We start from the raw sequence: 91,410 nt of genomic DNA, 5'->3' as shown, positions 1-91,410 counted from the left end.
GAGCTGTTTTTAAAACTTTTGAAAGTTTTTAACTTACTAACTATCTAACCTCACTTTTTATACTGTATAAGAGTATAAAACTTTTCTAGCGTACTGCTACGCTTGTATTTTTAGCAAAACCTGGTTTGTAAACTGAAGAAACTGCATTTTTAGATAAAACAGTATTTTCATCAGTTATTGTAATTTCATATTTTGCTTTTTTGATATTGTCTTCAACTTCTAAGAAATAAGTTCCTTCTGGGAATTCTTGTAAACTAAAAGTTCTTAATATTCCATCTTTCCCAGAAGCAGTTTCAGAATAAATTAGAGTTCCTTCTTTATCGTAAATTGCCAAATTAGCTTTCTGCGTTTGATTAAGAGCGAAAGTGATTAATTTTCCATTAGCTTTAATTACGTGAAGATTAAACTCTCCAGTTCCATCAATTGCGTATGTGCTAATTCCTGTAAAAAGCAACGCTGCTACTAAACTCAATCTGATAATCTTTTTCATGGTAATTAGTTTTTAATTAATATTTCTTCTAATTCTCTGATGCTAAATTACTTCAGATGTAAGTAAAAAATCACAACTGTATTTTCCAATTTCTATGCTATATTCTCATTTACGAAACCGTTATAGGTTAAAATATGAATTATATTTATCGTTTTCGTTAAATCGGTTATTATTTTTCAACGTTTTTCGTGATTTTTAATTTACATTGAATTAAAGATTGGCTTAGAAAATGTAGGAATTTTGAAAAGATGCTAAGTTGCTAAGATTCCGAGGTTCTAAGTTTTTTTTATTGTGTTTTGTTTTAACGCAAAGGGCGCTAAGATTTACGCAAAGCGCGCTAAGTTTTTTGAGTAAATTCTAAAGAATAAAAGTTCGCAAAGCTTTATCTATATATAGGTATAGCTTTGCGAACTTTGCGTTTATATACGCGCTCAATGGTAAAAAAAAACCTTGCGTTCTTTGCGTAAAAAAAACGTCATGAAGAAAAGGTAAAGCAAAAAAACAGTTCAATAACCGCAAAGCTCACAAAGATTTACGCAAAGTTCACAAAGTTTTTTTATCAAAGAGCATGCATATAAATGCAAAGTTCGCAAAGCTATATTACGATAAAGCTTTGCGAACTTTTTTATTCTATAAAATTTACTCAAAAAACTTAGCGCGCTTTGCGTAAATCTTAGCGCACTTTGCGGTAAAAAAACTTTGCGGTAAAATTTTATAACTCAAAATGTAAAGAGCAAAAAAAAACAGCTCAGTAACCACAAAGAGCTGTTTTTAAAACTTTTGAAAGTTTTTAACTTACTAACTATCTAACCTCACTTTTTATACTGTATTAAGAGTATAAAATTTTAAGTGCCGTGAAGTAGCACTTAACTTTAATATCTTCTTAGTTTAAAGAAGTAGTTCCTTTTGAAGATAAAACAGAAGTTTTAGCATCTACTGTAATATCGTATTTTACTTTTTTGTAGCTGTCAGCAACTTCTAAAATGTATTTTCCTTGTGGAAATTCTTCTAAACTGAAAGTTCTTAAGATTCCTTCTTTACCAGAAGCATTTTCAGTATAGATTAAATTACCATTAATATCGTATATACTGATAACAGCTTTTTGTAATTGATTAATTCCAAAAGCAATTACCTTGCCATTTCCTTTTAATACATGAAGATTTAACGCTTCATTTCCATCAATTGCATAAGTACTCATTCCTGTTAGAAGTACTGCACATACTAAACTTAATTTCATAATCTTTTTCATATTCTATAGTATTAAATTTTTTTCGTTCATTTCTCTGAGGCAAAGTTATAGCAGCATGTGTGTTATTTTAACATCTATATTTTCCAATTTCTATGCTATATTCTCATTTACGAAACCGTTATAGGTTAAAATTTGACTTTAATGTTGTGTTTTTGTTAATTTGATTGTTTTTCTTCAAAGTTTTTTAAAAACTTGATACTTCATAAAATTTCCATCTTTCTTACAAAATTTCACATATTTGTATAAAATCACGTTTTAAATGGGATAAATAAAAAAAAAGTGGAGAAAAAAAATAAGACCCTAAAAAAAAGCCGATTTTGCTATAAATTTTTCAGTGTTAAGAACGTTATTTTAATGTAAAATTCGCATTTACGAAACCGTTGTAGGTTAAAATTTAAATTATTTTAGGTGTTTTTGTTAAATTTGCTATTATTTTTTAAAGAAATTATCATGAAGACTATTGCCCCAGCTCTTGAAGTGATAACTAACTCATACGGAAGTTCTTTTACCTACACCAAACACGCCGAAAAGACCAATAGCAAAGCTCATTTATGGCATTATCATCCAGAAATTGAGTTGGTTTATATTAATGGCGGGGCTGGAAAAAGACAAATAGGGAGCCATGTTTCTTATTATACCAATGGTAGTTTACTTTTAATAGGAGCTAATTTACCGCATTGCGGTTTTACAAATGAGCAGACAGGGAATACGAATGAAACGGTTATTCATATTAAACCTGAATTTTTAGGAAGCGATTTTTTTGTTGCTCCAGAAATGAAAAGGGTGCAAAATATTTTGAAGCAGGCTAAAGGCGGAATCGCTTTTGGAGGCGAAACAAAAAAACGTATAGGGAAGAAAATTGAAATGATGGAAAACGAACCGCCATTTCAAAGATTGATGACACTTTTGAGCGTTTTGGACGAATTAGAATCAGCTGAGGAGTATACCATTTTGAATGCAGATGGATTTTCAATGGAACTTCAGACTCAGGATAATGACCGTATGAATGTGGTTTTCAATTTTGTGAAAGATCATTTTCAGGAATCTATTTCTATAGATGAGGTTTCGAGTCTGGTAAGTATGACTACGCCTTCGTTCTGTCGTTATTTTAAAAAGATTTCGAATAAAACATTTACAGAGTTTGTGAACGAATATCGTTTGGTGCACGCCTCTAAACTTTTGGCAGAACAGCCAATGAGTATTAATGAAGTTTGTTATGAAAGCGGTTTTAATAATTTTAGCCACTTTAGTAAATCATTCAAACAATATACAGGAAAAAGTGCATCGCAATACCGTCACGAACACAAGATCATAATTAGTTAGTTTTTTTGCCACAAAAAGTTTTGCTATTTGTTATTGTTCAAGTTATAGGTTAAAAAAATGTTTTGTCCCAAATTACATAAATTAATAAGAACTTATTCTTATTGCATTTGAGAGAAACAATATTGCAAAACTGCGATTGAATTAAGAATTATTTTATTCTGATTGCAAATCTGAAGTGGCAGAAAAAATAGAAAATCCGACTAGTCAAAAGCTGGTCGGATTTTTCATATATTTTATTCTGAAAAAAAGTATATTTACAGACCCTAATCAGAAAAAAATATCGAAAATGAAAAAAATCAAAATGCTATTATCTGCATTTTTGCTTTGTCTTACCACCATGACATACGCAGCAAAAGTAGATACTTTACAAGTCGCCAGTACCGCTATGGGGAAAACCTATAAAGCTGCGGTAGTTTTACCAAATTCTTATGCAAAAAGTAAATCGGCTTTTCCGGTTATGTACTTGTTGCATGGGGCTTACGGACATTTTAGCGATTGGCTTAAAAATACGCCAAACAAAAAACTGGTTCATAATCTGGCAGATCAGTATAATATGATTATCGTAATGCCAGAAGGTGAGACGTTTAGTTTTTATATTGATAGTCCTGTAAACAAAGAAAGTCAGTTTGAGACTTTTATTACACAGGAAGTTGTGCAAAAAGTAGACAAAACATACCGAACGATTGCCGCTAAAAACGGAAGGGTAATTACAGGTCTTTCGATGGGCGGACATGGCGCATTATATTTATCTGCCAAACATCCCGATTTGTTTTGCGCAGCTGGAAGTATGAGCGGTGCGGTAGATATGAGTACGATGCTTAACAGGGATTCTTCGGCGCAAATTGTAAAATTAATGCAGCCTGTTTTTGGAGATAAAAGCGGTAATACAGAATTGTATGAGCAAAATTCTGTTCTAAGAATGGCTGATAAATTAAAAGCAAACAAATTGCCATTAATAATAGATTGCGGAGTAGATGATTTTTTAATTGAACCAAACAGAGAATTGCACAGAAGATTGGTTTATAATAAAGTTGATCATGATTATACCGAAAGACCAGGAGCGCATACTTGGGATTATTGGGAAAATTCACTTCCGTATCATGCATTATTTTTTAGTAAAATACTAGCTAAGAATCAGGTTACTGCAAAAAAATAAGGACATTTTTATTTTAAATTAAGCCAGATCACTTTTTTTGGTTTGATTTTTGGAATACCTTTATAGTATAATACTTAAAAAAAATATGTTATGAAAAAGATACTTACCTTATTTGCAGTTATTGGTTTAGTTGCATTTTCTAGTTGTGAAGGGCCAGAAGGGCCTCCGGGAGTGCCAGGACAAGATGGACAGGATGGATTGCCTGGGAATGTTAATGAAATTTTTGAAGTTACTTTAGATTTTAATAATGCTAATAATTACGGAAGAACTTATGTTCTTGATCCAGTTATAGCACAAGGTGATAATCTTTTAGTCTATGAATTGGTTAATACTAATGACGGAATTGACACTTGGGCGCTTTTACCACAGGTTTATTATCTTTCTAATGGATCAGCTCAGTATAATTTTAGTTTTTCATACGATCAATTTTCAATTTTTATAGATTCAGATTTTGATCCTGCTCTTTTACCAGCTGCATTTACTACAAATAAAACTTTTAGAGTAGTTATTCTCCCAGGTGCGGTTTTTGGTAAATCTGTAAATAAGGCAGATTACTCAGATTATAATGCGGTAATCAAGAAATATAATATTGATGATAGTAATGTTAAGAAACTAAACTAAGTTTTTAAGACTGAAAAAAAAGGAAATCGTGAGATTTCCTTTTTTTATGATTACTTCTTACCTACCCCTGATGATATCTCTTCTTCCTTCGCCTTCACTTGTCTTAATTTCTACGTTAAGAGAAGGGTCAAATGGTTTTTCTGTAATCTTAATTATTGGTAATGCCATTGTGTAATCATTAATTGGAATAGCTGATAATCCGTCTGAAATTTTTGGATGAAGTGAGATTAATAAAGCTTTTTTTTCTTTTGTAGGAGAAAATTTGAAATTAATATACCTTTCTATTTGTCCTCGGCTGTCTAAAGTAAATGATCTGGTATTATTTACATAGTCAGTAGCGTCTAAACCAATCACTCCATCTTTGACACATGGGTCTAGATTTATGTTTCTAAGGTATGGCGGAGTAATTATTCCATCATCTTTTAATTGGGCATATACTGTTGGGAAACCATCACTGAATTTTTTATCTATTAAGTATCTATTATCGTAGAATATGACTGTAAGATTTATTTCGTAACTAACATTTGCTTTAAATGGATATTCAATTGAAATGGCAGAACCCTGATTGTCATTATGGCTTGTAACTCTGCTTCTTATATCAGTTCTTTTTTCTTCTTTATTGCTTACAAATAATATAAGTGACCCATAATAAAGATTATGATGTGGTGTTCCAAAACCTCTTACTAAACATGACTTACCTTCTGAAGTAGGATAAGGATATGGGTTAATTCCATAAACTCCAGAATCTGTATAATAAGAGTTTCCGTTATTATATCTTTTTACCGTGCATCCGCTATTTGACGGATGAGTTGGCGGATAGCCGAAATTTATAGAAACAGTGTGTTCTGAAGTTTTGTAAGTTTTATTTTTCGAGTTCGCATTATCTTTTGTTTTTTCAGGAATGTCATATACTAATATAGGTTTTTTAGGTTTTGAGCCATCAGTAATTTCTGCTTCATATATAATGTCTCCATTAATAATGTAGGTTTGAGTAGGATTTTTACCAGATTGGCTTTTAGATGATAATTCTTCTTTATTATCACATCCTGTAATAATAAAAGTGAACAATAAATAATAATAAAATTTTCTCATGATAAAATATTTAAAGGTTTATAATGAGATAAATGTATTTATAAAATATGTAATATCTTATTTTTAAAAGTTAAAACATAGTATTTATCTTATGTTTTAGCTTTTAATCAAATTAAACAAATAAAAAAAGGAAATCGAGAGATTTCCTTTTTTTATATCTATATGTTTTGAAAACTTATTCCTTTTCAGAATCTGTCAATACTTTTTCTGGTCCAAACTTAAGGGAAACTAAAATTCCAACTAAAAGAGATAAGGCAATAAACCCTAAAGAAGCCCATTCTGGAACGTGTATCCAATCATGTAAAAGCATTTTTAATCCTACAAAAGCTAAAATTGCAACTAAACTGTATTCTAAATAACTGAATTTTGCCAGCATATTAGCCAAGAAGAAATACATAGAACGTAATCCAAGAATAGCAAAAATATTAGAACTGAATACTAAAAACGGATCTTTAGTAATAGCAAGAATTGCAGGAACACTGTCAACAGCAAATAAAACATCCATAACTTCAATAACGATCAAAGCTACAAATAATGGAGTTGCTGCTTTTTTTGCTGTTTTAGTTGAAATAAAAAATTTCTCACCATCCATTTCAGAGGTAATCGGCATAATTTTTCCTAACGTTTTGTATACGAAAGAATCTTTTGGATGAAAATCTTCTTCTTCGCCAGAGAAAAGCATTTTTATTGCAGTAAATATTAAGAAAACTCCAAAGACATAAGTTGTCCAAGCAAATTTATTGATCAGCATTACTCCGAAGAAAATCATCAAACCACGGAAAACAATTGCTCCAAGAATTCCCCAGAATAAAACGCGGTGCTGGTATTTTTGCGGAATCTTAAACGAAGCAAAAATAATTGCAATAACAAAGATATTGTCCACACTTAGCGAAAGCTCTATCAAATAACCAGTAATAAACTTCATTGAAGCAACTGCAGGTTTTAAACCGTCAGGGTTTTCTATGTAATCTGTAGTGTATAGCCAGTAGATTACGCCAGAAAAAAGAAAAGATAAAGTTACCCAGATTAAAGTCCATTTGCTGGCTTCTTTAGTACTAATAATATGTGGCGTTTTGTTGAAGACACCAAGGTCTAAAGCAAGAATAAAAATTACAGCAAGTAAAAAGAGAATCCAGACTATCATAAATGAATTTTTTAAATGATGTACAAAGATAAGTTTTGATGTTTAACTTAAAAATTAATTTTATAAGAAACTTACTTTTAAAGTTAGAGAAAATTTGTTTGAATTTGAGAATGTGAAAAGTGAGCAGTAAAAGGTTCTCGACTCCGCTCGAACTGACAGAAGAAGATTTTTCAAGTTTCCAGTTTGTCACATTGAGCGAAGTCGAAATGCATTTTACTAATAAAAAAAAGTGCCAGCAAATAAATGCTGGCACTTTTTAGAATATAAATTAAGCTTTGAATTAGATCGCTGAGTTAACAGTTTTGATAATTCTAGCAGCAATTTTGTAAGGGTCTCCGTTTGAAGCTGGTCTTCTGTCTTCTAACCAACCTTTCCATCCTTTTTGAACAGTCATTAAAGGAATTCTGATAGAACATCCTCTGTCTGAAACTCCATAAGAGAAATCGTGGATAGAAGCAGTTTCGTGTTTACCAGTTAAACGTTGGTCATTGTAAGCTCCGTAAACTGCGATGTGCTCAGCAGTAACAGGACGGAAAGCTTCACAAATTCTTTCGTAAGTTGCTTGATCTCCACATGTTCTTAATACAGTGTTAGAGAAGTTAGCGTGCATTCCAGAACCATTCCAGTCAGTATCTCCTAGAGGTTTTGGGTGATATTCAATATAGTAACCATATTTCTCAGTTAAACGGTCTAATAGGTAACGAGCAACCCAGATTTCATCTCCAGCTTTTTTAGCTCCTTTAGCGAATAATTGGAATTCCCATTGTCCGCAAGCAACCTCTTGGTTGATTCCTTCAAAGTTGATTCCAGCAGCGATACATAAATCAGCATGCTCTTCAACTAATTTTCTACCGTGTGTGTTTTTTCCACCTACTGAACAGTAGTACATCCCTTGTGGAGCAGGGTATCCTCCAACTGGGAAACCAAGTGGAAGTTGAGTTTTAGTATCCATGATGAAATACTCTTGTTCGAAACCAAACCAAAAATCGTCATTATCATCATCAATTGTAGCTCTACCGTTAGAAGGGTGTGGAGTTCCGTCTGCATACATAACTTCAGACATTACCAACCATCCGTTGATACGAGTTGGATCTGGATAAATTGCAACAGGTACTAAAAGACAGTCAGAAGAACCACCTTCAGCTTGTTTAGTTGACGAACCATCAAATGACCAGTTTCCAAGTTCTTCTAATGTTCCTTTGAAGTTTTCGTGCTCTTCAACTTTAGTTTTACTTCTAAGATTTTGAGTTGGTTCATATCCATCTAACCAAATGTACTCTAACTTAATTTTAGCCATAATAATATAAATTAATTTTTTTGTTTTTTTTCGTTGGGTCAAATATAGATTTATTTTTTTAGTCCTAAAAATTAGGGGGCTATTTTGTTTATCGAAGTATAATTTTTTGGATAAGCGCAATTTTGATAGGGGTATATTTTAAAAAAAGCAATTTTAGTAACTCTAAAAATGTAAATTCGTAATAATTACGGCACTTTTTTGAATTCTTGAGTTAAGAAATTATGAAAAAATGTTTATTTAATCAATATTACCGTACACTTTTGTGATATTTCTGTGATTTGAATTCATTATTCTTCGAAAAAAGCATCTTCTATTGAAAAATCAATGACTAAAAATCTCTTTGATATATTTAAAATAGGCTCATTTATTGTTTATCTTTGTTCCTCATTTTTTTAGTGAAAATTAGTACGAATTAAAATATACATAACCATGTCAACATTACGTTTCCAAGCTTTACAACAAGCTTCAAACAGAAAGCCAGTACATTTTGAAGAAATTGGCCGAAAATCTAATCTTTTTGGTGCAAATGTGTTTAATGAAAAAGCAATGAAGCAATATTTAACTCCAGATGCTTTTAAAGGAGTAAGAGATGCCATTCAGCACGGAACAAAAATCGACAGAAAGATGGCAGATTATATCGCCATGGGAATGAAAGAATGGGCTCTGGCGAAAGGAGTTACACATTATACACACTGGTTTCAGCCTTTAACAGGAACTACTGCAGAAAAACACGATGCTTTTTTTGAAACTTCTTATGACGGAAGTGATCCTGTAGAGAAATTTGGCGGCGCACAATTGGTTCAGCAAGAGCCAGATGCATCAAGTTTTCCAAATGGCGGAATCAGAAATACTTTTGAGGCAAGAGGTTATACAGCTTGGGATCCAACTTCTCCAGCTTTTATATATGGTACAACTTTATGTATTCCAACAGTTTTTATTGCTTACACGGGTGAAGCTTTAGATAATAAAATTCCTTTATTAAGAGCATTATCGGCAATTGATGAAGCAGCAACAGAAGTTTGTAAATATTTTGACAAAAATGTAAAAAAGGTAACAGCAACTTTAGGATGGGAACAAGAATATTTCTTGATAGATAAAGCTTTAGCAAATTCTCGCCCTGATTTAGTAATGACTGGAAGAACTTTATTAGGACATACTTCGGCAAAAGGACAGCAGTTAGATGATCACTATTTTGGATCAATTCCAACTCGCGCTCTTACTTATATGAGAGATTTAGAACAGGAATGTATGTTATTGGGAATTCCAGTAAAAACACGTCATAATGAGGTTGCACCAAATCAGTTTGAGTTGGCTCCAATTTTTGAAGAAACTAATTTAGCTGTTGACCACAACTCTTTATTAATGGATGTAATGCAAAGAGTTGCTGAACGTCATGATTTTAAAGTATTATTTCACGAAAAACCATTTAAAGGAGTAAACGGTTCTGGAAAACACAACAACTGGTCATTGGCTACAGATACTGGAGTTAATTTATTAAGTCCGAGTAAAACGCCAATGAGCAATTTACAGTTTTTGACTTTCTTTATTAATACGATAAAAGCAGTAAACGATAACGAAACTTTATTAAGAGCATCTATTGCAACAGCAAGTAACGACCACAGGTTAGGAGCAAACGAAGCGCCGCCAGCAATTATGTCGGTATTTATTGGTGCACAATTAACTAAAGTTTTATCTGAGTTAGAAAGCGTTACAACAGGAAAACTTTCGCCAGAAGAAAAAACAGATTTGAAACTGAACGTTGTTGGTAAAATTCCAGACGTATTATTAGACAATACAGACAGAAATAGAACTTCGCCTTTTGCTTTTACAGGAAATAAATTTGAGTTTAGAGCAGTTGGTTCAAATTCAAACTGTTCAAATGCAATGACAACTTTGAATGCGATTGTGGCAAAACAGTTAATTGACTTTAAAAACGAAGTGGAAAACCTAATCGAGTCGAAAGACATGAAAAAGGATGATGCTATTTTTAATGTTTTAAGAGAATACATTAAACAATCTAAAAAGATTCTTTTTGAAGGTGACGGTTACAGCGAAGCTTGGGAAAAAGAAGCTGCAAAAAGAGGGTTAAGCAATTTTAAAACAACTCCAGAAGCTATTAAAGCTAAGGTTTCTAAACAAGCTTTGGATTTATTTGAAGAATTAGGAATCTTTAACCACGTTGAAGCTGAAGCTCGTTACGAAATTGAATTGGAAGAATACACTAAAAAAATCCAGATTGAAGGAAGAGTTTTAGGAGATATTGCTAGAAATCATGTTATTCCAACCGCAATTCGCTACCAAAATACCTTAATTGAAAATGTAAAGGGCTTAAAAGAGATTTTCGGAAAAGAATTTGAAACGATTGCAAGCGAGCAGATTGTTTTAATTAAAGAAATCTCAGGCCATATTGAAGGGATTAATTCTAAAGTATTGGCAATGACCAATGAAAGAAAAAAAGCAAATCAATTGACTGACGGTCAAAAAATGGCTGAAGCATACTGCAATAAAGTAAAACCTTATTTTGAAGATATCCGTAATCACTGTGATAAATTGGAGCTTTTGGTTGATGACGAAAGCTGGACATTGACAAAATACAGAGAATTATTATTTACTAAATAATCGTTTCTATACCTATTATATATAACCTGTCTTTTTTAAGGCAGGTTTTTTTATATCAAATAGTGATTTTTTTTGAAACCTATATTTGAATAAGCAAAAGAATTAAAAAAAGGGATTATCTTTGCACCACATCAACACAAACTAATTTTCATGAGTTCAGATTCTAGCAAGAGATATGCACAAAGAGGTGTTTCGGCATCAAAAGAAGACGTACATAACGCTATAAAAAATATTGACAAAGGTTTATTTCCTCAGGCATTTTGTAAAATTGTACCTGATTATTTAACTCAGGACAACGATCATTGCCTTATTATGCACGCTGACGGAGCAGGAACAAAGTCATCTTTGGCATATATGTATTGGAAAGAAACTGGAGATCTTTCTGTTTGGAAAGGAATTGCGCAAGACGCATTAATCATGAATATTGATGATTTATTATGTGTTGGTGCGACTGATAATATTCTGCTTTCTTCAACAATTGGAAGAAATAAAAACTTAATTCCAGCTGAAGTTATTTCGGCAATCATCAACGGAACAGAAGAATTAATCAACGAATTAAAATCATTCGGCGTTACCATTCACTCAACAGGTGGAGAAACTGCTGATGTTGGAGATGTTGTTCGTACAATTATAGTAGATTCTACAGTTACAGCTCGTATGAAACGTGCAGATGTTGTAGACAATGCAAATATTAAAGCTGGAGACGTAATTGTTGGTTTGGCTTCTTTTGGTCAGGCAACTTATGAAAAAAGCTATAACGGCGGAATGGGAAGTAACGGACTTACTTCTGCGCGTCACGATGTTTTCGGAAAATATTTGGCTAAAAAATATCCAGAAAGTTATGATGCAGCAGTTCCAGAAGAATTAATTTATTCTGGACAAGTAAACTTAACTGATGAAGTGGAAAACAGCCCGATCAATGCTGGACAATTAGTGCTTTCTCCAACAAGAACTTACGCGCCAATTATCAAGAAAATTTTAGATAAATATACTCCAGAGGATATTCACGGAATGGTACACTGCAGCGGAGGCGCTCAGACTAAAATTTTACACTTCGTAAAAGATTTACACGTTATAAAAGACAATTTATTTCCAGTACCACCATTGTTCAAATTAATTCAAGAACAATCAAAAACAGATTGGAAAGAAATGTATCAAGTTTTCAACTGTGGACACAGAATGGAGCTTTACGTTCCAGAAAACATTGCACAAGATATTATTGAAATTTCAAAATCATTCAATGTTGATGCGCAAATCGTAGGTAGAGTGGAAGCTTCAGAAGAGAAGAAACTTACCATTACAAGTGAATACGGAACATTCAATTATTAATCTAGTTGTAAAGATTCAAAGGTTCAGAGTTGCAAAGACTTTGAAACTTTTAAAATAATTATTAAATTTAGAGATGCATAATTGTGCATCTCTATGTTTTTTTAACACATTATATTATGTACGAATTACTTTTTTGGAAATATCTAGACGAAATCTACCTTAATAATCAAGAAGTTTATGAAGCGCTGCTTGAAAAAGAAGAAGTTGAAGGTCTAGCCGTTCTTCAAATTGATGTAATCGTAAATAGGATCAATTCTGTCTTTTCAGACTGGGAAAGAGTGGATGAAAACAGCTGGAAAAACCCAAAAGGAAAAGGTGCATTTCAAGTTATTACCACACCACAAAGCATAAAAATTGACTGCTACGGAACAGAAGGAAAAACCATGAATAAATTAGTAGATATCATGGAAGAATTCAAATGTCCGCTTTACGATCCACAAGTTCCAGAACGTTACGACGAAATGAACGAGTAAAAATAATTGTTAATTGTAAATTGTTAATGATTGATTGTTGTTGATAATTCACCATTTACAATTAACAATTAACAATTAAAATTTAGCCGTTTTTCAAAAGCAAATCCTGTTCTTTTCTCATTTTAGCCAGCAATTGATCAACATAGGTTTTAATTTTCTGCGGAAGCGTATTCCAATTTTGATCCTTTTTAAAACTTCTGCAATCGTCTAAATCGCACTCAACTGCGCGAATAACGTATTTTTTTGTTTTGTAAAGCGTAATAATTTTTACTCTTCTTATATAGCCATCTTCTGTTCTGGTTCCATAAACTACAATAGGATCAATATAACCGTCGCCGTCAATGTCTTTTGTATTACAATATTTTGTCCAAAACCAAATGTTAGTTTCTTTTGGCTCATAATCTTCAAGAAGATCATTAATTCTCCATTTTTCTAAAAATCCGCCGTGATCATTAACTACACAGATTGCTTGTATTTTGGTATTTAAAGTATCTTTTTTAGAAATTGTTTTTTGATTTTCGGCTAAAACCAATTCGTAAACGCCTCCTTTATCACTGAATTCAAATGCTTTGTAAATAGGAAAATCGGTTACATCTTTAAGTTCTCTTTCTGAAATTTCTTGTTTGGTTAATTTATAGCTTTCTACTTTTTGAGAAAAAATTAATGTCGAATAAAATGAAAGTAGAAATGCAATATATTTTTTCATGCTTACTATATATTTTTAGTATATCAAAGATATTTAAACCTTTTGAGTTCTGCTAAATTTATGTTTTTTAAAAACAGTTTTTGTTGTACTTTTCTGAATTAAAATAACAGCAAATATTTCCACAAAAAATTATAAAATGGCTAAGATAAACTGCGTCAAATTTCTTTTCGGTATATCGGTTTTAATGCTTTTTTCCAATACTATAATTGGGCAAAAGAAAGCCGACGAAAAGCGAAATCTAATTCAATATGTAGATCCAATGATTGGAACTGCGAAAATGGGACATACTTATCCAGGTGCGACAGTTCCTTTTGGAAGCGTGCAATTGAGTCCAGAAACTGACACAATCGCTTACAGTTTAAGCGGAAAATACAATGGAGAGGTTTATAAATATTGTGCAGGTTATCAATATGAAGATAAAACGATTCTAGGTTTTAGTCACACGCATTTCAGCGGGACAGGGCATTCTGATTTGGGCGATTTTTTAATTATGCCTACAACAGGAAAACTACAATTAAATCCGGGTGTGGCATCAAAACCTTTATCAGGTTATAGATCGGCATTTTTACATTCGACTGAAAAAGCAGAACCAGCATATTATAGCGTTTTTCTGGAAGATCATAAAATAAAAGCAGAATTGACAGCGACAACTCGTGTTGGAATGCATCAATATACTTTTCCAAAATCGGATCAAGCGCACATCATTTTAGATTTAACTTCTGGAATTTACAATTACGATAAAAAGAATGTCTGGACATTTGTTCGGGTAGAAAATGATACTTTGATAACTGGATATCGCCAAACAAATGGCTGGGCAAGAACTAGAACGGTTTATTTCGCAATGTCTTTCAATAAACCCATTAAAAGTTACGGGCAAGCTGCTCAAGAAAAAAGTGTTTATAGAGGTTTTTGGGGAAGATTCGATCAAACGAAAAACTTTCCAGAAATGGCAGGACAAAACTTGAAATTGTTTTTTGATTTTGATACCAATGAAGGCGAAAAAATCAAAATAAAAATGGCTTTATCGCCTGTAAGTTCTGCTGGAGCATTAGAAAACATGAAAAAAGAAACCCCTGATTGGGATTTTGAAAAAGTAAAAAAACAAAGTCAGGACATTTGGAATAAAGAATTGAATAAAATTCAGATTGAAACTATTCAAAAGGAAGATTTGGTCAATTTTTATACCGCAATGTATCATGCTTTTCTTGGTCCGACAGAATACATGGATTTAGACCGAAATTATAAAGGTCTGGATATGAATGTTCACAAAGCCGAAAATTTCACCAATTATACCAGTTATTCACTTTGGGATACGTATCGCGCTTTGCATCCATTATTTAATATTGTGCAGCCCAAAAGAAACGCCGATATGGTAAGTTCGATGTTAGCACATTCAGACCAAAGCGTTCATAAAATGCTTCCAATTTGGTCGCATTATGCTAATGAAAATTGGTGTATGATTGGGTATCATTCAGTTTCAGTTGTGGCAGATGCCATTGTAAAAGGAAATATTAGTTTTGATGCAGAAAAAGCGCTTCAAGCCTGTGTGAATACTGCAAAAGTGGCATATTATGACGGACTAGAATTTTACATGAATAAAGGATATGTTCCAGAGGATAAAAACGGCGCTTCGGTTTCTAAAACGCTAGAATATGCTTATGACGATTGGGCAATTGCACAGGCAGCAAAGAAATTAGGAAAGACAGAAATTTATAATGAATTCATCAATAGATCGAAAAATTATAAAAATGTGTATGATGAAAAAACAGGTTTCATGCGTCCGAAATTAAATGATGGAACTTTCAAAAAAGAATTTGATCCGTTAGATACCCATGGACAAGGTTTTATTGAAGGAAATTCTTGGAATTACAGCTTGTACGTTCCGCAAGATCCTGCCGATATGATTAAATTAATGGGCGGAAATGAGAAATTTAAAGTTCGTTTAGATTCATTATTCAACATGCATCTTCCAGATAAATATTTTGAAAATACAGAAGACATTACAAGAGATGGAATCATTGGGAATTATGTTCATGGAAATGAACCCTCGCATCACGTTGTGTACTTATACAATTGGACAGATTCTCCGTGGAAAGCTCAAGATAAAATTAGAATGATTTTGAAAAAAATGTACAGAAACGGTGCTGATGGTTTAGGAGGAAATGACGATTTCGGACAAATGAGCGCTTGGTATATTTTTAGCAGTTTAGGATTTTATCCTGTCGCGCCAGGTTCTGATGAATATGCTTTAGGAAGTCCGCTAATAAAAAATACTGTTTTGAATTTGGAAAATGGAAAAACTTTTGAAGTTTCAACAGTTAATCAATCTGATAAAAACGTATTTGTGAGCAAAGTGTTATTGAATGGAAAACAATTAGATAAACCGTTTTTAAAACATGAAGATGTTATAAACGGAGGAAAAATTACGTTTTATATGAGCAGCAAGCCAAATAAAAAAAGTTATTAAAAGAGTCCAAACCTAACAGGTTTTTAAACCTGTTAGGTTTAACAATAATATTAAATCAGTATAATTTGTGAATTCGTGGCAAATAACAAAAAACTTCACGAAATTTGCATTTCAAATAAAGAAAAACGAAATATGAAAATAAATCTAAAATCAGGAATTGATAAACTGCTTTTCGGAATGAAGCAGAATGATGTAACAGCTGCTTTAGGAAAACCGGATAAAAACTATAAAGACGAAGATGACAATGTGATTTTTGTTTACAATGCACATAAAATCAGATTGACATTTTATCAAGAAGAAGACCTGAAATTAGGTTATTTAGTAGCATCAAGTAATGATCTAGAAGTTTTCGGATTCAAATTAATCGGAAGAAAAATTGCTGATGTAAAGAAAGATTTCGCTGCAAAAGGAATTACAAAATACAATCAGGAAACTTTTGATACTTTCGAAAATTATTTCAATGAAGATAATTGGTTCATTCTTCAAACAGAATTTGACGAAGTTGTGAAGTTTGAAATCGGTGCAATTATCAATAGTAAGGATGAATTTGACTGGAAATTTCCTGTGAAGAAATAAGGCTTTTTTTTGTCAGGCTGAGCGGAGTCGAAGCCCACGTAAGTCAAATCTTGGGCAAAAGGCTTCGACTTCGCTCAGTCTGACAGACCAATGACATAAAAAAAACCGACAATCACTTGTCGGTTTTTTTTATTCTTTAAAAAGAAATTATCCTTTTAACCATGCATTTTTAAGTTTTTCTTTTGAAGCATCAGTTGCTTTAAAAGTTTCAGCTTCTTCGAATGGTAATTTTACAGTTCCTTTTACAGTTTCCTCTTTACCGCCACGTTTTACTTTAAGAGTGATTGGATCGTTTTCTTTCCAGTTTTCACTTTCGGTAATCAAATCATAAATATTATCTAGATTGTATGATTTATTATTTACAGCCAAAATTTTATCACCACCTTTTAAATTCAGGTTTTTAAAGAATTCAATTGATTCTGAATCAGGACGAACAGTAATTTCTTTTGTTGCTTTATCAATAGTAATGTATGGAGTTTGTCCTTTAATAAACGGATTTCCAGATTTTTTCTCAGTTGCTTTTGTTACACCAACTTTTGCTAAGTAGAAATCGTAAGGAATTGGAGTTGTTCCAGCAACATATTTGTTTAAGAATTCACCCACTTCTGGATAAGTTAAAGAAGTGATTTTTGCAAATAATTCATCATCATTAAATGGTTTTTCAATACCATATTCGTTAGATAATTTGTGCATTAAATCCAAAATCCCTCTTTCTCCGTTGCTTTTTTCTCTAATGATAATATCGATACACATACCAATTAAAGCTCCTTTTTGATATACATTTAAGTATTGATCTTTATATGGTTGCTCTAATACATTTTTACTCATTACAGTAAATGACATCGTATCATTTAAACCTTTAGCTTGCTCAATTTTATCAGCAATACGAGTATAGAATTCAGCTTCATCAATCAAACCTTGATTGATTTGGAAAAGATTAGCAAAGTATTCTGTCACACCTTCGTACATCCATAAATGCTCAGACATTTTTGGTGCATTGTAATCAAAATATTGAATCTCTTTTGAGTGAATAGTTAATGGAGTTACAATGTGGAAGAATTCGTGAGAAACTACATCTTTCATAGATTCTACCAATTTTTCTTTCGGCATTGATTCTGGTAAAACTACAGTTGTAGCAGTAGGATGCTCTAAAGCTCCAAAACCGTGTGCGTCATCTTTTGCCATGCTTGAAAGATATAATAACACGGTATATTTTTTAGTAGAATTTACTTTTCCTAAAAAGTTTTTCTGTGCTGTCATCATCGTTTTCATCTCTGGCGTAATACTTTCTGCAGTATATTTTCCAGTAGGAGAGTACACTGCGATTAAGATATCCATTCCATTTACATTAAATGTAGTATAATCTGGTTTAGAATACATAATCGGGTTCTCTACTAAAATAGCATAACGAGAAGTTTTAAATACATCTGAAGTATTGCTTGCATCTTCATCTGTCATAGAAGTTGCACCCCAAAGAGTTTCAGGATGTGTAACGGTAACTTTGTAAGGAACATCTAATTTATCTTGAAAATACCCCACAAAACCATGAGTGTTTAGCATGAAGTTTTTTCCTGCGTCAATGTTTGTTCCAGCTGGTGAGAAAACGTCATCGTTACCAAATCCAGTTCCTTTTTCAGTATCGAAAGTATCGTTTACTAAATAAGTGATTTTTTTTAATGATTTTGCATTCGAAATAGACCAAGAATTATCGTCTAATCTTTTTACAGTAAGTGCATTTCCTTTTGCATCAAAAGCTTTAAAGTCTTCTGAATATTTTCCGTAATTGTCTGTTGAATAAGTTCCAGGAACGGTTTTAGGAATGCTGTAAACAATTTCATCCGTTTTAATAGCTGGCGGAGTAACTGTTACTAAGACTTTATCGTCTTTAACATCGGTTAGATTGATATTAACTTCAACTATATTGCTTTTCGCGGCTCCAGTGCTACCCGTTTTACAGCTCCAAAAAGTTACCGCTAGAGCTAAGGTGTAAAGTATTTTTTTCATTTGTAAATGTTTAGTTAATTGTATTTGTCACAAAAAGTGATGAAAAGTTACTAAAAAATAACAATAATTTTAAAAATAAAAAAAACTCCTGAAAAACAGGAGCTTTATGTTAGTCTAATTTATTCTTGATATAATATTTTCCGTCCAAATCTTCATCAAAATCATCTATTTTTAAGGGTTTTGGTTTTGGTTTATTTGCAATTGCCTTCTTTTTCCACATCTCGAACTTTTCAAGAGGCATTTTCTTTTTCATGATGTCCAGGACTTCTTTTTCTGCCAATCCAAATTCCTTTTTTATAATTTCAAATGGATTTCTTTCTTCTAAAGCTAACGAAACAAGTTTTTCAGTTTGTTCCGGAGTTAATTCTTTGCGGCTACTCTTTTTCATCTCGTGAAAATTAATTCAAAATAGGGTGTTAATTATTAATAGATTGATTTTCAATTCTAGTATCAATATTAAAAAAAAAAATAATAAGTTGGTACAGTAGAGTGCAATTTTTTTATTGATTTTAACTGTTTTTAAAGGATCTTGATTTTTGAAATGGAATTTTTAGCAGATTCTTCAATTCATTGTTTTCTTCTGGCTGCATATGCGTGTCTACGCCATATATTAACTGGTCTTTTGGTAAATAGGTAAAAGTTCCAAAAAGCCTGTCCCAAACAGAAAAAATATTACCATAATTGCTATCTGTATAAGGCAGAACATAATGATGATGAACTTTATGCATATTAGGCGAAACAATAAAATAACTTAAAAAATTATCCAGTTTTTCTGGAAGCGAAATATTCGCATGATTAAATTGTGAAGCTACAACAGAGAGCGATTGATAAAGGAAAACCATCCACATTGGAGTTCCAACGATTAAAACGCCTAAAGTGGTAAAAACAAAACGAACCACGCTTTCTCCTGGATGATGTCTGTTTGCAGTTGTCGTATCAATCCAAGTATCTGTATGATGGACTAAATGAAATTGCCACAGAATTTTAACTTTATGTTCGACCAAATGTGCTAAATATGCTCCTATAAGATCGAGAAGCAGTAAACCAATTAGAGTATAAAGCCAAACTGGCATTTCGGGAAGCCATTGCAGAATTCCAAAATTATGGTCGATTGTCCAAGCAGCAGTTTGTATTAAAATGAAAGCCAAGATAAAATTGACAACAATTGTAGTGAAAGTAAAAAAGAAATTTATTCCCGCATGTGGCCATTTCTTATACTGCATTTTGAATAATGGAAAACTGTTTTCTATTAGCCAGAAAATGGTAATTCCGCCAACTAAAATCAAACTTCTATGTGAAGATGGAATAGTACTGAAGTAAGAAATAATTTCGTTCATAATACATTAATATTTGAGATGAAATGATGTTTCCTTTCTGATTTTATCCAAAGAAAAAGAGAAAACCACATATAAATATATCTGATTTTCTCTTTAAAAATTAATTATAAGCTAAATTTATAATTATTATTTTTTGATGAGGCTTATTATAAATAATAAAACCCAGGCACCTCCAACAGCAATTAAGATTTGCCAAAGAAGTCCGCCGCCTCCTATACCAAGTTTTCCTGCAATCCATCCGCCAATAAATCCGCCGATGATTCCAACAATAATGTTTCCAATTAATCCAAAGCCAGCACCTTTCCAAATTTGGCCAGCAAGCCATCCAGAAATTGCACCAATAAGTAAGAAATATAAAAATTCCATATTTTTTTAATTTTTTGTTAGAGTTTATTTATTTTGATCAAATTATGCTTCAGCATGATTTTGCAGCAATGTTTTATAAAGAAAACCGGCAGCTAAAGCGCCAAGAATAGGAGCGACCCAAAATAGCCAGACTTGTGATAATGGTTCTCCGCCTACAAAAATTGCTTGTGATAAAGATCTCGCTGGATTTACAGAAGTATTGGTAATTGGAATACTTATTAAGTGAATTAAAGTTAAAGCCAAACCAATTGCAACTCCAGCAAATTTTCCGTTTGCAAATTTATCAGTAGCTCCTAAAATCACTAATAAAAAGAATAATGTAAGTACAAATTCAGCAATAAAAGCGGCTTGTAACGAATAACCATCAGGAGAAAAAGCTCCGAAACCATTAGATGCAAAGGCTCCAGCTTTTGTGCTATCTATTGCAAATCCCGCTTTTCCAGAAGCTATTGTGTATAAGGTTCCTGCAGCGGCCGCTGCACCCACACATTGAGCAATGATGTAAGGAATAAGATCTTTGGCTGAAAATCTTCCGCCAGCCCATAAACCAAAAGAAACAGCAGGATTAAAATGACCGCCTGAGATATGCCCAACCGCGTATGCCATGGTAAGTACCGTTAAACCAAAAGCTAGAGCAACACCTGCAAATCCAATTCCTAAGTTTGGAATTCCCGCAGCAAATATCGCGCTTCCGCATCCTCCAAAAACAAGCCAATAAGTTCCAAAAAACTCTGCAAATAATTTTTTCATAATAAAATAATTTAAGGTTAATGTTTAGAATATATATTGGTAAGCCCAATAAATCAAAACAATTTGTAAGGGCAAACGTACAAATAAAATCCATCTTGGTAAACCAAAACCTGCTTTTTTATTTTGATACATGTATAAATTGGCAGGAAAAACAGCAATTAATAGCATAATAATTCCCCAGGCGGCAAAATTTGATGAAAAAGGCAGGATAAGAAGGATGCCTAAAATTATTTCGGCAGCACCACTTAAAATATTTATTAATTCGGGGTTCTTAAATAGAGGAGGAATGATTTTTATATACATTCCAGGCTTTCTAAAATGATTTATTCCAGCAAGAATATAAAGCAAAGCCATTAAATATAAATGCCAAGGTAAAATCATGATATCTAATTGTTTATCACGAAATTATAAAAAAATTAACAATTATTGCATTACAGATATGCTTTTTTTGATAATATGTATTTTGGGTTATTTTTTAGACTTGAAATTTACATTCATAATAATTATGGCAAGTATAATTAGTACAATTCCAACCCATTGAGAAAAGATTACTTTTTCGTTTAGTAAAACAAACGCCATCATTACAGAAACAGGAAGCTCAAGTGCAGAAACTATACTTCCGAGTCCGATGCCTGTTAAAGGAAAACCTGCTGTCATTAAAAGAGGTGGAATTATAGTTCCGAACAATGATAACACGATTCCCCATTTTAAGAAAATTTCAAGATTGAAAGCCGTTACCTGAGTTGCGAAAGCAAAAGAAAAAACAATAATTGCACCGCCCAAAAGCATATAAAGACTTCTTTGTGCCGACGAAATTTCGGTTGCGACACTATTTGCAGTAAACATGGTTGTAGTGAAAGAAGCTGCAGCTAAAATTCCCCAAACTAAACCTCTCCAATCTAATTGGATATCATTATTGATAATATTTGTAGCTAAAACAGTTCCAAAAAGCACTATAAAAACCGCAATAACTTTTTGTTTAGAAGGCAGTTTTTTCTCTAAAATCATTTCTAGTAAAACCCCCATCCAAACGGTTTGCATTAGTAAAACAATTCCAATAGAAACAGGAATATATTTTACAGCCAAGTAATAGAAAAGACTCGTCATTCCTAATGAAGTTCCAGCTAACATTAAATTAAAAATGTTTTTTGGAGAAGCTTTTACTGCTTTGTTTTTGTTTTTTATTCTCTGAAAAAGATTGATCAGTAAAATACCTAAAATTCCGTAAATAAACTGTGAGGTCGTCACTTCTGCTGTAGTGTATCCTTCAGAATATGCCATTTTTACAAAAGTTGCCAGCATTCCGTATGTTGTTGCTCCCAAAGCAACTAGAAAAACACCTTTAAGTACATTGTTTTGCGACGTCATAATTTATCTGTTTTAAAAAATTTAAGCCGGCAAAGGTAAGTTATTTTGTTTAGGACTTAGCAGAAAGAATAGCTAAATAATGTTTTTAATAATTAAGAAGAGCGATTTTAAACTTCTAAATTGCTAATTCTTTAAAAGTTAGGATTGCTTTAAAACAAAAAAACATCAAAATATACTTTTGATGTTTTTTTGTTTTAAAGAAGAGAATTTCTCTTTTCTAATTATTTAGGCTGATTTTGGTATGTCTCGATTTCAAAAATCAAAGTCGCATTTGGTGGAATTACACCGCCAGCACCTTTTTCACCGTAAGCTAAATTTGAAGGCAGGAAGAAAGTTGCTTTTTCTCCATCTGTCATCATATCAAGAGCTTCAATAAAACCAGGAATCATTCCGTCTTTTTTGCCAACTGTAAAAGGAAACGCATTATAACCACCTTGAGCATCTCTGTTAGCATCATATTTTCCGTAAGCTTTTGCTACTGAAGGCATACTGCTGTCGAACAAAGTACCGTCTTCAAAGTATCCAGCATAGTGGAAGTAAATTGTAGAACCTTCAGCGCCTTTAACACCTGTTCCTTTTTGTGTAATCACATATTTCAAGCCAGATGCTGTTGTAGTTGCTTTTGCTTTTAAAGCTGTAAAAGCTGCTGCTTTAGTAGCAACTACTTTTTTAGCTTCTTCTTTTTGTAGTTCTCCTTTTTTCATTTCATCGCTAAAAACTTTTACTGCATCAAATTTCTTAGCAGCAGCGCCTTTGCGTGTAATGGTAATTTTATTCATGATATCATCTTGAACAATTTTATTTACATTGTCCATTCCAGAAACTACATGTCCAAAAATAGTATGTTTTCCGTTTAGCCAAGGAGTGTCTTTATGTGTGATGAAAAATTGACTTCCATTTGTAGCAGGACCAGAATTTGCCATAGCCAAAACTCCACCTTTTTCAAATTTTAATTCTTGAACAAATTCATCTTTAAAAGAATAACCAGGGTCTCCAGCGCCAGTTCCTTGCGGATCTCCACCTTGAATCATAAAATCATTGATTACTCTATGAAATTTTAGACCATCATAAAATGGTTTGCCTTTTAAGCGTTCTACTGTAACATAAGGGTTTTTACCTTCTGCTAAAGTGATGAAGTTCGCAACCGTTACAGGAGCTTTTACATATTCTAAAGAAACCACAATATCTCCTTTTGATGTAGAAATTGTAGCAAAAATTCCTTCAGCTGGATTTGCGTTGGCAGTGGCTGCTGCTGTCGTTTTTGGTTTTGCTGCTGGTTTAGTCGCAGGCTTTTTAGTTTGTGCCTGAATATTTACTATTGCTAAGCAAAATAAAAATAGAAATTTAAATTTCATTGCTTTTTAAATTTTTAAGTCTATAATTCGATTATGGTTTTTCTGAAATCTGGATTTCGAAAATAATGTTTGCGTTTGGCGGAATTACACCACCAGCACCAGTTGCGCCATAAGCTAAGTGCGACGGAATGAAAAGAACCGCTTTGTCTCCATAAGACAATTGCTCAACTCCTTCAATAAAACCAGGAATTAAACCGTCTTTTTTGCCAGCTTGAAATTGAATTGGCTGGTATCCATGCTGTGCAGCTCTTGCTTCGTCAAGTTTTCCAAATTGTTTTGCAACTTCTTCAATGCTCGTGTCAAATAAAGTTCCGTTTTCAAGGAAACCAGCGTAGTGAATGAAGATCTGATTTCCAGCAGCAGGTTTTTTACCGCTTCCTTTTTCAGTAATTACATACTCTAAACCGCTTGTAGTTTTAGTTGCTTTTGCTTTTAAAGCTGCATAAGAATCTACTTTTTCTTTTTGAACTCCAGCATATTTCTGTTGCTCTTTAGATATTTCAGCAAAATAGTCGTGGAATACTTTCACGGCATCAAATTTTTTCGCTGCTTCACCATTTCTGATAATAGTTACAGCTACGATATTATCACCTTGAACAACTTTATTTACCACTTCCTGATCTTTTGCACTTACAACATGACCAAAAATAGTATGAAGGTTATCTAACCAAGGAGTTTCTACGTGAGTGATAAAAAATTGGCTGCTGTTTGTTCCAGGACCGTTATTTGCCATTGCTAAAACTCCAGCTTTGTCAAATTTTAAATCTGAGAATTCGTCTTTAAATTTATAGCCAGTATCTCCAGAACCAGTTCCTAATGGATCACCACTTTGAATCATGAAATTTTCGATTACTCTATGAAATTTTAAACCATCAAAAAAAGGTTTCTTTTTTAAATCTTCATGTGTTATAAACTCGTTTTTGCCTTCAGCCAAAGTCACAAAGTTAGCAACTGTAATTGGGGCTTTTTTATAATCAAGTTCTACAATGATGTGACCTTTGTTTGTTTCGATATCGGCATATAAACCATCAGGCAGATTACCGTGATCGTCTTTACAAGAATAAAATGAGCTTACGGCTATTAGTAATAATAAAATACTCTTTTTCATTTTAAGATATTGTTTTTATTGAGTTAATGTGTCTTTTTTAGCTGGTGCAACAGGTTTTGCAGTTGCAGGTTTTGGTGTTACGGCTTGCGGAGATTGCGTAGCTGGTTTTGCTGTTTGTGCCGCAGGATCTGGAATGAAATTTCTAAGCGTAACAGTAACGATTAAAGATTCGTTTGGACCAATTTTTTTGTTGTCTCCGTGATACCCATAAGCCATGTGTGATGGAAATAAAAAAGTAACAGTTTCGTTTTTATGAATTCTTTTTATTCCGTCACGTAAACCCATCATAATGTCTTGTTTATCTACATAATAAGTTTGCGGACCAAGATCAGAATCCGAATAAATAATATTGCCTTTTATATCTTTTATTTCCATATTAAAGTAAGCAATATCACCTTTTCTAGGCGCTAGAGTTTCTGTTGCACTTTTTTCTTCGTAGCAAAACCAATAGCCTTTTGGAGTGGCATAATATTTTACTTTCGGATTGCTTTTTATGATTTTTTTAATGACTTGTTCTTCATTAGCCACTAATTTTTTATTTCGGTCGGCCGATTTTTTCATGAATGATCCCGAAGCACTTGAAATAGGTCTTCTGGCTTCTTCATGATGCTTACAGCTGCTTAACAAAACAGCAAAAAGCACACTATAAATGCTAAGTTTTAGGTAATTCATGATTTGGACTATAATTTTAGTTTTGTTACTAAATCTTCAAATTTCTTAACCGTTTCTTCCATAGAAACCTCAGATCTTCCGCCAGCCGCATTGCTGTGACCACCGCCATTAAAATGATCTCTTGCAAACTGGTTTACATCAAAACCGCCTTGTGAACGGAATGAAATCTTAATAATGCCTTCGTCTTTATTTTCAATAAAAATAGCAGTAAAAACGATATCTTTTATGCTTAAGCCATAATTAACAATTCCTTCGGTATCACCTTTAACATAATTGAAAGAATCTAGTTCTTCTTGTGTTAACGTGGTATATGAAGTTTTATGATCTTCAAGAATTTTCATATTCTGCAAAGCGCGGCCTAATAACTGTAATCTGCTGAAAGAGCTATTATCGAAAAGCAGGACAGGAATTTGAGTGTTTTCGACACCTAAATCGATTAACTCTGCAATAATTCTATGCGTATTTCCTGTTGTTCCAGGGAAACGAAACGAACCTGAATCGGTTAAAATTCCTGTATAAATGCAAGTTGCAATGGTTTTATCAATATCTTCTTTTTTATTTAAGAAAGTGATAAAGTTGTAAACCATCTCACAAGTTGATCCGTATGAAGTGTCTGAATAAGTGTATTTAGCGTAATCATCAGGTTTTTGATGATGATCGATCATAATGAAAGTAGCTTTCAGCTTTGCTAGAGTATGCTCCATTTCGCCTGTACGATGAAATGCATTAAAATCAAGCGTAAAAATGATTTCTGCCTCTTCTAAAATCTGCGTACAGATTTCAGTTTCTTTTTCGAATATTTTTACAGTTTCTGATCCTGGAAGCCAAGCTAAAAAATTAGGGAAATCATTAGGCGCAATTACCGTTGCCTGATGATTATTTTTAATTAAAAAATGGTATAAACCTAATGTTGATCCCATTGCATCGCCATCTGGTCCTCTGTGCGGAATGATGACAATTTTCTTTGGGGTAGCGAGTAATAATTGAATCGCTTGAATATCTTGTATTTTCATAGTGTGCGAATTTACATTTTTTTAATGTAATGCTGAAAATAATTAGTCGCAGTTTTCAGTTTCAGTTTTCAGATATTCTAGGGTTAAAAAAAATGTACGCGGATGAAACGGATTCGCTATCGCGAAAACGCGGATTTGGACGGAATTTTTTATTTTGAAACTGAGAGTGTAAACTGCGACTGCGACTGAAAACTCCGTTTAAAGAAACCTTTGATACAATTTGTATTTCGCACCTTTTACAATCTGAGATTTGTAGATTCCAACAGAACCAGAAGAAAAATAAGCAATTGTACAGGCGATTGCAATGAAGATTCCAGGAGCAATTCCGAATAATTCCATTCCCATAATCGTGCAGGCGATAGGAGTGTGGGTTGCACCTGAGAAAACAGCAACAAATCCGATTCCTGCTAAAAGAGCAATCGGCATCGGAATCACGGTCGATAAAGCACTTCCTAAAGTTGCGCCGACAAAAAATAATGGAGTTACTTCTCCTCCTTTAAAACCAGCTCCTAAAGTAAATCCAGTAAATAGGATTTTAAGCAGAAAATCGTACCATTGATTCGGATTTGAAAATGAATCAACAATAACTGGAACGCCCAAACCAGAGAATTTGGTAAATCCAAAACCAGCGATTGCAATAGCTAAAACAACTCCACCAATTACTGGACGAAGCGGTGGATATTTAATGTTTTTTGAAAAAAGAGAACCCCAGAAATGAGTGCTTCTCGAAAATAACAAAGCTGCAAATCCAGATGAAATTCCAACAATTAGAGTAAAAATAATATTGTTTAAACTAAGCTCTGGAACAACCGGAATGCTGTAATGTGTATGTTTGATTTCCCAGAATTCTACCGTAAAATAAGCTGCATAAGCAACTACGAAAGAAAGCAAAATGCTTTTGAAATTAATTTTACTGAAATATAAAACTTCCAAAGCGAAAATTGCGCCAGCCAAAGGGGTTCCAAAAACAGAAGCAAAACCCGCGCTGATTCCGAGAATGATCAACATCTTGCGTTCTGAATTGTCAAGCTTGAAGAATTTTGTGAACTGATCGGCAATTGCGCCTCCCATTTGCACCGCAGTTCCTTCTCGTCCTGCGGATCCTCCGAATAAATGTGTAAGTAATGTTCCTAAAAGTACTAAAGGAGCCATTTTAAACGGAATCACTTTTTTAGGATTTTCGTATTCTTCCAATAAAAGATTATTTCCTTTTGCAACAGATTCTCCCCAATAATAATAACTCAGACCAACCAGAAATCCGCCGAAAGGCAGAAGCCAAATAATCCAGTCGTGCTGAATTCTAAATTGTGTCACCCATTCTAAAGAAACTAAAAAGAAAGCAGATGCAGAGCCTGAAAGTATGCCTATTAAAACACAGATAAGAATCCATTTTGGAAGAGAAAGCAAGAATTGTTTTGGATTTTGGGAAGTCATTAATGAATTCTAAAAGTTTGCCACGAATTTCGCCAATTTTCACGAATTAAAAGGAAAAATAATCATTTTTAATCCATTTAATCTGTGGCTTAAGAAAAATAATTAGCGCAATTAGTGTAATTCGTGGCTATAAAAAATTACTGAACAACAGCAGTAAATTCTATTTCAACCAGATATTCTGGAGCAACCAGTTTACTAATTTCATAAAATCCTGTTGTTGGTTTTATATCTTTAAAGAAAGCAGAGTGTGCTCTTGCCACTTCTTCAAAAGTAGAAACATTGGTAGTAAAAATTCTAGTTCTAATTACATCTTTCATACCTACATTTAAATCTTCTAAAACCTTTTCAACTCGCTCTAAAATATTATAGGTTTGAGCATAAGCGTCATCAGCTTTTACTTTATCGCCGTCAACAATGGCGACAGTTCCAGAAACTTCTACAATATTGCCAATTCTTACGGCACGGCAATATCCCATTTTGTCTTCCCACGGCGATCCAGTTAAGATGTTTTCTCTTTTCATTTTTTTAGTTTTTTGCGAATTTGTCTATACGTTTTAAAAGCAAATTCAGGTTAATTAAAGATGCTGCAATTTAAGAATTATGGTTCTGAAAGGAATTAAAAAAAGCTTGAAATCAATTCAGAAATTCAAGCTTTTTTGTGATATAAATCGTTATTCGGTTTCTTTTTCTTCGTAAAGGCGAAGCTTGTTTTGTACCGTATTTAAATTTTGCTGTAAGGTTTCGATTTTGTTTAAGAGATTTGCAATAGCATCAATTCCTTCCAGATTAATTTTGAGATCGTAATGCATGCGGATCATTTTTTCGACTGTTGGCAACTGTTCTGGTTCCAGAAATTCGTCATTTTCTTGTGTAATAATATGGATGAGTCCGTAGTTATTAAGTTCGGTTATAAAAGTATTTTCAATTTCGTGATAGATACAAAACTGTTTGATCTGGATTAAATTTTTGCTTTTCATGACTTTCTTAGTTTTGCTAATTCTTCAAATAATTCTTTTTCCTTATCCGACAATTTTGTTGGAATCTTGATAGTATAAGTGATGTATAAATCGCCAAATTGATTCTCCTTTTTATAAACAGGAAAACCTTTTCCTTTCAGTTTTACCTTCGTTCCCGGTTGTGTTTCTGCTGGAACTTTAATTTTTACTTTTCCATCAAAAGTATTGATATGCGTTTCTCCGCCTAATATAGCTGTGTACAAATCAATTGGAGCATCGGCGTATAAATTATTTCCTTCACGTTTAAAATCTGAATTATTAGAAATTATAAAGGTGATGTACAAATCGCCATTTGGACCGCCATTTACGCCGGATCCGCCATGATTTGGAATTTTGATAATTTGTCCATTTTCTACACCTGCAGGAATCGTAATTCGGATATTTTTGCCATTTACTGATAAGTTCCTTTTATGTGTTGTATAAGCTTCTGCGAGATCTAACTCCAGTTCAGCATTAAAATCCTGACCTCTATATTTAGACTGCGATCTGCTTCTTCCTCCGCCATACATCGAATTGAAAAAATCGGAGAAATCACTTCCAGAAAAGTCTCCGCCAAAACCAGAAAAATCGCCACCCGAGTATTGAGAACCGCTTTGTTGTCTGCTTTGCTGCTGATTTGGGTCGTAGCCTGCCTTTTCAAATTCTTCAGCATGTTTCCAGTCTTTTCCATACTTATCGTATTTTTTTCGATTTTCTGGATTACTTAAAACTTCGTTTGCTTCATTTATTTCTTTGAACTTTTTTTCGGCTTCTTTATCATTCGGATTCAGATCGGGATGATATTTCCTTGCCAGTTTTCTATATGCTTTTTTGATATCTGCTTCAGTAGCCGATTTTGCAACATCTAATACTTTGTAGTAATCTATATAATCCATTTCATTGAGTTTTATAAATGGTTAAATAAAGTCTTGAAGTTAAGAATAAGTTGTTAATAATCAAAATGATGAATGATTTTATGAAATGAGATTTTGGAATTTGGAAATTTAAGAGTTGAAATTTATTTTTTATGAAATAAAAAATCTTGGCAGGTTTTTTGATTCCAAAAATTAGCTTAATTTAATGTTATAAAACTCCTAAAGTTGTAGAGGCTAACTAAATTATACTATTTTTGTGATGCTGGACTTTTGATTTTATATTAATTATAAAAGCCGATTCGATAATCCTTTTTCAATGAAGCACATTTTATTTTTCATATTATTTTTTACTGCATTGTCAGTATCAGCCCAAGCCGAATTTAATTCTAAATTCAAAGCTATTCCTGCACCAAAGTTTAGCGCAAAGCCTAAAAAGACTCCAATTCCTGAGGTTAAAGATCCACAGGCAGACAATTTGGATATTCCGAGTATTAAAACTCCGAATGTTTTTGAAAATACTACAATAACTCCAAAATCGAAGTTTCAGATAGGAGAAGAAAAAAGCAAATTTACCATGTCTACAGAAACCGATTTTGCTAATCCAGGCGATCGTTATGTGGCAAAAATGGAAAAAGATCTGGATAAAGCCTTAAAAGATGCTGGCTTAAGAGAAGGTCGAGGCGTATTGGTGAAGAAAAATATTTCGCTAGGAGATTTTAAAACTAAATCAGAATATTTTATAGTGAAGTTCCGAGATTTTGGAGCAATTGATGGCGATTTAGTAAAAGTATCTTGCAATGAAAGCGTAGTAAGAGAGCGAATTCTACTGGATTCAAATTTCCAACAAGTAAAAGTTAATCTTAACGCAGGTTTTAATAAGTTAGATTTCGAAGCTTTAAATATAGGTTCGCTAGGAGGAAATACCGCAGAAATACAAGTGTATGATGATAAAGGAAATATGGTCACAAGCGATTATTGGGACAACCTTGCCGCAGGATTCAAAGCGTCTATTGTTGTGACGAAAGAGTGATTTTTTTTGAGATGCTAAGATACTAAGGTTCTAAGACTATAAGTTTTTTTAGAAGCTTAAATAAACAAAAAAGGAGATTCTAATTTTAGAATCTCCTTTTTTTATACGATCTGATTAGAATCTCAGCAACTTAGAACCTTAGCATCTCAGCAACTTAGCATCTTAGAAAGGATCCGCGGTAACCTTAAACTTCATTTCTGCTTTTACAGTTACGTCTTTAGTTAAAGTTTCTTTTAAAGTTACTTGAGTTCTTATTTTGTAGCTATCTGCTTTAATATATTCATCCAGCTTTTTATCCGTACAAATCAAATCAATTGAATTGCTAGATACGTTAATATTATCTACGTAAGCTAATTCTATTTCATCTGAATTTGCTGTTGAGATATACAGATGAATTGATTTTAAAAATGTAAAAGTTTTATCAGACGGATCGGTAATTGATAATTTTAGTGATCTGATTTTAACATCTTTTACCAGATTGGCTTTAGTTTTATTGTTTTCAAATTCAGCAGAAGAATTGGTTGTAACTTCTGGTGTAATAATTTCTAATGGCAAGTTGATTGGAGAAGTGCTTTGAATTTTTATCGAAGTGTTATTCGAAATAGTAAAAGTCAATAAATCATCGACAGCATTACAAGAAGAAAAAAAAAATGACAAGAAAGCTGTCAGTGCAATAAGTTTTGATTTCATGGTTAAATTAAATTGGGTTTTTCGTTAGATACGAAATAATTGGGTTTTTGGATTTGCAAAGATACTGAGTTGCTAAGATTTTAAGTTGCTAAGTTTTTTGTTTTTGAGCTAGAAAAAAGCTCAGAACCTTAGTAACTTAGTATCTTAGAATCTACAGTGAAAAAAAAAATATTTTTTTTCACTGCTCTGATTTTTCAATTTCGAATATAAAAAGTATTTTTGCGCATGCAACACAACGTACTTATTTTAGATTTCGGATCGCAATATACTCAGCTTATTGCGCGTAGAGTTCGCGAATTAAATATATTCTGCGAAATTTTCCCTTACAATCACATTCCAAGTGATTTATCAAGTTATAAAGCCGTAATTTTAGGAGGAAGCCCTTTCTCTGTTAGAGGAGAAGATGCACCACATCCTGATTTATCAGAAATTAGAGGTAAAATGCCTTTACTTGCCGTTTGTTACGGAGCGCAGTATTTAGCTCATTTCAGCGGTGGAGAAGTGGCAGCTTCAAATACAAGAGAATACGGAAGAGCTAACTTGTCTTATATTAAAGAAGGTGAAACTTTCTTTGAAGGAGTTTCAGAAAACAGCCAAGTTTGGATGAGCCATAGCGATAGTATCAAAGCGCTTCCAACAAATGCTGTAAAATTAGCAAGTACGCATGACGTAGAATACGCAGCTTATAAAATCGAAGGCGAAACTACTTATGCAATTCAATACCATCCAGAAGTTTACCATTCAACAGATGGAAAACAGATGTTGGAAAACTTCTTAGTAAAAATTGCTGAAGTTCCTCAAAACTTTACACCAAATGCTTTCGTTGACGAAATGGTAGCAGAATTAAAAGAAAAATTAGGAAACGACAAAGTGGTTCTTGGTTTATCTGGAGGAGTAGATTCTACTGTAGCAGCAGTTTTATTAAACAAAGCAATCGGACAAAATTTATACTGTATCTTCGTTAACAACGGACTTTTGCGTAAAAACGAATTCCAAAATGTATTAGATCAATACAAAGGAATGGGATTAAACGTAAAAGGTGTAGATGCTGGAGATCGTTTCCTTGGCGAATTAGCAGGAATTAGTGATCCTGAAACAAAACGTAAAACAATCGGTCGTGTATTTATCGAAGTTTTTGATGATGAATCACACTTATTGGAAGACGTAAAATGGTTAGCGCAAGGAACAATTTACCCAGACGTAATCGAGTCTGTTTCGGTAAAAGGACCATCAGCAACAATTAAATCGCACCACAACGTTGGTGGATTGCCAGATTATATGAAATTAAAAATTGTAGAACCTCTTAGAATGTTGTTTAAAGACGAAGTTCGTAGAGTTGGTGCTACATTAGGAATAGATCCAGAATTATTAGGAAGACATCCTTTCCCAGGACCTGGATTATCAATTAGAATTTTAGGAGATATTACTCCAGAGAAAGTACAGATTTTGCAAGATGTTGATTCTGTATTTATCGAAGGATTAAAATCTTGGGGATTATACGATAAAGTTTGGCAGGCTGGAGCAATTTTGCTTCCTGTAAACAGTGTTGGTGTTATGGGTGATGAGCGTACTTACGAAAAAGTAGTAGCGCTTAGAGCTGTAGAATCAACAGATGGTATGACTGCTGACTGGGTTCACTTACCTTACGATTTCTTGATGAAAGTATCTAATGATATTATCAACAAGGTAAAAGGCGTGAATCGTGTTGTTTACGATATTAGTTCAAAACCACCTGCAACAATTGAGTGGGAATAGTAGCATAATTTAAAATTAAGGTCTTACATTTGTAAGGCCTTAATTTTTTATAACCTACTATTTATGAGAGAACTTTTAACAATTTCTCTTGTGTTTATTTTGTCTTTTAACAGAATAATTGCGCAAGATTCAATTATTGAACACAAAATTCAAAAAGGAGAAACTGCTTATTTTATAGCACAAAAGTATAAGGTTTCTGTAGAAGAGATTTACAAACTCAATCCCGAATCTCAAAATGGAATCAAGGATAATCAGATTTTAAAGATTCCAATTCATCATCTAGAAAATTCAAATTCAAAGCAACAAACTCATATTGTTGCCCCTAAAGAAACATTGTTTGGTTTATCTAAACAATATCACGTTTCGGCAGAAGCGATTCAGGATGCTAATCAAGAAATTCTGGCCAACGGACTTCAAATTGGTCAAGAATTAATAATTCCTCAAAATTCAGATATATCTAAGTCAGAAGCGGCTGTTTCTTTAAAAATGACACATCAGGTTGTGGCTAAAGAATCTTTATTCAGTATCGCGAGACAATACAATGTTTCAGTTCAAGATTTAGAAAATTTGAACAAAGACATTTTGATTAATGGCTTGCAAATTGGTCAAACGATTTCAATTCCGAATAAAAGAAAAACTTTGGATGGAAGAGTTCGTGTAATTAATCAGGAAACAGTTTTTCATGTTGTTCAACCCAAAGAAACTAAATTTTCAATTGCCAAGAAATACGGAATTTCAATTGACCAATTGGAATCTCAAAACCCTGAAATTGTAAATGGATTAATTGTTGGAAACAAATTAGCAATTAATACCAAAGGAATTCAACCAGCAAACGAAAGCGAAGAATTGATGTTGGCTTTGGCCGAAAAACAAGTCGTTGTCGAAAAAACAAAAGCCAAAACAGTTGAAATTGAAGATTTGAAAGATCGCTTGGTTGTTCAGAAAGAAATGAATCAGAAAATTATAAAGATTAATGATCTGAAAGTGAATCTGAATGATATGAATGGCTCTAAAGAAAATTCGGTTGAAAAACTGCGTCTGGTTTTAGAAGCCAATAAAAATGTACAGGATATTTTAATGGCAAAATTAGATTCGCTTGTCAATTCAATGAATGATGATTTGAAAGAATTAAAGCGAATGGATATTTTGAATGTGGAAGAATCTAAAAGATTGGAAAAACAATCTTCTGAAGGAATTAATAAAACCAATGAATTATCGTCTCAACTGAAAAAAGAATTGGCAGAAAATAGAAAAGCTTATGCTGGTTTGATGAATAAAGTGGAAAAAATTGCAGTTGAGGAAAATCAGGAGTATAAGAGGAAAATCCGCGAAAGCGAAAAAAATACCAACACAGCTTCTTTGCAGCAGCGTTTGTCTTTAGAAGAAATAAAAAAATATAAAGCAGAGCAGGAGTTGGGCGATAAACAGAATCAGCTTTTGATTGCGAAAATTGATTCTTTGGATACTCAGAAAAAAATTGAAGTAAAAAGACACATCAGCAAAGCTTCTTTTTATAGTATGGAAGCTAGAAAATTTGATGATAAATTGGCTTTAGTTAAACTGAAAAAGTATCAGGACGAAGCGGTTAAAAAGCAGAAAAAAAATGGTGCTGGCGAAAATTCAAAAACAATTTCGCTGGAGGAAATGAAACAGGAATTGAAAGACAATCCGTTACGAACTGACAAAACGGTAAAAGTAGAAGTTTATGATAATCTTAGAGAAGTTTCAAACGGGTATTACTTAGTTTTAGGTATATTTACAGACGCAGTTGACCGAGATAAGCTTATTATGAAACTCATTGATTCTGGTGCGTTTAATGCCAGTTTTTTTTTCAATATTAATAGTCTTTCGTACTATGTTTATAGCGACAAATACGAAAACATGGAAGAAGTGCTTTACGAATGCAAGAAAAAGGAAGAAGATGAGTTATATAAAGAAATCATTATTGCTAAAGTAGAAATCGATTTAAGGTAATTTTTACAGCAAAAAAACAAACGGCGCGAATTTTGCTTTTGGTAAAATTGTAACTTATTTTAGAATTAGAAATTAAATTGTTTTAAGCCTTATTATGAAATATTATTTAACAGTATTGTCTCTTGTGTTTTTTATTACTTCAAGCGCATTTTCGCAAGAAAAAGTGGTGAAGTATAAAGTATCAAGCGGTGAGACAATTAATCAGATTGCACAAAAATTTAAGGTAACGCCTTTTGATATTTATCAGCTCAATCCAGATGCAAGAACAGGATTGGTGCCAAACTCTGTATTGTTGATTCCAACAAAAACTGGAGAAGCAAAAAAAGAAGTTTCTGAAACTAAAACTGCAGTATCTTCAGGAAAAGAAATTATTCATGAAGTACAGCCAAAAGAAACGTTTTGGAGTATTGAACATAAATACGGAATTTCGGATGAAGCGCTTAAAGCAGCAAATCCGTTTTTAGAAAAAGAAGGTGTTCAGATTGGACAAAAATTGGTAATTCCTGCAAAAGGTTCTGCTGCAAAAGCTGTTTTACCAAATAAAACAATAAAAGAAAGGGCACAGGAAAAATATGTTTATCATGATGTGCAGCCAAAAGAAACAAAATATTCAATTGCTAAAAAGTATAATACTACTGTTGAAGATATAGAAAGACGTAATCCTTCTATAGTTTCTAATTTACCTGTTGGATATAGGTTAATAATCAAGGGAATAGCGCCTAAAGAAGAAGGTGTTCAGACAGAACCAACAAAAACTGTAGAAAGTAAAAAGCCTGTTGAAACTTCTAAAAAAGCGGTTTCTTATATGGATTATCAGGTAAAACCAAAAGAAACTTTATATAGTTTAGGTCGAGTTTTTCATTTATCACAAGATGAATTAGTGGCTTTAAATCCGTCACTTTCTGAAGGTTTAAAAGAAGGAATGATTTTGAAAGTTCCTGCAGGATATGTAGCTCCAGCTCCAATTGTTGCAACACAAGTGCCAGCTGAAAAAACTGCTGAATCTACATGGAACAAACCAGTTGAAAACACTGGTGGCGGTGGAATTAAGATTATCGATAAAGTAAAATCGACGGAAAATGAAAATATAGAAATTGTCGAACTAAGCAAGAAAAAAGGAGCTAACGAACGTAAAAAAGTAGTTTTATTGCTTCCTTTTAATATGGCAAAAGTACAAAGTGATACTTCTGGAACGGCGAATAGAATTAAAAACGATAAGTTCTTAAACATGACTTTAGATTTTTATTCTGGAGCTATGATGGCGATTGATTCAGCGAGAACATTGAAATTGCCAATTGATGTTGCAATTTATGATTCGCAGGAAACAAAAACGACTTCAAATGTTTCTAGTTTAAGTTCGAAACTTCAAGATGCAGATGCTGTAATTGGGCCATTTTATCAAAGTAATGCAGAGGCTACAGCAAATACACTTCGTATGTATAATGTTCCTGTTATTTCACCTTTATCAAAAGATAGCGCAAATCCGATTGAGAATTTATACCAAACGATACCTTCAAATGATGTAATCAGAAATTCGATGTTTGATTATATGCGTTCTAAAAACGGAAATATTATTGCGGTAGTTGATAAGAAAAAAGAATCGGTTATCAATTACATCAAACAAAACCAAAAGGGAGTTGCATTTGCTACTTTAACTGAAACTGGCGGTTTGGATGCAGCGAACTTAAAAAGCTTATTATTGCCAAATCGTATGAATTATGTTGTTATGGAAACGGGTAATACAGCAATGGTGAAAACGACGATTAAAGGGTTGCTTGATTCTCAGAAAACGTGTCAAGTTCAATTGGTAATTTTAGAGCCAAATAGTACGTTAGATACAGATGAAATCAGTTTTGATAATTTGGTAAAATTGAAATTAATGTATCCTTCTGTAACTCGTGAAAGTGACGAACAAGCGGTTTTAATTTATGAAAAACAATACCGTTTGAAAAACAAAGCAAATCCAACTACTTATGCAACAAGAGGATTTGACGTAACGTTTGATACAATGATGCGTTTGGTACAGGGAAAAACATTTCAAGAAACTGCTGATTTGATGACGACTCAGCAAGTAGATAATAAATTTCAATATTATAGAAAAGAAGATGGCGGACACGCTAATAAAGGTGTTTACATCTTATATTATGATAGTGACTTAACTTTAAAAGTAGCAAATTAATGACATCAAAAGTAACCTATTTAGGAGATTTAAGAACAAGTTCAATCCACGTGCAATCAGGAAGCGAAATCATTTCTGACGCACCATTAGATAATAACGGAAAAGGAGAAGCATTTTCTCCAACAGATACTGTAGCAAATGCTTTAGCAAGCTGCATGATGACAATTATGGGAATTAAAGCCCGTGATTTAGAAGTTGATTTTGTTGGATCTACAGCAGAAGTAACTAAAATTATGAACGCAGAACCAAGAAGAATTGGAGCAATCGAAATTGTATTTCAAATGAAAAGTAATGCTGACGAAAAAAGCAGAACTATTTTGGAACGTGCTGCAATGACTTGTCCAGTATTCTTAAGTTTAAGCAGTGAAATAGAAAAGAGAATTACTTTCAACTGGAATTAATTTTTTGTTTAAATAATTAATAAAGGGGCTGTCTCAAAAGGACAGCTCTTTTCTTTTGTAAGCTTCGGAGAAGCGAAATATTTATAGTAAAGAATAGATATTTATTATAATATGTCGTTCCTCTGGAGCTTTTTCATTATGGAGATTGAAATGCTATAAATATTTTGCCCCGCTGGGGCTTTGCTATATGTTTTTGTATAATGTTCCCCCATTTAAAGGAGATCTTTTTTATAAGCTTCGGAGAAGCGAAATATGTATAGCAAAGAATAGAAGTTTACAATGTAAAGCTCCAGAGGAGCGACATATTTTTTTACAATCTAAATTTTATGAACGGTCTAAAACAGACAAGAGAGCAATATCTACTTTGCCCTCTTGTCCCTCTTTAACTAACCAATAATATTTATTAATTACTCTGAAAATTCTAATTTTTTCAATTTATTCCAGCCTCCACGAGTAAAGTCCGGTATTTCAACAGGCGCAGAATTATGGTCTAATGAAATTTCGGTTAATGGACCAAGGCATGACCATTCGGCTAAATCGTAAACATCCATATCAAGCGGAAGTCCTTTTTGCAAACAGTGGATTAAACGATAATCCATAATAAAATCCATTCCGCCGTGACCGCCCACTTTTTTGGCTTGTTCTTCAATTCCTTTGGCAATTGGGTGTTTGTATTTTTCCATTAATGCTTTTTTCACTTCTTCTGGAACAAAAGAGTGAGCGCTCAATTTTTCGTGATTTGGTTTTACGTCATCGCTTAATTCTTTTCCGTCAAGCGCATAACCTTCCAGCGGATATTTATTAGCAAATCCTTTTGTACCGCTCAATTGATACATTCTGCTGTACGGGCGAGGAGAAGTAACATCATGCTGTATTTGAATCGTCTTTCCGTTTTCTGTGCGAATCATGGTCATGGTATGATCTCCGTTTCTAAAATCTTTAATTTCCTGTCCTGATTTTTCTTTAATGTAAGCAGGATTTCCGACGGCTTTTGTATCCATAGAAACCAAGAAATTCATTTTGTCACCACGATGAATGTTTAATGCCTGACAAGCCGGCCCCATCCCGTGTGTTGCATAAATATCACCGCGGTGTTTGATGTTATAATCCATTCTCCAGTTATTCCAATATTCTCCCCAAAACGGTTGTAAGCCATGAATATAAGAACCTTCAGCATGAAGAATTTCGCCAAAAAGGCCTTGTTGTGCCATATTTAAAGTAGTCAATTCGAAGAAATCGTAAACACAATTTTCCAGTTGCATACAATGTTTTCTTGTTTTTTCTGAAGTATCAATCAGTTCCCAGATTTCTTTCATAGTTAAAGCTCCCGGAACTTCAATTGCAACGTGTTTTCCATCTTTCATAGCTTGAACTCCGATAGAAGCATGATGAAGCCAGTCTGTAGCCACATAAACTAAATCTACGTTTGGCAGCGCCGTTACTTTTCTCCATGCATTTTCATCACCGTAGAATTCTTGTGCTTTTGGAAATCCAGCTTTAGTCAAAATTTCATTTGATTTTGCAGTATTTTCTTGAGTCATATCACACAGCGCTACAATTTCAACACCAGGAATATGTGTCATACGTTCAACCGCGCCTGGACCACGCATTCCAAGTCCGATGAAAGCAATACGTACTGTTGGAATTGGATCTGCAGCCATTCTAAGCACATCTTGCTGTCCTTTTGGGCGTGACGGTGTTTTGGTCTTAATCATTTGTGCAGATGCAATTGTCCATCCGAACAAAAGAAAAAGAGCTATAGTAGATTTAAAAAAGGTAGTTTTCATAAGTGATAGTTTAGTGGTAATTTATTCTAAAAGTAAACTCTCTAATGAACCAAATTAGAGAGGTTTTCAAAAACAAAACAATCCAAGGACTTTTATAATTATTTTTGACTACTAAATCTTTTCATTAATGGCGTTACATGTTTTTGGGTATCGTCATCTAATGAAGCCAATGCCTTATGTGCTTCGGCTGGTGCATATTTTGTTAATCCTGCTAATCCTGCAGCAATTACGTTGTATGATTGTTCTTTAATGCTTTCTTCTATTAACGTTTTATAAGAAGTATCTCCAGTAGAAGCCAATTTTACAATTGCATTTGCTCTTGCGATTGTCTTTTTATCGTTTTTAGCAATATCAAGAAGCGTTTTTAGAACCTGATCTTTGGTTTGTTTTTCATTTAAATCAATTGCTTTGATGCTCAACACTCTTAAATCTTCTTGAGGGTCTTTTAAACCTTCTAATAAAATAAGCTGTGACTCTTGACTTCTATCTTTTGAAGCAAATTTTATAGCTTCAATTCGGTTGTAATACGATGGCGCATTTTTATATTGAAAAAGATAATCAGCAGCCGTTTTTTTATCTACATTAACTTCGCCAACTAATATTTTATCTGGATCTAAATCTATAAATTCTGGTTTTGAAGGAAGATCAAAACTGAAGCTTTGTTGTTTTTTATTAATTAAAATATCCTTTCTTATTTTAGTCCCGTTTACGTAAAAATCAACTTTTAAAGGAAGCGTAAAGGTTTGCACAGCACTATCTTGAGATTGACTTATTGTAATGGTGATTTTTCCGTTAGCATATTTGTAAGTCACATCCAGAATCGGACTTCCCGCATTATAATACCATTGATCAAAATAAGGCAACCAATCTTTTCCAGTCACTTCTTCCATCGATAAACGCAACTGATGCGGTTCGCCAGATTTATAAGCATTTGTAGTTAAATAATGATTTAATCCTTTAAAGAATGCTTCGTCACCCATTTGATTTTTCATGGCATATAAAATAATCGAACCTTTCGAATAGCTGATGTTATCAAACATATCGTCTGCATTTTTGTAATGAAAACGGGCTAAAATAGGGCTATAACCATTTTTTTGAGAACGTAAATAATTCTGCAATTTTTCATAACGCGATCTGTCTTCCCCATCTTGTCCAGCATCGTGTCCGTGCCAAAGCACTTCTCCAAAAGTGGCAAACGATTCATTCATTGTTAAGTTTGACCACGATTCAGCTGTTACATAATCTCCAAACCATTGATGAAAAAGCTCGTGAGCGATGGTGCTTTCTTGATTATCATCTAATAATTCGCGTTCTGTTTTCTGAACATATTCGCCATGAACGGTTGCTGAAGTATTTTCCATCGCACCTCCAAAATAGTCTTTTACTACAATTTGCGAATATTTTGCCCAAGGATATTCTACGCCAAGCATTTTGCTGTAAAAATTCATCATATCTGGCGTTTTATAAAAAATCTGTTTGGCATAAGGCGCATATTTCGGCTCTAAATAATAGCTGACTTCTTTACCATTATAAGAATCTTTATAGATTTTAAAATCACCAACGGCCATCATAAACAAATAAGGTGCATTTGGCTGTTCCATTTTCCAGATATCAGTTCTGGTTCCATCTTTATTTACTTTTTGAGAAGCCAATTTACCGTTTGAAAGTGTAGTGTATTTTGCCTCAACAGTCATCGCAATTTCAGAAGTTGTTTTCTGATTTGGTTTGTCAATTGTTGGGAACCAGCAAGAAGAAGCTTCCGTTTCGCCTTGCGTCCATATTTGTGTTGGTTTGTCACCTTTTTCATCAGGATTAATAAAATATAATCCGTTTGAGTTGGTAATCGATTCGCCCGCTTTGCTTTTCAGTTCTGCTGGTTTTGCGGTATAATTAATAAAAATCGTGTATTTTTCAGTTCGTTTGTATTTTCGGTTTAAAGCAATAGAAAGTTCCTCGTTATCGTATTTGTACTGCAACGGAATACTTTTTTTGCCATCAATAATAGCGATTTCTTTAAAATCCATTCCTTTTGCATCGAGCTTAAGCGAATCGGTTTCGTAAAAATGCGGTTTTAAAGTAATCCATTCTTTTCCGTACAAATAACGTTTTCCGTAATCGAATGAAACTTCCAGTTTGGTATGAATTAAATCGTGTGTTTTTAATGGAGTAGCGCGATAAATAGATAATTCATCAACCTTTTCTGTTTTGTTTTGTGCCTCTATTTTTGGTGCCATCAAAAGGACAAGACCCAAAAAAGTATATTTAAAAAAATGGTTTTTCATTTTATTGTTTTTGAAAGTTCTTTACAATTTTTCGATAATTCTAACTTCACCGTCTTTTTCATCTTCACTCAAAATATTAGATGGTTTTTTGGTGTAAGACAATAAAGTCCACTGCACTATTTTATTTGTCGGATATAAATCTGCTTGAGTTTTAATCCATTTTTCGGCCTCTTGTGAAGAAGATGTTTTTTCGATAGCCCAAGCCGAAACAAGGTTGTTTGCAGGAAGGAAATTCATAACCGTATTATCCACTACAGGACGGAAAGCAACGATTTTATCTAATGATTTAGAAGCCATTTCTTTATTTCCAAGACTGTTATAACATTGATAATCCAGCCAATTTTCTAGTCTTTCATCAATATTTTCGTCATACGGTTTTCCAACGCCTAAATTCTCTGGAAACAGTTTGGCATCGGCAATAAATTGTAATGCTTTTTTGTACTGTTTGTTTTTGATTTCTGCTAAAGCTTGCATCAATTTAGCTTCGTGATACAATTGTCTTCCTGCCGTTGCGCCTTCAAACGGAAGGATTTGCAATTTGGTCAAGAATGAATCGGCTTCGCGGTATTTTTTATTCAGCAATAAAGTTTTAGCGTAAAGCATTCCAATCAAATAATTGTCTTGATGTTTTTTATAGAAAGATTCAGCCGTTGTAAGCGCTTTATCAAATTGCTTTTGAGCGATATAATGTTCTGCAAGCATTTTATGGTATCTCCAGCCTTGCGGATCTAATTTTATAGCTTGCTGAAGACTTGCCAATACTATTGAAGCATCATCTTTAAATAACGAAGCTTTAGCTCCATAAAATGCAGGATCATTTGGTTTTGAACCGCATTCTGAAAACAATCTTTTAGCTTCTGAAATACTGTTCCGATTCCATTCAATTAAACCTAAATGATATTTCAATTGGTATTGATCATTTGTTTTAATTAATGATTTCAAAATTTCAGCAGTTTCATTTCTAAAAGGAAAACTAGTTCCTGGTTTGATTTTGCTTACATCAACTGGTTTGTTTTCTAAAAAGGCTTTCCAATAAATAATTTCAGCACTTGGTTCTGCAATAGAAAATACTTTTAAAGCTTCTTCTTTTCGGCTTATGTTGTTATACCAAATTCCTAACTCAAGAAAAGTCTGTTCTGGCATTTCGTTTTGAATGGCAGCAGTAAAAGTATTTTTTGAATCGTTTGAATTATTCGAAAGGTATTTTTCAAAATCAGCAAAATGATTCAGCGGATCAAGTGCTGTAATTGTTTTTAAAACCGAATTTGCTTTTTCAGTATTATTCTGAAGACGATATAAAACTGCTAAAACCTGTAAACCTTCTATGTTATATTGATTGTATACCAAGCTTTTTTCAGCATATTCAACCGCTTTTGGCAAATCGTTTTCTGCTAAATAAATTTTGCTTAAAGCAGTATAAGCTGGACTGCGGAATTCGACACTTGCAGCAGCAATGTCAAAACCATCTTTTGCATCGGTATTATTTCCTAAATGGAAATTAGCCAAAGCATAAAAATAATTCGCCGCAGGATCATAAGTATCTATCGATAAAGCTTTGCTTGCTGAAATTACAGCTGCTTTGTAATCTAATTTTCTGATTTGCAAAGAAGCCAATGCAGAAAGGGCAGGAGCGAAGTTTGGATCTAGTTTTAAACAAGCATTCAATTTATCTTCAGCCAGAATATAATCTTTAAAACTGATATAATTTTTACCCTGTTGATACAATCCGTAAACCGAATTATGATCAAAATCTTTTGGTATTTCTACCGGACGATTGATATTTCCGTCTTCTGGAGCAGAATTCCAAACCAGTTTATTTCCTCCTAAAACAAATTTCAATTTATTAGAATCGACTTTTATCTGAATAGAATCTTTAAAAGTTTGCATCGTATTCAATGCAATGTCTTTAGAATACACTTTTTTGTCATTTTCAAAAACTTCAATTTTTTCATTTAGTTTTTGAAGCGGAGAAAAATAGATTTTCAACCAACCGTTTTCATTTTTAATATTAACTGAACCGTAATTATTCGCTTTTACAAAACCTTTTGTGTGTTTTACGGGAAACCAATATTCGGTCCAAGTATCAGTTTGATATGGTGCAAATGAACGTTGTTTGAAAGGTGTAAGATTACTGCCTTCGCTCGCCTGATTAAACAATCTTCCGCTTTGAACTTCTACATATTGTCCGTCGGTATCGGTTAATAATTTTTCCCAAATCATTCCTTGTTGAGACAATCCCCAAATCCAGATTTTTTTACCCGGTTTGTCATCATGATTGCCATATCTTCCCATTCCGAAATCTTCGTCATGATAATATCCGCCAAAGAAATCATCGTATTTTCCGAATACGTGATACGATTTGTAACCACCAAAATTGTTGTTTTTGTAGAAAGATAAATCTTTGCCGTTTTCTTTGTCAATTGGCCAAGAATTGTATTCTCCGTTATGACCAATATAAGTTTGTCCCGGGTAAATAAACTGCAGGTTTTCGGCTGCTTTTATTCCCGTATTCATCCAAGTATAATAAGGCTGTTCGAATTCGGTTGTGTTTGACCAAAACGAATTTGTGGTAAAATACGCTTTATCTTTTGGCAGATTGATGTCTAATTTCCAAGAAGTTCTTGTCAATAAATCTAAAACTCCAATAACGCAGCTAATGCTTTCGTCTTCTCGGTTTATGATTTTGTAATCGACAGGAGTAGCGCAGTTTGGAGTGTGGCCGATAATTCCGTAATTGCCTTCAACACCGCCGCTTGTCCACGGTCCGCGCATGGCAATGTCTCTAAATTTTACAACATGATTATTGTAAACAATATCTTTTCCTGTAGATTTTTCTATAGCCGACCAAACTTTTCCGCCAATTTCCGGCAAGATCATCAATTTGATATAATCGTTTTCGATTTCGATTACTTTCCATTCTTTCTGAACAGGTTTATCGGTAAAACCGTCAAAACGGAAATACGGATAAAACTTGGTATCTGGTTTCGGAATCGGATCAGGATCTGAGAATGGATATGTGGTAAATACTTTTTTGTATTCTTTTATAGTGGGTTTATTTTGTGCTGTGACAAAGAGGCTTCCAAGGAGTAAAAAGGATAATAATGGTCTAAATTTCATGATGGAGAGCTTGGTTATTTGTGGTTATTTTTTTGCCACAGATTTCACAGATTAAAAGGATTTTTTTTAATCTGTGTTAATCTGTGTAATTTGTGGCATTATTTTTTTTGCATTTTTGTCATTTCGACGAAGGAGAAATCACACTCGTAAATCGATAAAGATTGGCGATTTTCTGTGTGGAATTTCTTGTGTGATTTCTCCTTCGTCGAAATGACAAACTGGACTGTGCTTTATGATTACTTAACAATCAACAACCATCCTTTTCCTTTAGGAACAGTTATTTCGTCTTTTGCTGTGAATGTTTTTGCAGGCTGGAAATTGGTAACTTCTGGAGCACTAATTGTTGCTTTTGCAGGATTGATTCCCAGTTTTTTCCAGTCAATATTTAGTTTCACATTTACATCAGCATCGGCCCAGCTTGCGATTGAAATTAAAGCTGTTCCGTTCTTTTTGTAAACTGTTGCCAAAACTTTGTCGTTGTTTGTTTTTACAGGACAGTTTTCGCTCCAATATCCAATCATTTCAGAACCTTTAATTCCGAAAGAATCCCAAAGTTTCCAGATGTTTCTTGGGTCTGCGCCATCGCTCCAAGGCAATCTGTTTGTCATTCCGTAAACCATTCCTCTCCACGGATTTCCACCATCCTGAAGCATTTCTCCCATTAATCCAAATGGAATTCCACTTACCTCAGTCAAGAAAAAGTCAGGTTGATTTTTCTCATAATCAAAATATTCTCCAAACCATAATTTATTGATGTATGGAAAGTGTTCCATGTATAAATTAGCGCTATTGTTGAAACCGTCGCTTTTGTTGTATTGGTTGGCACTATGTAAATCGATAATTCCAGGATGACCGTCTTTAGTTAAAACTCTTTTGATACGTTTCATCGTGATTCTGTCAAAAGCAACGTCGTCCAGATAAATTCCGTCAATACCAACATTTTGAGTTAGCCAATTCATTCCTTCAACATAATAATTATGCCAACGGTTCATACCACTATTTACGATTGCAGCATCTTTAATTTCAGGGACAAACCAAGCTGCGATATAATCATCGCCAACATGTTCTTGCAACCAAGAGAATCCGCCTCCTTTTCCTGGAGAATAAATTTCGTGACCTAAACTTCTTAAAGCGAAAGTCTCATAAGCTTTGTTAGAAACCTCTCTAACCGTATTGTATATTTTTACTTTTAATCCTTTTTCATGCGCTTCATCGATATACGTTTTCATCTTTTTAAATTCGATAAAAGGATAATTGATATACGGATTGATTGCATTTGCGTGGTGAATATTGATTACCGTTGCGCCAGTTTTAGCAATAGAATCGATTGGGCTGTATTTGTGGTAAAATTTTGTATCCCATTGAAAATCTGTATTGATTGTATGGAAAGGCGTAATCAATAAGTTGAAGTTGTAATACAAAACATCGCCTTTTTTCATTGTTCTAGCACCGCTGTACGCATTTACTACAACCGATTTTTGGTTTGGCGTAATGGTAATACCGCCCTTATTTTCGTTACCCCATGAAGTAGGCAGCAATAAAGGTTTTTGCAAATAGAAATTCGTGTTTAATGGACGGCTATATTTTTCATCTCTCAAAGAAAATTGCAATCCAGAGTTTACAGCACCAATCCAAGCGCCGTCTTGATTCTTATGTGCAACATCCCATTTCCAGTCGAAAGTTGCAGGACGATCTCCACCTTTTTGACCTAATCCCATCATGTATTTTGCAGAAGTTGGCTGCATTGGCATTTGGAAATTAATATCATTAAAAGATACATCTTCAAGAGCTGTAACTTTTACAATATAATGTACAAAACCATCAAATTCAACAGAAGCATTCACGTCCATCTGAACCGATTTTGAAGTCGAAGTGCTTTCCCAAGAAACTGTTCCCGCTTCTTTTTTAGTAAATTTTACACCATTGTTTTTCCATTGTGCTTCTTTTCCAGATGCATCAATAAAATGAAAATCGATTGGCGAACTTAAAATGTCATTTGCTTTTGCTGTTACAGAAGTCATTTCTGGAGTAAAGAAAGTCTGAATTTGCGCAGGGAATCCGTTTGGTGCTACAATCAGTTTTCTTCCTAGTAAAGCAATTTCAGAATTGTTTACTGTTAATGGAGTATAAGGTGCAATAACCGTATTTTCTTGCGCTAAAGTTGAGTTTAACCATTTTAGGCGAGTCATTTTTTCTGGACTGTCAATGCCTCCGTTTTTTGTTACTTGGTTAGAAACCGTAATTTGAAGATTGATTTCTTTTGATTTTCCATTAGCAGTAACAGTTGCTTTTCCGTTGTAAGTTCCAGCCACTGCAGTTTGCGGGACATCAATTCCGCACCACATAGCCTGAATTTTTCCTTTTGAAACTGAAACAGTATTCGTGAAAGGATTGCCGTCATATTTCGTTCCGTCAGTATTGATACAGTTAATTTCTTTTGCATCAATTGTTCCAGAAGGACTTACTAAGTTAGAAAAAGTCACTTTAACATTTTTTAAGTCTTCAAGAGCGTAAACTCCTAATTGAAAAGCTAAATATTCGCCTTTCATTGCTGTATCAGAAAAACTATTTTGAACGCCTTTCTGAATCCATCTTTGTGGTAAATCCGATTTTAATTTGATAGAATGTTCTCTGTCTTCTGGGAAAACCAAGAAAGAGTTTCCGCTGTTTTTTGCCACAAGAGCAGAAGTCTCAGAAGCTGTAGCAATTACTTCCATTGGGTAAAAACTGTTGAAAGCATTTACACTCTGAATCTCTGTTACAGCGGCATTGTCTTTTAAGTTTGCCTTTAGGTTAGAAAGCCATTTAGCATCGGCTTTATCTTCAGGTTTCTGATAAATTCCTTTTGGGTAATTTGCAGTTCCTTCATCAACATAAGGCATATAATAAACGTAGTATGTTCCTTTTCCTGAAATTGGTTCAAAGAAAATAGTGCCGTTTTCTCTATTGATATTTTCGGTTTTTATGTTCTGAATTTCTTTTCCAGACGCATCCTGAACGATAATCTTTTTAAGTTCCGGATTTGTGTCTCTTCTTCGCCATTCGATAGTTGTTTTAGCAACATTTCCTGAGCCAGAAAAAGCAACTACAGCGCGGTGATTTCCTAATTGATTCGGATTCCAGCTGTCATTTCCGTCTGAATATTTTATTTGTGCAGTTAGCGGAATACTGATCGTGAAAAGACACATTATCATTATTCTGCTTAAAAGCGTTGTGTTTAGGTTTAGTTTCATTGTATAATCAGGTTAAATAGTATATTTTGAGTTTAGTAAACGGCTTTCCATCCTTGTTTTTTCCAGTAAGCAATAATTGGTTTGTAAGGACCATATTTATGCTGCTCTTCTGTAAAATTATCCTGAAAAGGGCTATGTGAATAATCAATTGGTTTGCCCATTTTATTAGGATAATCAAATGTTTTAGGATTTGGTCTTTTATGAATTTCATCATCATTAACAAAGGCAGCAATATCAAGAGCTTCTTTATCTGTTAAATAAGGTTTTCCTAAAAGTACTTTGTCATAAGGCATATTGCTTTTTAACCATTGCGCTTGTTTAATTACGCGATGCATACTTGAACCCGGTTGGTAACCATATTCGCCCCAAAGAGGAGGATAAGTATAACCTGATTTGTCGGCATTATAAACTCCTTCACCATTATTTCCGTGGCATCTTGCACAGTTTTCAGCAAATAGCACTTTTCCTCGTTCTGGACTAGCCGCAACATCTGGAAACTCGATTTCTAAATTTTTTGCTCCTTTAAAATTACCATCTTTTGGAACAAATTTGCTAATCCATTTAAAATAAGATAAAAACGCCACCATTTCTTTACTGTCTAGCGGAAGCGGTTTTCCAGAATGCGGGCGCATAATGCAGTTATTAACTCTTTCTGCCAGTGTAAGCACTTTGTTTTCGCGCCCGCGATATTGTGGATAATTATCATGTGAAGACATTAAATTGAATGCATGAGGTTTTGTTCCAGCGTCTTGATGACAGTTCGTGCAGTTCATTTTATTGCCTAAATATTTTCCATTTTTCCCGTTTGGACCAATATAATAAGCGGTTTTCATCATTAATTCTCTTCCGTAACGAACCGATTCTCCAAATTGATCGTCTGGAATTTGAGAAGTATCGATTGTGATGTAACCTTCATCTTCTTCTCCTTCTTCAATGGTTGTTGAAGCTAAAGTTTGAGAATTTGATTTGGTGCAGGAATTGAAAACAGCCATTGATAATGCTGAAAAAAGTCCGATAAGAATTGTTTTTTTCATGGTTACTATTTTTTTAATTTAGAAGAAAAGGTTTTAGTTTTTCTTCAGGAATAAAGATGGTTCTGTATGGCGGAATTTCGGATTCTAAAGCCCATAGCAAAACTCCTTTTTTATTGGTTAAAACCGTAATATGTCTTTTTGAACAACAGACTAAAATGGCATCTTTATCAATCATATAAGCACTTCCCATTCTGTCGTTGTAAATTTCTTTTGGCAATTTTATATGAAAATCCAGTTTTGCAGCATTGTTTTTTTCGTCAATTTTGAATGCAAAAACAGAAGATTGTTTTTTGTCTACTCCGTTATCAAAAAAGAGCAAACTTCCTTCCTGATCGATGTGTGCTGCGTGTGCCTGAGAGAAATTACTTTCTGGCGTCATTTTCATGTTTCCGCCTTTACCCAATTTCCACATCACTTTTCCGGTTTTTGCATTTACTTTCCAAATCTGACCATTGTTGTAGAAAGAGATAAGAAAGTTTCCATCTGTATCATAATTCAGACTGTTGGCGTGTGTCCAATCTTTTTTGGTTTTCAGTAAATCTTTGTCTTTCAAAGGATCTAAGTCATCAAAAACACTCCATTTCCAAAGTTGTTTTCCTTTTTTATCTAAAATCAGAATCCCGTCTCCGTTGATTGTATCTTGTTTTTTCCCTCCAATAGAAGTCAAATCCATTATTTTTTGATCGACAGTTATGGTAACAATTTCGTTTGCCGATTTTTTTATGATTTCATGATGAATAACTTGTTTTAAATCGCCTTGCCCTTTTTTAATGTGCATTAAAGTATCGCCTTGAAGATTGATTTCTAGAATTTCACTTCCGTAGCTTGTTGGTTCGTCGTTTGTGCCTAAAATTGAAATAATAGTTTGTTCTTTTGTGAAATGAGGAACTTTAAATCCAGTTCCTTCAAGCGTATGATACCATCTTAGATTTCCTTTGTAATCCACAATATAAGCGGTTCCTGGAGTTTCTCTTTTGGCTAAAAGCATAAAACCTTTTTTGAAATTTGCGGGAAGCAATTCAGGTTTTGGGCAATTGGCTTTGAATTGTTTTTGAAGCCATTCTGGAAGTTTTCTTGATTTGAAAGTATAAATTTTACTTGGCTTTTTCTCGCCGTCCTGAACCGTAAACAATTGATAGCTATAACTAGTTTCTGGTGTAATATTGCAAAGAACCAATGAATGTTTAATTCCAGATTTTGAAATAGGAGTTGTGATTTTACTATTCGTTCCTTTTTTGTCCGACCAATATTCTGCGTATACCTGAGTTTGGTCATTCGTAGTAACATCGATTTGAATCTTCAATTCGTTGTTGCCATGAATCCCAATATTGATATTTGCGATACCTTGATTTTTAGAACAGCTTGCCATTGCTAGCAGGACTAAAATAAAACTTCCTTTTTGTATTAATTTTTTAATCATTTCAAAGGCTTCTTTTGTGAAACAGAAAGTACTTTATTCGTATTAAAACAAGAATAGACAGACATTTAACTGTCTATTCTTGATCTTGGATTTTTATTGTCTGTCGGCGTTGCTTAATTTCGGATTAAGGTTAACCTGACTCTGCGGATAAGTATAATATTTGTTTTGTGGCATTTTTACTAAAGCTGCCTCGCCAACTCTAAGATGATATGCATTTACTAAAACATCATATTTGTTCATTCTAATTAAATCTTGACGGCGTTTTCCTTCGTAGAAAAATTCCCAGCCTCTTTCCTGTAAAATAGCATCTCTCAAAGTTTCTTGAGTCTGACCTGCCAAAACCAATAATTTTGCGTGAGATCTCGCTTTTACTCTGTTAATAAGATCGATAGCTTCACTTGTTGGTCCGCTAATTTCGTTTAATGCCTCAGCTCTACTCAACAATACATCTGCATAACGAAGAATGTTTACACTATGACCATCATAATAGGTTGTTGTCTCGTCATCAGCGTATTTTTTAGTAGAAACGTCAGGCATATAAAATTCGCCTTCTGGCGGTTCAGCTCCTAATGATGGCGCTTGTTTGTGAAGTAAACCATCTGTTCCCATAAATTCTGGGAAGAAACATTGTTTTCTTTCATCTTCATCTCCAAAAGTATTATAGAAATCCCAGTTCACAGTATAATACTGCCATCTGTTTTGTACAACTGGATGATCGATTGGTCCAAAATGGTTTAATAACTCAGTTCCGTTTGTGTTAGCATCACTTAAGGAAGAAAAGATGTTTTCGTTGCACCATTTGTTGCTTTCTTTAAATAAGCCTAAATAAGAAGGATAAAGACTGTATTGGTTTAAATCCATTACTTGTTGTGTCAAAGTCACTACTTTTTGCCAGTCGTGGCTACGCATATAAAGTTTTGCCAGTAAAGTAAGAGCGGCACCTTTTGTTGCACGTCCTACATCGTTTGTGCCATAAATTTCGTTGCTTTCATAATTAACTGGCAATACATCAGCAGCTTCAGTCAATTCTTTGATAATGAAGGCATCGATTTCTTCAACAGAAGATGGCGGAGTTTGATCTAAATATCCAGGATTTCCTAAGTTCGCTTCGGTAATTAAAATAACAGGCCCCCAAGAATCGGTCAAATCCATATAAGCAGAACATCTTAAGAATTTAGCTTCAGCAATAAATTGCGCTTTTTCTGCAGCTGTAATTCCGCCCATTGGTGTAATGTTGAAAATTGCATTGTTTGCATTTGCGATCAATTTATACATTGCGTTCCAGTCTTCTGCAAGCAATCCGTTTGTAGAATTCCAAGTTCCTAAAGATAATTGTCCTGGATCTCCTCCGTATTGACAGTGTCCTAAATCGGTAGCAATATCTGTCAGAGCAAAGTGTCTTGTAGCCCAATACGAAAAGTTATCGCCTACAGATGGTCCTTTTAACCTACCATAAATAGAATTGATGGACGCAATAGCATCTGACTTTGTTTGATACCCATTGGTATTAGTCAAACTGCTATATACCGTAGGATCAAGATCTTGGTTACACGAAAATTGTGTCCCAGCGGTAAGTAAAAGTAATAAGATTGTATATTTTTTCATTTTACTAAATTTAATGTTATTAAAAAGCATTTTAGACTAGTGAATTGCTACTTTAATTCCAAGTATAAATGTTCTTGAAGCTGGGAACGAGTTAAAATCGATTCCTCCACCTAAATTGTTAGATGAATGCCCATTTACTTCAGGATCATTTCCAGAATAATTTGTAATCGTGAATAAATTTTGTCCGATAGCGTACAATCTGATACTGTCAATAAATTTTACAGTTTTTAAAGCACTTTCAGGAATAGAATATCCGATAGAAACATTTTTCAAACGTAAGTAAGAAGCTTCTTCAACAAATTTTGAATTCACATAACTGCCGTATTTGCTTTTGTAATATCCATCTCTAGGAATATCTGTGTTTTCGTTTGTTCCAGCAACCCAGCGGTTTAATGCGTCTGTACTAGTAGAAGATTCGCCAACCATTGCGGTCATATTGTAAACTGAATAATCAAAAGCGCCTTGGAAAAAGATATTCATATCAAAATTTCCATATCTAAAATCGTTATTGAAGCCAGCTAAATAATGCGGAATAGAATTTCCTAAATACGTTCTATCAGCAGCTGTAATAGTTCCATCGCCATCAACATCTACATATTTTGGATCTCCAGGCACAGATAAAGGTTGAGGTGCATAAGTTTCTCCAGTTTTGATAACACCTGCATATTTATATCCGTATAAAACTCCCATTTCTCTTCCTGGTTCCAATCTTGTAAACTCTTGTCCAGAAACCGTTCCGCTTGGGTTAGAAGTATTTGTACTGATAATTTTTACGTTGTCTGCAAGAGAAACAACTTCTTGTTTATTGTAAGCAATGTTTAGTGAAGTTCTCCAAGAAAATTTATCAGATCTGAAATTTTCAGTACTGATTCCGAATTCAAGACCTTTATTATCAATAACTCCAGAGTTAACTCTTTGAGTGCCAAATCCCCACCATCCTCCAACAGGAACATTTAAAAGAGCATCAGAAGTTCTCTTTTTGTAAACATCAAAAGTGATAGAAAGTTTGTCATTAAATAAACCTAAATCAAAACCTAAATCAGTTTGAGCTGTTTCCTCCCATTTTAGATTTGGGTTAGATAAGTTTGCTGGCTCTGTACCTGCTACGAAATTGTCTGGAGAAATAGTAACACCCCAAGAAGTCAATCGGCTCATGTAAGAGTAGTCTCCAATTCCGTCATTTCCTGTAATACCGTAACTTGCTCTTAATTTAAGTTCAGAAATTGCTTTTACGTTTTGCATGAAAGATTCGTTAGAAATTTTCCAGGCAACAGCTCCAGAAGGGAAAATACCAAATCTGTTATTTGGACCAAAACGAGAAGAACCGTCCTTTCTTATGGTGAAAGTTGCTAAATATTTGTCATTGAAAGCATAATTTAACCTTCCAAAGTAAGATGTCAATTTAGTTTCTGTTTTTTCAGTTTCAGGTTTCAAATAAACAGAAGCACCTTGAAGATTGTAATAAGTCAATAAATCACTAGAAAAACCTGTACCAGCTGCTCTTACTCTTTCGTAAGTGTCTTTTTGGTTTGAAGTACCAATCATTGCTGTTACAGCATGTTGTTCAATATCAAATTTATAAGTCAAATATTGTTCTGTACTCCATCTGAAATATGTTTTATTTTCTTCAGAACCAGAACCTTTTAAAGCTGCTCCAGCCACTAATGTACTTGGAGTATATTTTCCTTGAATATTTTCCTGCCATTCTGCACCAGCACCAAAGTGGTAAGTTAAACCTTTAATAATTTGATAATCTAAAAACATACTACCATTTACCAAACGATTGATAGTGTGATCTGTAGGTTCAAGTAAAAGCGCTAAAGCATTATCTTTTCCTTGATATTTGTAATAAGAACCATCAGCATTGTAAATCGGAATAGTTGGAGGAGCTGTTTGAATAGAGAACATTGGAGATAAAATATTATCACCAAAATCACTGTTATTTCCTTCAGCAACAGCACCATAAACATTAGTTCCCATATTCAATCTTTCGTTGAATCTTTTTTCACCGCCCATTCTAACGCTATATCTTTCAAAATCAGTGTTTTCAATAGCACCAGTTTGTTTCAAATAGTTTCCAGAAAGGAAGAATTTAGAGTTTTGATCGCTTCCGCTAAAAGTAAGCGTTCTATTAAGAACTTCTCCCGGACGAGTTGCAGCTTCAAACCAATTTGTATTCGCAATTGGAAAACTTGAAGGGAAAACGGGCGGTCTTCCATTTTCAGCCGCAATTGCATTCTGAATATCAGCGTATTGTTGTCCAGTTACCAAAGAAGGCTCTTTAATAATGTTTTGAAAACCATCAGAAATCTCTGCTTCAACGTTCATTTTTCCAGATTTTCCTTTTTTAGTCGTGATCAAAATAACCCCATTTCCTCCGCGAGCACCATAAATTGCTGTAGAAGCGGCATCTTTCAAAATCTGAATGTTTTCAATATCATTCGGGCTAATAGAAGCTCCTGTACTTGTAATAAATCCGTCCACTACATATAATGGAGCATTCGAAGTATTAATCGAGTTTCCACCTCTAATTACCACAGACGGGTTAGTTCCTGGCGCATAACTGTTTTGTTGTACTTGAACTCCAGAAGCACGTCCTTGTAAAGCCTGGCCAACGTTTGCAACGGTTCCGCCTAAGTTCAGATTATCTTTACTAAGCGAACTCACAGAACCTGTAAGGTCTTTTTTCTTAGATTTTCCGTATCCAATTACAACTTCTTCTAATTTTTGTCCTGCTTCTTTCATGACAATTTTTAGATGAGTGCTTCCAATAGTTACTTCTTGATCTTCCATACCAATGTAAGTAATCACAAGTTTTGTTGCATTATCAGGAACTGTAATGGCAAAACTTCCATCTACATCAGTTTGTACACCTTTTGTAGAACCTTTAACCACGACATTGGCACCAGGAAGAGGTAAACCATTTTGATCTGTAACAGTACCTTTTACTGTTTTTTCAAAAAACAGCGCTGAATAGTTTTTATCTGAAATTTTTATAGAAGAAGCTGCAGAAGCTTGAAATGTGAAAACTAATAGCGAAAGAACTGTTAATCCGATTTCTTTGCGGGATAAATTGTTAATCCGAAAATCTCTTGGCTTTTTTTGGGTTAATAATTTCATACTTTAAATTGGTTTTGGTTAATGTTTAATTGTTTTTTTCTTGTTTGTAGGTTTTAGATTTCTTTTTTGATCTGGAAATTCATTTTGTCTTTTTAATTGTTTTTTGATTGAACTGTTTTTTATACAAGATGAAGGCTTCATTTTTTGCTCTAAACACTGCTTATTTAGTTCTATTTTCTCCTTTTTTGAAGACTAAAAATCACCTAAAATTTTGCATAATTAACTTAGTTTTAAGATTAATCTCTGACGAAACTATAGATTATATTTTTATAAAACAAGAAAAAACACAAAAAATGTGCTCGAACACACAAAATTTATGTTCTCGAGCACATAAAATTGTGCGAAACGTTTTTTTAAGCTTAAAATGATGTGATATTTTTAAAATATTTTAGAAATAGAGGTATTCTCAAAACTGAGGGATTTTTGAATAATAAATGCTGATTTTGAAAAAACTTGTGAATTTCGCAAAGACCTGTCGAAAAACGTAAAAATTAAACAGTCTTTTCTTATGGCTTTATGGAGATGATTTTTGGTTTATTTTAAGAAATGTGTCTTGTTTTTCTATTCAATTTTAACCTATCTTGGTCCTTTTAAAAAAGAACAGAAAGACAGAATCAATCTGAAGTAGTTTTGACTTTTTGAAAGAATAAAAATTAACAAAAAATTAGAGCCTGAATTGTGAAAGAATATCAAGTAGTTTTAATCGACAGAAATCAAAAAAAAGAGATCGAAATTTTAGAGCCATCTTTTTGGGCAAAAGCAAATTGTCTAACAGATTTTTGTTCGCCTTGGAAGAACGATTCGTTTTCAAAAATTGAATTTAGAGCACTTTGGGATTTGGATTATCTTTATTTTAATTTCCAAGTTTTTGATTCAGAGATTTATATTGATCGAAAAGATGATTCTACAGAAAGTATTTGTAATTCTGATAGAGTAGAACTGTTTTTTAGAAAAGATGAAAAACTATGTCCGTATTATTGTTTGGAAATGGATGTGGACACACGTATTTTGGACTTTGAAGCTTATCCGAACTGGAATTTTGATTACAATTGGAAATGGCCAGAAAATCAAATGGAAATACAATCAGTAAAAGAGCCAAATTCATTTACTGTTGTAGGAAGAATCAGTATCGCTTCATTAAAAGAATTTGATTTAATTCAAAATAATACCATTGAAACAGGGGTTTACAGAGCTAAATTTTCTCAAAATGAAAAAGGAGAATATCAGCCAACTTGGATTTCGTGGGTTAATCCCAATACTGCAGAACCTAATTTTCATATTGCTTCCTCTTTCGGGAAGTTTGTGTTAATGAAATAATTTGCCGCAAAGTCGCTAAGACGCAAAGTTTTTTTTAAGTAATTTGAATTGCCTCCTAAGTATGGAAGTTTGGCTAAAAGCTATTAAAAAGTAAAGCTGCAAAAAAACTTTGCGCCTCTGCGACTTTGCAAGATTTAAACAAAAAAACTTTGCGTCTTAGTGCCTTCGTGGCAAAAAAAAACGCTAGCTGACATAAAAAGAAGCATTCTCTACGTTTATAATATCAATCGGCAGCAAAATAGTTTCAGGAATGTCTTTTCTAAATAAAAAGTGATCTGCCAAAGTGCTTACGCCCAAATAAGCTTGTCTTTTTTGATTTTGGTGAATTAAAAAATGAACCAATCCTTGATTTAAAAAGCTGACGTTTTTTTCAATCAAATCATAACCAATAAGCGCAATCTTTTTGTCTTCAAAATTCGATAGACTAGAAGCGATCTGATACGCTTTGGAAGTGGTAATGAAAATACCGCTCAAATCAGGATGTTCGTCGACAAATGCGGCGAACTTAGTTTCGATGTTGGAATATTTTAATTTAAGTGTGATTAAAGAGAAATCAGGAAGATTCTTTTCTTCAAAATAACTTCTGAAACCTCGCTCTTTTTCCTGCATGTGAACTGCATTTTTAAGGCTTTCGTCAATATGGATAATTGCAATTTGGCCTTTTGGAAGAATTAAATTCATCAAACTTGCAGCCACACGGCCACTTTTATATAAATCCTGACCAACAAAACTTTTAATAGAAGAAGATTCAACCTGGTTATTAAAAGTATTTACCATAATTTCCAATTCGTCATATCGTTTAATGATTTCTACTGTTTCCTTATGAAAAAGCGGAGTCAGTAAAACAGCGTCAGGCGATTGAGCTATTATGGTTTCGTTGGTTTTTAAAAAAGATTTTGTGCTTTCTGGATTAAAATAATGTATTTCTATAACTACATTGTACGCTTTGAATTCTGTTATGGCATCTTGAATTCCGTTTACACAAGGAAGCCAGTAAGGATCAAATGCTGGATCTGGAAGTAAAACGCAAATGCGATAGACTTTTGTACTTTTTAAATTTCGAGCAATTAAGTTCGGTTCATAATCAATTACATTCAAAACTTCATTGATTTTTTCCAGTGCCGCAGGAGATACTTTTCCTCTATTATGCAAAACGCGATCTACAGTTCCTTTAGAAACTCCAGCCATCTGTGCTATATCCTTAATTGTGTACTTTTTATCCATATGAGCAAATATAAAAACTTTGAGCAAATAAACGTAAATTTTTTGTAAGAATTCAAAAATGTGCTCGAGAACATAAAATTAGTGTGTTCGAGCACATTTTTCTATTTTTTCTTGTTTTATAAAAATATAATCTATAGTTTCGTAAAATCAAAACCAAAAAACTAAAATAAAAAGATAACTTAATAATATTGTAATTTATTGAATTGCAATATTTTAACACAATGTGTTTACGTGAAAAAAATTACCTCATTAGCTCCCGGCCGAACTTGTCTCTTTGGAGATCATCAGGATTATTTAGGGCTGCCCGTTATAGCCTGTGCGATAGATCGAAATATTAAATTGATAGCAAAAGAAAATCAGACCGAAACATTTGTTCTGAATATGATTGATATTAATGAAATCCGAATAATCGATATACATGATGCTTTCGAAAAATTAGAACCAAGAGATTATTTTGCGTCATCATTGCGCGTCTTGCGCAGATATGGCTGCAAGCCAACATCTGGTTATACCATTACAATTACTGGAGATATTCCGATTAATTCAGGAACATCGAGTTCGTCGGCCTTATTGATGGCTTGGATTCGTTTTCTTATAGAAGCTTTTGGAATTGATCATGAAGTTACGCCTGAATTTCTCTCTAAATTAGGTTATGAATCTGAAGTTTTAGAACATGGGGAACCGGGCGGAATGATGGATCATTTTAGTATTGGCGTTGGAAATATTGTTTACATCAATACTAAAAAACCGTTTTCTTTTAATATAGTAGGAACAGAATTAAAAGGTTTAATTACAGGGGTTTCTGGTGTTCCAAAGGAAACCATCGGGCTTCTTGGCGAATTAAAAGGAAATGCTTTGATGGCAATTGAAATTGTAAAACAGAATTATCCGCAGTTTGATTTAAATGCTTCTGAAATTGAGGATTTGGGCAAATATAGAAACTGTCTTCCAGATCGTTTGATTCCGTTTTTTGAAGCTGCAATCAGAAATTACCATTATACCAAAGAAGCATTAAAGGAATTCGAAAAACCAGTTTTAGATCTTAAAAAAATTGGCGCTTTAATGAATGGGCATCATGAAGTTTTACGCGATTTGCTAAAAATTACCGTTCCAAGAATTGATGCAATGGTAAGCGCGGCATTGAAAGCTGGTGCATACGGAGCAAAAATTGTGGGTTCTGGCGGCGGCGGAAGCATTGTTGTAATTGCAGATCCTAAGAATGAAGGCGCTGTAATTGAAGCGATTTTAAATGCTGGAGCTGAAGAAGCGTATGCTGTTAATGTAGATCCTGGAGTACGAATTATTGATAATACTGAAATTTAAAATAAAATGCACGACAATTTAGTAATTCTAGCCGGCGGAGCTTCTTCGCGTATGAAAAAAGAAGCGGTTATAGATAATTTATCTCCAGAGGAAATTGCGCAGGCAAACGAAAGAAGTAAAGGGTTAATAGGTGTTGGCGCAAGCGGAAGACCTCTTTTGGATTATCTTTTATGGAATGCCAAAAAAGCGGGTTATAAAAATATCTATATTATAATAGGAGAGCAAGGCGAACTTTTTAAAGAGTTTTATGGAAGTAAAATGAAAGATAATGATTTTCATGGACTTAATATTTCGTTTGCAATTCAATATATTCCAGAAGGAAGAATAAAGCCGTTTGGAACTGCAGATGCTTTATTTCAAGCTGTAGAACAATATCCTGAATTAAATTCTCAGTTTTATTCGGTTTGTAATAGCGATAATTTGTATTCGGCTGAAGCTTTGCGTGCGTTGAGAGAAACCGAAAGCCCGAACGCATTTATAAGTTATGATCGTGATGCAATGGATTTTCCGCTAGAACGTATTTCGCGATTTGCAATTGCAAAATTAGATCAGAACAATCAGCTTTTAGATATATTAGAAAAACCTTCGTCAGTTATTTTAGAACAATATAAAGATGCAGAAGGAAAGATTAGAGTAAGTATGAATGCTTTTAAATTTAACGGCAAGACCTTGTATATACATCTTAAAAATTGCCCTGTGCATCCAGAGCGTGATGAAAAGGAACTTCCAACGGTACTTTTAAACTCCGTGAAGGAAAATCCGAATACTACTGTCGGAATTCCGTTTTCAGAGCACGTTCCAGACTTAACTGCCAAAGAAGATATTGCTGATGTAAAAACATATTTAGCAAAATATTACCCTGATTTAAACTGGAATAGCAAAAATTAACAAAACTTTCATATCTAAATTAGAAATTAAGGAAATTTAATGTACTACTTTTGTTTTGCAAAAAAAATGCAGATATTTGCATAAATTACGCATTGAGTAATAAAAGCGTTGATTCTAATTTAGATTTTGAAAGAATTAAATCTATAACTAATCAACCCAAAAATTATGACAAACATTCAAAGTACATTGCAATTAGAGAAAAAAAACACCGTTGTTCCAATGGTGATTTTAACTTTATTGTTTTTTATTCTAGGTTTTGTAACCTGGCTAAACGGGCCACTAATTCCGTTTTTTGAATTGGCTTGCGAATTGACTTCTTCTCAAGCGTATTTCGTGACTTTCGCATTTTATATTGCCTATTTTGTAATGGCAGTTCCTTCTTCTTATATTATTGAAAAAGTGGGTTATAAGAACGGAATCTCTTTAGGCTTACTTATTATCGCTGCCGGAGCTTTTATGTTTTATCCTGCAGCTTCAAGCAGAACATTTCTTTTCTTTTTAGTTGCATTATTTGTAATGGGAACTGGTTTGGCAGTTTTGCAAACAGCTTCAAATCCGTATGTTGTTGTAATCGGGCCGAGAGAAAGTGCAGCAGCAAGAATCAGTGTTTTAGGAATTGCAAATAAACTAGCAGGATTTGTAGCGCCAATTGTACTTACAGTTTTGGTTTTGTCTAATATGCAAGACTTTACAGCTGATAAAATTGCTTTGATGGACGAGGCTTCAAAAACAAATGCGCTAAATTCTCTTGCATTGCAATTGCAAAGACCGTATCTTTATATGGGATTGATTATTACGGTTTTAGCTTTGTTAGTTAAATTTTCTCCTTTGCCAGAAATTGATTTGGATGAAGAAGGAAATGTATCGCATCTGAATATTTTCAAACAAATAAAAAACGCATTTAGATATCCACAGCTGGTTTTAGGCGTAATCACTTTAATGCTGTATTTATCTGCCGAAGTGCTTGCCGGAGACTCTATTGGAGGTTTCGGAAAACAGCTTGGAGTTTATGGAGAAGAGGGGAATTTTTATCTAAAATTAACTTCGTTTACAATGTCTGCAATGGTTGTTGGATATATACTCGGAATCGTTTTAATCCCCAAATATGTTTCTCAAGTTGCAGCTCTAAAAGCTTCAGGATTATTAGGTTTAGTACTGGTTTTGACGATTGTTTTGATTTCGCCAAAAATAACAGTTGCATTGCCTGGAACTCCAAATATTCCTCTAGTTATTTTATTGGTTGCGCTTTTAGGACTGGCAAATGCATTATGCTGGCCGGCAATTTGGCCAATGGCTTTGCAGGATTTGGGCGGATATACGAAGATTGGAAGCGCTATTTTGATTATGGGGATTATCGGTGGAGCGGTTTTTCCTCTTTTCTACGGAATGATTGTAGAAAGCGTGAATTCGTCAATTGTTGCAAAAAATATGCAAGATGTTTCAAGAAGCGGTAATCAGGTAGCTTATTTGATATTATTGCCATCTTATGCGATGATTTTATTTTATGCTGTGAAAGGGCATAAATACAGGAAATGGAGTAGTTGAACAAAAATAAAAAATTAATATATCATGTTAAAAAGTAAAATCGACAAGGCAACGGGTTTCGAAAAACGATTCGAAAACATCAATACAGTTGTTTTTGAAAACTCAACTGATGCTTCAAAAGAAGTAGCGCAGGAAATTGCGGCTTTAATTCAGGAAAAACAAAAAGAAGGAAAGCCATGTATTTTAGGTTTGGCAACAGGTTCTTCTCCAAAAGGACTATATGCTGAATTAGTGCGTTTGCATAAAGAAGAAGGTTTGAGTTTTAAAAACGTAATCAGTTTTAACTTGGATGAATACTATCCAATGGAACCAAATTCAATCAATAGTTATGTTCGTTTCATGAAAGAACTTTTGTTTGATCATGTCGATATTTTACCTGAAAACGCTCACGTTCCAGACGGACTTTTAACAAAAGAACAAATTGCAGATTATTGCCATGAATATGAAGCTAAAATAGAAGCTTTGGGCGGAATCGATTTGCAGGTTCTAGGAATTGGAGGTAACGGACATATTGGTTTTAACGAATCAGGTTCGCTTCAAAACTCTAAAACTCGTTTGGTGGCATTAGACCATATTACGAGAGTTGCAGCAAGCAAAGATTTCTACGGTTTAAATAATACGCCAAGAACTGCTATTACGCTTGGTGTTAAAAAAATCATGGAAGCAAAAAGAGTAATCTTGTTAGCTTGGGGAGAAGGAAAAGCAAATATTGTAAAAAAATCTGTTGAGGATGAAGTTACAAATAGAGTTCCAGCTTCATTCTTGCAAGAGCATAACAATGCAGTTTTTATTTTAGATAAAGAAGCTTCTTCAAAATTAACGAGAATCAACAAGCCTTGGTTGGTTGAGAAAATTGTTTGGACAGACAAATTAACTCGTAAAGCAGTTTTAGGATTGGCATTAGATCTTAAAAAACCAATTTTAATGCTTACTGATGCTGATTATATCGAAAACGGTATGAGTGATTTGTTGGCAGATTCAGGTCCAGCTTACGATACTAACATTAAGATTTTTAACAAATTACAAAATACTATTACAGGTTGGCCAGGTGGAAAACCAAATTCAGATGATTCTAATCGTCCTGAAAGAGCTGAGCCAGCTAAAAAACGTGTATTGCTTTTCAGCCCGCACCCTGATGATGATATCATTAGTATGGGAGGAACTTTCATGCGTTTGCAAGAGCAAGGTCATGAAGTGCACGTTGCTTACCAAACTTCTGGAAATATTGCAGTTGCAGATGATGAAGCGTTACGTTTTGCAAGATTCGTAATTGATTATAACGAGAAATTCGGAATCAAAAGCGAAGAAGCAGATAACATCTACAAAAAAGCAGAAGCATTTTTACAGAACAAAAAGAACAGCGAAATTGATATTCCTGAAGTTCGTTACATTAAAGGTTTGATCAGAAAAGGAGAGGCTAGAGCTACAAGTTATTTTGTTGGCCTTCCAGATTCTCAGATTCACTTTATGGAATTACCTTTCTATGAAACGGGAACAATCGAGAAAAAACCAATCGGACCAGAAGATATCCAATTGACAGTTGATTTAATCGAGAAAATTAAACCACACCAAATTTACGCAGCTGGAGATTTAGCAGATCCACACGGAACTCATAAAGTTTGTTTAGATGCAATTTTTGAAGCGGTAAAAGTTTTAAAACCAAAGGAATTCATGAATGACTGTTGGTTATGGTTGTACCGTGGAGCTTGGCAAGAATGGGGAATTGACGAAGTTGAAATGGCAGTTCCAATGAGCCCTGATCAAGTTTTAGCAAAACGTCACGGAATCTTTAAACACCAATCTCAAAAAGATGGAGTTGTTTTCCAAGGAACAGATGCAAGAGAGTTCTGGCAGAGAGCAGAAGACAGAAACCGCGAAACAGCTGAATTGTACCACCAATTAGGTTTAGCAACTTATGCTGCAATGGAAGCTTTCGTGAGATGGCACTACTAAAGATTCTAAGTTGCTAAGGCTCTAAGATTCTAAGTTTTTTTAGGGTTTTAGAAAATTAGAAATAAGTCTTAAAATAATATTTTTGAAGCAGGAAGAGAGAATGAAAATAGGTTCTTTTTTCTTGCTTCTTTTTTTGTTTAGATTCTATCCCGAGGCTTCGGGACTGAGTTGCTGAGATGCTAAGTTTTCCAGTCTTTACAATAGTCTTCGTTTTAAAACTGTAAACTGTGACTGAGACTGAAAACTATTTTTTAATCTGTGGCAAAAGAAAAAATAAATAGTAGTTTTGCATGAAATGAAATAAGCAGAAAATCTACGAAGTCTTTCATCTTGCTTCTTTCTTCTGCAAGAAAACTATGGATCAAGATAAAAAACAACTCATAAAATTAGCGCACACCAAAATGCCTTTCGGGAAATATGAAGGGCGATATTTAATTGATCTTCCAGAATATTACGTGGTTTGGTATCATAATAAAGGTTTTCCAAAAGGAGAGCTTGGTCAGCAACTACAACTTATTTATGAATTGAAATTAAATGGTTTAGAGGAGCTGATTCGAAATATAAAGAAGCAATATCCTAAACCATAATACGTATTGTTAGATTTTTATAAAATTGGATAAAATTTTGTTTTTATTGTTTGAAAAAATGATAAAACATAGATAAAGATTAATATAATGAATGGTTTTCTTTTGATTTGAAAAAGCCAAAAATCTTGCAATCTAAAATTCTAAAAATCTAAGAAGTCTATTGTATAAATTGTCTAATTAAATTTGTACTTTTGCCAAGTTTTTTACACAACTACTTACAAACAACAACAGAATGAATCAAACAAAATATATTTTTGTTACAGGAGGTGTGACCTCTTCATTAGGAAAAGGAATTATCGCGGCATCTTTGGCAAAATTGTTACAAGGAAGAGGATACCGTACTACAATTCAGAAATTTGATCCATATATTAACGTAGATCCGGGGACACTAAACCCGTACGAGCACGGAGAATGTTATGTGACAGATGATGGAGCTGAAACTGACTTAGACTTAGGACACTACGAGCGTTTCTTGAACGTTCCTACTTCTCAGGCTAATAATGTTACTACAGGAAGAGTTTATCTTTCTGTTATTGAAAAAGAAAGAAGAGGAGAATTTTTAGGAAAAACTGTTCAAGTTGTTCCTCATATCACAAACGAAATCAAAGACAGAATGCAATTGCTAGGAAAATCTGGCGATTATGATATTGTAATTACTGAAATTGGTGGTACTGTTGGTGATATCGAATCTCTACCTTATATAGAATCTGTTCGTCAATTGGTTTGGGAGTTAGGTGAAAATAACGGAATCGTGATTCATTTAACTTTAGTTCCATTTTTGGCAGCTGCAGGTGAGTTGAAAACTAAGCCAACACAGCACTCTGTTAAAACTTTAATGGAGAGCGGAATTAAAGCAGATATTTTGGTTTGCAGAACGGAGCACGAATTGTCTCAGGAATTACGCCAAAAATTAGCTTTATTCTGTAATGTGAAAAAAGAAGCAGTTATTCAGTCAATTGATGCTTCTACTATATATGAAGTTCCAAATTTAATGCTTGAAGAAGGATTAGACGTTGTCGCTTTAAAGAAATTAGATTTACCTAAAAAAGCATCTCCAGATCTTAAAAACTGGAATACTTTCTTAAAAAGATTAAAAAGTCCAAAACAAACTGTAAATATTGGTTTGGTTGGGAAATATGTAGAAATGCAGGATTGTTACAAATCTATTTTAGAGGCGTTTATCCATGCAGGTGCTGCAAATGAAACTAAAGTAAACGTAATTTCTATTCACTCTGAGCATATTAATGCTGAGAATGTTGCAGAGAAATTAGGAACTCTTGATGGAGTTTTAGTTGCCCCAGGTTTTGGTGAAAGAGGTATTGAAGGAAAGATCGAAGCAGTTCGTTTTGTACGTGAAAACAACATTCCTTTCTTCGGAATTTGTTTAGGAATGCAAATGTCTGTTATCGAATATTCTAGAAATATTTTAGGTTACGCTGAAGCGAACTCTACGGAGATGAACGACAAAACGTCTCATCCGGTTGTGAGTTTAATGGAAGAACAGAAAAACGTAACAGACAAAGGAGGAACAATGCGTTTAGGTGCTTGGAAATGTGATATTAAACCAGACACTTTAGCGTACAGAATTTACGGAGAAAAAACTATCTCGGAGCGTCACCGTCACCGTTATGAGTACAACAATAAATATGCTGATGAATTGCAAAAAGCTGGTTTAAAAGCTTCTGGAGTTAACCCTGATACAGGTTTAGTAGAAATCGTAGAGCTTGAAAACCACCCATTCTTCATTGGTGTACAATACCACCCAGAATACAAGAGTACAGTTGCAAATCCGCACCCAATCTTTGTAAACTTTGTGGCTGCTGCAGTAAATGCACATAAAAAACAGTAATTAATATTTTGAGAAGTTTGTAACTTTTGAGATAAACTCAGTACTAATAGACTTCAATGAATAACTTTTTTAAATTATAATGGAAGAAAAAAAATTAGACCTCAATTCAATCATTGGTTTTGTATTGATATTCGGAATTTTGATTTGGATTATGTACCAAAATCAGCCTTCTGAAAAAGAAATCGCTGCTGAAAAAGCCAAGAAAGAATTAGTTGCTAAACAAGAAGCACAAGCAAAAGCAGATAAAGCTAAAACTGCGTCATTACCAGCTGCAGCTGTAACTCCTGGAGATACAGTTCAATTGGCTCAATTGCAAAAAACTTTAGGAGGATTTGCTTATTCTGCAACACTTCCTTCTGCAAAAGAAGCTTTTACTACAATCGAAAACGAAAAATTAAGATTGAAGATTGCTAATAAAGGTGGTTATATTGTTGAAGCTACTTTAAAAGAATTCGAAAGATTAAAAAAAGGTTCTGGTCAATTAGTTGAGTTAATCAAAAACAACAACTCAAATTTAAATTTACAGCTTCTTACTACAGACAATAGAACATTAAATTCTAAAGATTTGTATTTCGAACCAACATTAGAAAAAATTGGTGCAGATCAAGTTTTATCTATGCGTTTGAAAGCTGGAGCTAACGAATTTCTAGAATATAAATATATCCTTAAACCAAACGATTATTTAGTTGGTTTTGATATCCGTTCTCAAGGATTAAACAGAGTTTTAAATTCTGCTAAACCAGTTGATTTGCAATGGGATTTAAAAACATACAGAAACGAAAAAAGCGTTGCGTATGAAAACCGTTATGCACAAATTGATTACAAATACGAAGAATCAAAATACAATAACGTAAGTTCACACGGACAAGGAAAAGAAGATACTCCAGCAAAAGTTAGTTATGTTGCGTTTAAACAGCATTTCTTTACTACAATTTTATCTACAGAAAAACCTTTTGAAACTTCAAAATTACAATCTGACGATTTAGTTAAAGACGAAAAAATTGATACTGTTTTCACTAAACAGTTTAGAGCTAATTTGCCTTTAGCGTTTTCAAATGGAGAGATCGATTACAAAATGAATTTGTATATGGGTCCTGCAGATTACAAAACATTAAAAGCTTACGATAAAAACTTCGAAAAGATTATTCCGCTTGGATGGGGTATCTTCGGATGGATCAACAAATGGATCTTCATTCCGTTATTCGGATTCTTAAGTTCAACAATCGGATTGTCATTAGGAATTGCGATTATCATTTTTACGATTATTATCAAATTGGCAATGTCGCCAATTACATATAAATCATTCTTGTCTCAGGCTAAAATGAAAGTTTTAAGACCTGATATTGCTGAGTTGGGAGAAAAATTCAAAAAAGACCCAATGAAAAAACAGCAGGAAACAATGAAACTGTACAACAAAGCAGGTGTAAACCCAATGGCAGGATGTATTCCAGCATTGATTCAGTTGCCATTTATGTACGCATCGTTCCAGTTTTTCCCTGCGGCATTTGAATTAAGACAAAAAAGCTTCCTTTGGGCAGACGATTTATCTTCTTTTGACTCGGTGGTAAAATTACCGTTCAATATTCCAATGTATGGAGATCATATCAGTTTGTTCCCAATTTTGGCAGCAATTGCAATTTTCTTCTACATGAAAATGACTTCAGGAGATCAGCAAATGGCAGCGCCTCAGCAAGAAGGTATGCCAGATATGGCAAAAATGATGAAAATCATGATTTATGTTTCGCCATTAATGATGTTAATTTTCTTCAATAACTACGGTTCTGGTTTGAGTTTGTATAACTTTATTTCAAACTTAATTACAATCGGAATTATGTTTGTAATCAAAAATTATATTGTGGACAGTGAAAAAATTCACGCTCAAATTCAAGAGAACAAACAAAGAGAGCCTAAAAAGCCAAGTAAGTTCCAGCAACGTCTTCAAGATGTAATGGAACAACAAGAAGCGGCAAAAGCTCAGAATAAAAAGAAATAATTCTATATAAATAAAACAAAAAACCGTCTCGTTTTTTTAACGAGACGGTTTTTTATTTACAATTAGTTTTATTTAAAATTTAGGTAATAAAACCTTGTCAATAACATGGATTATACCGTTTGAGCATTGAACATCTGTTGCAATAATATTACTCACTCGATTATTGGTGTCAGTAATTTTTGCACCTCCAGTAAGGCCAATTGTAAAACTTTGACTCGCAAAAGTATTAACTACCTGTCCGTTTGTTAAAGAAGTCGATTGCACATTCGCACCAGCAACCACATGATATTTCAGGGTAGTTTCTAAAACATTAGCAGGAATCGCAGAAAGACCAGAAAATCCAGTTTCGGTTAAGAAGCTTGTAAATGCAGTATTTGTAGGTGCAAAAACTGTAAAAGGTGAACTTGCAGTTCCAGATAATATTCCAACAAAACCAGATGCAGAATTATAGCTCAATGCTGTTACAAGTGTTGTAAAATTTTTGTTAGCCACAGCATGGTTAACAATAGTGGGTAATCCTATTACACCATCAACCAAATGAATAACGCCATTTGAAGCTTCAATATCTGCAGTTGTTACTGTTGCGCCACCGTTGGCTTTTCCACCATTAATATCAACTCCTGTGTTTTTTTCAAGATACATACTTATGGTGTTTGAAGCTGAAGCATTTCCTTTTGCCAAAGTTTTTACATATCCTGTAGTAATATCGCTAGATTTTACTTTTGTGTTTAAAACATGGTTGAGTAATATTTCTTTTAAAGCGGCAACGGGAACTGCGTCCAGATTAGCATAACCGTTTGCAGAAAGGAAAGCGCTAAAAGCTTTATTATTTGGCGCAAATACTGTATATGAGCCAGAAGAGTTCAATGTAGCAGCTAGATCTGCTTTTTCTAAAGCAGCAACTAAACTACTAAGATCGGGATTTGCTTTCGCGATAGATAGAATCGTTTGTGCGGTCTGTTGCGAATCATTGTCATCATTATTACACGAAATACTGACGAAAGCAATTAATGCTAAAAAAGCAATTAATTTAATTTTAAATGTTTTCATAATATAGTTTTTAGTTTGTTAGGCTAAATTATGAGTTTTTGTTTAACTTTTTTTACATAATATTAAACAAAAGTTATGTTTATTACATGTTCTGCTTATCTGTTTGTTGTTTTTATGATATTGATTTTTAGTTATTTATGATATTTTTACTCTGGTTTTATTATTTGTGGTTGTAAATTTCGTTTAACAAAATTTTAAATAGTATTTAAGACTTTAAAAATCGGTAAAAAAGTAAAATTGGTTATACTTTTGCAATAATAAAACACGCTTTTTAATGTTATAAAGAAAAACAGTTTATGAAAAAAATTTGGATTTTGTTTCTAATCAGTACAGCAGCTTTTTCTCAAGAAGCCAATAGAGTTGATGCTAGCGGTAAAAAAGACGGACTTTGGAAAGGAACTTATGCTGAATCTAAACGCCCTCGTTATGAAGGAACTTTTGATCACGGAAAAGAAACTGGTGTTTTTAAATTTTTTGATGATACAAAAAAAGGTGATATTATAGCTACAAGAGATTTTAGTGCTAATGATGGAAGTTCGTACACTGTCTTTTTTGATCAAAATAAAAATAAAGTAAGCGAAGGAAAAGAGATAGGAAAAGCTCGCGAAGGAGAATGGAAATATTACCATAAAGCTTCTAAAGTTTTGATGACGGTTGAGAATTACAAAAACGGAAAATTAGAAGGTTTAAGAACTATTTATTATCCAAATGCACAAGTTGCAGAAGAGATGACTTATAAAAATGGTTTGAAAGAAGGGCCATATAAAAAAATAGGACAAGACGGAACGCTTTTAGAAGAGTCTTATTTCAAAAATAACGAATACAATGGAGAGGCTGTTTTTTATGATTCAGACAAATCTGTTGCTTCCAAAGGTAAATTTGTAAATGGTAAAAAAGCAGGAATCTGGCAGTTTTATCAAAAAGGAAAATTACTAAAAGAAGTTAATATGAGTGATCCTAAAAATACTAATAAAGCTTCAGAAAAAGGTCCAGCGCCGAAAAAATAAACAATATATTTTGATAGAATGAAAGGGAGTAAATTGGCAGAATTTTACGATGCTAATAATGAAAATGCATTGTATTGGACAGATGGGAAAGTGGTTTATTTTCGTGAAGATAAAATTAAAAATGCCGATATAGATTCTTTTGAGCAATTTCCAGGTTGTTGGGCAAAAGATAAGAATTACTGCTATTCAGGAGGTAGTAAACTTAAAGATGGAGATAGTTTAACTTTTAAAGTCCTAAATTATGCTTTCGCTAAAGATAAGAATAGTGTTTGGACATTAGAAGGGCGTATTCCAGAGGCTGATACTAAAACTTTTGAAGTTTGTGATACTGGTAAAAAGTCTTTAGGAATTACATTTGTACTTACAGAAAATAATAAAAAACAAGGTAAAGAATCGTTTGTTCCTTATGGATTTGCTAAAGATGCGAATAATGTTTTTTATTATGATTTTCAAGGTAAAACTAAAGTTTTAAAAAAAGCTATTCCATCCTCTTTTAAATCTTTGAATGATGGAGATTTTGGGTATGATGAAAATTCAGTTTTTTACGGAAAAAATATTCTTTCAAAAGCCAATCCAAAAACTTGGAAAAAATTACATGATAAATATTTCTATTCCATAGATCAAAATAGGGTGTATTATTTTAATCGTTTGATAAAAGATGCTGATGCAGAATCTTTTCAGATAGTATTTGTTTCATCAATATTCGAAATGCCGACTCAATATGGAAAAGATAAAAACTATTTCTACTTAAATGATACTATTTGTTCTAGTGAAGAGTTTGAGAAATATGTAGCGGAAACGATTGCCCGTAATAAGGAAGCTGAAAGTAAAATTAAAAGATAATTTGTTTACTTTTGAGTAACCAATTTATTCTAACCAATGGATTTAAATGAACTTTTAGGACGATTTTTACTGTTGTTTTGCTCAATTTTAGTTCTGTATTTTTTTTCCAACAGAAAAGATAACGCAACCATAAATCCGTTGATGGTAATTGTTGGGCTTTGTACTTTTTCTCTTTGTTATCTTTTTACCAAAATTGAAATTGGAGTCGGAATTGGTTTTGGGCTTTTTGCTATTTTTTCAATACTTCGATTTAGAACACAGTCTTTTACGGTAAATGCGATAATCTTTCTTTTTGCGACAATTACATTGTCAATTCTCGATATTATGTATCCGTTTGAAAAGATTGAATTACTGCTGTTCTTTCAAATTATTATTATCGGATTTTATATTGTCGCTTCCATTATTGTCAACAAAAAAGCTTCAAAATACCTGAATTCTGTAGATGTAAAAATTCCGCTTGACGATAATTTCTCTTTAAATTCAGAAGCAATTCGAAAATCAATTCAAGAGAAAATTAAGATTGAAGATTTCGATTTTAGAATTGTACTAATTAATACATCAAGCAACGAAATAGATTTGTTGGTATTCTATTAATCGTTAAAAGGACGAACTTGTTTGATGTATAAATCTCTCTTTTCGCCCACAATTTTAAATTCAATATCTACAGGATGAAATTGGTTTTTACGCCAATATCGATACATTTTGGTTTCGATCTTTTTACTAACGGTATAAAGATTACTCATTTCTTTTCGGCTCAATAAAGGCTCGTTATTATTCAAATTCGAGTTGGAAGTATAATCAATATCAAAATCGGTGTCGTCTTTTCCGTCGTTGAAATGATACGCAACAAACTGTTCGCAGATTTCGCCTTTTTCAGGTTTTACAACCGAGTTTTCACCTTTTTGAACATTTACTGTAATTCCAGGAAAGTTTTCTCTAAATATATTTTTTGTAATGATAACACCATTTGCTAATTCGTCAGGAAAAGAGCGATGAACGAGAACGCCCATTGCAATATTTTGCTGATCAATTCCAAAAAGTTCTCTTTCGTTATATGAAGCTTCATTCCAGACACTTGCCCAAACTTGTTTGATTGCTTTTTCGAAAGTTTTGATACTGTCTCCTAAAATTCCAGTTTTAGAATCATACAATCCAGCGCCATTAAAATCATCCAGATCTTCTGCGTTTGTTGAGGAACGAAATCGGAAGTTTTTGAATTTTGCATTTTTAAAAGTTTCGTTGAGTTTAGCTATTAAAGTTGGATCAACATTTTCTTTTTTAATAGCGTCTCTGATTTTTTTCAATTGTTTATTAATCCAAACTGTTGAATCTTTGTGCGGATAGGCTAAAAGTTCTGCAATTAAAGGAGAGATGGAAGCTTTTTGAATATGTTGCGTATAAAAATAAAACGGAATTGCATGCGCATCTTCTGGAGTTTTAAATGGAATTTCTTTTGAAATCGCAATCAAATACGCCATATTTTGTGCTTTCGAACCAATATAATTTATGCCTTTTTTAGGAATTTCTGATAAACTGACTAATTCAGTTACTGAATTGTCAATTGTTAGTTTTTTCTTCTTTCCAACTGTTTTTACTGGGATTTTTTTAGTTGTTTCTTTAATAAAAAAAGTATCGACTTCTATTTTTAATTCTACTTTTTTAGAAAGCAGCCTTTTAATATTGTTGTCTTTTTCAATATTGGTATACGCCATAATCGGAATCTTTCTGTTTTTTCCTAAAAGAACCAAATGGCTTAAAGGAGTTTGAAGTTCATTTACAATAATTCCTCGAACATTTGGAAGAATATCCGGCGTTCCATCCAAAATAATAATTTCATCAGAATTAGGTTTTGTAGTTTCTAAATCTTTGATTTTGTATTGCTTTAAAATTCCAATATTACTGCCACGGACAACTTCTTGATATTTTAATTCACCGAAAATATAATCTGATTTTATACAAGGAATCATAAATTTCTGCTGTTGAAACCATTCCATCATTTCAGGATTATTCAAATAGAATTTTAGCTTTTCACCAATAAAAGTGGAATTTTTGACAAAATTGAAAAATCTCTCAATTAATTGAATTGGCATATGATCTGAAGCAGCCAATTCAAAAATCCATTTTTCAGTTCCTTTAATATGATTTAGATTCCCAAGAAGAAAATCTCTGTTTTTTTCTGTGTTGCTATAATTTTCATTATTAAAAACTTCAAGATCTTGGCTATAGCCTAAATAATTGGTTACAAAATCGTAATGAAGTAAAATAACACTGCTGTTGAAATAATACATTTTCTGTTTTCGAAGATCGTAAATCACTTTAACCGATTCGATATTTGAGAATTTATCAGACAAAGGTTTGCCTCGAAATGCTTTGTAAGCTTCATAATTAGGTAATGAAGCAGTAAATCGCTGCGCACTTAAAGAGGTTAAAACGAACAGGAAAAATAAGCTGTAAATGTATTTTTTCATCCTTTGAAAATTGATGATTAAATGTACTTAAAAAAAGAACTCATTGAGTGAAATTGTTTTTGTCAATTTTACCTCGTCCAATTAATTTTAAATCTTTGTAAATCTGCTTTAATCTGTATAAATCTGCGTGAAAATATCGATAAAAATAGTATTTCACGCAGATTTTAAAGAATTTTAGCAGATCAAACTTGATTTTTATTCTATTTCGCCCAACGAGTAAAAACAGAATAAGTTTTATCTACTGCGGGATTACTTAAAGTAATGAAAACCATGGTGAAATTTTCTATTATTTGGTGTACCTTTGCAACCTTAAAAAATTAAACATTTCAAAATGAAACGAGTAGTTGTTGGACTTTCAGGTGGAGTAGATTCTAGTGTTGCGGCTTATTTATTGCAGCAGCAAGGATACGAAGTTATTGGCCTTTTTATGAAGAACTGGCACGATGATTCGGTTACTATTTCGAACGAATGTCCTTGGCTGGAAGACAGTAACGATGCTTTGCTTGTTGCTGAAAAGCTTGGAATCCCGTTTCAAACTGTTGATTTAAGCGAAGAATACAAAGAAAAAATCGTTGATTATATGTTCAACGAATACGAAAAAGGAAGAACTCCAAATCCTGACGTGCTTTGTAACCGTGAAATCAAATTTGATGTGTTTATGAAAATCGCTTTAAGTCTTGGAGCAGATTATGTTGCAACAGGACATTATTGTCAAAAAAGCGAAATTGAAGTTGACGGAAAACCTGTTTATCAATTAATTGCAGGAGCAGACAACAATAAAGACCAATCTTATTTCTTATGTCAATTGTCGCAAGAACAATTGTCTAAAGCTTTGTTTCCAATTGGAGCTTTAACTAAACCAGAAGTGCGCGAAATTGCCGCTGAAATGGAATTAGTTACGGCAGAAAAGAAAGATTCTCAAGGTTTATGTTTTATTGGGAAAGTACGTCTTCCAGAATTTTTACAGCAAAAACTACAGCCTAAAGAAGGTAAAATTGTTCAAGTTGATAAAAATGATCCAATTTATACTGTAGAAAAACCAGCTGGAATTTCTTTAGAAGAAGAATTAAAATTTGAATCTAGGAAATTAGAATATCTTCCAACAATGGGAAAAGTAGTTGGAAAACATCAAGGAGCTCATTATTTTACAGTTGGACAAAGAAAAGGATTAAATGTAGGAGGAACTACAGATCCTTTATTTGTAATTGCGACTGATGTTGAAACCAATACTATCTATACAGGTTTATCGAGCCAGCATCCTGGACTGTTTAAAAAAGCGCTTTTCGTTGGAAATTCTGAAGTTCATTGGGTTAGAGAAGATATGACTTTGAAATCGGGGGAAAAAATGGAAGTAATGGCTAGAATTCGTTATCGTCAGCCTCTTCAAAAAGCAACTTTGTATCAATTTGAAGACGGAATGTATGTGGAATTTGAAGAGCCACAGTCTGCTATTACAGAAGGACAATTTGTTGCTTGGTATTTAGAAAATGAATTAGTTGGTTCGGGAGTAATTTCTTAGCTTTATACCTTATTTGGGAGAAATTCCTTAAAAGGTATAATATGAAATATAACTTTACTTTTCTTTTAATACTTCTTTCGTTTTCGGTATTTGCGCAGGAAGATGCATGGGTTTATTTTAGTGGAAAACCTAATGTACAGGCTTTTTATGATAATCCGTTAACTGAACTTTCGCAAAGAGCTTTAGATCGAAGAACAAATCAAAATATACCTTTAGAGGTTACAGATGCCCCTTTAGAAGCTTCATACGTAAGTCAAGTTACAGCAAGCACAGGAATTACAGTATTGGCGCAGTCGAAATGGCTGAATGCGCTTCATATTCAGGGAGAACAAGCTGATATTAACGCTTTAAAATTACTGTCTTTTGTTTCTAAAATAGAGTTTGCCAATAAAGCTTTAAATACTACTGCGAAAAGAGTTTCTGAAACTTCAACAAATCAAAATAAAGACAAGCTAAAAGCAGCGGTCGATTATTCTTATGGCAATTCTGCTAGCCAAATTCAGATGTTGAATGGACAAATTTTGCATCAGCAGAATTATACGGGAGAAGGAAAAATCATAGCAGTTTTAGATGCGGGATTTCCAGGAGTAAATACAGCACAGCCTTTTGAAAATCTTAGAAATAGCAACAAAATCTTAGGAGGTTACGATTTTACTACTAGAAATAGTGATTTCTACACAGGAGATGATCACGGAACCAAAGTGCTCTCAACAATGGGCGGTTACAAAGAAAATGCATTAGTAGGAACTGCACCAAATGCCTCATATTATCTTTTTATTACAGAAATTGATGCGTTTGAAACTCCAGTAGAAGAATCTCTTTGGGTGGAAGCTGCTGAGAAAGCAGATGCTTTGGGAGTGGATATTATTACAACTTCTTTAGGATATTTTGGAGAACGCGATACTCCTGAGTATAATCATACCTACAGTGATATGAACGGAACTACGACCTTTATTTCTCGTGGTGCAGAAATTGCTTTCAGCAAAGGAATATTAGTTTTAGCTTCTGCAGGAAATGAAGGAAGTCAACCTGAAAAGCACATTGGCGCTCCGGCAGATGCTGTTTCAGTTTTAGCAATAGGTTCTGTTATGGCAAATGAAGTAAAATCAAGTTTCAGCTCTATTGGTCCAAGTTATGATGGCAGAATAAAACCAGATGTTATGGCGCAAGGAACGGCTTCTGTAGTTTCTGATCCAAATGGTGTTATAGGAACTGCAAACGGAACTTCATTTTCATGTCCGATCATGGCAGGAATGGCGGCTTCATTATGGCAAGCTTTTCCGTCAAAAACAAACAAAGAAATTAGGCAGATGATTTTGGCTTCTGCAGATCGATATACAAATCCAGATAATAATTACGGATACGGAATTCCAAATTTTGGAGCTACCTTAAGTGTTGACAGTTTTATAGCTGAAGCGTCTTTTTCGGTATATCCAAATCCGACAAAAAATGAAGTTTCTTTCTCTTTTTTAACTGAAAATAATACGGCATCAGTAATTATTTATTCAGTGTTAGGGCAGAAATTAATTGAAGGGAAAATTACCAATTCAAATCCAGCTCTTTCTTTGCAATCACTTCAAAGCGGACTTTATTTTTATAGTTTTGATGCTGATAATCTGCATAAAACTGGAAAGATCATCAAACAATAATTTCTTTTTAATGAATAAAATCACAAAACTTTTCAATATAAAATATCCAATCGTTCAAGGAGGAATGATTTGGAACAGCGGTTATAAATTGGCGTCAGCAGTTAGTAATGCTGGAGGTTTAGGACTTATTGGAGCAGGATCGATGTATCCAGAAATTTTAAGAGAACACATTCAGAAATGTAAAAAAGCAACTGATAAGCCTTTTGGAGTCAACATTCCGATGTTATATCCAAACATTGAAGAAATTATGAATATTGTGGTTGAGGAAGGTGTGAAAATTGTTTTTACTTCTGCTGGAAATCCGAAAACTTGGACTTCTTTTTTGAAGGAAAAAGGAATTACAGTGGTTCACGTTGTGAGTAGCAGTGTTTTTGCTTTAAAAGCACAAGAGGCTGGGGTAGATGCGGTTGTTGCCGAAGGTTTTGAAGCAGGCGGACATAATGGTCGCGAAGAAACTACAACGCTGACTTTGATTCCGATGGTAAAAGAAAAAATCGAGATTCCGTTAATTGCGGCTGGAGGAATTGCAACAGGAAGAGGAATGCTTGCAGCAATGATTTTAGGAGCAGATGGCGTTCAGGTTGGAAGCCGTTTTGCAGCATCAATAGAATCTTCTGCACACAATAACTTTAAAGATACAATAGTTAATACTAAAGAAGGAGGCACACAATTGACTTTGAAAGAATTAGCACCTGTTCGTTTGGTGAAAAATAAATTTTATCAAGATGTTCAGGACTTGTACCAAAAATGTCCGTCAAAAGAAGAATTGGTGCAGCTTTTAGGGAGAGCAAGAGCCAAAAAAGGAATGTTTGAAGGAGATTTGGATGAGGGAGAATTAGAGATTGGTCAGGTTTCAGGATTAATTCATGATATTTTGCCAGTTGAAGAAATTATTCAACAAATGGTTACCGAATTTGAAGTTGCGTCCAAAGAAAAGATTACATTTGAGTTTTAATTACTGCACGAAATATTTTATGAATTCTTTACGCACCTATATAATATTGCTTTTTTTAGCATTTGGACTTCAACAAGCTCAAAGTCAGTCTTATCATTTTAAGACTTCTGGTTTTAGCGTTTTAGAGAAAAATCAAAAAGGAAAATGGGGCGAATGGTCAAATCTTGATTTGGTAAATCTTTCGGTTGTTTTAGATACAGATAAACACAGGATTGTAGTTTATTCTCAGGAAATTCAGCTTTATAGTATTTTGGATTATATTGAAAGAGAAGAAAATGACACCGATATTGTGTATTCTTTTATGTGTAAAGACAATGACGGCCGAGAGTGTAAACTATCGATTATAACGCGTAAAAAACAAGATTATCGTAAACAGCTTTATATTAATTACGACGATCATATTATTGTTTATAATATTATTACGGTTTAATATCTTCCTAAAAACATCAAATCTGCACTGAATAAAATCAGGAAAAATAATTCAAATTATTCTTAATAATTTATTTTCATTCGTACGTACTAAGTATCTGGGTAATTGCTATATTTGATTCGTTAAATTAGTTCTAAGTGTTTTTTAATCAAACACCAATAAAACGGTTTAACCTTACTAAAAATCAAAAAAAAACAATTTACCATTCTTGCTTATGAAGAAACTTTACACGTTGTTATTATTTACTTTTTTCGGACTTTTTGCCTCTTATGCGCAAACTATAGACGAAACTTTTGTTCAGCCAGTTGCTTATAAAGCAGCAAAAATTACTGTGATAAAAGAACTTTCTGATGGTAAAATCTTATTAGGAGGAAAAATAGATTTTTATAAAAATGAAAAGGTAAGCAATCTTATTAGATTGAATGCCGACTACTCACTCGATCAAACTTTTGTTTTTAATGGAGACTTAAACTCAGAAATTAAAGATGTAAAAGTTCAAAGTAACGGAAATTTAGTAGTGTTAACAACTAAGGATAATCTTGGTTTTGCTGATTTTTTTAAACTTTACCAATTAGATCCTAATGGTACAATTTTAAAAGAAGTTAGTACTATTTTTAATGCTACTTCAATAGCTCTTCAAGCAGATGATAAGATTTTGGTTACTGGAGGAGCAATAGGATACTATGATTTTACAAGCTGTTATTTGAATCGTTTTAATAGTGATTTTACTCTTGACGAAACATTTAATAATGACTTAGCATTTAATGGATCAACAAATACTGTTGCAGTTTCTGGTAATGATATTTATGTTGGAGGTTCGTTTAGTGACATTGGTGGAGTTTCGAAGAACAGTCTTGTAAAGTTGGACTCAAGTGGAAATATTGACAATACATTTGATGTTAGTGATAATATAAATGGAAGAGTATTTTCTTTAACGCTTCAAGATGATGGTAAATTACTAATTGGAGGAAATTTTTACAGAATACTGGGCGGTGAGCCTAGCTATAATATGTGTAGGTTAAATACTGACGGAACAGTTGATAATACTTTTACTAGCACTTATTCTAACTTTTATGTATCTACAGTTGCAGTAAAAGACTCAGATATATATTTATCATGGTATGAACCTGCACAGTCTACGAGTTTTTTAGTGAAACTTAATTCGGACGGATCAGCTAATCAGGATTTTGCGCCTGTTAAATTGAATGAATTTGGATACCAGTCCTTTGCAATGGGAATTGTAGATAATAAAATAATTTATAGCAACTCAGGAAATGTTGGTAATAAATTTGGATTATCAGTAAGCGATTTAAATGGTGGCCCACTTGATTCTTCAGAATTAAAAGCAAGCCAATACGGAAGTTTTGAAAAGGGCGAGTACTTTAATGGAAAATTAGTTGTTAAAGGTGATTTTGTCAAAATTAATGATGTTGAAACTTTTGGAATTGGATTATTGAATGAAAATGGTTCAGTTGATGAGTCTTTTGTATTTCCAAACTATCTTGGAGATATCAAGCAATTTCAGGTTATTGATAACGAAACCATCTTTGTGAGCACAAAAAGCAAATTGCTAAAATTAAATAATCAAGGAGTAATTTTAAAAGATTTTGTATATAAAGACGTTACTGCATTGCTTGGAGTTGAAAAATTTAAAGTTCTAGATAATGGCAAAATTCTAATTACTGATCAATGGAGTTTAGTTCTTTTAAGTGCAGAAGGTGTTCAAGAAAGGAATTATGCTTTGCAATCTGAAAATTATTACTGGTTTACAGGACTTACTTTTGAACTACAGGCTGATAAAATTATTGTTGGCGCAATGTATAATGATTTTAGTGCGACACCATATTCGTATAAAATTTTAAGATTTGATATGGATGGTTCACTTGATGAAACATTTACTTTGAATGGTTCAGGTCCAGATACTTCAGTTGGAAAAATAAAAGTATTGGATACAGGGGAAATTATTCTTGCAGGAGTTTTTTTAAATTTTAATGGAATATCAGTTCCTAATCAAATTGTTAAGCTGTCAAAAGATGGCGAAATGGATCTTCAATTTAATGAAAATCAAAAAGAATCACTAATAGGAAATTCTAGTTATCATGATTACAAAAAAATAGAAGTAGTAGATTCTGTAATTTACATTACCGAGGGCAATGCTAATGTAACAGCGATTAATCTTGACGGAACTTTTGTAAAAGAGTTTGAAATGCCAGTTCAAATGGATCAAATAAGTGATATTGTTGCTCTAGAAGATGCTGCGCCTTCTAATACAGGAAAATTTAAAGCAAATGAAGATCACTATATTTTTGCGATAGGTTCATCAAAAAATACTGCGAATGGTGCATCATCATTTGTTGTAAAAGTAAATGTTGGTAAGTCAACACTATCTACTAAGCCAACACCAGATGCGTTGAAATCAAATATTCAGATTTATCCTGTTCCGGTAAGCAATACAGCATATTTATCTTTTTCGAATGCTGTTTCTCCAAACAAAGTGGTAATTTATGCAATGAATGGTTCAGAAATATATTCTGCTAAAATAGAAAACGCCGAAAGTGCCGAAATTGATTTGTCAAATTATAAATCAGGAACTTATATTGTAAAACTATTTTCGGATTCGGGAGTTGTAACCAAAAAGATTGTCAAAAACTAACTCAAAATAAATTTAATGAAAAGGCCCGAAAATTAGTTGTTTTCGGGCCTTTTTTATTTTTTGAAATAAATTATTCGATGTCTTTAATAAACTCGTCATATTCTAAGTAGAACATTTCTAGAGCGTGCATATTTTCGTTGAAAAAATCAAAAATGGCATCCCAATTATTTCTGTTACTAAAACCAACACCAAGTTTTTCAACCCAAATTCTGCTGATGGTTTTGCCGCTTTCGAGATTGTAATTTTTTTCAAAAACTAAATCTTTGATAAATTCTTCTTCAAGAATACTTTTCAAAGCTTCCAGTTTTTCGAAATAAGCATTACGTTTTTCATCGCTTCTTTGTTCGATATCAATTAAAACCTGTGCTTTTTTATTATCTACATAAAATTTAAAAGAGAAATCTTTGATTTTTGTGTCGTAAAGCACCCATTTTCGAGGATATTTTTCGGCAAAAGCGACCCAAAATTCCCTTTTAATTCTTTGTGATTCTTCCCTGCTGTACATTTTTTTAGGCTTTAATTTTAGAAAACTTGCGGTACTGCGTTTTCTGGAGTATATTTATGTTTTATTTGAAAGTACAAAAATAAGCTTTGATTATGAATTTTCAAGACTTTTTGAAATATGTTCCCAATATAATTCCAGTTGAATTACCCGCGGTAAACGCACACTTAAAAATGGCTCCAAAAGAGCGCATAGAGGGATTAAAAAATCTTGATATTGAATCATTAAATGCTAGAATGGCAGGAGTAATGATGCTTTTTTATCCTAAACAGGAAAAAACGCATCTGGTTTTGATTGTTAGAAATGCTTATGATGGTGTTCATTCAGCTCAAATTGCATTTCCGGGCGGAAAGTTTGAAAAAGAAGATTTAAATTTTGAAACAACAGCACTTAGAGAAACACAAGAAGAAGTTGGAATTACAAGTGATAAGATTGAAATAATCAAGCATTTTTCACCTATGTATATTCCGCCAAGCAACTTTTTGGTTCATCCATTTTTAGGAATTGCCAAAGAAGAATTAGCATTTTATCCCGATATTAGGGAGGTTGCGGCAATTATTGAGTTGCCATTGTCCGTTTTTTTAAATGACGAAATAATTATCGAAGCCAGATTATCAACTTCTTACGGAGCAAATATTTTGGTTCCGGCCTTTAATATTCAGAATCATGTAGTCTGGGGAGCCACAGCAATGATTTTGAGCGAATTGAGAGATGTGTTGAAAGAAACTTTCTCAAAAGAACTTTAAAAAACTATATTTAACAATTTGATATTCATTTTAATAGAGTATAATTGGAGAAATTGTTTTATAGTGTTGCTAAAAGAATAAATTTTGTATGTTTGCGACCTAACAAAAAAATAAGATAAAATAGTTATGGGATTGTTTAAACGAAATCCTTTTGGGCATATATTATTCATCAAGAAATGGTTGATCCGAGTTCTGGGTGCCATGACTCATAGAAGATATAGAGGTTTTAATGAATTACAGATCGAAGGATCTGAAATTATTAAAACGCTTCCTGATAATAATGTTTTATTTATATCCAATCACCAAACTTATTTTGCAGACGTTGTAGCGATGTTTCATGTCTTTAACGCAAGTTTATCAGGACGTCAAGATACTATTAAGAACATTGGCTATTTATGGCAGCCGAAAATGAATATTTATTATGTTGCTGCAAAAGAAACAATGCAAGCAGGATTATTACCAAGAATTCTGGCTTACGTTGGAGCAATTACGGTTGAGAGAACTTGGCGTGCAAAAGGTGTCGATGTTACAGAAAAACGTGAAGTAAACCCAAATGATACAGAAAATATCAGAATAGCACTTGAAGATGGTTGGGTTATTACATTTCCGCAAGGGACAACAAAATCATTTAAGCCCGTTCGTAAAGGAACTGCACATATTATTAAACAGCACAAACCAATTGTAATTCCAATTGTAATTGATGGTTTCCGTCGTTCGTTTGATAAAAAAGGACTTCGAATGAAGAAAAAAGGAATTCTACAATCTTTCATCATTAAAGAACCTCTTGATATTGATTATGAAAATGACACCATCGAAGAAATTGTAGAAAAAGTAGAATACGCTATCGAACAACATCCATCATTCTTAAAAGTTATTCCGGCTGAAGAAATCAAAGCACAAGAAGAACTAAACATATTAAGACGTTGGGATTATTAGAAATTTTAGATTTCTGATTTTAGATTTTAGATTTTAGATTTTTTGTCTCAACTTTGTCAGGCTGAGCGAAGTCGAAGCCTAACTTTGTGCCCTTTGACTTCGCTCAAGGTGACAGATTGACTTTGTATCAAAAATTTTTTGTTTCAAGTTTAAAAAAAACTTAGAACCTTAGCATCTCAGAACCTTAGCAACTTTTTCAGAAATCTATCTTCTTCAATTCTTTATAATTAGCGTATAATCTGCGTAAAAGTGTTCCATAAATAATTCTGTAGAAACACCAGAACAATCCGAAGAAGCCTAGAATTACAAGAAACAATATCCCGATTGTAACGAACATTGCTTTTCCGTTCATGGCTAATTTTTCTCTAAGAAATTCCATGTCTGGATTGTAAACAAAAGCAATAAAAAAGCTTAAAATAGCTGTTATTACAATCATTCCTAGATTATACCAAACATAATATTGAACTGTTTTACGAGTCTTTAAAATAGCACTCATCAATGATTTTGTGGCTATTGTGGTCGAAATTGTTTTGTAGTTTTTATAGAAAATGTAAACAAAAATCAGTACTACAACATAATTGAAATAAGTTAGGAATTCTAATGCCATTACAATTTCAGGATGATTTATTTTGCGCAAAACATCATCCGTATTGATAAATAAGTTTGAAAAAGTCCAAAACGAAATTTCCAAAATACTGATAATCAAAATCCATTTTACAATTGAAGATGATTTTTTATGAATCATCTTATAGATTTCAGTTTCAGAAATTTGTTGAAAAGAACCTGCGTTCTTTTGCCAGTCTTTTTTTAGTAAATCCAGTTCTTTCATAATAATTTTTAAGGATTTAGTATTTTTTTAAGTTTCCCCTTAATTCTGTTCATTTTCACGCGCGCATTCACTTCGCTGATTCCTAAGGTTTCAGCTATTTCTTGATAATCTTTGTCTTCTAAATACATAAAAACTAATGCCTTTTCGATGTCATTGAGCTGGTAAACTGCTTTATACATCAATTTAATCTGTTCTTCCTCTTCGTAATTGTAGTCAACATCTTTTACAAAATGCTGATGATTTTCATAATCTACGGTCGAAATAGTTCTTTTGGTTTTTCGGTATAAGGTAATTGCCGTGTTTAAGGCCACACGATATGTCCAAGTCGAAAATTTACTGTCACCTCTAAATTTTGGATAAGCTTTCCAGAGCTGAATGGTGATTTCCTGAAACAGATCTTTATGAGCATCTTCGCCAGCAGTATATAATCTACAAATCTTGTGGATTATATTCTGATTTGCCTGCAATTGCGCAACAAATGACTGTTCTAGATTTTCGCTCATAAAAGTATTAGTAGTTATGAAATCATTTTTGTTACAGTTGAATTATAATTTTCTCGTTTTATAATAATTAATAGTCAAATCTAAAAATTTACTATAACTATCCATACCATCTTTTTGATTGTTAGATTTTAAGAAATTATCGTAAAGAAAATAAAATCCTTCATCTAGAAAAGTATCATACTTTTTATGAAAATCCTGACTTTCCTGATAGTTTTTTAAAATTCCGGTATGAACTGATTTTTTTAATTGATTATAAATTTTCTCATTTTTAAACTTCCAGATTCCTAGACAATAATTTAAAGTAAAACTATAACCAGCATATTGAAAATAAGGATTGTCGTTTTTTAGAGAAGCAAGAACTCCAATAAAATTACATTCACTTTCGCTAGCAAAACCAATCTGATGAGCCATTTCGTGTGCTGTAGTTTGTGGGAAATTGTACATTGGAAGCAAATCATTAATTTGAGCTTCATTTGTAAACGGATTTAAATAGCCTCCAAATCCCATATAAGATAATGGTGTGCTAAATAAAGATTTTTTAACGCTTAAAATTTCATATTTAAAGTAAGGATGTTCTTGTGCTAAATTGTCGTAGCCCTTCAAAATCATTCCAAAAGATTCCTCCTGAGAATAAGGGAAAACAACTTTTGAAGTATCATTTTTAGTTATCACAAACTGAATTTCATTTGTTTTTGAAATTATTTTTTTTGTAAAAGCATAAAAATCAGCATCTGAATATTCTCTTTTAATTTCCATTTTTTCGAATAGAGGTTTACGATAATAATTGAAAGCCCAAAGCAGATGAAAGAAAAAGTAAAACACGGAGACTTTGCTCAATATTTTTAGAACGTGATCTTTCCAATCTGTTTTCCATGTTTTTCTGATGTTCCAAAACCAACTTATGATGGCTAAAATTAAAAAAGCATAAATGCAATCGCCAAGCGAAAAAGGAATTTTTCCTAAACCTATTCTTAAAAAATGAGAAATTCTAAGGAAGATATTATTACTGTAAAAACCTTCGACATAATCAGGAAAATATCTGAGGATTCTTAAAAAGATAATCTGAACTAAAAGAAATAATGGAAGTATATATTTTTGTTTCACAGTAAAAAATTTGGATACGTAAATATAATTACAATTTTGAGTGATCAAAAAAAGTTTGCCACGAATTGCCCGAATTTTCACTAATTACAAACTTTATACATTTTAGAGCCATTATAATTTGTGCTAATTGGTGAAATTCGTGGCTAAAAAAGCAATTAAACTTTGTAACTTTGAAGCTCTTAATTGTTAAACATCAAACAAAATATAATGAGTCAAGAAGTAAGAAATCTGGAACCAAAAGCACTTTGGAATAAATTCGCAGATTTAAATGCCGTTCCTCGTCCGTCAAAAAAAGAAGAGCGTGTAATTGAGTTTATGAAAAACTTTGGAAACAGCTTAGGTTTAGAAACTTTTGAAGATGAAATCAGAAACGTAATCATCAGAAAACCGGCAACTCCTGGAATGGAAAATCGTAAACCAATCGTAATGCAAGGGCATTTAGATATGGTGCATCAAAAAAATGCAGATACTGTCTTTGATTTTGATACACAAGGTATTGATATGTATGTAGATGGTGACTGGGTTCGCGCGCGCGGCACAACACTAGGCGCTGATAATGGGTTAGGAGTAGCAACAATTATGGCTATTTTAGAAAGTAAAGATATTCCGCATCCTGCAATCGAAGCTTTATTTACAATTGATGAAGAAACCGGAATGACAGGAGCTTTAAATCTTAAAGGAGGAATTCTTCAAGGTCAGATTTTATTGAATTTGGATACTGAAGAAGATGATGAAATTGATATTGGATGCGCTGGTGGAATTGATGTAACAGCTACAAGAACATACCATGAAGAAGAAGTTCCAGAAGGATCTGTTGGATATACGATTACAGTAAAAGGCTTAAACGGAGGGCATTCAGGAATGGATATTCATAAAGGTTTAGGAAATGCTAATAAAATCATGAACCGTTTATTATTTGATGCATTTGAAAACTTTGGTTTGCAGATTGTAGAAATCAACGGCGGAAGTCTTAGAAATGCAATTCCGAGAGAAAGTGTTGCTAAAGTGATTATTTCTCAAATGTTTGATGAAGCTTATGTGTATGATATGCAGGAAATTATTTCTGACATAAAAGCAGAGTACAAAACAACTGAACCAAACTTGTCTATTGAAATTGTAAAAGGCGATTTACCTGAAAAAGTAATGGATTTAGGAGTTCAAGAAGGAATTATCAGAGCAATTTATGCAGCTCAAAATGGAGTTTACAAAATGAGCGCTGATATGGCTGATTTGGTTGAAACTTCAAATAATATCGCTCGTGTGGTTATAAAAGATGGAGAAATTCTGGTTGGTTGTTTAACACGTTCTTCTGTTGAATCTTCAAAATTTGATTTGGCAAATTCTTTACGTTCAGCTTTTGAATTGGTTGGATGTGAAGTAGAGCTTTCAGGTTCTTATCCTGGATGGACTCCAAACGTAAATTCTGAAATTTTAGAAGTTTTAAAAGAGATCTACGAAAAACAAAATGGAGAACAGCCTAAAGTTGTAGCTTGCCACGCTGGTTTAGAATGTGGAATCTTAGGAACAAATTACCCAGATATGGATATGATTTCTTTTGGACCAACAATTCACGGAGCGCACTCTCCAGATGAAAGAGCAAGTATTTCATCTGCACAGAAATATTGGAAATTTGTATTAGAAATTCTTTCTAATATACCAGTTAAATAGTTTTAGTATTCAGTCGCAGTCTCGGTAATCAGTTTAAAAGAACTGTAAACTGAGACTGTAAACTGAGACTAAAATTAATCCCTCTTAGGAGCATTTTTCTTTTCTCTCTTTTCTTCTTTCTTTTCTTTAGCCGTTTTTAACGGTTCTTTTTTTGCTGTTTTTTTAGCATCTTGACCTTTTGCCATAATTTTTGATTTTGTTATAAATGTAGGGCTTTTAAAATCCGAAACGTCAAAAAAAATCCCCAATTTTTAAAATTGAGGATTTAGATGTTTTTATTTGTATTAAGTTTTAATTACGTTTTAATACTTTATATTGTTCATAACAAGCACTTATTGCGTCCATTATCTGTAGATCATTAGCAGTCTGGATAAAAGAATCAGAATAGTTACAACGGTGCATAATTTCAGGAATTTCGTCTTTGCTGATTCCTAACAATACTGCCACCGTTTCACGATCGTATTTAGATTCTAAAAGTGTTCGTACGGTATCATCTTTTTTCATTTCCTTCAACTTCTTGAGTTCTTTACCATTTTTTCCGAAGAAATTATAAAGCATATCGGCGGGGTTAAAAATCGAACCGAGGACTTTCCCAAAAGCATTTGGTGCATATTCTCCAGCTTCATAACCTTGCGTAAGACCTGAAATGCTATAACGGTAGTTTTCTTTAGTTGGAATTAATTTAGAATCAATTTCAAGATATCCTGTCAGAGAAAAAGGAGCAATAACAACTTCTTCCAAAGCAATTGCTTTTTCAGTAAGCTGAATTCTTGTTACTTTATTTTTGATCCAGTCATTTGTAACCCTGATTCTTAGCGATTGAAATCCTAGAATAGAAAAATGAAGCGTATCGTTGACTTGTACGTCAATTTCAAAATACCCTTTTTCGTCAGATTTTGCACCACGGACTTTATTGGTGTTAATGATGTTTACGCCGGCAAGAGGTTGTTTGCTGTCGTCATTGATAACGTAACCTGAAACTCTTTGTGGAACTGTTGGTTGTGTATCTTGCGTATCTTGCGCAAATCCAAAGTTAGCGAGAAGTGTAAAAAAGAAAACTGCGAAATATTTCATATCCTGATTTAAAGCTCTAAAAGTAGTAAATCGGGATTAAATATTTCGCTGTCTATGAATTTAATTATAAGAAAATTAACAAAGGCTACAGTATTGCTTTTTTGAATTGCAAAACTCATTTAAAGAGAATGAATTCTCGTATAAAAAAAATCCCAAGTTCCAGTTGTGTGTTTGGAATTTGGGATTTTGTATTTTAAGAAATTGAATTGTTAATCTCTTCTAGATCTTCTTGGTCTTGAGCTATCGCCGAAGTTTTCTGAACGTCTTGGAGCTCTGTCTGAACCTCCATTTTCGTTTCTTGGAGCAGAATTTCTAAAACCACCTTCTCTTCTTGGAGCAGAATTTCTGTCGCTTCTGAAACCTCCGTCACGAGATCCGCCTTCGCGTGAACCTCCGTCTCTAGAAGAATTTCTGTCACTTCTAAATCCGCCTTCACGTCTTGGGGCAAAGTTTCCATCTCTTCTGTTAGAATCACGTCTTCCTCCTCCACGGTTGTTGTGGTCACGTCTTCCTCCACCATCATTTTTAGAAATCTCAACATTGATACGACGACCTTCTAGTTGAACATTGTTTAAAACGTCCATTACTTTATCTGTAAACTGCGGGTCAGTGTTAAAGAAAGAGAAACCTTCTTTTACATCAACTTTAAAGATATCATCACGACCTAAATCTAATGTTTCTTTTAAGTAATCTTTTAATGACATCCAGTCGAAGTTATCTCTAGAACCAATGTTTACGAAATAACGAACTGCTCCATTATTATTGAATTCTCTTGGCTCAGAATCACCTCTTTCACGTCTTTCTCCAGAAGATTGAGTAGAAATATCTCTGTTCTTTTTGTAGTAAGCGATGAAACGGTTAAATTCTACTGATACCATTTTCTTGATCAATTCTTCTTTAGATAAATCTTCAAGAACATTGTTGATTGCTGGTAAATAGTTGTCGATTTCGTGATCAACCTCAGTATCTTTAATTTTGTTTGCTAAGTGCAATAACTGAATTTCGCAGATTTCGATTCCAGATGGAATAGATTTTTCTTCGAATTTTTGTTTGATGATTCTCTCGATAGAAGAAATTTTACGTAACTCACTTTTTGTAACGATTACAATAGAAGTACCTAATTTTCCAGCTCTACCAGTACGACCAGAACGGTGGTTGTACGTTTCAATTTCGTCGGGTAATTGATAGTTTACAACGTGAGTTACGTTATCAACGTCAATACCACGTGCAGCAACGTCAGTAGCAACAAGCATCTGAATTTGTCTTCCACGGAAAGATTTCATTACACCATCACGTTGCGCTTGAGATAAATCTCCGTGTAACGCAGCGGCGCTATATCCATCTTCAATTAACTTCTCAGCAATAGCTTGCGTGTCTCTTTTTGTACGACAGAAAACTACTGAGAAAATGTCTGGATTAGCATCAGCTAAACGTTTTAAAGCTTCGTAACGGTCACGAGCATTAACTAAATAAAATTCGTGAGAAACTGTAGAAGAACCTGAATTTTTAGTTCCTACAGTAATTTCTAATGGTTCGCTCATGAATTGTTTTGCAATTCTAGCAACCTCTTGCGGCATAGTCGCAGAGAACAACCATGTGCTTTTTTCGTCTGGAGTATCTGATAAAATAGATACGATATCCTCATAGAATCCCATGTTTAACATTTCGTCAGCCTCATCAAGAACACAGTAATCTATGTTTTTAATGTTTACTAAACCTCTGTTAATCATGTCTTGCATTCTTCCTGGAGTTGCCACAATAATTTGTGCACCTCTCTTTATTTCTCTTGCTTGTTCTGTTATACTAGCTCCTCCGTAAACTGCTACCACATTAATACCTTTTTCGTATTTAGAGTAGTTTTTAAGTTCGTTAGTAATCTGTAAACATAACTCGCGTGTTGGCGATAAAACTAATGCTTGTGTATTTCTGTTGTCGGCATCAATTTTTTGAATTAGCGGAAAACCGAAAGCTGCCGTTTTCCCTGTCCCTGTTTGAGCCAACGCAACCATATCCGTGTCTTTTTCCAATAATAGGGGAATCGCCTTTTCCTGTACCTCTGACGGATTTTCAAATCCTAGATCTAAAATCGCCTTCAGTAACGATTCATTCAATCCTAATTGTTCAAATTTATTCATATGTGTTTTAAAATAGGGTGCAAAATTACTGCTAATTATTCAGATAAACTAATGCAATTTTAAGAATTATGTATTTGTTATGATTTGATTATCAAAAAGTTACGTTTTTGTTGAAATAAATTTTTACGTTAAATGAAGAAATATGCCAAAAAACACGTCTTAAAATGTAAAATTTAGCTACTAAAATGTTGTATTTTAAACAATTATTTTGTGGTGCTCAGAAAATCAATTAGTTGGTGAACTGCTTTTCCGCGGTGACCTATAGTATTTTTGGTCTCTAACGGCAATTCGGCAAAGGTCTTGTCAAAATTTTCAGGTTTAAAAATTGGGTCGTATCCAAAACCATTTGTCCCAGTTTTGGTTTCTGTAATTTCACCTTTTGCAATTCCAGTAAATAAATATTGCTTTCCTTCAAGATTTAAAGTGATGACAGTTTTAAACTGAGCGCTTCGATTTTTGTTATTCTCTAACGCCTTCAAAAGTTTATTCATGTTATCATCCGCATTTTTCTGTTCGCCGGCGTAACGTGCAGAATAAACTCCAGGTTCACCATTTAAAGCATTTACTTCTAAACCTGTATCATCTGCAAAACAGTCATAACCATATTTCTCGGTTACATAATCTGCTTTTAATATCGCATTTCCTTCAATGGTGTCTGCAGTTTCTGGAATATCTTCTAAACAATTAATGTCTTCTAAACTTAATATTTTGATGCTTTCCGGAAGCATGCTTTGAATTTCTGCAATTTTATTTTTGTTGTTTGAAGCGAAAACGAGTTTCATATAATTATGTGTTTAAATGATTTTCAACACAAATTTAGAATTCTTATATTTGATATCTTAGCTAAAATTCAAATAAATGCAATTATCAGTACTTTATAAAAAAATCCTGCCTTTTGTAAAGCCGTACAGAAAAATGGTAATTGCAACTTTACTGTTAACCTTTTTGGGTTCGTTTGCGGCACAGGTAAATGCTGTGATTTTAAAATATACTGTCGATACTATAAATAATTTGATGGTTGCGCATGAACCTTTATCTAAAGGATTTCATTTACTCGGAATTATTAGTATTGTCTTATTAACTAAAGAATTGGTTAATTCCGTAGTTCAATTTGGACAGAAATTCTATGGTGAAAAACTTCGTATTTTCATTACACGTGACATTTCTCAAACCATAGTAGAAAAAATTCTAAGCTATCGAATGGAATTTTATAC

73 protein-coding genes (1 of these 73 cut by a window edge) are annotated in these 91,410 nt (G+C 33.4%); 33 read left to right on the top strand and 40 right to left on the bottom strand.

Features of this window, described 5'->3' with window-relative positions; all coding sequences use genetic code 11:
- Window positions 1–85 precede the first annotated feature (85 nt).
- Together DM444_RS11860 and DM444_RS11855 are read right to left on the bottom strand one after the other, a co-directional pair.
- Complete coding sequence (locus tag DM444_RS11860) at window positions 86–490, bottom strand: T9SS type A sorting domain-containing protein (protein WP_111286871.1); 405 nt, start codon at window positions 488–490, stop codon at window positions 86–88.
- 883 nt (window positions 491–1,373) lie between these two features.
- On the bottom strand, window positions 1,374–1,739 hold the full coding sequence (locus DM444_RS11855) for a DUF3244 domain-containing protein (protein WP_111286869.1): 366 nt from the start codon (window positions 1,737–1,739) through the stop codon (window positions 1,374–1,376).
- 450 nt (window positions 1,740–2,189) lie between these two features.
- Between DM444_RS11855 and DM444_RS11850 the strand changes: the two genes are divergently transcribed.
- The 3 genes from DM444_RS11850 (at window position 2,190) to DM444_RS11840 (ending at window position 4,839) form a co-directional block, all read left to right on the top strand.
- On the top strand, window positions 2,190–3,062 hold the full coding sequence (locus DM444_RS11850) for an AraC family transcriptional regulator (protein ID WP_111286867.1): 873 nt from the start codon (window positions 2,190–2,192) through the stop codon (window positions 3,060–3,062).
- Window positions 3,063–3,348: 286 nt separating this feature from the next.
- A complete protein-coding gene (locus DM444_RS11845) occupies window positions 3,349–4,218 on the top strand; it encodes an alpha/beta hydrolase (protein ID WP_111286865.1) in 870 nt (289 codons plus the stop codon).
- A 90-nt stretch (window positions 4,219–4,308) separates the two neighbouring features.
- Window positions 4,309–4,839: a hypothetical protein gene (locus DM444_RS11840; protein WP_111286863.1), complete on the top strand. Its 531-nt coding sequence runs from the start codon at window positions 4,309–4,311 to the stop codon at window positions 4,837–4,839.
- A 57-nt stretch (window positions 4,840–4,896) separates the two neighbouring features.
- Here DM444_RS11840 and DM444_RS11835 read toward each other — a convergent pair whose 3' ends face one another.
- From DM444_RS11835 to DM444_RS11825, 3 genes are all read right to left on the bottom strand, one after another.
- Window positions 4,897–5,931 carry a hypothetical protein gene (locus DM444_RS11835; protein WP_111286861.1) on the bottom strand — a complete coding sequence of 345 codons (1,035 nt, stop codon included), beginning with the start codon at window positions 5,929–5,931 and terminating at the stop codon, window positions 4,897–4,899.
- A gap of 175 nt (window positions 5,932–6,106) precedes the next feature.
- On the bottom strand, window positions 6,107–7,075 hold the full coding sequence (locus DM444_RS11830) for a TerC family protein (protein WP_111286859.1): 969 nt from the start codon (window positions 7,073–7,075) through the stop codon (window positions 6,107–6,109).
- A 280-nt stretch (window positions 7,076–7,355) separates the two neighbouring features.
- A complete protein-coding gene (locus tag DM444_RS11825) occupies window positions 7,356–8,372 on the bottom strand; it encodes a glutamine synthetase beta-grasp domain-containing protein (RefSeq protein WP_111286892.1) in 1,017 nt (338 codons plus the stop codon).
- Window positions 8,373–8,801: 429 nt separating this feature from the next.
- Here DM444_RS11825 and DM444_RS11820 point away from each other — a divergent pair, with 429 nt between their 5' ends.
- From DM444_RS11820 to DM444_RS11810, 3 genes are all read left to right on the top strand, one after another.
- Window positions 8,802–10,991: a glutamine synthetase III family protein gene (locus DM444_RS11820; protein WP_111286857.1), complete on the top strand. Its 2,190-nt coding sequence runs from the start codon at window positions 8,802–8,804 to the stop codon at window positions 10,989–10,991.
- A 150-nt stretch (window positions 10,992–11,141) separates the two neighbouring features.
- Complete coding sequence (locus DM444_RS11815; protein WP_111286855.1) at window positions 11,142–12,320, top strand: AIR synthase related protein; 1,179 nt, start codon at window positions 11,142–11,144, stop codon at window positions 12,318–12,320.
- 116 nt (window positions 12,321–12,436) lie between these two features.
- Complete coding sequence (locus DM444_RS11810; protein ID WP_111286853.1) at window positions 12,437–12,793, top strand: hypothetical protein; 357 nt, start codon at window positions 12,437–12,439, stop codon at window positions 12,791–12,793.
- Between the two features lie 82 nt (window positions 12,794–12,875).
- Here DM444_RS11810 and DM444_RS11805 read toward each other — a convergent pair whose 3' ends face one another.
- Window positions 12,876–13,499: a M949_RS01915 family surface polysaccharide biosynthesis protein gene (locus DM444_RS11805; protein WP_111286851.1), complete on the bottom strand. Its 624-nt coding sequence runs from the start codon at window positions 13,497–13,499 to the stop codon at window positions 12,876–12,878.
- Window positions 13,500–13,635: 136 nt separating this feature from the next.
- Here DM444_RS11805 and DM444_RS11800 point away from each other — a divergent pair, with 136 nt between their 5' ends.
- On the top strand, window positions 13,636–15,966 hold the full coding sequence (locus DM444_RS11800) for a GH92 family glycosyl hydrolase (RefSeq protein WP_111286849.1): 2,331 nt from the start codon (window positions 13,636–13,638) through the stop codon (window positions 15,964–15,966).
- 132 nt (window positions 15,967–16,098) lie between these two features.
- The gene (locus DM444_RS11795; RefSeq protein ID WP_111286890.1) at window positions 16,099–16,542 is read left to right on the top strand and encodes a hypothetical protein; all 444 of its coding nucleotides are present in this window, start codon (window positions 16,099–16,101) and stop codon (window positions 16,540–16,542) included.
- A 147-nt stretch (window positions 16,543–16,689) separates the two neighbouring features.
- On the opposite strand, the gene DM444_RS11790 is transcribed toward DM444_RS11795, so the two are convergent.
- The 15 genes from DM444_RS11790 to DM444_RS11720 form a co-directional block, all read right to left on the bottom strand.
- Window positions 16,690–18,546, bottom strand: coding sequence for a M61 family metallopeptidase (locus DM444_RS11790; protein WP_111286847.1), 1,857 nt, complete (start codon window positions 18,544–18,546; stop codon window positions 16,690–16,692).
- A 109-nt stretch (window positions 18,547–18,655) separates the two neighbouring features.
- Window positions 18,656–18,934 (bottom strand): DUF2805 domain-containing protein, encoded by a 279-nt coding sequence (locus DM444_RS11785; protein ID WP_111286845.1) that lies wholly within the window; start codon window positions 18,932–18,934, stop codon window positions 18,656–18,658.
- Window positions 18,935–19,055: 121 nt separating this feature from the next.
- Window positions 19,056–19,883 carry a sterol desaturase family protein gene (locus DM444_RS11780; protein WP_111286843.1) on the bottom strand — a complete coding sequence of 276 codons (828 nt, stop codon included), beginning with the start codon at window positions 19,881–19,883 and terminating at the stop codon, window positions 19,056–19,058.
- Window positions 19,884–20,009: 126 nt separating this feature from the next.
- Window positions 20,010–20,249 (bottom strand): GlsB/YeaQ/YmgE family stress response membrane protein, encoded by a 240-nt coding sequence (locus DM444_RS11775; RefSeq protein WP_111286841.1) that lies wholly within the window; start codon window positions 20,247–20,249, stop codon window positions 20,010–20,012.
- A 42-nt stretch (window positions 20,250–20,291) separates the two neighbouring features.
- The gene (gene aqpZ, locus DM444_RS11770) at window positions 20,292–20,999 is read right to left on the bottom strand and encodes an aquaporin Z (RefSeq protein ID WP_111286839.1); all 708 of its coding nucleotides are present in this window, start codon (window positions 20,997–20,999) and stop codon (window positions 20,292–20,294) included.
- 24 nt (window positions 21,000–21,023) lie between these two features.
- Window positions 21,024–21,380: a DoxX family protein gene (locus tag DM444_RS11765; RefSeq protein ID WP_111286837.1), complete on the bottom strand. Its 357-nt coding sequence runs from the start codon at window positions 21,378–21,380 to the stop codon at window positions 21,024–21,026.
- A gap of 87 nt (window positions 21,381–21,467) precedes the next feature.
- Window positions 21,468–22,367 carry an EamA family transporter gene (locus DM444_RS11760; RefSeq protein WP_111286835.1) on the bottom strand — a complete coding sequence of 300 codons (900 nt, stop codon included), beginning with the start codon at window positions 22,365–22,367 and terminating at the stop codon, window positions 21,468–21,470.
- A gap of 221 nt (window positions 22,368–22,588) precedes the next feature.
- Window positions 22,589–23,722: a peptidylprolyl isomerase gene (locus DM444_RS11755; RefSeq protein ID WP_111286833.1), complete on the bottom strand. Its 1,134-nt coding sequence runs from the start codon at window positions 23,720–23,722 to the stop codon at window positions 22,589–22,591.
- 31 nt (window positions 23,723–23,753) lie between these two features.
- Window positions 23,754–24,830 (bottom strand): peptidylprolyl isomerase, encoded by a 1,077-nt coding sequence (locus tag DM444_RS11750; RefSeq protein WP_111286831.1) that lies wholly within the window; start codon window positions 24,828–24,830, stop codon window positions 23,754–23,756.
- Between the two features lie 15 nt (window positions 24,831–24,845).
- Window positions 24,846–25,502, bottom strand: a complete 657-nt coding sequence (gene gldI / locus DM444_RS11745; protein WP_111286829.1) for a gliding motility-associated peptidyl-prolyl isomerase GldI — start codon at window positions 25,500–25,502, stop codon at window positions 24,846–24,848.
- Between the two features lie 8 nt (window positions 25,503–25,510).
- On the bottom strand, window positions 25,511–26,515 hold the full coding sequence (locus DM444_RS11740) for a DHH family phosphoesterase (protein WP_111286827.1): 1,005 nt from the start codon (window positions 26,513–26,515) through the stop codon (window positions 25,511–25,513).
- 198 nt (window positions 26,516–26,713) lie between these two features.
- Window positions 26,714–27,949 (bottom strand): voltage-gated chloride channel family protein, encoded by a 1,236-nt coding sequence (locus DM444_RS11735; protein ID WP_111286825.1) that lies wholly within the window; start codon window positions 27,947–27,949, stop codon window positions 26,714–26,716.
- 137 nt (window positions 27,950–28,086) lie between these two features.
- A complete protein-coding gene (locus DM444_RS11730; RefSeq protein ID WP_111286823.1) occupies window positions 28,087–28,470 on the bottom strand; it encodes a RidA family protein in 384 nt (127 codons plus the stop codon).
- Window positions 28,471–28,620: 150 nt separating this feature from the next.
- Window positions 28,621–28,926: a chaperone modulator CbpM gene (locus tag DM444_RS11725; RefSeq protein WP_111286821.1), complete on the bottom strand. Its 306-nt coding sequence runs from the start codon at window positions 28,924–28,926 to the stop codon at window positions 28,621–28,623.
- Window positions 28,923–29,840, bottom strand: a complete 918-nt coding sequence (locus DM444_RS11720) for a DnaJ C-terminal domain-containing protein (protein ID WP_111286819.1) — start codon at window positions 29,838–29,840, stop codon at window positions 28,923–28,925. The genes DM444_RS11725 and DM444_RS11720 overlap by 4 nt, the downstream gene beginning before the upstream one ends.
- 295 nt (window positions 29,841–30,135) lie before the next feature.
- On the opposite strand from DM444_RS11720, the gene DM444_RS11715 reads away from it, so the two are divergent.
- Window positions 30,136–30,849 carry a hypothetical protein gene (locus DM444_RS11715; protein WP_111286817.1) on the top strand — a complete coding sequence of 238 codons (714 nt, stop codon included), beginning with the start codon at window positions 30,136–30,138 and terminating at the stop codon, window positions 30,847–30,849.
- Window positions 30,850–31,011: 162 nt separating this feature from the next.
- Here the strand turns inward: DM444_RS11715 and DM444_RS11710 are convergent, their stop codons facing one another.
- Window positions 31,012–31,539 carry a hypothetical protein gene (locus DM444_RS11710; RefSeq protein WP_111286815.1) on the bottom strand — a complete coding sequence of 176 codons (528 nt, stop codon included), beginning with the start codon at window positions 31,537–31,539 and terminating at the stop codon, window positions 31,012–31,014.
- Window positions 31,540–31,764: 225 nt separating this feature from the next.
- On the opposite strand from DM444_RS11710, the gene guaA reads away from it, so the two are divergent.
- The 4 genes from guaA (at window position 31,765) to DM444_RS11690 (ending at window position 37,848) form a co-directional block, all read left to right on the top strand.
- A complete protein-coding gene (guaA, locus tag DM444_RS11705; RefSeq protein WP_111286813.1) occupies window positions 31,765–33,294 on the top strand; it encodes a glutamine-hydrolyzing GMP synthase in 1,530 nt (509 codons plus the stop codon).
- A gap of 63 nt (window positions 33,295–33,357) precedes the next feature.
- Window positions 33,358–35,268 carry a LysM peptidoglycan-binding domain-containing protein gene (locus tag DM444_RS11700; RefSeq protein WP_111286811.1) on the top strand — a complete coding sequence of 637 codons (1,911 nt, stop codon included), beginning with the start codon at window positions 33,358–33,360 and terminating at the stop codon, window positions 35,266–35,268.
- A 94-nt stretch (window positions 35,269–35,362) separates the two neighbouring features.
- Window positions 35,363–37,447, top strand: coding sequence for a PBP1 and LysM peptidoglycan-binding domain-containing protein (locus DM444_RS11695; protein ID WP_111286809.1), 2,085 nt, complete (start codon window positions 35,363–35,365; stop codon window positions 37,445–37,447).
- Window positions 37,447–37,848 carry an OsmC family protein gene (locus tag DM444_RS11690; RefSeq protein ID WP_111286807.1) on the top strand — a complete coding sequence of 134 codons (402 nt, stop codon included), beginning with the start codon at window positions 37,447–37,449 and terminating at the stop codon, window positions 37,846–37,848. The genes DM444_RS11695 and DM444_RS11690 overlap by 1 nt, the downstream gene beginning before the upstream one ends.
- Before the next feature lie 407 nt (window positions 37,849–38,255).
- On the opposite strand, the gene DM444_RS11685 is transcribed toward DM444_RS11690, so the two are convergent.
- The 8 genes from DM444_RS11685 to DM444_RS11650 all read right to left on the bottom strand — a co-directional run bounded on the left by DM444_RS11685 (window position 38,256) and on the right by DM444_RS11650 (window position 55,446).
- A complete protein-coding gene (locus tag DM444_RS11685; protein WP_111286805.1) occupies window positions 38,256–39,635 on the bottom strand; it encodes a Gfo/Idh/MocA family protein in 1,380 nt (459 codons plus the stop codon).
- Window positions 39,636–39,733: 98 nt separating this feature from the next.
- Window positions 39,734–41,917 carry a M1 family metallopeptidase gene (locus DM444_RS11680; protein ID WP_111286803.1) on the bottom strand — a complete coding sequence of 728 codons (2,184 nt, stop codon included), beginning with the start codon at window positions 41,915–41,917 and terminating at the stop codon, window positions 39,734–39,736.
- A 21-nt stretch (window positions 41,918–41,938) separates the two neighbouring features.
- Window positions 41,939–45,034 carry a DUF5107 domain-containing protein gene (locus DM444_RS11675; protein ID WP_111286801.1) on the bottom strand — a complete coding sequence of 1,032 codons (3,096 nt, stop codon included), beginning with the start codon at window positions 45,032–45,034 and terminating at the stop codon, window positions 41,939–41,941.
- A 236-nt stretch (window positions 45,035–45,270) separates the two neighbouring features.
- A complete protein-coding gene (locus DM444_RS11670) occupies window positions 45,271–48,267 on the bottom strand; it encodes a glycoside hydrolase domain-containing protein (RefSeq protein ID WP_239455665.1) in 2,997 nt (998 codons plus the stop codon).
- Between the two features lie 32 nt (window positions 48,268–48,299).
- The gene (locus DM444_RS11665) at window positions 48,300–49,301 is read right to left on the bottom strand and encodes a c-type cytochrome (RefSeq protein WP_111286797.1); all 1,002 of its coding nucleotides are present in this window, start codon (window positions 49,299–49,301) and stop codon (window positions 48,300–48,302) included.
- A gap of 13 nt (window positions 49,302–49,314) precedes the next feature.
- Window positions 49,315–50,721 (bottom strand): aryl-sulfate sulfotransferase, encoded by a 1,407-nt coding sequence (locus DM444_RS11660; RefSeq protein ID WP_111286795.1) that lies wholly within the window; start codon window positions 50,719–50,721, stop codon window positions 49,315–49,317.
- Window positions 50,722–50,814: 93 nt separating this feature from the next.
- Entirely contained in the window at window positions 50,815–52,326 is a 1,512-nt protein-coding gene (locus tag DM444_RS11655) for a RagB/SusD family nutrient uptake outer membrane protein (protein ID WP_111286794.1), read from the bottom strand.
- Between the two features lie 36 nt (window positions 52,327–52,362).
- Window positions 52,363–55,446, bottom strand: coding sequence for a SusC/RagA family TonB-linked outer membrane protein (locus DM444_RS11650; protein ID WP_111286792.1), 3,084 nt, complete (start codon window positions 55,444–55,446; stop codon window positions 52,363–52,365).
- A gap of 678 nt (window positions 55,447–56,124) precedes the next feature.
- Between DM444_RS11650 and DM444_RS11645 the strand changes: the two genes are divergently transcribed.
- Window positions 56,125–56,763: a sugar-binding protein gene (locus tag DM444_RS11645; RefSeq protein WP_111286790.1), complete on the top strand. Its 639-nt coding sequence runs from the start codon at window positions 56,125–56,127 to the stop codon at window positions 56,761–56,763.
- Window positions 56,764–56,946: 183 nt separating this feature from the next.
- Here the strand turns inward: DM444_RS11645 and DM444_RS11640 are convergent, their stop codons facing one another.
- Complete coding sequence (locus tag DM444_RS11640) at window positions 56,947–57,987, bottom strand: LacI family DNA-binding transcriptional regulator (RefSeq protein ID WP_111286788.1); 1,041 nt, start codon at window positions 57,985–57,987, stop codon at window positions 56,947–56,949.
- Window positions 57,988–58,218: 231 nt separating this feature from the next.
- Here DM444_RS11640 and DM444_RS11635 point away from each other — a divergent pair, with 231 nt between their 5' ends.
- From DM444_RS11635 to yidC, 7 genes are all read left to right on the top strand, one after another.
- The gene (locus tag DM444_RS11635) at window positions 58,219–59,310 is read left to right on the top strand and encodes a GHMP family kinase ATP-binding protein (protein WP_111286786.1); all 1,092 of its coding nucleotides are present in this window, start codon (window positions 58,219–58,221) and stop codon (window positions 59,308–59,310) included.
- Between the two features lie 6 nt (window positions 59,311–59,316).
- A complete protein-coding gene (locus DM444_RS11630) occupies window positions 59,317–60,198 on the top strand; it encodes a sugar phosphate nucleotidyltransferase (protein ID WP_111286784.1) in 882 nt (293 codons plus the stop codon).
- A gap of 165 nt (window positions 60,199–60,363) precedes the next feature.
- Window positions 60,364–61,743: a sugar MFS transporter gene (locus DM444_RS11625; RefSeq protein WP_111286782.1), complete on the top strand. Its 1,380-nt coding sequence runs from the start codon at window positions 60,364–60,366 to the stop codon at window positions 61,741–61,743.
- 24 nt (window positions 61,744–61,767) lie between these two features.
- Window positions 61,768–63,696 (top strand): glucosamine-6-phosphate deaminase, encoded by a 1,929-nt coding sequence (gene nagB, locus DM444_RS11620; RefSeq protein ID WP_111286780.1) that lies wholly within the window; start codon window positions 61,768–61,770, stop codon window positions 63,694–63,696.
- Between the two features lie 356 nt (window positions 63,697–64,052).
- Window positions 64,053–64,283 carry a DUF3820 family protein gene (locus DM444_RS11615; protein WP_111286778.1) on the top strand — a complete coding sequence of 77 codons (231 nt, stop codon included), beginning with the start codon at window positions 64,053–64,055 and terminating at the stop codon, window positions 64,281–64,283.
- Window positions 64,284–64,515: 232 nt separating this feature from the next.
- Window positions 64,516–66,132 carry a CTP synthase gene (locus DM444_RS11610; protein ID WP_111286776.1) on the top strand — a complete coding sequence of 539 codons (1,617 nt, stop codon included), beginning with the start codon at window positions 64,516–64,518 and terminating at the stop codon, window positions 66,130–66,132.
- 79 nt (window positions 66,133–66,211) lie between these two features.
- On the top strand, window positions 66,212–68,125 hold the full coding sequence (yidC, locus tag DM444_RS11605) for a membrane protein insertase YidC (protein ID WP_111286774.1): 1,914 nt from the start codon (window positions 66,212–66,214) through the stop codon (window positions 68,123–68,125).
- Window positions 68,126–68,197: 72 nt separating this feature from the next.
- On the opposite strand, the gene DM444_RS11600 is transcribed toward yidC, so the two are convergent.
- Window positions 68,198–69,175: a fasciclin domain-containing protein gene (locus DM444_RS11600; RefSeq protein ID WP_111286772.1), complete on the bottom strand. Its 978-nt coding sequence runs from the start codon at window positions 69,173–69,175 to the stop codon at window positions 68,198–68,200.
- Window positions 69,176–69,471: 296 nt separating this feature from the next.
- Here DM444_RS11600 and DM444_RS11595 point away from each other — a divergent pair, with 296 nt between their 5' ends.
- From DM444_RS11595 to DM444_RS11585, 3 genes are read left to right on the top strand one after another with little or no spacing between them, the layout of a single operon-like run.
- The gene (locus tag DM444_RS11595; protein ID WP_111286770.1) at window positions 69,472–70,182 is read left to right on the top strand and encodes a toxin-antitoxin system YwqK family antitoxin; all 711 of its coding nucleotides are present in this window, start codon (window positions 69,472–69,474) and stop codon (window positions 70,180–70,182) included.
- Window positions 70,183–70,200: 18 nt separating this feature from the next.
- Window positions 70,201–71,025, top strand: a complete 825-nt coding sequence (locus tag DM444_RS11590; RefSeq protein WP_111286768.1) for a DKNYY domain-containing protein — start codon at window positions 70,201–70,203, stop codon at window positions 71,023–71,025.
- 36 nt (window positions 71,026–71,061) lie between these two features.
- Complete coding sequence (locus tag DM444_RS11585) at window positions 71,062–71,619, top strand: DUF4956 domain-containing protein (RefSeq protein ID WP_111286766.1); 558 nt, start codon at window positions 71,062–71,064, stop codon at window positions 71,617–71,619.
- Here DM444_RS11585 and DM444_RS11580 read toward each other — a convergent pair.
- A complete protein-coding gene (locus tag DM444_RS11580) occupies window positions 71,616–73,493 on the bottom strand; it encodes a PEP/pyruvate-binding domain-containing protein (protein WP_111286764.1) in 1,878 nt (625 codons plus the stop codon). The genes DM444_RS11585 and DM444_RS11580 overlap by 4 nt on opposite strands.
- Before the next feature lie 331 nt (window positions 73,494–73,824).
- On the opposite strand from DM444_RS11580, the gene mnmA reads away from it, so the two are divergent.
- The 5 genes from mnmA (at window position 73,825) to DM444_RS11555 (ending at window position 80,699) form a co-directional block, all read left to right on the top strand.
- Window positions 73,825–75,012, top strand: coding sequence for a tRNA 2-thiouridine(34) synthase MnmA (mnmA, locus tag DM444_RS11575; RefSeq protein WP_111286762.1), 1,188 nt, complete (start codon window positions 73,825–73,827; stop codon window positions 75,010–75,012).
- 41 nt (window positions 75,013–75,053) lie between these two features.
- On the top strand, window positions 75,054–76,661 hold the full coding sequence (locus tag DM444_RS11570) for a S8 family serine peptidase (RefSeq protein WP_111286760.1): 1,608 nt from the start codon (window positions 75,054–75,056) through the stop codon (window positions 76,659–76,661).
- Between the two features lie 10 nt (window positions 76,662–76,671).
- Window positions 76,672–77,616, top strand: a complete 945-nt coding sequence (locus DM444_RS11565; protein WP_111286758.1) for an NAD(P)H-dependent flavin oxidoreductase — start codon at window positions 76,672–76,674, stop codon at window positions 77,614–77,616.
- 19 nt (window positions 77,617–77,635) lie between these two features.
- Window positions 77,636–78,046, top strand: coding sequence for a hypothetical protein (locus tag DM444_RS11560; protein ID WP_111286756.1), 411 nt, complete (start codon window positions 77,636–77,638; stop codon window positions 78,044–78,046).
- A 214-nt stretch (window positions 78,047–78,260) separates the two neighbouring features.
- Window positions 78,261–80,699: a T9SS type A sorting domain-containing protein gene (locus tag DM444_RS11555; protein ID WP_111286754.1), complete on the top strand. Its 2,439-nt coding sequence runs from the start codon at window positions 78,261–78,263 to the stop codon at window positions 80,697–80,699.
- Window positions 80,700–80,769: 70 nt separating this feature from the next.
- Here DM444_RS11555 and DM444_RS11550 read toward each other — a convergent pair whose 3' ends face one another.
- Window positions 80,770–81,204, bottom strand: coding sequence for a DUF4268 domain-containing protein (locus DM444_RS11550; protein WP_111286752.1), 435 nt, complete (start codon window positions 81,202–81,204; stop codon window positions 80,770–80,772).
- A 92-nt stretch (window positions 81,205–81,296) separates the two neighbouring features.
- Here DM444_RS11550 and DM444_RS11545 point away from each other — a divergent pair, with 92 nt between their 5' ends.
- Window positions 81,297–81,947, top strand: a complete 651-nt coding sequence (locus DM444_RS11545; protein ID WP_111286750.1) for an NUDIX hydrolase — start codon at window positions 81,297–81,299, stop codon at window positions 81,945–81,947.
- Window positions 81,948–82,073: 126 nt separating this feature from the next.
- A complete protein-coding gene (locus DM444_RS11540) occupies window positions 82,074–82,883 on the top strand; it encodes a lysophospholipid acyltransferase family protein (protein ID WP_111286748.1) in 810 nt (269 codons plus the stop codon).
- A 196-nt stretch (window positions 82,884–83,079) separates the two neighbouring features.
- Here the strand turns inward: DM444_RS11540 and DM444_RS11535 are convergent, their stop codons facing one another.
- Genes DM444_RS11535 through DM444_RS11525 form a run of 3 tightly spaced genes read right to left on the bottom strand, consistent with a single transcriptional unit; the run spans window position 83,080 to window position 85,319 of the window.
- Window positions 83,080–83,712 (bottom strand): hypothetical protein, encoded by a 633-nt coding sequence (locus tag DM444_RS11535; RefSeq protein ID WP_111286746.1) that lies wholly within the window; start codon window positions 83,710–83,712, stop codon window positions 83,080–83,082.
- Between the two features lie 8 nt (window positions 83,713–83,720).
- Window positions 83,721–84,215 carry an RNA polymerase sigma factor gene (locus DM444_RS11530; RefSeq protein WP_008462500.1) on the bottom strand — a complete coding sequence of 165 codons (495 nt, stop codon included), beginning with the start codon at window positions 84,213–84,215 and terminating at the stop codon, window positions 83,721–83,723.
- A gap of 42 nt (window positions 84,216–84,257) precedes the next feature.
- A complete protein-coding gene (locus DM444_RS11525; RefSeq protein WP_111286888.1) occupies window positions 84,258–85,319 on the bottom strand; it encodes a DUF3810 domain-containing protein in 1,062 nt (353 codons plus the stop codon).
- Between the two features lie 207 nt (window positions 85,320–85,526).
- Here DM444_RS11525 and DM444_RS11520 point away from each other — a divergent pair, with 207 nt between their 5' ends.
- Window positions 85,527–86,987: an aminoacyl-histidine dipeptidase gene (locus DM444_RS11520; RefSeq protein WP_111286744.1), complete on the top strand. Its 1,461-nt coding sequence runs from the start codon at window positions 85,527–85,529 to the stop codon at window positions 86,985–86,987.
- Between the two features lie 291 nt (window positions 86,988–87,278).
- Here DM444_RS11520 and DM444_RS11510 read toward each other — a convergent pair whose 3' ends face one another.
- The 3 genes from DM444_RS11510 to DM444_RS11500 form a co-directional block, all read right to left on the bottom strand.
- Complete coding sequence (locus DM444_RS11510; RefSeq protein ID WP_111286742.1) at window positions 87,279–88,061, bottom strand: carboxypeptidase-like regulatory domain-containing protein; 783 nt, start codon at window positions 88,059–88,061, stop codon at window positions 87,279–87,281.
- A gap of 209 nt (window positions 88,062–88,270) precedes the next feature.
- Entirely contained in the window at window positions 88,271–90,196 is a 1,926-nt protein-coding gene (locus DM444_RS11505) for a DEAD/DEAH box helicase (protein WP_111286740.1), read from the bottom strand.
- 203 nt (window positions 90,197–90,399) lie between these two features.
- Entirely contained in the window at window positions 90,400–90,978 is a 579-nt protein-coding gene (locus DM444_RS11500; RefSeq protein ID WP_111286738.1) for a non-canonical purine NTP diphosphatase, read from the bottom strand.
- A gap of 76 nt (window positions 90,979–91,054) precedes the next feature.
- Between DM444_RS11500 and DM444_RS11495 the strand changes: the two genes are divergently transcribed.
- Window positions 91,055–91,410, top strand: partial view of an ABC transporter ATP-binding protein gene (locus DM444_RS11495; protein WP_111286736.1) — the beginning only. Its footprint extends 1,423 nt past the window's final position; 356 of the gene's 1,779 nt are visible here — the first part of the coding sequence; its start codon is at window positions 91,055–91,057; its stop codon lies beyond the right edge, outside the window.

This window comes from Flavobacterium ginsenosidimutans (assembly GCF_003254625.1).
Classification (GTDB): Bacteria; Bacteroidota; Bacteroidia; order Flavobacteriales; family Flavobacteriaceae; genus Flavobacterium; species Flavobacterium ginsenosidimutans.
The sequence above is the reverse complement of the archived record's forward strand: the minus strand, read 5'-3'. Positions and strand labels throughout refer to the sequence as shown.

Excerpts from the sequence above, each read along its gene's own strand:
- DM444_RS11860 (WP_111286871.1), bottom strand. The coding sequence starts at position 490 with ATGAAAAAGATTATCAGATTGAGTTTAGTAGCAGCGTTGCTTTTTACA.
- DM444_RS11855 (WP_111286869.1), bottom strand. The coding sequence starts at position 1,739 with ATGAAAAAGATTATGAAATTAAGTTTAGTATGTGCAGTACTTCTAACA.
- DM444_RS11850 (WP_111286867.1), top strand. The coding sequence starts at position 2,190 with ATGAAGACTATTGCCCCAGCTCTTGAAGTGATAACTAACTCATACGGA.
- DM444_RS11845 (WP_111286865.1), top strand. The coding sequence starts at position 3,349 with ATGAAAAAAATCAAAATGCTATTATCTGCATTTTTGCTTTGTCTTACC.
- DM444_RS11840 (WP_111286863.1), top strand. The coding sequence starts at position 4,309 with ATGAAAAAGATACTTACCTTATTTGCAGTTATTGGTTTAGTTGCATTT.
- DM444_RS11835 (WP_111286861.1), bottom strand. The coding sequence starts at position 5,931 with ATGAGAAAATTTTATTATTATTTATTGTTCACTTTTATTATTACAGGA.
- DM444_RS11830 (WP_111286859.1), bottom strand. The coding sequence starts at position 7,075 with ATGATAGTCTGGATTCTCTTTTTACTTGCTGTAATTTTTATTCTTGCT.
- DM444_RS11825 (WP_111286892.1), bottom strand. The coding sequence starts at position 8,372 with ATGGCTAAAATTAAGTTAGAGTACATTTGGTTAGATGGATATGAACCA.
- DM444_RS11820 (WP_111286857.1), top strand. The coding sequence starts at position 8,802 with ATGTCAACATTACGTTTCCAAGCTTTACAACAAGCTTCAAACAGAAAG.
- DM444_RS11815 (WP_111286855.1), top strand. The coding sequence starts at position 11,142 with ATGAGTTCAGATTCTAGCAAGAGATATGCACAAAGAGGTGTTTCGGCA.
- DM444_RS11810 (WP_111286853.1), top strand. The coding sequence starts at position 12,437 with ATGTACGAATTACTTTTTTGGAAATATCTAGACGAAATCTACCTTAAT.
- DM444_RS11805 (WP_111286851.1), bottom strand. The coding sequence starts at position 13,499 with ATGAAAAAATATATTGCATTTCTACTTTCATTTTATTCGACATTAATT.
- DM444_RS11800 (WP_111286849.1), top strand. The coding sequence starts at position 13,636 with ATGGCTAAGATAAACTGCGTCAAATTTCTTTTCGGTATATCGGTTTTA.
- DM444_RS11795 (WP_111286890.1), top strand. The coding sequence starts at position 16,099 with ATGAAAATAAATCTAAAATCAGGAATTGATAAACTGCTTTTCGGAATG.
- DM444_RS11790 (WP_111286847.1), bottom strand. The coding sequence starts at position 18,546 with ATGAAAAAAATACTTTACACCTTAGCTCTAGCGGTAACTTTTTGGAGC.
- DM444_RS11785 (WP_111286845.1), bottom strand. The coding sequence starts at position 18,934 with ATGAAAAAGAGTAGCCGCAAAGAATTAACTCCGGAACAAACTGAAAAA.
- DM444_RS11780 (WP_111286843.1), bottom strand. The coding sequence starts at position 19,883 with ATGAACGAAATTATTTCTTACTTCAGTACTATTCCATCTTCACATAGA.
- DM444_RS11775 (WP_111286841.1), bottom strand. The coding sequence starts at position 20,249 with ATGGAATTTTTATATTTCTTACTTATTGGTGCAATTTCTGGATGGCTT.
- aqpZ (WP_111286839.1), bottom strand. The coding sequence starts at position 20,999 with ATGAAAAAATTATTTGCAGAGTTTTTTGGAACTTATTGGCTTGTTTTT.
- DM444_RS11765 (WP_111286837.1), bottom strand. The coding sequence starts at position 21,380 with ATGATTTTACCTTGGCATTTATATTTAATGGCTTTGCTTTATATTCTT.
- DM444_RS11760 (WP_111286835.1), bottom strand. The coding sequence starts at position 22,367 with ATGACGTCGCAAAACAATGTACTTAAAGGTGTTTTTCTAGTTGCTTTG.
- DM444_RS11755 (WP_111286833.1), bottom strand. The coding sequence starts at position 23,722 with ATGAAATTTAAATTTCTATTTTTATTTTGCTTAGCAATAGTAAATATT.
- DM444_RS11750 (WP_111286831.1), bottom strand. The coding sequence starts at position 24,830 with ATGAAAAAGAGTATTTTATTATTACTAATAGCCGTAAGCTCATTTTAT.
- gldI (WP_111286829.1), bottom strand. The coding sequence starts at position 25,502 with ATGAATTACCTAAAACTTAGCATTTATAGTGTGCTTTTTGCTGTTTTG.
- DM444_RS11740 (WP_111286827.1), bottom strand. The coding sequence starts at position 26,515 with ATGAAAATACAAGATATTCAAGCGATTCAATTATTACTCGCTACCCCA.
- DM444_RS11735 (WP_111286825.1), bottom strand. The coding sequence starts at position 27,949 with ATGACTTCCCAAAATCCAAAACAATTCTTGCTTTCTCTTCCAAAATGG.
- DM444_RS11730 (WP_111286823.1), bottom strand. The coding sequence starts at position 28,470 with ATGAAAAGAGAAAACATCTTAACTGGATCGCCGTGGGAAGACAAAATG.
- DM444_RS11725 (WP_111286821.1), bottom strand. The coding sequence starts at position 28,926 with ATGAAAAGCAAAAATTTAATCCAGATCAAACAGTTTTGTATCTATCAC.
- DM444_RS11720 (WP_111286819.1), bottom strand. The coding sequence starts at position 29,840 with ATGGATTATATAGATTACTACAAAGTATTAGATGTTGCAAAATCGGCT.
- DM444_RS11715 (WP_111286817.1), top strand. The coding sequence starts at position 30,136 with ATGAAGCACATTTTATTTTTCATATTATTTTTTACTGCATTGTCAGTA.
- DM444_RS11710 (WP_111286815.1), bottom strand. The coding sequence starts at position 31,539 with ATGAAATCAAAACTTATTGCACTGACAGCTTTCTTGTCATTTTTTTTT.
- guaA (WP_111286813.1), top strand. The coding sequence starts at position 31,765 with ATGCAACACAACGTACTTATTTTAGATTTCGGATCGCAATATACTCAG.
- DM444_RS11700 (WP_111286811.1), top strand. The coding sequence starts at position 33,358 with ATGAGAGAACTTTTAACAATTTCTCTTGTGTTTATTTTGTCTTTTAAC.
- DM444_RS11695 (WP_111286809.1), top strand. The coding sequence starts at position 35,363 with ATGAAATATTATTTAACAGTATTGTCTCTTGTGTTTTTTATTACTTCA.
- DM444_RS11690 (WP_111286807.1), top strand. The coding sequence starts at position 37,447 with ATGACATCAAAAGTAACCTATTTAGGAGATTTAAGAACAAGTTCAATC.
- DM444_RS11685 (WP_111286805.1), bottom strand. The coding sequence starts at position 39,635 with ATGAAAACTACCTTTTTTAAATCTACTATAGCTCTTTTTCTTTTGTTC.
- DM444_RS11680 (WP_111286803.1), bottom strand. The coding sequence starts at position 41,917 with ATGAAAAACCATTTTTTTAAATATACTTTTTTGGGTCTTGTCCTTTTG.
- DM444_RS11675 (WP_111286801.1), bottom strand. The coding sequence starts at position 45,034 with ATGAAATTTAGACCATTATTATCCTTTTTACTCCTTGGAAGCCTCTTT.
- DM444_RS11670 (WP_239455665.1), bottom strand. The coding sequence starts at position 48,267 with ATGAAACTAAACCTAAACACAACGCTTTTAAGCAGAATAATGATAATG.
- DM444_RS11665 (WP_111286797.1), bottom strand. The coding sequence starts at position 49,301 with ATGAAAAAAACAATTCTTATCGGACTTTTTTCAGCATTATCAATGGCT.
- DM444_RS11660 (WP_111286795.1), bottom strand. The coding sequence starts at position 50,721 with ATGATTAAAAAATTAATACAAAAAGGAAGTTTTATTTTAGTCCTGCTA.
- DM444_RS11655 (WP_111286794.1), bottom strand. The coding sequence starts at position 52,326 with ATGAAAAAATATACAATCTTATTACTTTTACTTACCGCTGGGACACAA.
- DM444_RS11650 (WP_111286792.1), bottom strand. The coding sequence starts at position 55,446 with ATGAAATTATTAACCCAAAAAAAGCCAAGAGATTTTCGGATTAACAAT.
- DM444_RS11640 (WP_111286788.1), bottom strand. The coding sequence starts at position 57,987 with ATGGATAAAAAGTACACAATTAAGGATATAGCACAGATGGCTGGAGTT.
- DM444_RS11630 (WP_111286784.1), top strand. The coding sequence starts at position 59,317 with ATGCACGACAATTTAGTAATTCTAGCCGGCGGAGCTTCTTCGCGTATG.
- DM444_RS11625 (WP_111286782.1), top strand. The coding sequence starts at position 60,364 with ATGACAAACATTCAAAGTACATTGCAATTAGAGAAAAAAAACACCGTT.
- nagB (WP_111286780.1), top strand. The coding sequence starts at position 61,768 with ATGTTAAAAAGTAAAATCGACAAGGCAACGGGTTTCGAAAAACGATTC.
- DM444_RS11615 (WP_111286778.1), top strand. The coding sequence starts at position 64,053 with ATGGATCAAGATAAAAAACAACTCATAAAATTAGCGCACACCAAAATG.
- DM444_RS11610 (WP_111286776.1), top strand. The coding sequence starts at position 64,516 with ATGAATCAAACAAAATATATTTTTGTTACAGGAGGTGTGACCTCTTCA.
- yidC (WP_111286774.1), top strand. The coding sequence starts at position 66,212 with ATGGAAGAAAAAAAATTAGACCTCAATTCAATCATTGGTTTTGTATTG.
- DM444_RS11600 (WP_111286772.1), bottom strand. The coding sequence starts at position 69,175 with ATGAAAACATTTAAAATTAAATTAATTGCTTTTTTAGCATTAATTGCT.
- DM444_RS11595 (WP_111286770.1), top strand. The coding sequence starts at position 69,472 with ATGAAAAAAATTTGGATTTTGTTTCTAATCAGTACAGCAGCTTTTTCT.
- DM444_RS11590 (WP_111286768.1), top strand. The coding sequence starts at position 70,201 with ATGAAAGGGAGTAAATTGGCAGAATTTTACGATGCTAATAATGAAAAT.
- DM444_RS11585 (WP_111286766.1), top strand. The coding sequence starts at position 71,062 with ATGGATTTAAATGAACTTTTAGGACGATTTTTACTGTTGTTTTGCTCA.
- DM444_RS11580 (WP_111286764.1), bottom strand. The coding sequence starts at position 73,493 with ATGAAAAAATACATTTACAGCTTATTTTTCCTGTTCGTTTTAACCTCT.
- mnmA (WP_111286762.1), top strand. The coding sequence starts at position 73,825 with ATGAAACGAGTAGTTGTTGGACTTTCAGGTGGAGTAGATTCTAGTGTT.
- DM444_RS11570 (WP_111286760.1), top strand. The coding sequence starts at position 75,054 with ATGAAATATAACTTTACTTTTCTTTTAATACTTCTTTCGTTTTCGGTA.
- DM444_RS11565 (WP_111286758.1), top strand. The coding sequence starts at position 76,672 with ATGAATAAAATCACAAAACTTTTCAATATAAAATATCCAATCGTTCAA.
- DM444_RS11560 (WP_111286756.1), top strand. The coding sequence starts at position 77,636 with ATGAATTCTTTACGCACCTATATAATATTGCTTTTTTTAGCATTTGGA.
- DM444_RS11555 (WP_111286754.1), top strand. The coding sequence starts at position 78,261 with ATGAAGAAACTTTACACGTTGTTATTATTTACTTTTTTCGGACTTTTT.
- DM444_RS11550 (WP_111286752.1), bottom strand. The coding sequence starts at position 81,204 with ATGTACAGCAGGGAAGAATCACAAAGAATTAAAAGGGAATTTTGGGTC.
- DM444_RS11545 (WP_111286750.1), top strand. The coding sequence starts at position 81,297 with ATGAATTTTCAAGACTTTTTGAAATATGTTCCCAATATAATTCCAGTT.
- DM444_RS11540 (WP_111286748.1), top strand. The coding sequence starts at position 82,074 with ATGGGATTGTTTAAACGAAATCCTTTTGGGCATATATTATTCATCAAG.
- DM444_RS11535 (WP_111286746.1), bottom strand. The coding sequence starts at position 83,712 with ATGAAAGAACTGGATTTACTAAAAAAAGACTGGCAAAAGAACGCAGGT.
- DM444_RS11530 (WP_008462500.1), bottom strand. The coding sequence starts at position 84,215 with ATGAGCGAAAATCTAGAACAGTCATTTGTTGCGCAATTGCAGGCAAAT.
- DM444_RS11520 (WP_111286744.1), top strand. The coding sequence starts at position 85,527 with ATGAGTCAAGAAGTAAGAAATCTGGAACCAAAAGCACTTTGGAATAAA.
- DM444_RS11510 (WP_111286742.1), bottom strand. The coding sequence starts at position 88,061 with ATGAAATATTTCGCAGTTTTCTTTTTTACACTTCTCGCTAACTTTGGA.
- DM444_RS11505 (WP_111286740.1), bottom strand. The coding sequence starts at position 90,196 with ATGAATAAATTTGAACAATTAGGATTGAATGAATCGTTACTGAAGGCG.
- DM444_RS11500 (WP_111286738.1), bottom strand. The coding sequence starts at position 90,978 with ATGAAACTCGTTTTCGCTTCAAACAACAAAAATAAAATTGCAGAAATT.